At 28.0% G+C, this 115,343-nt stretch carries 90 protein-coding genes, 1 pseudogene, 1 riboswitch and 1 other annotated feature (2 of these 93 running past the window's edge); of the genes and pseudogenes, 21 read left to right on the top strand and 70 right to left on the bottom strand.

The features are described from left to right. Positions 1–282 carry the start of a 4Fe-4S binding protein gene (locus tag T514_RS0101065; protein WP_027623076.1) on the bottom strand. 363 nt of this gene lie to the left of the window's left edge, so 282 of the gene's 645 nt are visible here — the first part of the coding sequence; its start codon is at positions 280–282; its stop codon lies off the left edge, out of view. Between the two features lie 174 nt (positions 283–456). Between T514_RS0101065 and T514_RS0101060 the strand changes: the two genes are divergently transcribed. The 6 genes from T514_RS0101060 (at position 457) to T514_RS0101035 (ending at position 5,346) form a co-directional block, all read left to right on the top strand. Continuing rightward, entirely contained in the window at positions 457–726 is a 270-nt protein-coding gene (locus tag T514_RS0101060; protein ID WP_027623075.1) for a DUF1294 domain-containing protein, read from the top strand. A gap of 103 nt (positions 727–829) precedes the next feature. After that, positions 830–1,000, top strand: coding sequence for a hypothetical protein (locus T514_RS26875; protein ID WP_169735788.1), 171 nt, complete (start codon positions 830–832; stop codon positions 998–1,000). 223 nt (positions 1,001–1,223) lie between these two features. Then, the gene (locus tag T514_RS0101050; RefSeq protein ID WP_027623074.1) at positions 1,224–2,525 is read left to right on the top strand and encodes an FxLYD domain-containing protein; all 1,302 of its coding nucleotides are present in this window, start codon (positions 1,224–1,226) and stop codon (positions 2,523–2,525) included. Between the two features lie 12 nt (positions 2,526–2,537). Further along, entirely contained in the window at positions 2,538–3,674 is a 1,137-nt protein-coding gene (locus T514_RS0101045; protein ID WP_051541683.1) for a S1C family serine protease, read from the top strand. A 164-nt stretch (positions 3,675–3,838) separates the two neighbouring features. Further along, on the top strand, positions 3,839–4,228 hold the full coding sequence (locus T514_RS0101040; protein ID WP_027623072.1) for a GntR family transcriptional regulator: 390 nt from the start codon (positions 3,839–3,841) through the stop codon (positions 4,226–4,228). Further along, positions 4,225–5,346 carry a DUF1648 domain-containing protein gene (locus T514_RS0101035; protein ID WP_027623071.1) on the top strand — a complete coding sequence of 374 codons (1,122 nt, stop codon included), beginning with the start codon at positions 4,225–4,227 and terminating at the stop codon, positions 5,344–5,346. The genes T514_RS0101040 and T514_RS0101035 overlap by 4 nt, the downstream gene beginning before the upstream one ends. 164 nt (positions 5,347–5,510) lie before the next feature. On the opposite strand, the gene amrS is transcribed toward T514_RS0101035, so the two are convergent. After that, positions 5,511–6,500 carry an AmmeMemoRadiSam system radical SAM enzyme gene (gene amrS, locus T514_RS0101030; RefSeq protein ID WP_027623070.1) on the bottom strand — a complete coding sequence of 330 codons (990 nt, stop codon included), beginning with the start codon at positions 6,498–6,500 and terminating at the stop codon, positions 5,511–5,513. A gap of 170 nt (positions 6,501–6,670) precedes the next feature. Then, positions 6,671–8,077, bottom strand: a complete 1,407-nt coding sequence (gene amrA / locus T514_RS0101025; protein ID WP_027623069.1) for an AmmeMemoRadiSam system protein A — start codon at positions 8,075–8,077, stop codon at positions 6,671–6,673. A gap of 210 nt (positions 8,078–8,287) precedes the next feature. Here amrA and T514_RS23600 point away from each other — a divergent pair, with 210 nt between their 5' ends. Next, positions 8,288–8,635 carry a LapA family protein gene (locus T514_RS23600; protein WP_051541681.1) on the top strand — a complete coding sequence of 116 codons (348 nt, stop codon included), beginning with the start codon at positions 8,288–8,290 and terminating at the stop codon, positions 8,633–8,635. 61 nt (positions 8,636–8,696) lie between these two features. Next, a complete protein-coding gene (locus T514_RS25490; protein WP_051541679.1) occupies positions 8,697–11,189 on the top strand; it encodes an HD domain-containing phosphohydrolase in 2,493 nt (830 codons plus the stop codon). Between the two features lie 153 nt (positions 11,190–11,342). On the opposite strand, the gene T514_RS0101010 is transcribed toward T514_RS25490, so the two are convergent. Together T514_RS0101010 and T514_RS0101005 are read right to left on the bottom strand one after the other, a co-directional pair. Continuing rightward, positions 11,343–12,782, bottom strand: a complete 1,440-nt coding sequence (locus tag T514_RS0101010; RefSeq protein ID WP_034867816.1) for a HAMP domain-containing sensor histidine kinase — start codon at positions 12,780–12,782, stop codon at positions 11,343–11,345. Then, on the bottom strand, positions 12,766–13,452 hold the full coding sequence (locus T514_RS0101005; RefSeq protein WP_027623067.1) for a response regulator transcription factor: 687 nt from the start codon (positions 13,450–13,452) through the stop codon (positions 12,766–12,768). Before T514_RS0101005 ends, T514_RS0101010 begins: the two co-directional genes overlap by 17 nt. A 311-nt stretch (positions 13,453–13,763) precedes the next feature. Here T514_RS0101005 and T514_RS0101000 point away from each other — a divergent pair, with 311 nt between their 5' ends. Continuing rightward, entirely contained in the window at positions 13,764–15,176 is a 1,413-nt protein-coding gene (locus tag T514_RS0101000) for a PdaC/SigV domain-containing protein (protein WP_027623066.1), read from the top strand. 66 nt (positions 15,177–15,242) lie between these two features. Here the strand turns inward: T514_RS0101000 and T514_RS0100995 are convergent, their stop codons facing one another. The 11 genes from T514_RS0100995 to T514_RS0100940 all read right to left on the bottom strand — a co-directional run bounded on the left by T514_RS0100995 (position 15,243) and on the right by T514_RS0100940 (position 30,312). After that, positions 15,243–16,331 (bottom strand): glycoside hydrolase family 113, encoded by a 1,089-nt coding sequence (locus T514_RS0100995; RefSeq protein WP_027623065.1) that lies wholly within the window; start codon positions 16,329–16,331, stop codon positions 15,243–15,245. 15 nt (positions 16,332–16,346) lie between these two features. Further along, positions 16,347–18,425, bottom strand: coding sequence for a cellulose biosynthesis cyclic di-GMP-binding regulatory protein BcsB (locus T514_RS0100990; RefSeq protein ID WP_027623064.1), 2,079 nt, complete (start codon positions 18,423–18,425; stop codon positions 16,347–16,349). Between the two features lie 10 nt (positions 18,426–18,435). Next, on the bottom strand, positions 18,436–19,689 hold the full coding sequence (locus T514_RS0100985; RefSeq protein WP_341350162.1) for a glycosyltransferase family 2 protein: 1,254 nt from the start codon (positions 19,687–19,689) through the stop codon (positions 18,436–18,438). Positions 19,690–19,702: 13 nt separating this feature from the next. Further along, the gene (locus T514_RS0100980) at positions 19,703–21,352 is read right to left on the bottom strand and encodes a DUF2334 domain-containing protein (protein WP_027623062.1); all 1,650 of its coding nucleotides are present in this window, start codon (positions 21,350–21,352) and stop codon (positions 19,703–19,705) included. Beyond that, positions 21,342–22,187 (bottom strand): GGDEF domain-containing protein, encoded by an 846-nt coding sequence (locus T514_RS0100975; RefSeq protein ID WP_027623061.1) that lies wholly within the window; start codon positions 22,185–22,187, stop codon positions 21,342–21,344. The genes T514_RS0100980 and T514_RS0100975 overlap by 11 nt, the downstream gene beginning before the upstream one ends. Before the next feature lie 98 nt (positions 22,188–22,285). Then, entirely contained in the window at positions 22,286–24,022 is a 1,737-nt protein-coding gene (locus T514_RS0100970) for a methyl-accepting chemotaxis protein (RefSeq protein ID WP_027623060.1), read from the bottom strand. Positions 24,023–24,298: 276 nt separating this feature from the next. Further along, entirely contained in the window at positions 24,299–25,336 is a 1,038-nt protein-coding gene (locus T514_RS0100965; protein ID WP_027623059.1) for a PocR ligand-binding domain-containing protein, read from the bottom strand. 136 nt (positions 25,337–25,472) lie between these two features. Beyond that, positions 25,473–26,414, bottom strand: coding sequence for a hypothetical protein (locus tag T514_RS0100960; protein WP_027623058.1), 942 nt, complete (start codon positions 26,412–26,414; stop codon positions 25,473–25,475). A gap of 146 nt (positions 26,415–26,560) precedes the next feature. Beyond that, positions 26,561–26,986, bottom strand: a complete 426-nt coding sequence (locus T514_RS23590; protein WP_051541678.1) for a ferritin-like domain-containing protein — start codon at positions 26,984–26,986, stop codon at positions 26,561–26,563. A 25-nt stretch (positions 26,987–27,011) separates the two neighbouring features. Continuing rightward, positions 27,012–29,174, bottom strand: coding sequence for a YhgE/Pip family protein (locus T514_RS0100950; protein ID WP_027623057.1), 2,163 nt, complete (start codon positions 29,172–29,174; stop codon positions 27,012–27,014). Positions 29,175–29,361: 187 nt separating this feature from the next. After that, positions 29,362–30,312, bottom strand: coding sequence for a 2-hydroxyacid dehydrogenase (locus T514_RS0100940; RefSeq protein WP_027623056.1), 951 nt, complete (start codon positions 30,310–30,312; stop codon positions 29,362–29,364). A 195-nt stretch (positions 30,313–30,507) separates the two neighbouring features. On the opposite strand from T514_RS0100940, the gene T514_RS0100935 reads away from it, so the two are divergent. After that, positions 30,508–31,866, top strand: coding sequence for a YjiH family protein (locus T514_RS0100935; RefSeq protein WP_027623055.1), 1,359 nt, complete (start codon positions 30,508–30,510; stop codon positions 31,864–31,866). Positions 31,867–31,991: 125 nt separating this feature from the next. On the opposite strand, the gene T514_RS0100930 is transcribed toward T514_RS0100935, so the two are convergent. The 6 genes from T514_RS0100930 to T514_RS0100905 all read right to left on the bottom strand — a co-directional run bounded on the left by T514_RS0100930 (position 31,992) and on the right by T514_RS0100905 (position 38,298). After that, a complete protein-coding gene (locus tag T514_RS0100930) occupies positions 31,992–33,068 on the bottom strand; it encodes a M24 family metallopeptidase (RefSeq protein ID WP_027623054.1) in 1,077 nt (358 codons plus the stop codon). A 44-nt stretch (positions 33,069–33,112) separates the two neighbouring features. Beyond that, on the bottom strand, positions 33,113–33,565 hold the full coding sequence (locus T514_RS0100925; protein WP_027623053.1) for a GNAT family N-acetyltransferase: 453 nt from the start codon (positions 33,563–33,565) through the stop codon (positions 33,113–33,115). Positions 33,566–33,651: 86 nt separating this feature from the next. Then, positions 33,652–34,335: a DNA alkylation repair protein gene (locus tag T514_RS0100920; protein WP_027623052.1), complete on the bottom strand. Its 684-nt coding sequence runs from the start codon at positions 34,333–34,335 to the stop codon at positions 33,652–33,654. Positions 34,336–34,393: 58 nt separating this feature from the next. Beyond that, complete coding sequence (locus T514_RS0100915; protein WP_027623051.1) at positions 34,394–34,858, bottom strand: methylated-DNA--[protein]-cysteine S-methyltransferase; 465 nt, start codon at positions 34,856–34,858, stop codon at positions 34,394–34,396. Between the two features lie 174 nt (positions 34,859–35,032). Beyond that, a complete protein-coding gene (gene htpG, locus T514_RS0100910; RefSeq protein WP_027623050.1) occupies positions 35,033–36,913 on the bottom strand; it encodes a molecular chaperone HtpG in 1,881 nt (626 codons plus the stop codon). A gap of 263 nt (positions 36,914–37,176) precedes the next feature. Next, positions 37,177–38,298 carry a threonine synthase gene (locus tag T514_RS0100905; protein WP_027623049.1) on the bottom strand — a complete coding sequence of 374 codons (1,122 nt, stop codon included), beginning with the start codon at positions 38,296–38,298 and terminating at the stop codon, positions 37,177–37,179. A gap of 169 nt (positions 38,299–38,467) precedes the next feature. On the opposite strand from T514_RS0100905, the gene T514_RS0100900 reads away from it, so the two are divergent. After that, positions 38,468–39,091: a flavin reductase gene (locus tag T514_RS0100900; protein ID WP_027623048.1), complete on the top strand. Its 624-nt coding sequence runs from the start codon at positions 38,468–38,470 to the stop codon at positions 39,089–39,091. Between the two features lie 117 nt (positions 39,092–39,208). Here the strand turns inward: T514_RS0100900 and T514_RS0100895 are convergent, their stop codons facing one another. From T514_RS0100895 to T514_RS0100870, 6 genes are all read right to left on the bottom strand, one after another. After that, on the bottom strand, positions 39,209–40,129 hold the full coding sequence (locus T514_RS0100895; protein WP_027623047.1) for a hypothetical protein: 921 nt from the start codon (positions 40,127–40,129) through the stop codon (positions 39,209–39,211). Then, complete coding sequence (locus T514_RS0100890) at positions 40,119–40,640, bottom strand: sigma-70 family RNA polymerase sigma factor (RefSeq protein WP_034867812.1); 522 nt, start codon at positions 40,638–40,640, stop codon at positions 40,119–40,121. The genes T514_RS0100895 and T514_RS0100890 overlap by 11 nt, the downstream gene beginning before the upstream one ends. A gap of 262 nt (positions 40,641–40,902) precedes the next feature. Then, positions 40,903–41,622, bottom strand: coding sequence for a protein kinase family protein (locus tag T514_RS0100885; protein WP_027623045.1), 720 nt, complete (start codon positions 41,620–41,622; stop codon positions 40,903–40,905). Positions 41,623–41,744: 122 nt separating this feature from the next. Beyond that, positions 41,745–42,221: a hypothetical protein gene (locus tag T514_RS0100880; RefSeq protein WP_027623044.1), complete on the bottom strand. Its 477-nt coding sequence runs from the start codon at positions 42,219–42,221 to the stop codon at positions 41,745–41,747. Positions 42,222–42,410: 189 nt separating this feature from the next. Next, positions 42,411–43,520, bottom strand: coding sequence for an amidase domain-containing protein (locus T514_RS0100875; protein WP_034867808.1), 1,110 nt, complete (start codon positions 43,518–43,520; stop codon positions 42,411–42,413). 181 nt (positions 43,521–43,701) lie between these two features. Next, a complete protein-coding gene (locus tag T514_RS0100870) occupies positions 43,702–44,616 on the bottom strand; it encodes a M15 family metallopeptidase (RefSeq protein WP_027623042.1) in 915 nt (304 codons plus the stop codon). A gap of 156 nt (positions 44,617–44,772) precedes the next feature. On the opposite strand from T514_RS0100870, the gene T514_RS0100865 reads away from it, so the two are divergent. Then, positions 44,773–45,003 (top strand): DUF1292 domain-containing protein, encoded by a 231-nt coding sequence (locus tag T514_RS0100865; protein WP_034867805.1) that lies wholly within the window; start codon positions 44,773–44,775, stop codon positions 45,001–45,003. Positions 45,004–45,514: 511 nt separating this feature from the next. After that, complete coding sequence (locus T514_RS0100860; RefSeq protein ID WP_027623040.1) at positions 45,515–46,747, top strand: aminopeptidase; 1,233 nt, start codon at positions 45,515–45,517, stop codon at positions 46,745–46,747. Between the two features lie 94 nt (positions 46,748–46,841). Here the strand turns inward: T514_RS0100860 and adhE are convergent, their stop codons facing one another. Both adhE and T514_RS0100850 read right to left on the bottom strand, forming a co-directional pair. After that, positions 46,842–49,436: a bifunctional acetaldehyde-CoA/alcohol dehydrogenase gene (gene adhE, locus T514_RS0100855; RefSeq protein ID WP_027623039.1), complete on the bottom strand. Its 2,595-nt coding sequence runs from the start codon at positions 49,434–49,436 to the stop codon at positions 46,842–46,844. Between the two features lie 384 nt (positions 49,437–49,820). After that, positions 49,821–50,297, bottom strand: coding sequence for a hypothetical protein (locus T514_RS0100850; RefSeq protein ID WP_027623038.1), 477 nt, complete (start codon positions 50,295–50,297; stop codon positions 49,821–49,823). 173 nt (positions 50,298–50,470) lie between these two features. Beyond that, positions 50,471–50,730, top strand: a binding site (T-box leader). A 318-nt stretch (positions 50,731–51,048) separates the two neighbouring features. Between T514_RS0100850 and brnQ the strand changes: the two genes are divergently transcribed. Continuing rightward, positions 51,049–52,368, top strand: a complete 1,320-nt coding sequence (gene brnQ / locus T514_RS0100840) for a branched-chain amino acid transport system II carrier protein (RefSeq protein ID WP_027623037.1) — start codon at positions 51,049–51,051, stop codon at positions 52,366–52,368. A gap of 256 nt (positions 52,369–52,624) precedes the next feature. Here brnQ and T514_RS0100835 read toward each other — a convergent pair whose 3' ends face one another. The 4 genes from T514_RS0100835 to T514_RS0100815 form a co-directional block, all read right to left on the bottom strand. After that, a complete protein-coding gene (locus T514_RS0100835; RefSeq protein WP_027623036.1) occupies positions 52,625–55,879 on the bottom strand; it encodes a DEAD/DEAH box helicase in 3,255 nt (1,084 codons plus the stop codon). A 337-nt stretch (positions 55,880–56,216) separates the two neighbouring features. Continuing rightward, positions 56,217–59,423, bottom strand: a complete 3,207-nt coding sequence (gene carB / locus T514_RS0100830; RefSeq protein ID WP_027623035.1) for a carbamoyl-phosphate synthase large subunit — start codon at positions 59,421–59,423, stop codon at positions 56,217–56,219. Positions 59,424–59,607: 184 nt separating this feature from the next. Further along, positions 59,608–60,663, bottom strand: coding sequence for a carbamoyl phosphate synthase small subunit (locus T514_RS0100825; RefSeq protein WP_027623034.1), 1,056 nt, complete (start codon positions 60,661–60,663; stop codon positions 59,608–59,610). A gap of 404 nt (positions 60,664–61,067) precedes the next feature. Further along, positions 61,068–62,813 (bottom strand): pyridoxal phosphate-dependent decarboxylase family protein, encoded by a 1,746-nt coding sequence (locus T514_RS0100815; RefSeq protein ID WP_027623033.1) that lies wholly within the window; start codon positions 62,811–62,813, stop codon positions 61,068–61,070. A gap of 320 nt (positions 62,814–63,133) precedes the next feature. On the opposite strand from T514_RS0100815, the gene T514_RS27490 reads away from it, so the two are divergent. Next, the gene (locus T514_RS27490) at positions 63,134–63,259 is read left to right on the top strand and encodes a hypothetical protein (RefSeq protein WP_278246503.1); all 126 of its coding nucleotides are present in this window, start codon (positions 63,134–63,136) and stop codon (positions 63,257–63,259) included. 79 nt (positions 63,260–63,338) lie between these two features. On the opposite strand, the gene T514_RS0100810 is transcribed toward T514_RS27490, so the two are convergent. From T514_RS0100810 to T514_RS0100715, 20 genes and pseudogenes are all read right to left on the bottom strand, one after another. Next, the gene (locus tag T514_RS0100810; RefSeq protein ID WP_051541676.1) at positions 63,339–65,390 is read right to left on the bottom strand and encodes a sensor histidine kinase; all 2,052 of its coding nucleotides are present in this window, start codon (positions 65,388–65,390) and stop codon (positions 63,339–63,341) included. A 342-nt stretch (positions 65,391–65,732) separates the two neighbouring features. Further along, positions 65,733–66,902 (bottom strand): GAP1-N2 domain-containing protein, encoded by a 1,170-nt coding sequence (locus tag T514_RS23585; protein WP_051541673.1) that lies wholly within the window; start codon positions 66,900–66,902, stop codon positions 65,733–65,735. Beyond that, on the bottom strand, positions 66,899–68,173 hold the full coding sequence (locus tag T514_RS0100800) for a GTPase domain-containing protein (RefSeq protein ID WP_027623031.1): 1,275 nt from the start codon (positions 68,171–68,173) through the stop codon (positions 66,899–66,901). The genes T514_RS23585 and T514_RS0100800 overlap by 4 nt, the downstream gene beginning before the upstream one ends. Positions 68,174–68,265: 92 nt before the next feature. Further along, positions 68,266–68,913, bottom strand: a complete 648-nt coding sequence (locus tag T514_RS0100795) for a hypothetical protein (protein WP_027623030.1) — start codon at positions 68,911–68,913, stop codon at positions 68,266–68,268. A gap of 89 nt (positions 68,914–69,002) precedes the next feature. Further along, positions 69,003–70,268 carry a vWA domain-containing protein gene (locus tag T514_RS0100790; protein WP_027623029.1) on the bottom strand — a complete coding sequence of 422 codons (1,266 nt, stop codon included), beginning with the start codon at positions 70,266–70,268 and terminating at the stop codon, positions 69,003–69,005. Positions 70,269–70,285: 17 nt separating this feature from the next. Beyond that, positions 70,286–72,628, bottom strand: coding sequence for a hypothetical protein (locus T514_RS0100785; RefSeq protein ID WP_027623028.1), 2,343 nt, complete (start codon positions 72,626–72,628; stop codon positions 70,286–70,288). Positions 72,629–72,747: 119 nt separating this feature from the next. Next, entirely contained in the window at positions 72,748–76,155 is a 3,408-nt protein-coding gene (locus T514_RS0100780; protein ID WP_027623027.1) for a tubulin-like doman-containing protein, read from the bottom strand. Positions 76,156–76,178: 23 nt separating this feature from the next. Next, on the bottom strand, positions 76,179–77,927 hold the full coding sequence (locus tag T514_RS0100775; protein ID WP_027623026.1) for a vWA domain-containing protein: 1,749 nt from the start codon (positions 77,925–77,927) through the stop codon (positions 76,179–76,181). 23 nt (positions 77,928–77,950) lie between these two features. After that, a complete protein-coding gene (locus tag T514_RS0100770) occupies positions 77,951–79,369 on the bottom strand; it encodes a P-loop NTPase family protein (protein WP_051541671.1) in 1,419 nt (472 codons plus the stop codon). 69 nt (positions 79,370–79,438) lie between these two features. Beyond that, on the bottom strand, positions 79,439–82,105 hold the full coding sequence (locus T514_RS0100765) for a GAP1-N2 domain-containing protein (RefSeq protein WP_027623024.1): 2,667 nt from the start codon (positions 82,103–82,105) through the stop codon (positions 79,439–79,441). A gap of 8 nt (positions 82,106–82,113) precedes the next feature. Next, positions 82,114–83,295 (bottom strand): hypothetical protein, encoded by a 1,182-nt coding sequence (locus T514_RS0100760; RefSeq protein WP_027623023.1) that lies wholly within the window; start codon positions 83,293–83,295, stop codon positions 82,114–82,116. Between the two features lie 32 nt (positions 83,296–83,327). Further along, entirely contained in the window at positions 83,328–84,380 is a 1,053-nt protein-coding gene (locus tag T514_RS0100755) for a hypothetical protein (RefSeq protein ID WP_027623022.1), read from the bottom strand. Between the two features lie 303 nt (positions 84,381–84,683). Beyond that, the gene (locus tag T514_RS0100750; protein ID WP_242850539.1) at positions 84,684–86,228 is read right to left on the bottom strand and encodes a BCCT family transporter; all 1,545 of its coding nucleotides are present in this window, start codon (positions 86,226–86,228) and stop codon (positions 84,684–84,686) included. Between the two features lie 291 nt (positions 86,229–86,519). Further along, positions 86,520–87,317, bottom strand: a complete 798-nt coding sequence (locus T514_RS23580; RefSeq protein WP_034867995.1) for a DUF1835 domain-containing protein — start codon at positions 87,315–87,317, stop codon at positions 86,520–86,522. A 98-nt stretch (positions 87,318–87,415) separates the two neighbouring features. Continuing rightward, a complete protein-coding gene (locus T514_RS0100740) occupies positions 87,416–89,134 on the bottom strand; it encodes a HAMP domain-containing methyl-accepting chemotaxis protein (RefSeq protein WP_027623020.1) in 1,719 nt (572 codons plus the stop codon). Positions 89,135–89,197: 63 nt separating this feature from the next. Next, positions 89,198–89,359 carry a hypothetical protein gene (locus tag T514_RS26870; protein ID WP_169735787.1) on the bottom strand — a complete coding sequence of 54 codons (162 nt, stop codon included), beginning with the start codon at positions 89,357–89,359 and terminating at the stop codon, positions 89,198–89,200. Positions 89,360–89,400: 41 nt separating this feature from the next. Further along, positions 89,401–91,095, bottom strand: a complete 1,695-nt coding sequence (locus T514_RS0100730; protein ID WP_027623019.1) for a methyl-accepting chemotaxis protein — start codon at positions 91,093–91,095, stop codon at positions 89,401–89,403. Between the two features lie 202 nt (positions 91,096–91,297). Beyond that, positions 91,298–92,227, bottom strand: a complete 930-nt coding sequence (locus T514_RS0100725) for a DUF6414 family protein (protein ID WP_051541669.1) — start codon at positions 92,225–92,227, stop codon at positions 91,298–91,300. 95 nt (positions 92,228–92,322) lie between these two features. Further along, positions 92,323–92,720 (bottom strand): annotated as a pseudogene (locus T514_RS23575) (acetate uptake transporter family protein). 60 nt (positions 92,721–92,780) lie between these two features. After that, the gene (locus T514_RS0100715) at positions 92,781–93,902 is read right to left on the bottom strand and encodes an SLC13 family permease (protein WP_027623017.1); all 1,122 of its coding nucleotides are present in this window, start codon (positions 93,900–93,902) and stop codon (positions 92,781–92,783) included. 259 nt (positions 93,903–94,161) lie between these two features. On the opposite strand from T514_RS0100715, the gene T514_RS0100710 reads away from it, so the two are divergent. Then, positions 94,162–94,797 carry an HD-GYP domain-containing protein gene (locus T514_RS0100710; protein ID WP_027623016.1) on the top strand — a complete coding sequence of 212 codons (636 nt, stop codon included), beginning with the start codon at positions 94,162–94,164 and terminating at the stop codon, positions 94,795–94,797. Here the strand turns inward: T514_RS0100710 and T514_RS0100705 are convergent, their stop codons facing one another. Then, positions 94,798–95,037, bottom strand: a complete 240-nt coding sequence (locus T514_RS0100705) for a FeoA family protein (RefSeq protein WP_156939767.1) — start codon at positions 95,035–95,037, stop codon at positions 94,798–94,800. It lies immediately after the preceding gene. A gap of 90 nt (positions 95,038–95,127) precedes the next feature. Here T514_RS0100705 and T514_RS25485 point away from each other — a divergent pair, with 90 nt between their 5' ends. After that, positions 95,128–96,195: a GGDEF domain-containing protein gene (locus tag T514_RS25485; RefSeq protein ID WP_027623014.1), complete on the top strand. Its 1,068-nt coding sequence runs from the start codon at positions 95,128–95,130 to the stop codon at positions 96,193–96,195. A gap of 186 nt (positions 96,196–96,381) precedes the next feature. Here T514_RS25485 and T514_RS23565 read toward each other — a convergent pair whose 3' ends face one another. From T514_RS23565 to tenA, 5 genes are all read right to left on the bottom strand, one after another. Further along, positions 96,382–97,077, bottom strand: a complete 696-nt coding sequence (locus T514_RS23565) for a tetratricopeptide repeat protein (RefSeq protein WP_051541667.1) — start codon at positions 97,075–97,077, stop codon at positions 96,382–96,384. Between the two features lie 198 nt (positions 97,078–97,275). Continuing rightward, positions 97,276–98,286, bottom strand: coding sequence for an ABC transporter substrate-binding protein (locus T514_RS0100690; RefSeq protein WP_027623013.1), 1,011 nt, complete (start codon positions 98,284–98,286; stop codon positions 97,276–97,278). Beyond that, complete coding sequence (locus tag T514_RS0100685) at positions 98,283–99,026, bottom strand: ABC transporter permease (protein ID WP_027623012.1); 744 nt, start codon at positions 99,024–99,026, stop codon at positions 98,283–98,285. Before T514_RS0100685 ends, T514_RS0100690 begins: the two co-directional genes overlap by 4 nt. Continuing rightward, the gene (locus T514_RS0100680) at positions 99,023–99,775 is read right to left on the bottom strand and encodes an ABC transporter ATP-binding protein (protein WP_027623011.1); all 753 of its coding nucleotides are present in this window, start codon (positions 99,773–99,775) and stop codon (positions 99,023–99,025) included. Before T514_RS0100680 ends, T514_RS0100685 begins: the two co-directional genes overlap by 4 nt. 6 nt (positions 99,776–99,781) lie before the next feature. Continuing rightward, the gene (tenA, locus tag T514_RS0100675; RefSeq protein WP_027623010.1) at positions 99,782–100,441 is read right to left on the bottom strand and encodes a thiaminase II; all 660 of its coding nucleotides are present in this window, start codon (positions 100,439–100,441) and stop codon (positions 99,782–99,784) included. Positions 100,442–100,693: 252 nt separating this feature from the next. Then, positions 100,694–100,803: riboswitch (TPP riboswitch) on the bottom strand. 220 nt (positions 100,804–101,023) lie between these two features. Between tenA and T514_RS0100670 the strand changes: the two genes are divergently transcribed. Next, positions 101,024–101,509 carry a hypothetical protein gene (locus T514_RS0100670; RefSeq protein WP_027623009.1) on the top strand — a complete coding sequence of 162 codons (486 nt, stop codon included), beginning with the start codon at positions 101,024–101,026 and terminating at the stop codon, positions 101,507–101,509. Positions 101,510–101,634: 125 nt separating this feature from the next. On the opposite strand, the gene T514_RS0100665 is transcribed toward T514_RS0100670, so the two are convergent. Together T514_RS0100665 and T514_RS27485 are read right to left on the bottom strand one after the other, a co-directional pair. Continuing rightward, the gene (locus tag T514_RS0100665; protein ID WP_027623008.1) at positions 101,635–103,491 is read right to left on the bottom strand and encodes an LTA synthase family protein; all 1,857 of its coding nucleotides are present in this window, start codon (positions 103,489–103,491) and stop codon (positions 101,635–101,637) included. Positions 103,492–103,940: 449 nt separating this feature from the next. Next, entirely contained in the window at positions 103,941–104,075 is a 135-nt protein-coding gene (locus tag T514_RS27485; RefSeq protein WP_278246502.1) for a hypothetical protein, read from the bottom strand. Between the two features lie 230 nt (positions 104,076–104,305). Here T514_RS27485 and T514_RS0100655 point away from each other — a divergent pair, with 230 nt between their 5' ends. Further along, on the top strand, positions 104,306–105,409 hold the full coding sequence (locus T514_RS0100655; RefSeq protein ID WP_027623007.1) for a hypothetical protein: 1,104 nt from the start codon (positions 104,306–104,308) through the stop codon (positions 105,407–105,409). 76 nt (positions 105,410–105,485) lie between these two features. On the opposite strand, the gene T514_RS0100650 is transcribed toward T514_RS0100655, so the two are convergent. The 5 genes from T514_RS0100650 to T514_RS0100625 form a co-directional block, all read right to left on the bottom strand. Continuing rightward, positions 105,486–105,770, bottom strand: coding sequence for a hypothetical protein (locus T514_RS0100650; RefSeq protein ID WP_027623006.1), 285 nt, complete (start codon positions 105,768–105,770; stop codon positions 105,486–105,488). Between the two features lie 133 nt (positions 105,771–105,903). Then, positions 105,904–106,326 (bottom strand): GNAT family N-acetyltransferase, encoded by a 423-nt coding sequence (locus tag T514_RS0100645; protein ID WP_027623005.1) that lies wholly within the window; start codon positions 106,324–106,326, stop codon positions 105,904–105,906. Positions 106,327–106,722: 396 nt separating this feature from the next. Further along, on the bottom strand, positions 106,723–106,902 hold the full coding sequence (locus T514_RS0100635) for a hypothetical protein (protein WP_156939766.1): 180 nt from the start codon (positions 106,900–106,902) through the stop codon (positions 106,723–106,725). A gap of 349 nt (positions 106,903–107,251) precedes the next feature. Beyond that, complete coding sequence (locus tag T514_RS23560; protein WP_242850538.1) at positions 107,252–107,581, bottom strand: hypothetical protein; 330 nt, start codon at positions 107,579–107,581, stop codon at positions 107,252–107,254. Positions 107,582–107,734: 153 nt separating this feature from the next. Then, positions 107,735–108,436: a response regulator transcription factor gene (locus T514_RS0100625; protein ID WP_051541664.1), complete on the bottom strand. Its 702-nt coding sequence runs from the start codon at positions 108,434–108,436 to the stop codon at positions 107,735–107,737. 203 nt (positions 108,437–108,639) lie between these two features. Between T514_RS0100625 and T514_RS0100620 the strand changes: the two genes are divergently transcribed. Together T514_RS0100620 and T514_RS0100615 are read left to right on the top strand one after the other, a co-directional pair. Next, on the top strand, positions 108,640–109,962 hold the full coding sequence (locus T514_RS0100620; RefSeq protein ID WP_051541662.1) for a nucleoside recognition domain-containing protein: 1,323 nt from the start codon (positions 108,640–108,642) through the stop codon (positions 109,960–109,962). A gap of 151 nt (positions 109,963–110,113) precedes the next feature. Next, positions 110,114–112,051, top strand: coding sequence for an ATP-binding protein (locus tag T514_RS0100615; RefSeq protein WP_027623001.1), 1,938 nt, complete (start codon positions 110,114–110,116; stop codon positions 112,049–112,051). Between the two features lie 172 nt (positions 112,052–112,223). On the opposite strand, the gene T514_RS0100610 is transcribed toward T514_RS0100615, so the two are convergent. The 3 genes from T514_RS0100610 to T514_RS0100600 all read right to left on the bottom strand — a co-directional run. Then, positions 112,224–113,729 (bottom strand): HAMP domain-containing sensor histidine kinase, encoded by a 1,506-nt coding sequence (locus T514_RS0100610; protein ID WP_034867975.1) that lies wholly within the window; start codon positions 113,727–113,729, stop codon positions 112,224–112,226. Next, on the bottom strand, positions 113,716–114,402 hold the full coding sequence (locus tag T514_RS0100605; RefSeq protein ID WP_027622999.1) for a response regulator transcription factor: 687 nt from the start codon (positions 114,400–114,402) through the stop codon (positions 113,716–113,718). Before T514_RS0100605 ends, T514_RS0100610 begins: the two co-directional genes overlap by 14 nt. Positions 114,403–114,603: 201 nt before the next feature. After that, positions 114,604–115,343: the 3' portion of an ABC transporter permease gene (locus tag T514_RS0100600; protein WP_027622998.1), read on the bottom strand. Its footprint extends 433 nt past the window's final position; 740 of the gene's 1,173 nt are visible here — the last part of the coding sequence; its start codon lies off the right edge, out of view; the stop codon is at positions 114,604–114,606.

Genomic DNA, 115,343 nt, shown 5'->3' with positions numbered 1-115,343 from the left:
AAACATAAAAATTATTACTATCCCTCTAAAATATGGACTCGTAAAAAATTTAGCTGATTTTTTATTATTACTAAATCTTGAAACCACTCTATCATAAAAGTTTCCTCTTGGACAAATATTTCCACACCAATACCTTCCTTTTCTCATTAGTGCAAATACAATAGGTGCTAGCATACATATGATAGCTACAATTGAAAATCTAAAATCAACTAAACCTAATATTAAAAATACAATTAAGATAATATATGAGTAATTACTCCAAAAATTTTTTATCTTATTCATTTATATTCCTCCTAATATAATTACTATACCCCCGTATGGTATAATTATAATTTAAGTCATTTCTTTTGTCAATAAAAAAGTTATTACTATTCCATCCTATCCACTTATAGTATAATTTAATTAAATAAGAGATTATGCTATAATGCTATTCTTGATACAATTAGGAGGCAAAATATGAAATACATTTTATACTACTTAATTTTTATAAATTTATATGGAATACTCTCTATGGGTATAGATAAAAATAATGCAATAAAAGGTAAATGGAGAATTCCTGAAAACAAACTATTTTTTATAGCTTCTATTTTTGGTAGTTTAGGTATACTTTCAGGTATGTATATATTTAGACATAAAACAAAACATAAAAAATTCACTTTAGGTATTCCTTTAATATTTATTCTTCAAGGTGTTATTATGATTAAATATATTATAAGTATTAAATAACATATTTTTAAAAACATATTTTTAAACTTGTTGGATAAACTATTAATATCACATTACCTTTTTCCACAATACACTGTAATAAGTATTCCAAGGAGTGATTTTTATGGATAATAATAAAAGCCATTTAAAATCCGATCATAAAAGTAATGCTGAACTTAGAAAGATGTTCCCAAAAGATGGAGCAAATATAGGCATTGAAGATGGGGAGAAAAAAGGCTCCCACTCCAATGGTAGTAAATTTACCAAACGATCCAAACTTTCTCACCATCATTAATTTAAATATTAAAATAAGCTGTGATAGAATCTAATCACAGCTTATTTTATTCTTATCTATATTGTTCTCCCTTATATACACATTAAATATAATTATTCCATATATATTACTATGTTTCAAATTACCATATACAAATTTACTATAAATAATATAAAATACTAAGTGTATTATTTTTTATGATATACTTCAATAGACGATAAATATTATTAAGGAGGTTTTTAATATGATTTGTCCTGATTGTGGTCATTACTTGAATACTGAAGATAAATTTTGCCCTAACTGTGGAAGCAAAATATCTTTAGATAATATAGATAATAAAAATAACATATATTCAAAATTAGATGAAGAAGATAAAAATAGCAAAACTTTGCTTATGACTCCTATATGGAATGAAGAAAATTTACCTGATTCTTTAAAGAATGTAATTTCACCAAAAGATTTAGATATTGAAGAACAGATTATAGAAGAAGACTATTCTAGTGATAATGGTAAATCTGTTTTTCTATTTCCAATTATATCTGCTTTAATTGCTTGTAGTGTAGTTGTCATAACCTATAGCTATGAACATTATACTAATTGGAAAACTCTTTCTATACAAAAACAAGCTGAGAGTTTAGCTCTTTCTGGTGATATTGATAAATCTCTTTCTCTAATAAATGATGAACTAGGTAAAAGACCTAATTATGAATCACTACAAGTTGACTTAAAGTTTTTGAATAATGGAAAAAATATTTATAACACCTTAACCGAAGTAGATAAACTTACTAAACAAAATAAATTGGATGAGGCTTTAGATTTAGTAACTCGTACTGAAAAATCTTTATCTAATGCTAGCGGCCCATTTTTTAAAAACTTAAATAAAAAAGTAATAGAAAAGAGAAATGTTGTATCACTAGCTCTAGTAAAAAATGAAATGAAAAATAAAAAAAGTCTTGAAGAATTAATTCCATTGTATGAAAAAGTTTTAGTTATAGATACAGAACAAAGTAAAAAACTTTTAAATGAGTTAAAAAATCAAATTTGTAATATTGCCTATAACAATGCTAATGAATACTTAAATAAAAAAAATTTTGATACTGCTTTAACAGAGATTAATAAAGGGTTGCAATTTGATAAAACTGATAAAAAACTTTTATCTTTATCCAAAATAATACAAGAAAAAAAGAATAAATTTGAACAAGAAGAAAAGAAACGAATTGAACAAGCCATAGCTTCTGCTGTTGAAGAAGAAAATAAGAATCAAATAAACTCAGTTAAAGTATTAAATAGCACTAGTAACACAAATTCAAATGGAGATTTTATTGTTAGTGGAGAAATAAAAAACATAGGAACAAAACCTATTTACTCTATTAAAATATTTTATGATATATATAATTCAAATGGCCAAGTTATTGCCTCCTTTTCCACCTTTGTATATCCAAATTATTTACATCCAGGTGACAAAGGGAAATTTGAATTTACCCATTACGACTTAAAAAATGCCCAAAAAATACAAGTAACAAAATCTACTTGGTCTGTTGAATAAGGAGGGATATATGTGAAAAAAAATAATACTAAAATTATTTTATCCGCTTTGGTGTCTACATTATTTGTATCCTTTGGTTTATTTGGTTCATATATAATACATAAAAATATGAAATATTCTTCTTTATCAGCAAATTCTTCTTTGGGAACTTTACATGATTTAAGTTCAATAAATAGTAACAATAATAACTTTATGGATAATTTAAGTGAAAATCAGAAATCAGTGGTATCTATATATGCCAATACAGATAAAGGTCTTAGTCAAGGGTCAGGCTTTTTATATAATAATAATGGAGACATTATTACCAATGCTCATGTAGTTGGTGATGCAAAAGATTTAAGAGTACGAATGGCCGATACAACCATATATCTTGGTACTGTAATAGGAAAATCTACTAGCTTAGATGTGGCCCTAATTAGAGTACCTGCTCTTAAAGGAAAAACTCCACTAAAAATAAATAAAGATTATAAAGCATCCTTAGGAGACAATATAATTGCAATTGGAAGCCCTCTTGGTCTTGAAAATACAATAACTACTGGAATAATAAATGGATTAAATAAATCCTTCGCCATAGAAAATTATAATTATAAAAATATGTACCAAATTACTGCCCCTATTGATAATGGCAGTAGCGGAGGCCCTCTTATAGATAAAAAAACCGGACAAGTAATAGGCATAAATTCCGCCAAATCTGGCGGAAACTCTATAGGATTTAGTATTCCTATAAATCAGGTTTTACAGGATGTAGAAGCTTGGTCAAAAAATCCTGCTGTACTTGTAACCACAGATGTTACACCAAAATATAGATATGAAGATATGGAAGATAAGAAAATCTCCTCTGAATATCTTATAAAATATTTTTATGATTGCATTAACTCTCAGGATTATGTAGCTGCTTACACTTTACTTGGCAGCGAGTGGCAGTCTAAAACAAATTATAATTTATTTAGAAAAGATTTTTTATCTACAAGAAGCATTGAAATACTAAATTTAACCTCTAGTGCTAATTCAGATAATTCTATAACGGTTGTTGCAAAAATAAAGACTAAAGATAATACTAATTCTAATACTTATAAAATTACCTATATCATTGACTACGAAAATAATGTATTAAAGATATTAAAAGAAAATGTTGAAAAATTAAAGTAAACAAATTATATTCCCCTATAAATAGCACTATAGGGGAATTTTTTTATTAATTTCTCAGATTGTTTTTTTATTATATCTGTTATAGTATATGTATAACAGATATAACAAACATTTTAAATACTAGCGTATCTATCACAGTAATCTTTTTATCGGAGGTGTTTTTAGTGCTATTAAAAATAGACTTTGAAAGTGATATTCCAATATATGTGCAAATAAAAAATGGAATACTGCAAGGGCTAGCTAAAGGTGAACTTTCACCAGGAGAAAATCTCCCGTCAGTTAGGCAGTTAGCAGAAGATATAGGTATAAATATGCATACTGTAAACAAAGCCTATAATCTTTTGAAAAATGATGGATTTCTCACAATAGACAGAAGAAAAGGAGCCGTTATAAATGATAAAACTTCTTCCCTAACAAATGAATATAAAGTTTTATTAGAGGAAAATTTAAAATCTATAATAGCAGAAGCTTTTTGTAAAGGAATTTCACAAGAAGAATTTTTATATACTTGTAAAAATATATTCAATGTATATCAGGAGGGAAATAAAAAATGACAGGACAAACTTATTATATTTTATACAATATTTTTACTTTACTAATTATATTTTTCCTAAATTTATTTATGCCAAGACTTACAAGAAAAGAAATATTCTTTGGAGTTAGAATACCTGAAAAAGAATTAGATAATATAAAACTAAAAACTGCTGAAAGTATATATATAAAAATATGTTTAATTTTTGGAATACCCTATATAGCTATACTAAGCTATCTAATGTACGCTTATACAGAAAATCCTCTTATATTTACTTTTGGAATGTTACTATATCTTTTTATAAACTTTATAATTTACTATATAACCCACAATAAAGTAAAAAATATCAAAAGTACTTATGGTTGGGATAAAGGAAAGCAACAAATAGTTACTATAGATACAAATTTCACTATGAATAAAACTAAAAACATTCTTGTATCTCCACTGTGGTTTTTAATTCCTCTTATTTTAATAATACTAAATATAATTATAGGTTATAATGTCTATCCAAATTTACCTGAAAATCTTCCTATTCATTGGAACTTTGCTGGAGAGATAGATAGATACACAACTAAATCTACTACAATAATATATCAATTTCCTTTAATTCAATTTTTCATGCTAATAGTTCTATTCTTTTCATATAAAAGTATTGGTTGGTCAAAGCAACAGATATCCTCATCAAATCCCGAGGAGTCTTTAGAAAAGAACAGAATTTTTAGACGAATTTGGTCTGGCTATATGGTATTTGTCTCTATAATGATGCAAATTATTTTTACCTTCGCCAATATGACTACACTTTTAGTAATTAAAGTTAGTGGATCTATTATTATGCTGTCAGTACTAATACTAACTACTATAATAGTAATAGTTTCTGTTGTACTTACTGTAAAAACAGGGCAAGGTGGCAGCAGAATAAAATTAAAAAATGGAACTGATTCGACTACAATAATTACAGAAAGAAATGATGATAAGTATTGGAAATTTGGAAGCTTTTATGTAAACAAGGACGATCCTTCTATATTTGTAGAAAAAAGATTTGGCATAGGTTGGACAATTAATTTTGGAAGAATTGAAGGTGTTCTTATAATTATTGTTTTATTAGCTTTTATTCTATTAATGCCACTTGTTTTAAAATAAATGCACTATACTTTTTCAGAGTGCAGATAAGGTTGCTTTTTCTTCCGCTGGGACTCCAGAAAAACTTTAAATTAAGTTTTAAAATTATCATTTATTATTTAAAAATACTCATTCAATAAATTTTTATATTAAAATAGTGGGCGGTTTCTATACCACCCACTATTTTAATTATCAATTACTATATTTATATGCTGTTGACATTTTGGACATTGGTTTTCCTGGATCAATATTTCTGTAAAATATCCTTCCCTTTTCACTAGCAATTCTCCACATTTAGGACAATAGGTATTATTATCAACCCCTGGTAAATTACCTATATATACATAATTTAAATACTTCTTGCCTATTTCTCTAGCTCTTATTACTCTTCCTATAGGTGTAGCTTCTTCTTTAAATTTATAAGTTGGATAATATCTTGAAAAATGTAGGGGTATATCCCTGCTCACAGATGCTACCCATCTACATAATTCTTCTACTTCTTCTTCAGAATCGTTGTAATCATTTATTAATAATGTAGTAATTTCTACATGGCACTCCTCTGCTGCAATTTTAATATTATTTAGTACGGTTTCTATGTCTCCCAAACATATCTTTTTATAAAATTCCTCTTTAAAGGCTTTTAAGTCTATATTAAATGCAGATATATATGGAAGTAATGTTTTTAAAGCTTTGGTAGAAATATATCCATTACTTATCATAACCAAATCTAATTTTTTATCTTTTGAAGCATCACATACATCTCTTATATATTCATACCATATGGAAGGTTCATTATAAGTAAAGGATATTCCTATGTTACTTCCAATTTGTTGTGCTAACTCTATAAGCTTTTGTGGTGATATATATTCACTTCTATATTTATCTTGAGATATGGTATAGTTTTGACAAAAACCACATTTAAAATTACATCCAAAACTTCCTACAGATAAAATATTACTACCAGGCTTGAAATGATATAATGGCTTTTTCTCTATAGGATCTAATGCCATAGAAGTAACTTCACCATAATTTATAGTATAAAGTTTATCTCCTTCTCTTTTTCTTCCCTTACATATACCCATCTGTCCTAATGAAAGCCTACAATTATGTGGACAAAGTTCACATAAAATCTTATCTTCCTGTAAGGTTTTATAAAAGGATGCTTCTTTATCCATGAAAACACCACCACCTTATAAAAAAATTGTATCCATTTTTTTAGAGTACAGATGATAAAAATTTATTTTCGGTATATTAAAATAAATAATTTAAAATTTTTCGCAGAAAAATTCTCTTTATCTGTCCTCTGTACTCTTTGCTCTGTACTCTAAAAGTTGCAACGCAACTTTTAATAGTGTCTTATTACTTCAAATCTTTCTATAGTATATTTTTCATGCGGTTCTATGTTAGCTTTTCTAAGTGATATGTTTAATTGCTCTTCTATAGTATCAACCCCATCTAAATCAGGTAATAATAATCCTGTTTTAGAACCACTTCTAACTATTACTCCATATTTTTTCGGATCCAAGTCTTTCTTCCCACATGGTTCTCCAGACATAATTTCATCTACAGAATAAGTAAGACAATCTAACTCTTCTTTTCTTACTGGAGTAAATCTAGGATCCATACTACCTGCCTCCACAGCATTTCTTATAATTTCCTCAGCTATATTATCTGTGGTAGGTGCTATAGTACCAATACATCCTCTTAACACTCCATCCTTCTTTAAAGAAACAAAAACTCCTCTTTTTTCATTAAGCATTTCATCATCTATATATGAAGGAACTTCTATATATTTACCAGTATCTATAAATCCCTCCAAAGACTCTCTAGCAAGCTTTACATGTATACTTTCTTGTCCTCTTATTTTGCTTATTTCCTCTTTTTTTCTTTTTTCTATTTTATCTATAATATTTTCTTTTGAGGATTCTTCATTAACATTAAAATTCATTACCCCATACCCAATACCAAATGGCCCTTCATAGGATAAGATATTTCCTGAAAAATTTCTTCCAGCGATAGCTCCAAGTAAAATGTAGAAAGATCTTAAACCACATTCTCCTGCTGCTTCTGCTAAACCTTTATCTAGACTAAATATTTCTTCGACCTGTCCTTTTTCCAGTAAAGATATTATCTTCTCATCAAAAATTTTACCTTCTTTCATATATCCATAGGGGCCCTCATGGCTTAATTTATGAGATAAATCTCCTGACGCAATAATTACTGCATTAAAGTTTGATTTTTCTACTGCCTCATTAATAATTTCACCAAACCTATATAACTCTGTATCATAAAGTAATCCATAGGTTATATGTACTATTTTATATCCACTATACTTCTTATTTATAAAATATAATGGCACCATAGCTCCATGATCTAATCCTTCTTCAACATCATATAATACTGCTCTTTCTTTATCTATTAAAATAGTAGATATACCCTCCCCATGAGCTTTTATAAATATATCCTCTGTAAGAGATCTGTTTGCCTGTAATCTAATTTTAACTTCATCAACCCCGAAATCACCAAAACTTCCCACAAATTCTTCCTCATCTCTAATTGCTATAGCATCCTTAAATATAGGTCCATGTGGTGTAATGATAATTATAGTATCTGGCTTAAGTTTTCCTATTTCTTCTGATACCTTGTAACACGCATCTATAGTTTTTTTAGCTTTTTTTTCCTCCCCTTTTCCTACCTCTTGGATAATGATAGGAGGATGAGGCATAATATAATATCCTAAAATTTTTCCCATAAAAACATCACCTCATAAAATAATTTTTTTCCCTTAATATTATTAATAATAATTCCATATAATATTCATATTTCCAATGAAGCATAAAAATTATAAAACCTAAAACGTTATTTTTTGTTAAAAATATGCTATAATTGTTGTATAATAAATGATTTTGTATTAAATTGTTATAACCTGATACTTTATTTTTAACAAAAAAGGAGGATTATTATGCAATTTGGATTTATCTTATCTCTAGTATTTGCCATTTTAATAACTATCTTTGCTATACAAAACTCATCAATTATTACAGTAAGTTTTCTTTTTGCAAAACTTGAAATTTCACAAGCTTTAATAATATTTATATCTGTTATTTTAGGTGCACTAATTATAATGCTTCTAGGTTTAAAAAGAGAATTTTCCTTAAAACATAGTAATAAGCAATTAACTAAAAAATTAGATGAAATTAAGCTAGAAAATTCGAATTTACTAAAAGAAAATAAAGAATTAAAAGAAGAGTTAGAAAAGGCTAAAAACCTAAACCTTATTGAAACAGAATGTAGCATAGATAAAGAATAATTTTATATGTTATAATAGTGAAATTAATCCAATAATTATATATCGGAAGCAGGTGCCACATTTGAAAATAAGAAATAAAGTTGCTATTATAATGTTTACATCACTATTATTTTTAATAATAATATCTTATATAGTTATTAACAAATATTTATTGGCAAATTTAAAGCACACAGAAATAAATACTATTACATATAAACTAAATGAATGTGAAACTTTAATTAGAAATAATATACTAAACTTAGAGGCAATTAATAGAGATTGGTCAGCCTGGAATGATACCTTAGATTTTGTAAAAAATAAAAACAAAAACTATATTGATACTAACTTAAATGAATCAACTCTTGGTGATTTAAATTTAAATATATTTGTAATTTTAGATAATAATAAAAATATAAAGTATATAAAATATTATGATTCATTTGATAAAAATAATTCAGAAATGCCTAAAAGCTTGTTATATTATATTGAAAAAGAAAAAAACTTACTTTGCAATCATGAAAATTTGCGCAGTAGTACCTCAGCACTTATATGTATTGATGGTAGACCTGCTATAATATCTTCTCTTCCCATTACTGATAGTACTTATAAAACTCCTAAAGCTGGGGCTTTAATTATGGGAAGATTCTTAGATAAATCGTTTATAGAAATGCTTCAGGGAATATTCTCCTGCAATATAAGCATAAAACCAATTACCTCTTTACAAAAAAGTGACACTGGATTGATTGTAAATAATGTGGCTTTTAATAAATCAGCCTCAGGTATAATAAAAACTAATGTATTTCCTGCAAATGAGAATATAATAAAAGGTTATTCCATATTAAAGGGAGTAGATTCTTCACCTCTATTATTATTAGAACTGCAAATGGATAGAAGCCAATATAAAGAGGGAGTAAGGTCTTTAAAATTATTTTCAACTTTGTTGGTATTATGTACTTTTATTCTTTTTATAATTTGTAATATACTTCTTAAAATATTTATAATATATCCAATAGAAGATATAAGTAATGGAATAAAAAATATAAACCTCAAGAATAACTTTTTCAATAAGTTGAAAGTTAAAAGAAATGATGAAATTGGAAACTTAGCACAAACAACAAATAATATGCTTATAAAAATAGAGGATAGTAATAAAATAATTTATGAAAATGAAAAACAACTTTCTATGGTACTACAAGGAGCTAATGCTGGTTTTTGGGATTGGAATATAAAATATGACTATGTAAATTTAAGCAAAAGATTTTATTCAATTCTAGGATATGAACCCGAAGAAATACATCCTAATTTAAAATTCCTTACTTCTTTAATACATGAAGAAGACTTAGCATATTTTTCAAGCTTGTTTAAACAAAACCTCTCTAAAATCAGAGATAGCGTTGTTATTGAACATAGAGTTCTTACAAAAGGTAATAAATATAAATGGATACTTACCCAAGGAAAAGTAGTAGAATATGACTCCTGTAATAATCCTATAAGAATGGCAGGTATAATTACAGATATAGATGATAAAAAACTTTCAGAAGAACAATTAAAATATTTAACCTACTATGATAAATTGACAGGAGCTTTTAATAGAGGCTATTATGAATATAATTTAAGTAAATTAAATCATTGTACTGAACTGCCTATCTCAATAATAATTGGAGATATAAACGGATTAAAGATTACTAATGATACTTTTGGTCATGAACAAGGAGATAAACTTTTAAAAGAGGCAGCCAATATATTAAAATCTTCCATTGGGTCTAGTGGATTAGTTTACCGTTGGGGTGGAGATGAATTTGTTATAATTTTAAAAAACACGGATGAAACTATGGCAGAGGATATATGTAAAAGAATAAAGCTCAATTGCAAGGATAAAGATATACAATCTATAAAAGTAAATATAGCTTTAGGATATGCTACAAAATATACGATGAATACAGATTTAAATTGTGTGATAAAAGAAGCAGAAGAAAAAATGTATAGAAATAAGCTTCTTGAAGGAGAAAGTTGTAGAAATAGCATTATTGCTTCTTTAACAAAAACTCTTTGGGAAAAAAGTCATGAAACTGAAGAACATGGTTTAAGAATATACTCTATTTGTGAGAGAATAGGAACAAAATTGAGCTTAACTTCCTCACAACTTGATGACCTTTATATTCTAGCTAAATTACATGACATAGGTAAAATTGCAATTCCAGACCATATCCTTAACAAGCCAGGTCCTCTTACAGATAAAGAATGGGAAGTTATGAAGACACATTCAGAAATAGGTTATAGAATTGCATGTTCATCTCAGGATTTAAATCCCATTGCTTATGAAATACTTACTCATCATGAAAGATATGATGGTACAGGCTATCCTAAAGGTCTCAAAGGTGAAAAAATCCCCTTACTGTCTAGGCTGCTTTCTATAGTTGATTCATTTGATGTAATGATTCATGATAGGCCATATAAAAAAGCTTTATCTTTTGATGAAGCTATAGAAGAGTTACGTAGACATGCTGGAACTCAATTCGACCCAGACTTAGTTGAAATTTGTATAGAAGTGTTTCAAGAATTAACTTCACATTAAAAATTTTAAATGATTATCTTGTATTGCTCTAGGGAAAATTTTTAATTTAAAATTTATATAAAAAACTATTGGAATACAGCTCCAATAGTTTAATTTTATTAATTTTAAATTTTTCCTAATATTAATATAAAAAATTATTTATATTATTCTTTTTTATTTATTTAGTGTGATAATAAATTTACACCCTTGATTTTTATCACTTTCTAGTACAATTTTTCCTCCATGTTTTTCTATTATAGTCTTTGTTATAGCAAGTCCTAAACCAGTGCCTCCACTTTTTGAGTTTCTTGAAGAGTCTACTCTTACAAATGGATTAAAAATATCTAATTCCAATTCCTTTGGTATTCCAATACCATTATCTTCTACTGCTAGCAAAACACACCCTTCTAAATCCTCTACGGATATATTAAGTTTTATGCCTTCCCCATTGTATTTTATACTATTGGTTATTAAGTTACTTATTGCTCTATGTATATGTTTTGGATCTATTGTAATATATATGCTATTATTAGGTATATAAAAGTTATATTCTATATTCTTTTCATCCATGGATGGTATATAATCTGCTATAACTTCTCTTAAAAATTCACATATATCTATTCTTTTTAATGCTAAATTAAAATCTATACTTTCAAATTTTGATAACTCAAACAAATCAGTAATTAAATCATTTACCCTTATACTGTTATGCTCAATAATATTTAGATACTTAATTTCATTTTCTTTAGAAATATCAGGATTTTTAACAAGTAAATCCGCATATCCTCTAATACTAGCTAAAGGATTTTTTAAGTCATGAGATATATCCATTATAAGTCTTCTTTTGGTTTCCTCACTTTTTTCTTTTAACTCTCTTTCTTCTTCTATTTTTTCAGCCATACCATTAAAAGCATCTCTTAATTGTCCAAACTCATTTTGAGATTTAAGCTGTATCCTAGTAGAATAATCACCTTTATGTATACTCTTTACTCCCCTCATAAGTTCCTTTAACGGCATAGTTAAATTTCGGGAAGTAATCTTTGTATATATTATCATTATTAAAATGAATATAATTAAATACAGGGTTATAGCTATTCCAAAAAAATTTCTTACCCCTACTTTAGGTTTCTTTATAGAACTGTTGAAGTAATTATCATTAGGAAGATATACAATTAAATTAAAGTCCTTTTTACTATTATATGCTATGTTATATATATACTTATCATTTGTAAATATATCATTATTAGCATTTATTATTTTTTTATAAAATTCATCTTTAGTATATTTGTTTCTCTTTTCTTTGGGATTGCCACTTGTATATATAACATTGAAATCTGTATCTACGACCTCTATCCATCCTTTAACCTTAAGTATCTCACTTACATCAATATCTCTATAATCATCCTTTATAATATTTTCTGCCACTAGCTTTGAATTTTCAGCACTAATAAGATTATTTATTGGCATGTAAACAGTTATCCACATAGCCATAGTTCCAAAGAAAAAAACTAAAAATATAAGAAACATAATTAAAGTAGCTATTACATAATTTCTTAAAAGTAAATTGGATATTTTTTTGTTATTTTTAATATTATATTTATTGTACTTTTTCAATTTTATATCCTATCCCTCTTATAGTTTTCAAATATTTAGGTTCCTTGGGATTGTCTTCTATCTTATCTCTTAAGTGACTTATATGAACCATTATTGTATTATCATCTTCATAGTAAGGTTCCCCCCATACTATTTCATAAATTTGCTTTTTTGTATGTACTTTACCTATATTATCCATAAACAATTCTAATATCTTATATTCCTTAGCATTTAATTCTATCTCTTTATCATTTTTATAGACATTACAACTTTCCTTATTTAACTTAATTTCTCCATTAACTAATTCACCTTTTCCACAAATATTAGAGTACTTATAAGTTCTTCTTAAGAGTGCCTGCATTCTTGCTATAAACTCCATGGCACTAAAAGGTTTCACTATATAATCATCTGCTCCAAGTCCTAACCCTAATATTTTATCCACATCCTCTCCTCTGGCAGTTAAAAACATTGCTGGCACTTCACTAATTTCCCTAATCTTTTTTAATACTTTAAGCCCGTCAAGACCTGGCATCATTATATCAAGTACTACTAAATCTATATGTTTTTCAGAAAATACCTTTAAAGCATTTACTCCATCTGCTGCTTGAAATACAGTATATCCTTCTTTAATTAAATGAAGTTCTAATAATTCTCTGATATCCTGTTCGTCTTCTGCAATTAGTATATTCACAGCTTGTCCTCCTTTTTATATTTCGTCTTATCTGATTACATATTATAACATATTTTTTCTGATTATTTCCATGTAAATTCTATGATTAATATTAAATTGTTACCAGTTTGTAACCTTATTTTATTAAATTCGTAACCTTATATAAACTAAATCATGTTATATTAATATTATCATATAGATAAAAAAAGTGCGACGCGTTTCTAATTAGAAACTGATAATTAAAGAGGATTTTTTCATAGCTATGTAAATTAAAGTCCTCAGTAATTCTTAATTATATGTATTTATTATTTAAAATAGTTGGAGGGATTATTATGAAAAAAATATTTTATTTAGCTTTAGCAGCTTCATTAACATTAAGTAGTGTTTCTACAACATTTGCAAAAGGAGTATCAGTACCAAATTCTACAAATAAAACAATATCTCAACCTAATAAAATTAATACAAAATCTGAAACTTTGATTACTTCAAAAGCAATTAAAACTAAAGCAAACGGAATAGAAGTAGATATTAAAATTCCTGTAATAAATGGATTAAAAGATAAAAAAGTACAAGATAAAATAAATGTTGATCTAGAAAAAGCCTCTATGGAATATAAGAGCACAGTAGAAAGTGAAGCTGAATTTGCAAAAAAAGAAGGTTACTTTAATAATAATTTTTCAATTCATTCAGATTATAAAATTCACTATAATAAGGGCAATCTTTTAAGTATTACTATATCCTCTTATATATATACTGGTGGAGCTCATGGTATGACTTATGTTACAAACTTTAATATAGACACTAAATCTGGAGAAAATGTTTCTTTAAAAGATTTCTTCTCCCCTAATGAAAACTATGTAGATATTATTAATAAAGCTGTTAGAGATAAAATAGCTTCTACTCCTAATTATTATTTTGAAGATATAGTTCAAAGATTTAAAGGCATACTACCAGATCAACCTTTCTATATAGAAAATGATAATGTAGTAGTTTACTTTGGACTATATGAATTAGCTCCTTATGCAGCTGGCATACAGGAATTTAAAGTACCTTTTAAAAGTTTTAAAAATGGTGTAAAAACTGATTTAAACTTTAGAAAAGATGCAATAAAAGTATCTTCTAAAGTAGTAGACGAACTTGAGTTAGGCTACAGAGGAAATTTAAGAATTCCAGTAATAAAAGGATTGAAAGATGAAAAAATGCAAACTGCCATAAACTCTAAATTTGAAAAAGAGGCTTTAGAATTTAATAATAAATTAAAAAAAGATGGCATGGACTATGCCAAAGAATGTGAAAAACTTAAAATAGAACAAAGAGATTTCTTTGGAGATACAGATTATTATGTATATCAAAACCATAACAATATATTAAGTATTACTGTACTTTATGAACAGTATACTGGTGGTGCTCACGGATCATACAATAAAACACCTTATAATATTGATTTAAAAACTGGAAAGGAAATAACTATTAAGGATGTATTTAAGCCTGGAGTAAACTATAAAGATATTATAAATAAAGAAATAAATAAACAAATTGATGTTATAAATAAAAAAGCAGATACTATCCAAATTCAAGGCTTTACTGGAATTTCAGAAAATCAGGATTTTTATATAAACAATGGCAATATAGTAGTATATTTTCAACCCTATGCTATAGCTCCTTATTGTATGGGAATTCAAGAGTTCACAATTTCATTAGATAATTTTAAAACTATGGTAAAACCCGAGTTCTTGGTAAAATAGTATAATATTGCACACAATACCCCTTTAAAAAAGCAGAGAATATTTTTCTATTCTCTGCTTTTACCCTTATTTACTATACCATTTTTTTATTACATTTTCCGCTTCACTACCTGGATAGTAATTTTTATCTTTTCCATTTTCACCTACTGCGAAAACTGAAAATCCTAATATCCAAGGTTCCTTTTCAAAGACCCTTCTATATGCTTCAAAGCAATTTCCTTGCTCCATGCTATTTTCTACATTACTAACCCATGGATTCCATGGCTCTACTGCAGCACCTTTTTTTCTTGGAAACCCCAACTCTCCAAAGAATATAGATTTATTATATTTTGTATAAAACTTTTTTAATTCTTCATATATATTTTGTTCCCTATTATATCTTCTAGAACTATAAATATAACTTACTAAATCATTGGTGGTATTTTCATCTTTATCTGATAACTCAAAATATGAAGCTACAGAAATAAAATCCACCTTAGAAAAAAGTTTATTATTTAGTTTCTTTTCATAATTTTCAGTAGTAATTTTATCCCATTTGGCAGTATACCACCAACATGTTCTATAAGTTATTAATCCTTTATAATATTTTCTTACATAATCAATAGTATCACACCAGTATCCTTCCGCATATTCCATATGAACAAAATTTGAAGCCACATTTAAAGCCTGAACCTTATATGGAAGTGCAATACTATCTATTAAATCTTTTAACACCTTAGTCTTCCAATTCCAGAAAAACTGATTTATATCATTTGGTTTCCAATCTGTTTCATAAAGTGTACCTGACTTTATCCAAGGATATGGCTCTAATATTACATTTATACCCATAGGCTTTAATTCTTTTAATAGTTTAATGGCCTTTTGTTTGCTTTCTTTATTTACCTTCATATCACTGGAAGATAGACTTTCTATATCTATAATTATAGGAAGATTTATAGTATTCAAATTAAACTTTTTTATATCCACTAGCACCTGATCAATATTATAATCTGGAGATAAACTACCACTTTTGATATTTCCATCTAAAATATTTTTTTTGTTGGTTATACCATTATAAAAATAAAACTTTGAAGGGAAATTACAACCTAGTAAATATGTCCATATAATACACATAGCTATAACCATTACTATTTTGCCATTTTTAAATATTTTCATATATACCCCCCTAATTTAGCTCCTTCTATATTTCTTTATGAAAAATATAGAAATAAAGATCATAAATAAAATTATAAAAGACACAAATACTATTAAGTTCTTACTTTCCTTATTAAGATTTATACTCTTTAAATTTTGTAATTTTCCCTCCTCTCTTTCATATTTTTCTCCAAAATAACTATAATATATATTTCCATCTCTATCTATTATCGTGCCATTACCCTTAAGCTTTTGTACAAGGCCCTCTACATTTAAAAATTTCCCTCCTAAAAATAAATCTTCTTCTTTTACAGAAGTTATTATCATAACACTACATTCCTTATTAAACGGAGAATCTATAAGCTGTATAGATGCTACTTCATCACTATAATCTTTATATAAATTAATTTTATTATTGGAGAGAAATCCATTAAAATCTCCATTAAACTTGATATACATATTTTTATTTAATTCTCTAACTAATTTATTACTATTGGGTGTACCAATTACAATCAAATTATTATTATACATACTTTTTTCTAACTCATTTGCTTTAACTGCTACAAACTCTCCAGAATTATTCTGAAGATAATGACCCAAATATGACACTATATTTGCTCCAATAGTTAAATGATTTGAATTTTCCTTATCTGGGAAAACAATAACCAAATTATTAAAATCTCCTCCAATTATAAATGGATTATAATAATTTTCAAAGATTATATCTCTATTAATATTTGATGGTAAATATACATAAGATTCATTATCAATAAAAGCCCATGGGCTATTTTCTTCTCTAATATTGCAGTAATAATCTTTTAATTGAAGATTAAAATTTACTCTTACATTATAATAATTGGCATTTCTTACTTCCTCAGGGATAGTCCCTTCAAAATAATCATTGTCCCCATTATTCACTTCTAACTTTTTGCTTCCTATAGGAATATCATTTATATACACTGTCATAAGTGATTTATCAAAATCCAAATTTTTTGAATACCTACATTTTATAAAAATCTTAGCAGTATCCATTATAAATCTTTCTCTTTGAAGAGGAATATTAAATACAGCCTCTTTACTAAAAGCTCCTGTTAAAGTAGTATTATCATATCCCAAATCCTTTAAAGTCATCTTATCTTTAGGTACTGGAACTTTTTTTTCTACATCCATTCCTTTATTTATAACTATACTATTTTCCTTAACCTGTTCAACTAAAGATGAATTTAATAAGAATTTAGCCGCCTTTATCATACATTCTTCATTTTGTGAAATTATTATAAGAATTTTTTTATCTTTATTAAATGGACTCGATATTTGTTTTATAATAGAACTATTGTCAAGCTTATTTAGTTCTTCACTACTTAATAAATTTAATATTTCTTGTGGGGCATTGTCTTTTTTACCTATAAATATTATATTTTTATTAAACTCTTCCTTAGCCTCAGATATTTTACATATTTTTAAATTTAAATTATCAAATCTTCTATAAGATCCAAAAGCTCCTGCAATTAACAGAGCAGTAGTTCTTTCTCCTCTTCCATAAGTATCTGGTATGATTATTAAACTATCTACTAAATTTTCTTTCCCACTGTTTAAATAAGGATAGGGAAATTCTTTAAATGATGTGCTCTCATTAATATTTTGAAAATCTACATGTACAAAGGATTCCTTATGAATTATCATCCAGTTTCCCAAATTAAAATCATCCTCGCAGGGTTTATCTGATATCCTTCTATAAGTTTTTACTTTTAATACATTAAACCCCGTTAATAATTCATCCTTAGGAATAAGTACTTTCACCATTTCTTTATATCCTAATTTTTTTCCTAGACTAGTACAAAATATAGGTGTATCATTTATAAATACTGTTAAATTTGAATTATTGCTATCCACTAAATTACTTTGAGTAAATATCAAATTTAAATAACAATCTTTTACCTTCCATTGTTTTTCAATATTAAAATAGAAATCACTTTCTCCACGAATTCCACTTATATAATAATCCTTGGAATAAGGAAAGTTTTTTATTTCGCTCCCTTTTAGATTTTCTGCCTTAACAATATTAATTGGACTTAGTATAATGATAGTTAATAGAAAAGTTATAATTTTTTTCATTATCCTCACCCTAAAATCTTTCAGTTTTATACCATTTACCTTCTTTTTTTAATAACTTATCCTTAAAATATTGGATTATACCATTTATAGCTACTATGATCCATAACTGACAATAAGTAAAATACATTATTGGAATGAGCATTAAATTTTTTATATCACTTTCACCTTTTTCAATGGTAAGAGTTACACTTATTTCTAATATAAAAAGTATATAAGCCATTATCCATAGTAAGAAAAATTTCCCCTCTACACTTATCTTTACATATGAAAAAATACTTAATAAAAATATTCCATCAGAAATTATTACAGAAGATAAAAATAAAAAATAAACAGTAAAAAAATAAAAAATATCAAATCTAACTCTCCTAGAAACAGGTCTAAAAATATGTTCCATATATTTGATAACTACGTATACGTTTCCCTTAGCCCATCTAGTTCTTTGCTTAAACCATACTTTTAAATTCTCTGGCTCCTGTTCCCATGTTACAGAAAGAGGCATAAATGCTATTTTATAACCTTCCTTATATATTCTAAAGCTTATTTCTGTATCCTCTGCTAAAGCCTTTATATCCCATCCATTAAGCTTATCTATTAAATTTCTTCTTACTACGAAATTAGTTCCAGGTATAGTACAAAGATTAAATAATTGCCACCTTCCTGCCTGAGCCATCCATTGAAAACTTAAAGTCTCTATATTTATAAATCTAGTTAATAAATTTTTATTTTTATTTCTTGTTCTAAATTTTCCAATTACTGCTCCTACACTCTCATCTCTATGAATTCTTTCTATTAGATATTTCAATGCATTTCTTTCTGGAGTATTATCTGCATCGTATACTGCTATGTAATCCCCTGATGAATTTTTCAACCCAATATTTAAAGCATTTCCTTTTCCTTTCCCTCCATTATTTTTATCTGTATTTATTATTTTAATATTATACTCTTTATATTTATTTTCTATCTCCTTTAAAATTTCACAACTATTATCTGAAGAATTATCATTAATAACTATAATCTCCATACTATCTTTAGGATAGTTTAGTCTTAATAAAGATATTACAGTTCTACCTATAACCTTTTCCTCATTATGTGCAGGAACTAATATAGATACTCTAGGATACTGTCCTTTATTTATATTTATTTCTTTATAGCTTAATGTTTTAATATAACACCTGTACCCTGCTAAAGATAAAATAATATTTATAAGAAGAAGTATCCATATACAAATTAATGAATATATAAATAAATAATCTACCACTAACATCTCATTCATATCATCACCTGAAATACTTATCCCTATCTCTTTTCTTAGAAAGTAAAATAATAACTAAAAATACTATAGAAAAAGTTCCTACAATAACTAATACAATGTTATTGATATTTAAAATATAGCTTACCCTTTTTATATTTTTATAATTCTTTGAAACATCTCCTTCTACTTTAACTCTTCCAAGATGGGAGTATATGCTTATATTGTTCCATCTAACCCAATTATCTTCATTCTTTAAATTAAAAAATTCTACATCTCTATCTTTTAAATATTCTATAATTTCTTTTAAATATTTTATATCTAAATATGGATGAAAAAAGAATCCAGCTGTATACCCATTAACTATAGAAATCTCTCGAAAATTTTCTTCAATTTCTTTAATTGTAGCAGGATTATCTGGATTTACAAATCCCATGTTTTCAGGAATTAACTTATTAAAATTTTTTGTATTATAAATAGTATAAGGAAATGCTGTAGTAGTAAATTTTTCATTATTACTTTGATATTGTCCTACATATGTAGAAAAATACTTTTTTATTTCTTTATATCCCCTATTATCCATAGCATAATGAGGGGCTTCAAAGGCTAATGGATATATATCATTTGTTATGCATTCTAATATACCATCCCCTACTTTTTTATATACATATTCCTCCATATTAACGTTTAAAGGAGCATCCCTTTTATTATCCCAAAATTCGAAGCCTTCTCCAGATAATTCTCCATCTGCATCTTGATGGGTATATCCGTGAAGTATTACGCTACCTCCCTTTTCCTGCATATATTTTATAGCCTCTATAAAGTCGTCTTTTTGAGAGATGGTAGTTACATATCCTGTTTTTTCATCAATATATGTTGGTATTAAAGCAATCATAAATGGCACATTTTCCTTATAAAGATAGTCAGCTATTCTTTTAAGACTTTCCTTGTTACGAAATGGATGAACATCCTCAATTCTTACAAATACCTTACCTGGCTTCACTTTTTTATTATTTAAAATTTCATTTATCACATCAGCAAAAATATAGAATAATATAGTATTATCTTCTACTCTTGATACATACCATAAATTTTTTTCATTTATAATATAGGGGTAATACTTTTTTCCATCACCTATATAAGAAAAAATTTTGCCACTTTTCCTCGAAGATATTACCAAAGGAAAAGCTGTAGTACTGTCCATTATGAATTTTTCCATGCTTTCGATGGAAGCATTATTCTCCCTTTTATTACTATAATATAATTCATAAATACCCGTTTTTTCTCCAATATATTTTAGGGCATATTTATTATTATCCTTTAAATAATATTGTACTCCATAACCTATCCAACATATATTACCCTTATAATCATGTAAATCCTTTAAAAACTTTTCATTATTAAAATCCCCCTCAATTCCTAACACAAATACACTTTTAAAATTATCAATATAAGATTTCTTATATTTCTCTATATTTACCGTTTCTACTTGCAAATTAAATGCTCCTAATAATTCTTCTATAGAGGAAATTATCTTGTTGTTATATCCGAAAAAATTAGATTTATCGTAAACTATAAGAAGTCTTTCTTTGGAATTATTAAGGGTAACTGCCGAAACTTGAAAATTTATAAGATTAATTATAATAAGAATACTAGCCAAAATTTTTTTATACATCATACTCTAATTCCTTCTCCGCCCTTTTTTTCAGTTCAAAAGCTCCATTAATACCATCTTCATATTGAACTATACCAATTTTTATATCAATATGTATATTTTTTCCTATTTCACTTATGTGTAAATTTAAATTCTCTATTTCATGTTTAATTCTTTCTTTTACAACTTCTGCTCCTTTTATATCAGTATTAGCCATAAGTACTCCTAAAGTATCCTTGCTTAATATATATCTTTCATCCTCATGTCTTGTACTAGAATTTATGCATTTAGTAATCCTTTTTAATATTTCTTTTAACTTTTTATCTCCTAATATTCTTTTCAATTCATCATAATACTCAAATTTAATTATCATAAGAGAAAGGTCATTCTTGTACCTTTGACTTCTGCTTATTTCTTTATTTATATCTCTATAAAATACTTTTATATTATTGAGTCCTGTAGTTTGATCAATAGTTATAAGTTCTCTATATTCCTTTTGAAGATTTTTATTTATATTCTGAAGTAAATTTATATTTTCAGATAACCTTCCACTAATAAAACTACTCAAAGGGATAGCTATTATCCACAAATAATTACTCCATATTACTGTCTGAGATAGTATTACATTCCTATAAAGAATAAAACTACAATACATAAATATTACAATTGAACTACTTATAAGGGCAAAAACTATACCCATAAAATATGAGGTTATTATAAGAGTAAATAGAATTCCTAACATAATAAGATCCAAAATATTACTATTATGAAAGTTAAAATATAAAAAACTTAAAATAGAAAACAAGTCCAATATTAATGTAATAAAATATATATCTATATTTCGTGCAGTCCCATTCATTCTCTTTTCTCCTTATATGGATTCTATTTATTTATAGTATGTGTAAAATGAAAAAAAATAAAAGTCTATATGCTAGTTAAAACATATAGACTTAATTTTTATTTCAATTTTATTTTTAATAATTTATCTGTAAGTTGTGATGATTTATTATTTAATTCTCCAATTAAATTACTTAAATTCTTTATAGTATTAGATTGACTTTGTATAAATGAGGATATTTCTTCTGTAGCACTGCTATTTTCTTCTGATATAGAAGTTAAATCTTCAAATCTAGCTGTTATCATATTTATATTTGAGGACATTTCTTCTGTAGATGCTGAAACCTCTTCTACATTTTCTGAAACATCATTTATAGAATTCGCTATATAATTAAATTTAGCAGTAACATCTTGTACAAATTCGCTTTGTTCTGAGGTTTTACTAGACACATGTTCCATAGAAACAACAGCATTTTCAATTCCTTGTCTTACTTCTTGAACAAGCTCAAATATATTCTTTGCAGATTGAGCAGATTCTTCAGCTAATTTTCTAACCTCTTCTGCTACCACCGCAAACCCTTTGCCATGCTCCCCTGCACGTGCAGCCTCAATAGATGCATTAAGTGCTAATAGATTAGTTTGAGCTGCTATGGCTCCTATTGCATCTGCAATACCATTTATCTCTTCAGATTTACCTCCTAACTTTTTAACAAGTTCTGAAGTTTTATGTACTACAGAAGTAATTTCTTTTGAATGATCCTCTAATTTTTCCATTACTTTGTTTCCTTCTAGTGCATTCTCACTAGTAGTCACAGCTTGTTCTGTAACTGTTTGTGAATTATCAGCTATACTATTTATTACATTATTTATTTGCATTACCCTTTCTGAGGTTTCTGCCAATTCTTCTGTTTGGTTTTCAATTCTTTCAGATATATTTTTTACTCCTTTATTCATAATACCAAATTCATCTACTGTTTTATTAAAGGATTCAGTAAAATTATCAGTAGTTTGATTTAATTCAATAGATAAATCATTAACCTGACTTAGTGTATCTTGGAAAGTATCTAACATCTTATTTGTATAAAAAGCTAATTCCCCTATCTCATCATTACTGTTTATCTCTATTCGCTTAGTTAAATCTCCCTCTAAATTAGCTACTTCCTTCATTTTATCTACTAAAATTGTAATTGATTGAGTTTCTTTTCTTGTAATAATTCCTACTATTATTCTTATTATTAATATACTTCCTAATAAAAGTACAGCTAATATTCCTAATCCCATAAGTTCCATTCTTTTCAAGGCATTTACATTAAAATCTATACCTAATATTATATTTCTACCTTCCTCCATATTTATTGGTATAAATACAGAAAGTTTGGAGCTATTTTGATTTCTAACAGTTATAGTATTATTTATAACAGAAGTTTTTAGATTTTCTTCATTACCTTCATTAATAAATTGATCTCCAAATTTTTTATTACTTCCTTCAGACTTTTCTATTATATACTTCCACTGTTCATCAGCACCTTTAGTTATTACATATATGCTGTAAAACATGTCCTTACCCTTACTTTGTAGAGAAGTTATAGCCTTGTCTACTTTTTTATATGTTTCGTTATTTTCTCCCTCATTGATGATATCCTTTAAATTTTTCCCCTCTAATTCATTAGCTATTACATGACTAAATATGGGTCCTGTTTTTAAAACTATACTTTTAGTAACAGACCTAATAGAGAAATATGCTCCTAATCCAATTAAAACAAAAATTGCTGTTATCAACCCCATAATACTATTAGTCCATTTCTTTTTTAATGTTGTCCTTTTTTTCCCTGTCTCTATCTTTTTTATTTTAACCACCCCTTAAAAAAATTGCAAAGCAACTTTTTTAAATAACAGAGTACAGAGCACTGATAAAAATATTGTTCTTATATTCACATATAGGTTTACTTATCAGTACTCTATTATGTATAATCTAAAAAAGTTAGCTACAATTTTTTATATTTTTGCTAATTTACCCATTTATACCACAACTTAATTTTGACCAATAATATTATTATAACAAATTTTACTAAAAAAAGTACTACTATTAGCTACTTTTTATAATATTTCTGAAATTTATGTATATTTACTTAGTTATTTATTACTAGCTAAACTGTTTAATTGCTCAGCCAATCCAAATACTTCTCCTACACTTGCAGTGGTTTCTTCTATTGCTGCAGATTGTTGTTCAGTATTTGCCAAAGTTGATTGGGAGAGTCCTATGGTTTTATTAACTGATTCTTGAATCTTTGAAGTTAACTCCATAATTCTTTCAGCTGTTTCCTTAGAATTATCAGATAGTTTTCGAATTTCTGTGGCTACAACTCCAAAACCTCTGCCACTTTCACCAGCTCTTGCTGCTTCAATTGCTGCATTTAATCCAAGCATTTTTGTTTGGTTTGCTATATTCTTTATTGAATCAAGAATTGAGTTAATTTCTGTTGATACTTTTTCTACAATAAGTATTTCATCATTTAACATATGTTGATTATTGGTTACAGTTACAGAGTTTGTTGCAATGTCATCCATTGCTGATGATATTTGACTAAAACTTTCTTTAAGTTCACTAGATACAACCTTAAGTTTTAATTGCTCATATCCTATTTTAGACAATGAATTAGCTACAATATATAACACCTCTGCAGCTGCTTTAACATTTTTTTCTGTGGTGATTTTAATCTTTTTTACTGCTTCTGCGTATTTTTCTTCATTTACTCCAATTTCCCTTGCTATTTCTCTATACTTTGATAACTCAGGCGTATTAGTAAGTATTTGCCCTCCAAGAATTGAACCTATTTGTTTTCCAGCTACAATTATAGGTGCAGCAAAATCAATAAGACCTGCATGGCATGTATATACATAAGGACGTCCTGTTCTTGCTGCTTCTTCTCCTCCTTTTTTATGAGACTCCGCACATCTATTGTCTCCCATAGTAGTTGAATGTGTAAAATCCATGCAAAAGCTTGTATAAGAACTTGGCTTTGTTACTGGCTTACCATTTATATCTACAGTTACACTAGCAATATCCATACTTTCAGCAAAATTATCTTGAAATTTTTGTAGCAATTCAATATCGATAACATCCTTAATTCCAATATTATCCAAATTAAATTCTTTTTCATTTTTACTCATTTGTATACTCTCCTCCCAATTTAAGTAAGTAAACCTTGAACATTAACATTAATTCTAATATTATATATATCGTTATTTATTTTGTATAAATTACTAAAAATTGAAAAGCAGTGAGTTTCCTCACTGCTTTTTTTTATTATTGTAGAACTATTATTTCCTTACCATTTCCTATAGGCGGTAAACTTCTTGTAACCGCTCCACCATAATAAGCTAATATTTCAGTACCTTCTTTTAAATCTTTATAAGATAATTGTTTTTTATCTTTTGCATTTATAATTTTTGTATTTTCATCAATATTAAGTCTTATTGCATCATATCCAAATTCCGTAACTTTTTTGCCCTCTACCATAATAGCAACTCCATTTTTACTATCAGTTACTTTGCTTATCTTTCCTTGAGTGGCAAATAACTCTGTTTCAACTTTATCTAAAATCACTATTTTTTCAGGCATATATATTAAAGGTAAATAATTCTTTAAACCTATATCTCCACCTCTTTCATCAAAATACAGCTTTATTCTATCTTCTGCTTTTAAATCCTTAAGAAATGCCTTTTCTCCTTTACCATTCACAATTTCAGTCTTCTCTGTAATAAATGTAAATATAGCTCCATCTTTTGACTTAATATAAGCACTTTTTTCATTATTAAATTTAACTATATTACCTATATTTTGTTCTACAGTACCTATTCCTTGGGTATTCTGTAAAACCATAATTCTTCTTCCATAAGACATAGGTGGAATGCTTAAAGTAACTGCTGGCCCATAATAAGCTCTTATTTTCATTCCCTTTTTCAAGTCATTTTTAGATAATTTCTTTCCATCAAATTCATTTATTATTTCACTTTTATCATCAATAGAAATAACAAAGTCATTCATATCAGCTAATATACCATTTTTAGCTTCTCTTATGTTTAATATTTCTCCTTCAATATTTGTATTATCCAATTTTGCATCATTAATATTGTTGCTAATTACTCTATTGTCACTAATTAAAGGTTTATCATTTTTTGCTGAAACACCTCCCATTGGTAATATTAATGCAACACAAGTCAATAATAAAATTATTTTCTTTTTCATGATTTAATTTCCTCCCATGGTTCATTATTCTAATGCTTTCATTTATAAGACGATGCCTAGGAGAAAATCGCTTCATTTTTTTATAATGTTTTAAAAAAATATTAAAATTAAAAACATCTACCTAAATAAAGTAGATGTTTTTATCATTAATTGTTCATTAGATTACTTAATGTGCTAATGGCATTTTTGTTTTCAGTCATTACACCATTTATTAAATTTTTGCTTTCTTCATCTGTAATATTATTTAATATCCGAGTTGTAGCATCAACACCCATTTTTTCCCCCTCTATAGCTGATTTTATAATGGTTTGTGTATCTTTTTCATTTCTTATATTAGATGTAATCTCTGAGATAAATCCTGCTATTCCCGAAGTATTTATAGGATTTCCACCTAATTGCTGCACTCTTGTAGAAATATTAGTAGCTTGCTGTTTATGAAGTTGCTGGATTTTTTGCATTTCACTTTTAACTGAATTATCCTGCATTCCTTTGATATAGTGGTCATACTTATCAATAGCCATATATTCACCTTTTAACATCTTATTTAATTCACTAATATTATCATTTTTCATATTTTAATTCCTCCTAAAACATAATCTAATGTTCCACTATGCCACTTTCCTTAAACTTTTCAACAAACTTCTTATTTATTTTATTTAGATTCTTTTTTAACACAAGCGCTATAATGATTGATATAAAAAAATATATTGAAAGTATACCTATATCAAAAACTATAATTTCCTTAATAACTCCACCAACAGCTTCCCTCATACCAGATATAGCATAGGTAAATGGTAAAAGTGGATTTATCCATTGGAAAAACGGTGGAGTAACTTGTATAGGAAATGTTCCACCAGACGCAGATATCTGAAGCACTAACAATATAACAGCTAAAGCCTTACCTACATTTCCAAATACAGACACTAAAGTGTATACAATCATTGAAAAAATTATACTTATAAATATTGAATAAGCTACAAATACTCCTTTGCTTGCTGCGTATACTCCTAATATAAACAAATCTCCTAAACTTACTACAATGGCTTGAAATATAGCTATAGTAGCAAAGGTTAAATATCTACCCATATAACCTTCAAATATTGTAAATTCTTTTATATCCTTATTTTTGGTAACATTTGTAGATAAAAGAGAAACTAAAATTAAACATCCTACCCATAAAGAAAGAGTAGTAAAAAATGGCGTCATAGCAGATCCGTAATTTGGAATAGAAAATATTCTATTTTCTTTTATATTCACTGGATTTGCTATAAATTCACTTTCTCTTTTAGCATCATTCTTTAATAGCCTAATGATTTCATTAATTTGTTCATCATTGTCTAATTTTTTAAGTTTCTCAGCTAAAGAATGTACTGAACTTTGTATACCAGGTAAATTATCTTTTAACCGTTTGAGTTCTTCTCGTCCTTTTATATTTCCCTTATAAGCCTTTTCTAACAACTCTTTTCCTTTTGGTAAATTTTCATTAGCATCATTTAATATCTTAATAGTATTGTCTGCTATAGCTATCAATTTTCCCATAACATCATTAATAGCTGGTTCTATCTTTTCATCAAAATTATTTATAATACTATCTAAAATAAGTATTGCTTCATTACTTCCCTCATTTAATTTATTTAATATATCTATAGAGAGTTTCTCTCCCTTATCTATTAGATTTAAAGCAGCATTAATAGTATCTACTCTAGTAATAAGTTTATCTTTAATTTTATTTAACTTATATATAACATCTTGAATAATTAAATTATTAGATTCTTTATCTAAAGACTTTAAAAATTCTATTATGCTATTAATTTTTCCAATTACATTATTTAGGTTATCTCTTGCCTTTATTAAAAGACTTTTTCCCCTGTCTTTATCATTTTCTAATATATTTAAAGCATCTTTTATTATAGTTTCTGAAGAGATTATAATATCCTTTGTTATTATCAAATCTTCTTTAATATGGGGAGCAGCATTTTTCATTCCTTCTTTTACATCTATCAAAAACTTCTTACCTTTTTTAGATATATCCAATCCATTTTCTATATTCCGCTGTACTAAAGGCAATTCCTCATTTACCTTTTTTATAATTTTCTCTAATTCAAAAGTTCCATTATATAAAGTGTCTATATCTTTATTAATTTGTGGCATTTTACTATCTACATATATAATTATATTTGATAATTCCTTAAGTTTAGGCTTTCCTTTTTCTAACTCTATACCGAACTGATTAAATATATCAAAGATTATACTGTTTACAGTTTTCACAAAATTTTTAGTTATTTCATTTTGTACATTAGTAACCCCTTTTTGTGTAATCTTTGGAGCTACTGCATTAATTTTTTCATTAACAGAATAAATTAAGTTTGGTTTTTCTTGTTTCTCTCTAAGTATAGAAAGTATTTTGTATGAAAAATCTTCTTCTATAGTTATACTGGCATAGTATCTCCCATATTTTACTCCCTTTTCCGCTTCTTCTTCATTTACAAATCTCCAACCTATATTCTTATTTTCCTTTAATTTATTTATAAGTTCTTTTCCTACATCTATGTTTGTTCCTTTAAAACTTGACCCTTTATCCTTATTAACCACTGCTACTAATATTCCTGAAGTATTACTGTAGGGATCCCAGGAAGACTTTATATTAAACCAAGCATACAATGAAGGTAATATGATTAATCCCATAGTTACTACTAATGCTACCCAATTTCCTATTATATTTTTTAAGTCCCTTTTATAAATTTTAAAAATATTTTCCATATATATTCCTTCATCTCTTATTAAATTATTATTATATTTAGTATTTTGCATTTGTCCTTAAATAATACAACATCAGCACTATGAAAATTTATACATAAAATGATTTGCAATTTTTTACAAACAAAAAAAACATCTACTTTAACTAAAGTAGATGTTTCAAATTGAAAATTGTTCATTTTAATATTCATTAAACTAAATTTTGAGGATTTCCTTCTAACCATTTAGTTATATTTTCAAAAACAATATGAGCTCTTCTTACCATAGCTTCCTCTGTTGCAAAACCTACATGAGGAGCAAGTACAGTATTTGGAGCCTTAAGTAATGGATAATCTTCTGGTATTGGAGGTTCCATATCAAACACATCAATACCTGCTCCAGCAATCTTTCCCATCTTTAAAGCTTCAGCCAAAGCTGAATTATCTATAATACCACCTCTTGCTGTATTTATTAATATAGCATTAGATTTCATTAACCCAATTTTTTCTTTGTTTATCAATGTCCTAGTATCATCTTTTAATGGAACATGGATTGATACTATATCACTTTCCTTAAGAAGTTCTTCTAAAGAAACATATTTAACTCCTAAAGCTTCCACTTCATTTTTTCTACTTCTGCTGTAAGCTAAAACCTTACATCCAAAAGCTTTGGCTATTTCTGCGACCTTTACTCCTATGGCTCCAGTACCTATTATACCTATAGTTTTTCCTGAAAGATCATTTTGTGTATATCCAGCCTTTGTCTTTCCTTCTCTTGTAGATTTATCTAAAGGTACAATGTTTCTTAAAACTGAAAATATAAGTCCATATGTAAGTTCTGCTACAGAAGAAGTACTATATCCTGCAGCATTACATACAGTAATATTTCTTTCTCTACATACTTCTATATCTACATGGTCTACGCCAGTAAATGCTACAGAAATCATTTTAAGATTTTCTACTGAACTGATTACTTCTCCCTTTAAAGGCATATTTGCAATTACTAATACATCTGATCCAAAAGCTCTCTTTTTTAAAACTTCAACATCCTCTACTCTATCATTATAGGCTACTAATTCATGTCCATTTTTAGTAAGATCTTCTGCAATCAAGCGAACTTGTTCCTCAGAAAGTCCAAGTGGTTCAAGTACAGTTATTTTCATATTATTTTCCTCCTAAAAAAGTTTCTTACTTACTATATTATTACTTTTATTAATGTATTACAAGAATTGTGTAATCCTTTCTAAATTCTAATCCAATAAATTACATTTCATGAAAACTATTGATAAATTAATATTTATGCATTATAATAAATGCCGGTGTATAAATATTAATATTTTAAAGGGGTTTTGGCTTACATGGAAAACGAAATAAAAATTAACTATCTATCAAAGAATCTATTCAAGTTTTTAATACCATCTGTAATAGGAGTTTTTCTATTTATGCTTCCTATTTCCTATGATGGTCAAATAACTATTCCAATTGCTATACTTTCAAAATTAGTATTAAAAGGTATTGGTAGTGTACTTCCAATGGTAATGACAATAGTTATTTGTGTTACATTTTTAGGTACAACAATAACAAAAATATTTAAACCTAAAAAAATAATAACTAGTAAATATTTGAATACATTATTTAATGTTACTCCTATATGGTTTACCGCAAGAATTCTTGGAACTATATTTGGAGTTTGTACCTTTTTCAAATTAGGACCAGCGTGGATATGGTCTGAAAATACCGGTGGATTATTATTATATAATTTGTTACCAATTTTATTTTCTGTATTTATATTTGCAGGAATGCTTTTACCTTTACTTTTAGATTATGGTCTTTTAGAGTTTTTTGGTGTACTTTTAACAAAAGTAATGCGTCCTGTTTTTAATCTACCTGGACGTTCTTCTATAGATTGTATTGCCTCTTGGCTTGGTGATGGTACTATTGGAGTACTACTTACAAGCAAACAATATGAAGAAGGTTATTATACTAAAAGAGAAGCTGCAATTATTGGGACAACCTTTTCTGCGGTTTCCATAACTTTTAGCTTAGTAGTTATTTCTCAAGTAAATCTTGGACATCTTTTTGTTCCATTTTACCTAACTGTTACTTTATCAGGAGTAGTAGCTGCAATAATAATACCTCGTATTCCACCATTATCTAGAAAACCAGATACTTATAATAACAATGTTAAAAGTAAAACTTCAGAAACAATACCTGAAAATTATACTCCTTTTCAATGGGCTCTTACAAAAGCTCTAAATAAGGCTAGTAATTGTAGTGATTTTAAAAACTTTTTGATACAAGGATTAAAAAATACATTAGATATGCTTCTAGGTGTAACTCCTATAGTTATGGCTATGGGAACTTTAGCTTTAATTTTGGCAGAATATACTCCTATATTTAAGTTTTTAGGATTACCTTTTATACCTGTATTAAAGCTTCTACAAATACCAGAAGCAAAAGAAGCTTCTCAAACTCTTGTTGTAGGTTTTGCTGATATGTTCTTACCAACAGTTATAGGTGCAACTATAAAAAGTGAATTAACAAGATTTGTTATAGCTTGTGTTTCAGTTACACAGCTTATATACATGTCTGAAGTAGGTGGACTTTTATTGGGATCAAAAATACCAGTAACATTAAAGGATTTAATAATAATATTCCTTCAACGTACTCTTATAACCCTACCAATTATTTCACTAGTAGCACACTTTTTATTTTAGATTACAAAGTATAAATTATAGAGCCAGATTTTTGCTTCGGAAAAATCTGGCTCTATGCTCTATGCTCTATGCTCTATGCTCTATGCTCTATGCTCTATGCTCTAAAAAGTTGCTTCGTAATATTTCTACTCTATTATAGTAAGTTCCTTATCATATTTATTTAAAACTTCACAGCCATCATCTGTAACTAAAACTAAATCTTCAATTCTCACTCCTACTTCTCCTGGTAAATATATACCTGGTTCAATAGAAAATATCATTCCTGGCTGCACTGTATCAGTATTTGCTGATGAAACATCACCTAAATCATGTACTTCTATTCCTATGGAATGTCCTGTTCTATGAGTAAAATATTTACCATATCCATGCTTTTCTATATGCTCTCTTGCAGCTTTATCTATATCACAAAATCTTACCCCTGGTTTTACTGCATCAATAGCTTTTTTATTTGCTTCTAATACTATATTGTATATTTCTTTTCCTTTATCTGAAGCATATTTATAAAATACTGTTCTTGTCATATCTGAACAATAGGACTTATATTTGCACCCTATATCCAGTATTATATTGTCTCCAGGTTTGACTAGAGAATTATCTGACTCATGGTGAGGATCTGCCCCATTAGCACCATAAGCTATAATTGGAGGAAAAGAAAATCCTTCCGCACCTAACTCTTCATATATACTAGCTAAAACTGATGTCATCTTCTTTTCAGAATGACTCTCGCTGATCTTTTTAATAACTCTTCCCATAGCAGCATCATTTAATGCAGATGCTTTTCTCATAAGGTCTCTTTCCTCTTCATCTTTGCACATCCTAATTCTATCTACAATTACAGAACCATTAACAAAAGCTGATGCTGCCTTTAGTTCCATGAATCTTAATAAAAAGCGCGCTGGCCAATTCTTATCTATGCCTATAGCTTTATTATTATCTATATATGTAGATATTATCTTAACTCCATCATCAGTATCATTAAACCATATTTTTTCTATCCCTAAATCTTCGTATACTGGAAATAACTCATTTATAAATAACTTGTTGTTCCCATTTATATTAAGATAAAGAGCTAAAAGTCTTTCCCCTGGATGAATCCATTTTCCTGTTAAATAAAAAATTGATGCTGGATCTGCAATTATCATTTGAGGTATATCTCTTTCTTTCATTTTCTTCAACACTGTTTCAATTCTACTTTTATTCATTTTTATTCCTCCTAGTAATATCTAGGGTATATCCCTACAATTATTTATAACTGTGTTTTCTCATAAAACATTTCTATATGTGGAATATTATCTTCAAAATAAACTGAAGATACAGTTTTGAATCCTAAACTCTCATAAAACTTAATTAAATATTTTTGAGCAGAAATTCTTATTTTATTTTCCACTAATACATTTTCTATATAATCAATTCCCTTTGTCATAAGTTGCCTAGCTAAACCATTTCCTCTATATTGTTTATGTACTAAAACTCTTCCTATAGATATTTCATCATAGGAAATTCCCTTATCTAAAATTCTTATATAGGCAATTATTTTTCCTTGCTTTTCGCAAAATAGATGATATGCATTTTTATCTTTTTCATCAGCATCATTATAAGGGCACTGCTGTTCAACAATAAAAACTTCATTTCTTTCCTTTAATATTTCATATATTTCTGCCACACTTAGTTCTTCAAATCTTTTAATCTTCCAATTCAATTTATTTTTTCCTTCTTTCTTTATTTAAACCATTCTATCTTATTATTATTGAATTTCTCTTTTTAATTTTTACATATAACAATCTCTTATTTGCGCTTCATACTACGAATAAGCATTTTTGTTTCTTTATCCACTCTTAGAGATTCTATTATTTTTTGTAATGATTTATTATATGTAAAATCATCTAAGGTATTATTCTTTAAATATTCCATTGTTTTCTCAGGAAATTTAACATAACAAATAGAAATTGCCCAAGCAACAGCCATCTTTACATAATATCCATCATGCTTTGCCCTATTCAAAAGCTTTAACACCTTATCAATATAAGCTTCCTCTATATAATAAGTAAGAAGCATTACAATACCAAAGCGCATTTCAAATTCTTGTTTTGATAATAGATATGGCTGCAAATATTCCCAAACATGTATTTTGTTTTTCTTCGTAAGCTTTAGCCCACTACAAAGGCCATCGCAAACAGCCCAATTATCAATTTTAGGTATAAGCTTTGTCACATAACTTAGTATTTCTTCAATATCTGCTTTTACATAGCCTATAACCATGCATTGTAACATAACTTCTTCATAATATTCATTTTCTGCTGTCTTCATATATTCCCGCCAATCTTCCTTGGCTATTTGTTTTGCAAGTTTTCTTAATTTCGGAACTCTAACCCCAACAATATTCTCATTGCCAGGACATAATTTGCTTTGAAACTGTTTGTATTCCTCATCCGCTAATTGAAAAATTTGTTCTCTTACTTTATTACTCAATGCTTTCTCCTTATTTTTATATTTTATTTTCTTCTAGTAAATTAACTTAAAGTAAAATTCATAGATTTTGTTTTTCTATTCCTAAAAGCTTTTCTTTTACATCCAATCCACCTGCATAACCAACTAATTTGCCATTAGATCCAATAACCCTATGACAAGGTATAAATATAGGTATTGGATTTTTATTGTTTGCCATGCCTACTGCACGACAAGCCTTTATATTGCCAATATTTTTCGCTATATCCTTGTAACTATAGGTTTCTCCATATGGAATTTGTTGTAATGCCTTCCACACTTTTTTCTGAAATTCTGTACCTTTAGGTGCTAGTGGCAAATCAAAAATTTTTCTTTTTCCATTAAAGTATTCTTCAAGCTGTTCATTTGCTTTTTTTAGTAAATATGTTTCCATTACATTTGCATCTTTAAGTATGCTTTCTCCAAAACATATATGTGTAATTGATGTGCCATCCTCAACAATTGTTATTTTGCCAATTTCTGTTTCATAATGATATGCACTGACCATATTTATTTTCCCCTCCTGTAAACTTTATAGGGCAAATTATCTGTTTATGGATATGAAAAAATTATCCATATTTATTATTTATTATTTTAACATTTCATTTAAAGCTTTTCTATAGTTTAAAAAAAGACAGTTATAAATTGTTTTTAAAATACAATTTATAGCTGTCACTAAGCTTTACATCATTAATTTACAAATGTTATTTGTAAACTCTACTGGATCATTTATTGCTAATCCTTCTATAAGTAATGCTTGATTATACAATAACTCTGTATATAATTTAAGCTTATCCTCATCTTTTTCAAATGATTCCTTTAATGATTTAAATACATCATGATTTACGTTTATTTCTAAAACCTTATCTGCCTTTAAGTTTGGATTATCTGGCATAGAATTCAATATTTTCTCCATCTCAATTGAAAGCTCACCTTCATTTGATAGGCACACAGGATGGTTCTTTAATCTCTTTGATGCTCTAACATCTTTAACTTTATCTGATAAAATACTCTTCATCTTTTCAAATAATTCTTTATTCTCTTTATCATCAACCTCAGATGTATTTTTATCCTCTTCTGATTCTATACCCAAATCACCACTTGATACAGATCTAAATTCCTTTTCTTTATATTTCATCATCATTTTTATAGCAAATTCATCTATATCATCTACGAAGTATAATAATTCATAGCCCTTATCTAATACAACTTCTATTTGTGGAAGTTTTTCAATTCTATCTATGGATTCACCTACAGCATAATAAATATATTTTTGATCCTCTGGCATTCTAGAAACATATTCAGCTAAGGTTACCATTTTCTTTTCTTTTGATGAATAGAACATTAATAAATCCTCTAAAACATCCTTATTCACTCCAAAATCGCTATAGACACCATATTTTAATTGTCTTCCAAAGGATTTATAGAATTCTTCATATTTATCTCTCTCATTTTTTAATAAATCTTCTAATTCATTCTTTATTTTAGTTTTTATGTTTTTAGCAATAAGCTTTAGCTGTCTATCATGCTGTAATATTTCCCTAGATATATTAAGAGATAAATCTTCAGAATCTACTATACCCTTTACAAACCCAAAATAATCAGGTAATAATTCTTTACATTTATTCATAATTAAAACACCATTTGAATATAACTCTAAACCTTTTTCATACTCTTTTGTATAAAAATCATATGGTGTTTTCTCTGGAATATATAAAATTGAATTATAACTTACAACACCATCAACACTAGTATGAATATATTTTACTGGTTTATCAAAACCATAATGCTTTTCAGAATAGAAATTCTCATAATCTTCTTTAGTAAGCTCATTTTTATTTTTTCTCCATATAGGAACCATACTGTTTACAACCTGTTCCTCTATACAATCTTCATATTCTTCTTTGCTACCTTCTTTAAGCTTTTGTGTAGTTATATCCATTTTTATTGGATATCTAATAAAATCAGAGTATTTCTTGATTATGGATTTTAATTTATATTCATCTAAATACTCATCATAATTTTCTTCTTCTGTATTCTCTTTTATTTTCAGTATAATTTCTGTACCAACAGAATCTTTATCACATGGTTCAATTGTATATCCATCTACCCCTGTGGATTCCCATTTGTAAGCTTCATCACTACCAAAAGCTTTACTTATAACAGTAACAGTGTCAGCTACTAAAAATGCAGAATAAAATCCTACACCAAATTGACCGATTATATCATGTCCATCCTTTGATTCATTATCTTTTTTAAATTGCAAAGACCCACTCTTTGCTATAACTCCAAGATTATCATCAAGTTCTTCTTTTGTCATTCCAATACCAGTATCATAAATTTTAATGCTTCTATTCTCTTTGTCAAGTATTACCTTAATATAATAATTCTCTTTTTCAAATGTCAAAGAATCATCAGTTAATGCTTTATAATAAATTTTGTCAATTGCATCACTGGAGTTAGAAATAAGCTCTCTTAAAAAAATCTCTTTATGAGTATAAATTGAGTTGATCATAAGATCTAATAATCTTTTAGACTCTGCCTTAAACTGTTTTTTTTCCATTGTAAATCTCTCCCTTCCTAATTAAAAACCATAAATATATTTAATTAATATGTTTAAAAACCTTAATACTATATATTATTAAAAAGTTGTTAGCACTCACAACAGTTAAGTGCTAACAACTTTTATATACCATATTTTTGGACTTATGTCAATATTTCTGACAATTTTTTATATTTATATATAGAAAAAATTTATTTTTCTGTTTTGATATAGCCTGTTTGTTTTTGTACTTTCTTAATAATTTAAAAAATACGGATAAAATTCTAATCAGTTTTTAATCCTGCTCCACACAGGGGGATTATAACCTTTCCATTAAAGCTATTATTGTTTTCCTTAATATAATTAAAAAAACCAGCAAAAGTTGCAGCAGTAGTTGGTTCTACATAAAATCCTTTTTGAGCTAAGTACTTTCTTGTTTGAACTATTTTATCCTCTGGAGCAATAATAATTTCACCTTTTGTCTCTCTTATTGCTTGGAGTATTTGTTTACCTCTCATTGGAGCTGCAATAGCAATTCCTTCAGCTAAAGTACCTAAATTAGTTGTTCCCTTAACTGAATATTTTCCTTCTTTAAAAGCTGTATATATAGGAGAGCATGGCTCAGATTGAACAGCAATAATTCTAGGAACTTTATCAATAAGTTTTAGCTCTAATAACTCCTTAAAACCATAATAGCATCCTAAAACTAAAGTACCGTTTCCTACAGGGATTACTAACGCTTCTGGTACTTCTCCATTCAATTGTTCATAAATTTCATAAGCATAGGTTTTTGTACCTTGATAAAAAAATGGGTTGTATACATGACTAGCATAAAAACCTTCTTTTCTTTCAGCAGCTTTTAAAGCAGCTTTTGCAGTATCCTCTCTAGTTCCGGAAATAACATGAACCTTTGCGCCATGTGACAAAATCATCTTAATTTTTTTAGTAGATGTCCCCTCTGGAACATATATATCACATTTTATACCTGCTCTATTTGCATAAGCCGCTATGGAATTACCTGCATTTCCGCTACTGTCTTGAATAACTTTTTTAACCCCAAGTTCTTTTGCCTTTGCTATAAGTACTGCTGCTCCTCTATCTTTAAATGATAATGTAGGCATCATATAGTCCATTTTTACTAATAAATTTGGATTATCCTTGTCAATTGGAACTAAAGAAGTTAATCCTTCTCCCATGGAAATGTCTTTCCATAAAGTAAAGTTATCATCAAAAGGAAGTGCCTTTATATATCTAAACAGACTCCATTCATTGCTTAAAATGTCTTCCTTACTAAATTTAAAATCAAATTTCTCAAGATCTAACATTCCTCCACAATCACATCTAAAAACAAGAGTTTTAGGATCATGCTTTTTCCCACATTCATTACAAACATAGTTAATACTCATATAATCATCCCCCATTAAATTATTATATCATATATAATTCTATATACTTCTTGAAATGAATATTATAAATAAAATAGATAAAATTATTTGTATTTACATTTTCTATGTTGTGGATTATAATTATTATATAATAACAATTATTAAACATTAAAATTAAGGAGTGATTTATATGGATGAAAAAGCGTTTTTTAAGATGAGCTATGGTGTTTATATAATTTCAAGCTGTAATGAGGGTAAGCAAAGTGGATGTGTTGTTAATACACTTTCACAGGTTACATCTAAACCTGCTAATCTTTCTGTTACTATTTCCAAAAATAATTATACAGAAAAAATCATTGAAAAATCAGGCTATTTTGCTGCTACAGTATTAACACAAAATGCATCTATGGAGTTAATTGGTGAATTTGGTTTTAAAAGTAGTAAGGATATAGATAAATTCTCTAGATTCAATACTAAAGTAGATTCAAATGGTATTAAATATGTCACAGACTTTGCAGCTGCAAGATATAGCTGTAAGGTAATTAATTCCGTTGACTTAGGAACTCATGTTATGTTTATTGGAGAAGTTTTAGAATCTGAAGTGTTAAATAATGATGAGGTTATGACTTATAGTTACTATCACAGTGTTAAAAAAGGAACAACTCCTAAAAATGCACCATCCTATACAGAAAAAACTGCTCAAAAAGGTTATCGCTGTACGGTCTGTGGTTATATCTTAGAAGCAGACGAAATTCCCGAAGATTTTGTTTGCCCTATTTGCGGCGTAGGAAAAGATAAATTTGAAAAACTATAAATAATAGTAAATATAACTTTTAGCTTTTCTTATGGTAAATCTTCCCCATTTATTCTTTATTACCTTTTATTTATTATTCAAAGCAAAAATGAATAGGGAACTACTCCCTATTCATTTCTATTTGATGGATTTTATTATTTCTTCTAAAACATCTTTGGACATATTCCCCTTTATTGTATAGCCTATTCCATCTTTATTAATACCAACTTGTTGTAGTGCTCCTCTAAATGTAGCAACATTTTGTACATCTTCTAAGGCAACCTTACTCTCATCATCTTTCACTTGCTCTATTTCAAGAAAATAATTATCCTTAGCCTTATAGATTATATTTAAAAATCTCTTATTATCTTTTTCATAAGTATCTACATCATCTAAACTAAATCCTTCTGGTATATAGGAAGGGAATAATATTTTCTCATCCCAAAATTTTTCTGCTTTTTCAATTTTTAATTCAATACTACTTTTTTCTAAAGAAAGGGATACTATCAACTTCTCTTCCTGTTTTTTATCTTCCAAATTATTTTTATTATCGTGTACAACCTTTTCCTTTGTTTCTTTTATCTCAGACTCTTTTGCCTCAACTTTTGTTATTTCATCTTTTTCTACTTTACTTTTTTCCTCATTCACTTTTATTTTTTCTTCCACAGGTTTAAAATCTATCTCTTTATTTTGTTGTTTTTCTTCCTTAGTTATTTGAATATTTTCTCTAGAATCCGAAGGATTATTCATAGCTATATTCTTGTGTGAATTTTCTTCAATTCCTTTTTGTTTAATTTCCCCTTTGCTTTTATCATTTACAACATAGTTTTCACCTTTTTTTAGCATATTCTTATTAGCCAAAAAATAAGAACATGAAAATATAAAAATTAAACTACACGCCAAAGCAGCACCTTTAGTCCATTTATTCCATAGCCAAATTTTATTATACCCATTTCCACAAGCTTTACATTTTTCTAAAGTCTTTCTTTTTAATTCTTCTGTAACATATATATCTTTTAATTCTTTATCTAAACTTTGCTTAAAATTCTTATCCATCATATTGAATCTTCCCATCCATAATATTCTTAAGGAGCTGTCTTCCTCTATGCAATCTACTTCTTACAGTGCCTTCTGGTATTTTTAAAATCTTTCCTATCTCCACAGTGGAAAATTCCTCATAATAATAAAGTAAAATAGGTTCCTTATATTTTGTTGGTAAATCCATTACCTTTCCTAAAAGTTCACTGCTGTCCATTTTATCTATTACATTTTTCTCTAATTCTTCATTAGATTCAATGGATAACTCTTCCTTTTCTTCGAAGAATATTATTCTTTTAAACCAAGAACTCTTAAGCATGTCCTTACAAGCATTTACAGTTATACTCATAATCCAGCTTTTTTCACTTTCTTTGTTTTTCAACTTATGAAAATTTTCATATACTTTTAAAAAAACTTCTTGAAAAACATCCTCTGCCTTATTTTTATCCTTTAAATATAGATAGCTAATTTTTAAAACATCATTTCCATAGCTTTCAATTAATCTTTCTATCTCATTATCTACATTAGTCATTAAAATATCCCGCCCTAGGTATTATCATCTTCTAACTTTATTGTTCCTAGTATATTGTACCAAAGGTGCTTTTTATTATAAAGTATTATTTTCCCTCCTTAAAATTTTAGTTAAATTTTCCTAATCACTTTATAAGACGAATTACATTTTAAATTCGCTCCAAAGTTTTTATAATTTTATCATCATAATTATAAAAAAGGTTACCAACTAAAAATCCTTTAAAAGTTGTTAACCTTGCATTATATTATATTTATATTTTTAATTAGAAAACAGCTTTACATTTTTTTAAAACTTCTTCTATATTTAATGTTACATTTTCCACCATGTTTTCAATGCTTTTCTTTATCTTAAATTTATTATTTCTCATATTCTTTCTAGTCATATTTAATTTAATATTATGATTGCTTTTTGTTATTTCTTTTTCATTTTTATTTATTTTTAACATTTCTATTATAATTTCTCTATTTAGCTCTTCTACAGAAGCATATCTATTTTTCCCATTAACTGCAAAGCATTTTCTTATTATCCTTCTTAAATTATTATCTACATTACTTTCATAGCTAACATCTAGACTTGGTTGAAAAGCTGTAAATGGAATTCTTCCTGTTGTCATGTAATATATTATTTTTCCTATACTTTCTATAGCTATATACTTGTTTTCAACAACCTTATATAATTTTAAAAGACCTACATCAACTAATATAACTTTATCATTTGGAGTTATAATTATTTTAGATGGCTTTAAATCTTTATATTCTATAGTTAAGTTTAAATTATACACATGTTCTATAATATCACATATACTAGATGCAATATTAAAAATTGTTTTTGTATCTAACCCTTCATGGCCATTTATATAATTTTCCAAAGTTTTACCCTCTATATATTTAGGATTCATATAAACAGTTCCCATATCCTCTTTTGGTAAAACCTTAATTATCTCACATTCTTCTCCTAATATACATCTATTAATATTTATCATTACGCACCTCTTATTGTATCAAGTTTTGTATAAAAAATTTAAATCTTTAATACATTATATATATACAACTACGATTTAAAATTTTAGGGGGTAATAATAAATTTTTTTAGTTTAATTTATATTTAAGAATATTTTTCAGCAAAATCCTCCAAACCTTTTATATAGTTTTTCTTTTGATTTATCATATTTGCTATAATTTTATAAGTGTTGGTTTTTACATCATCTTCATTTTTTACTAATCTTCCCTGAATATCTATATAAAGTGCTAATGCATCTTTTTGAAAACTTAGCCATGAATCTATAATATCTCTAACACTTGTAGATTCTTCAAATATAGTTTTGCTATTAAATTCATTCATTAAAAATGACATTTTATCATATATTGCAAAATCTATTTTATCTAAATCCTCTATACTAACATCTTTTTTTAAATTCATATAATACTTAGCACTAGTATCTAAGTTTTTCATAAATACACTCATAAGTATATAAACACTCGTCCCCTTCTTCATATTATCTAAAATGCTCTTACAAATATCTTTCTTCTTATCAATCATATAAATAATTTTATCTATTAAATCTAGTACTGTATACGACATTGTTAACCTCCCATGCAAGTACAAGTATTTCTATTTTTAATGTCCTTTTATATTAAACCATTCTTTATTCTACATATATTCTAAATACTTATCAAGCAATAATATTATATAGAATGGAGCAAAGAATAATAAAGAAAACTTCTTAAATATTCTTTGCTCTATATTCCATTATCGATACTTTAAAACTTTTTAATAGTGTACTCTTATCAACCAAAATTTAATACTTTTATCACTCCACCCAAGATCCCAAGGAACTTTATTCCTATCTGTATTATGACAAGTTACTAAAGAATATCCTCTTGAATCAGCTCCTGTTACTACAGAAATATGAGTTATATCACCTTTCTTTTCATAGGCTATAAAATCCCCTGGTAAAAGCTTATATGAAGCTTTATATACCTTCTCATAACTTCCATAAGCAATTACCGAAGCTCTTCCACTATTAAGCATATAAGCTTTGAATTTATCTGCATTTACCCAAGCTCCTGATGCTCCACTCCCATCATAATTCCATATAGAATTTTTTCTAAACTTCCCACCCTCAAACAATATTTGAGATGCAAAATTTGCACAATCCCCACCTTGTGGATTATAATCTCTGTATTTTTTATTATATTTAAATCCAAATTGCTCTTCACTGGCAGCACCACAAAATTGTTTCGCATAATTTACAGCATTTATTCTTCTTTCATTAATTGTAGAAAAATCTCTTATTCTTTGTGATACTATATATTGCTTTATATCATCAGCTTTTAAATTATCTAATGATAACGAATCCGCAAATGGATCTTTATACCATTCCTTATTAATTAGCCATATTCCATCCTTATTTTCTAATTGTAAAACATGATATGTTCCTATTCTAGAACTATTGATAATTTCTGGTTCATCTTCATAGATATACTTGTACTCTGTAGAACATAAAATATTTGCAGAAAATCTTTGCCCGCTACCTTTAATTCTTCTCACCACTACTTTAGGTGTAATATCAATAAACTTTACTCCCTGTTTTTGTTCCCAATTATTAATATAATTCATTTTTTTCTTTTCATGTTCATATGCCCATAACCCATATTTAGTATCCGTGTCATAAATATCCTCTATTAATTCTAAATCTCTTCCTAATATTGCTTTATTTCTGTTCTCAAATATTTGTTGTATAGCGGCTTTAACTTCTTCATGAGAATACTCTTCAGTTGCTCCTGCTGTGTTTTGTCCAAAGCATTGTCCTAATAAGCATAATACTATAGTCATTTGTACCATCATTATTCTAAAATGCTTCTTTCTACATAACTTCATTATTTTCTACTCCTTTTATCAAGTAATTCTTAGTCTAGATAGATGTAGATTATCAAGTAATTCTTAGCCTTCGATGAAGTTTTACTTACTTAACCTTTAGTGTATATATTATTCCCTAAACAAAAATAAAATTATATTTTAAAAGTTCTCAAATAATCCATATTTTTTATTATACTTTAAATTATTTAAATACCTGATTTATTTTCTCTACATAATTTCTAGCTGTATCATCTTCTAAAGATACTCCCTTATACCATGGTTCTTCTATCTCATGTTTGTTTGAGAAACATCTTCCTTTTAATATAATTTCAGGTCTATATTCAAAATGTAATGTATCAAAATGTCCCCATTTACCTCCCCAAACAAAATTATTTTTCTCAAATATCTCCACTAATTCTTTTGAGTATGATAATAGTCTTTTTTCCCCTTCTTCTCTTGACGCCCATTTCCAGTAATCCCTTTTATCTCTTGCTAAATCAATAGCTATTCCGAATGCATGAGGACTTAATCTATTAGTACCTGAAATAACACGATAATTATAGGTTCCATTAGCAGGATATAAACAATTAGCAATATCTCCTCTACTTGCTGATAAAGGAATAACCTCTTCCATCACGTTTTTCAAAGCCTCTGCAGCATTATTATTACTATTAAACTGATATCTTTTTCCTCCACAATTTACAATTACAAGGCTTCTTTCTATCTGTCCCTTTGAATTTCCGTATACTTCTTCTAATAAGGGATAAACTCTACAACGCCCAGGATCAAAATTTTTATCCATTAATTTTGTAACTGATGATAGTGGATATAAATCTTCCATCATATCTTGCAAATCTGGATAAGCCAATTTTTCTTCAAAATTTTTAGACTTTCTATCATCATATAGTATTTTTCTTCCTGATTTCATTACCAAATATACTGTTTTATCTTCATTGTACTGGATACCTTTAACATATTCTGGATAAGCCATCATAAGGCAAAATAAATCCTGTTTCATGGTAACTTCATAATCCGTATCTTTTGCACTAGCTTTTGTGGGAAAATTTATCCGAACAAACAAAAACATTCCAACTATACAATAAATTATTCTTTTCATAACAAAATTCACTCTCCAAATTCATCTTTCTTTATAATTTATTATTTATTATTTATTATTTATTATCCATGTACAGTGAATATATTAACTACAGATTTGGAATATTATAAAAAGAATGTAAGAGTCAAATCAAATTATTAAAAAGGAGTGTTTTATATGAGTCGAAAAGTTTATTCTTTTAGAAATGAAGATGGTGAATTAGTAAAATATACTGTAAAGGAATACGTTCAATTAAATGAAAATGAATATGTACTTATGGCCCCTGAAGAAGATTCTTCTGACATATCAGTATATCATTTTAACTATACAGGTGGTAATGAACGTTTAGAACTTGTAGAAGATGAAAAAGAACTTTCTAGAATAAAATCTCTTTCAAAAGTTATGTAAAAAAGTACACACTTTTTTAATGAATAGTGAAAAGTGAATAATGAAGAGTAAAGGATAATTTTTCTCTGTTGTCATTACGAAAAATTATAAATTTAGTAAGTTCAATCAAGTGATTCTTAGGTTCAGGTGGAGTTTCCTTAAGAAAACTACTCTCTCCATCTGAACCTTAGAAGAACTTATCCAGGAGCGTAGCAGCCGCTATGCACAGCATAAGAACTCTAAATCGCTAAAAGCTCAAGAGTTCTAATATCTCCCAACTGTAGAAAAGCAGAGAACCAAAATCTTTGATTTTGTGTGAATCGCTTTCACTTAAGTGTGATGGGAGTATTGCGGATGGTAGCTATCGGATAAATCAACAAAAAATTTTTCGTAATATTACTGGAGAAAGATTATCCTTATTTATTGTTTAATTTTCACTATTCACTATTTAAAAAATAGAAATATTATCTAAGTTATGGTAATATTTATTTAAATAAAATTGTTATAATCTACAAATGGAAGGAGATAAATAATGAATAATGACACAACTTTAAAAAAATATGCTCGCCTTGCAGTTAAAATAGGTGTAAATATACAAAAGAATCAAACTCTTGTTATATCCTCCCCTATTGAATGCGCAAACTTTACAAGATTAATAGCAGAAACAGCCTATGAAGAAGGTGCAAAAGATGTAGTTATAAACTGGAATGATGAATTATTTACTAAAATAAGATTTTTAAAAGCTCCAGAAGAAGCATTTAAGGAGATGCCAAATTGGCAAAAAGAATTTTATCTATCCTATGCTAAATCTGGAGCTGCCTTTTTAAGCATATCTGCTTCAGATCCAGAAAATTTAAAGGATGTTGATCCATCAAGAATAGCAAAATCTCAAAAGGTAAGAAGTACAGCTCTAAAAGAATATAGCGAAAGACTTATGAGTAATAAAAATACTTGGTCCATTATATCTATTCCTACAAAAGCTTGGGCAAAGAAAGTTTTCTCTAATTCAAGTGAAGATGAAGCTGTAGAAAAATTATGGGATGCTATATTTAAAATAGTAAGAGTTGATAAAGAAGATCCTGTTGCAGCTTGGGAATCACATAAAGAAAAACTTAAACTAGGTATGGACTTTTTAAATTCAAATAATTTCAAATTTCTTCACTATGAAAATTCCTTAGGCACAAATTTAAAGATAGAATTACCAAAAGGACATTTATGGCTTGGCGGCGCAGACTATACCCCTGAAGGAGTAGAATTTATAGCTAATATGCCTACGGAAGAAGTATTCACATTGCCTTTAAAAACTGGTGTTAATGGTACAGTTGTAAGCTCAAAACCTCTTAATTGTAATGGAAACCTTGTAGAAAACTTTTCACTTACTTTTAAAGATGGATGCATTATAGATTTTAAAGCTGAAAAGGGTTATGAATCTTTAAAAAACCTTATAGAAACAGATGAAGGTTCCCATTATCTAGGTGAAGTAGCTTTAGTTCCTTTCGATTCTCCAATTTCAAATTCAAATATAGTATTTTTTAATACTCTTTATGATGAAAATGCATCCTGTCATCTTGCTATAGGTAAAGCATATCCAGTATGCTTAAAAAATGGAGAAGACATGAATGAACTAGAACTAGCAGAAAATGAAGTTAACACTTCACTTATACATGAAGATTTTATGATAGGAACAAAAGATCTTAAAATTACAGGAATAACTGAGGATGGACGAGAAATACCTGTATTTATTAATGGAAATTGGGCATTTTAATATGTAAATTTTTATTTTAAGCTTCAGATAGAGATTTATATTTCTTTTAATCAAACTCTATCTGAAGCTTAGAATCACTTAATTGAAAATCCACCTATTTCTCAGATTTATTTTCAAAAACATTTATATACATCTGTTTAATTTCACTTATAAGTGGGTATCTTGGGTTAGCTGCTGTGCATTGGTCATCAAACGCTTGTTCACTCATTTCATCTAAAGTAGCATAAAACTTTCGTGCTGAAACTCCAGCTTCACTAATACTTGAAGGTATATCCACCTTTTCTTTCAATTCATCAATAGCTTTTATTAAAAGTTCTACTTTTTCATCTTCTGTATTTCCTCCTAAATGTAGATAATCCGCAATCCTTGCATATCTCCATTTTGCATTAGGATATTTGTACTGAGGAAAAGAAGCTTGTTTTCTTGGATTATCTACCGCATTAAATTTTATAACTTCATTGATAAGCAATGCATTTGCAAGTCCATGGGATATGTGATGAGTAGCCCCTAATTTATGAGCCATTGAATGACACACTCCTAAGAATGCATTAGCAAAAGCCATACCTGCCATAGTAGATGCATGTGCCATTTTTTCCCTAGCTTTTTCATTATTAGCCCCATCCTTATAAGCATCAGGTAAATATTTAAATATAAGTCTAATACCTTCCAAAGCCAATCCGTTGGTATACTCAGAAGCCATTACTGATACATACGCCTCTATACAATGTGTCAAGGCATCTATACCTGAAGCTGCTGTTAATGATTTTGGCATATTCATCATAAGTTCAGCATCCACCACGGCCATTTGTGGAGTGAGTTCATAATCAGCAAGTGGATACTTAATTCCTGTATTTTCATCAGTAATTACTGCAAAAGGAGTAACCTCAGATCCTGTTCCTGCAGAGGTTGGTATTGTAATCATCATAGCCTTTTCTCCCATCTTGGGGAACTTATACACTCTTTTTCTTATATCCATAAATCTCATAGCAAGGTCTTCAAATTTTACATCTGGATGCTCATACATTACCCACATAATTTTTGCCGCATCCATAGGAGATCCTCCACCTAATGCAATAATAGTATCTGGTTTAAAGTTTCGCATCTCTTCAGCACCTTTTCTTGCTATTTTCAATGTTGGATCTGGCTCTACATCGAAGAATACTTTAATATCAATACCTATATTCTCTAAAACTTTAATAATTTTCTCCACATATCCAAGCTTATAAAGATCTCTATCTGTTACTATAAAAGCTCTCTTTTTATTCATATCCTTTAGTTCATTCAATGCCATAGCAAGACACCCATACTTGAAATAAACTTTTTGAGGAACTCTAAACCACAACATATTTTCTCTCCTCTCGGCTACATTTTTTATGTTTATTAAATGTTTTACTCCAACATTTTCAGAAACAGAGTTGCCACCCCAAGTACCGCAACCTAATGTTAATGATGGTTCCAATTTAAAATTATATACATCTCCCATAGCTCCTTGAGAAGCAGGCATATTTATTATTGTTCTTCCTGTTTTCATAGTCATACTAAATTTTTCTACCCTATCTTGTGATTTTGCTGTATTTGTATAGAGTACAGAGGTATGTCCTCTCCCTCCATCTTCTATAAGTCTAACTGCTTTATCTAAAGCTTCATCAAAATCTTTTACTTTATACATAGCAAGTATTGGGGATAATTTTTCATGAGCAAAAGCTTCCTCCGGTTCTACAGATTGAACTTCTCCTATTATAATTCTGCTATCATCTGGAATTTTAATTCCTGCAAGACTTGCTATCTTTACAGGAGATTGCCCAACTATATTAGGATTCACTCCTCCATTTACCAATATTATTTTTCTTAATTTATCTATTTCATCTTCTTTTAATATATATGCTCCTCTTTCTTTAAACTCTTCCTTAACCTGTTCATATACTTCTTCTGCTACTAAAACTGATTGTTCTGAGGCACATACCACACCATTGTCAAAACTTTTTGACATAATTATTGAATTAACTGCCATCTTTATATGAGCTGTTTCATCTATAATAGCTGGAGTATTTCCTGCCCCAACTCCTATAGCAGGTTTACCTGAAGAATATGCAGCTTTGACCATGCCCGGTCCTCCTGTGGCTAATATTAAGTCACCTTCATGCATAAGCATTTGTGAAAGTTCTAAAGAAGGTTCGTCTATCCAACCTATTATATCCTTTGGTGCACCAGCCTTGATTGCTGCATCTAATACTATCTTTGCAGCAGCAATTGTTGATTTTTTTGCTTTGGGATGAGGTGAAAATATTATTCCGTTTCTAGTTTTTAATGAAATAAGAGCTTTAAATATGGCAGTAGATGTTGGATTTGTAGTTGGAATAATTGCTGCTATAACTCCTCTAGGCTCTGCAATTTTACAAATTCCAAAGGACTCATCTCTTTCAATAACTCCACAAGTTTTTGAATCTTTATATCTATTATATATATACTCAGAAGCAAAATGATTTTTTATAACCTTGTCTTCAATAATACCCATGCTTGTCTCTTCTACTGCCATTTTAGCAAGTTCTATTCTAGCTTCATTGGCAGCTATAGCTGCACTTCTAAATATTTCATCTACTTGCTTTTGGTTGTATTTTGAAAATTCTTTCTGCGCTTTTCTTACATTTTCAATTTTTTTCATTAACTGCTCAGCATTTTCAACCTTCATTATTAAACACCCCTTTAATTATTTTTCATATTGAATAAACACTTATTAAAAACTTTGTGTTTTATTTATCAATGTATCTCGTTAATTATTCACAGAATATTTAATAAATTATTTATTGTGTTAATTATATAACAATCTTTTTGATATTTCAATTAGTCTTAATTGGATTTAAACGGGATTTATAACAATTTTACTCTATTTATTATGTGTTTACTTCCATTATTGTTTATTTGTATAATATATATTGATTTGTTTTTTAACGATTTTAATTTATATTGCTCATTATTTATTGTTATTTTTTAAACAAACTTATATAAAAATAAACACTATCAATACTATTGAATTATAATAATTTTGATAGTGCTTTACATACCATTTCATATTTTAACAATATTTATTGCAAAAATCCTCCAAATCTTTTATATATTTTTCCTTTTCACTTATCATATCTTCAATGATCTTATAAGTTTTTGTTTTTACATCATCTTCATTTTTTATCAATCTTCCCTGAATATCAATATAAAGAGCTAAAGTGCCTTTTTGTAAGTTTAAGCAACACTCCACAATACTTTTCACATCTGTGGATTCTGTTATAATTTGTTTACGGTTAAAGTCATCTATTAAAAATGAAATTTTGTCATATATAACAAAATCTATATCTTCTAATGATGAATTCTTAATTTCTTCCTTCAAATCATTATAATGTTGTATACTTTTATCTAAATTTTTAATGAATATATTATTTATCATATACATACTTAGTTCTTTCTTTTCTCCTTCTATGGAAATTTTGCATATTTCTTTTTTCTTTCCAGTAACACCAATAATCTTTTCTAATAAATCTATTGCTGTATATGACAATATGATCATCTCCTGCAATTATATTTTTTTGTCTATAGAATATATTTCATTTGCTTTTATTATAGTTTAAACTATTAATTTATGTTAAACATTATTTTATTACAGATAAAATATTTTTCAAAAATATTTGACAAGGTTAGTTTATTATGGTATAAATTTATTAAGTTTTACAAATAAATTCTATGAAGAGAACAAGTAAGATACGAAATCTGTTCCAAAGAGAGTTGGTGTTATGCTGAAAGCCAATGTTCAGACCTTATCTGAAAATCATCTCTGAGAAGTAAAGCCGAAACTTATATTTTTAAGTAAGCTTTGCCGGATTTTCACCGTTAAAAGAAAAACGTATCATGATGTACGTAGCTAAGTGTCATAAAGTCAGTTTTTTTGATTTTATGAAATTAGGGTGGTAACGCGATTATAACTCGTCCCTTTCATAGGGGCGAGTTTTTATTTATCCGATGACTACCCGTTCTAATACTCCCATCTTCTTTTAAGTGGGAGTAAAGAGCGGCTACATCCCTGGATAACGATTTCTAAGCTTCAGTTGGAGTAAAAACTCCTTCTGAAGCCAAGAACTCTGTTTATCCAAAATTAATCTTTGTAAGCTTATTTATGGGAGTATCCTAGGCAAACTCTCATAATTCAAAATATTAAAAATACATTTCTCGGAGGTGGTTTCACATGGAATCTGACATAAACATTATCATTCACATATATAAAGAAAAAGAAGTAGATATTGGGAGGTATAAATATGAAAAGTTTATCCAAGAAAGATTTAATGTTTATTAGTTTAATGTTGTTTTCAATGTTTTTCGGAGCAGGTAATTTAATATTTCCACCATTTTTAGGACAATCCGCTGGATCTTCCACCTGGGTAGCTCTAGCAGGCTTTGTATTTTCAGCAGTTGGTCTTCCAATCTTAGCCGTAGTTACTATTTCTAAAGCAGGTGGACTTCACGCTTTAGCAAGTCGTGTTCATCCAACTTTTGCAATAATTTTTACAATTATAATATATTTAGCTATAGGACCATTCTTAGGCATACCACGCGCAGGAAGCTTAGCCTTTGAAATGGGTATAGCTCCATTTATATCAGCTAAAGGTGCTTTACCACTTTTTATTTACACTTTATGTTTCTTTTCATTAGCTTTTTGGCTTTGCTTAACACCATCAAAATTGGTGGATCGTTTCGGCAAAATATTAACTCCTGTATTATTAATTCTTATTACAAGTATTTTTGTATGTAGTTTATTTAAACCTATGGGTTCCTTTGGTGTTCCACAAAGTGATTATGCTAGTTTTCCTTTCCTTAAGGGATTTTTAGAAGGCTATATGACTATGGATGCCATAGCAGCACTAAATTTCGGAATTGTTATTTCATTAGCTCTTAGACAAAAAGGAATTTCTGAGGAAAAATCTTTAGTTTCTTATTCAATTAAAGCAGGCTTAATAGCTGGATTTTTCCTAGCTTTTATATATGTTATGTTAGCTTATTTAGGTGCTTCTGCTGGGCCAAAGTTCGGCTTAACAAAAAACGGCGCTCAAACTTTAACAAATGTAGTACTTTATTTGTTTGGTAAACCAGGAGCTGTACTCCTAGGTTTAATATTCTCTTTAGCATGCTTAACTACTTGTGTAGGACTTATTACATCCTGTAGTCAGTATTTTGTAACTTTAGTACCAAAGGTTACTTATAAAACTTGGGTAACAATACTAGCTGTTTCAAGTATGGTTTTTGCTAATATGGGATTAACAAAAATACTTTTAATTTCAGTACCAGCTTTAACTGCTATTTATCCAATTGCTACTACACTTATTATACTTTCCCTTGCCAATGACTTTTTCAATGGAAGTTCTTCTGTATATATTGGTAGTCTCTCATGTGTAGCAGCAATAAGTATTGTTGACGCCCTTATGCAGTTTGGTTTAAATTTGAGTTTTATAACAAATGTATATAAATATTTACCACTTTATTCACAAGGAATGGGATGGGTTGTACCAGCTATTTTTGGTGCACTTGTGGGATTTATAGTATCCTATCCTAAAGCCACATCTGCTAATGCTAGAGCATAAAACACAACAGTGCTACGCACCGTTTTAGTTGACAGATGACAGTTTACAGTTATGGATGCTTTTCCAACCTCAACACTACAGAAAAGCTTAAATTATAGATAATAAAGAATCAAGTGATTCTTAGGTTCAGGTAGAGTTTGCTTAAAAGAACTACTCTCTCCACCTGAACCTTATTAAGATAGTTCTAATATATACCATATTTATTCTTTATTATTTCTTATTTAAAAAATCCTCCTTAACTCTCAGCTCTCAATTCTTAACTTAATAAAAACAATTCCTTAATCTCATTTTCCTCCATATTGGATAATAAAATTTCTTCCCCTGCATTACTATCTACTACATTTTTAATTATCTCTTTTTTCTTTTCTTGTATTTTATATATTTTTTCCTCTATACTACCTTTAGCAATAAGTCTTATAACTTCTACAGTTTTTTTCTGTCCTATTCTGTGGGCCCTATCTGATGCCTGCTGCTCTACTGCTGGATTCCACCAAGGGTCAAAATGTATTACTATATCCGCTCCTGTTAAATTAAGACCGGTTCCACCTGCTTTTAATGATATTAAAAATATAGGTGAGTCTCCTTCATTAAACTCTTTAACTAAATCTCCTCTTATATCAGCCTTAGTACTTCCATCCAAATACAGATATTTTATATTATTTTCATTAAACCTTTTAGCTATATTCTGTAGAACAGATGTAAACTGTGAGAATAAAAGCATCTTATGTCCCTGATTTATATTATTCTCTACAATATCTAAAATTGCTTCCATTTTCCCATTATCCCCAGTATAGTTTTCTATAAAGGTAGAAGGATCACAACATATCTGTCTAAGTCTTGTAATCATGGATAATATTTTAATTTTACTTTTATTAAATCCATTCTCTGCTATTTCCCTATCCATCTCTTCTTTTGCTTGCTGTACAAAAGAAGCATAAACCTTTTTCTGTTCCTCAGTCATATCCACTATGATATTATGCTCTATTTTAGGTGGTAACTCCTTTATAACATCCTTCTTTAATCTTCTTAAAATAAAAGGTTTTATATGCATATTTAATTCATTAAGTACATTTTTATCTTTATTTTTAACAATAGGCAATTCATACTTTTGAGAAAATTTTCTACTATTTAAAAGATACCCTGGCATAATAAAATCAAATATAGACCAAAGTTCCTTAAGGGAATTTTCTACTGGTGTTCCTGTTAGAGCAAAGTAAGCTTTAGCTTTAATACTCTTTACACTTTGGGCATTTAAAGACTGCGAATTTTTGATATTTTGTGCTTCATCTAAAAAACAATATCTAAATTTAATATCCTCATATGCTTCAATATCTCTTCTTATTAAAGCATATGAAGTTATAACTATATCAGCTTCCTCAATATCCCTAATATTTTTTTCTCTTTCTTCTTTGCTTCCAGATACTACTACGCATTTTAAATCAGGCTGAAACTTATTTATTTCATCCTGCCAATTGTATACTAGAGATGTTGGACATACTACTAATGAAGGCATTTTATTTTCCTTATTTTCATCTACTTCAGATTTTACAAAAGCTATAGTTTGCAAAGTTTTTCCTAATCCCATTTCGTCTGCTAATATACCACCAAATCCATAGCTAGCAAGAGTTTTAAACCACTTAAATCCAAATTTTTGATAAGATCTCATTATGTTTTGAAGATTTTCAGGGATTATATAATCCATATCTCCTATGTCTTTAATACTATTTACTAATTGTCTAAAGCTATTATTTTTTTCTATAAAATTAATATTTTTTTCTTTTATAGAAGACTCTATGTAAAGTGCATTATATCTTTGAAGAAGTATTTTCTCCTTTTCCAATTCAGAAGGCTTTATGTTTAAATAATCTATTAAATTACCTATTCCCTCCAGCCCTTCATTTGCTAAAGTTACAAAACCTCCTTTTTTTAGCCTATAATATTTTTTCTTCTCCTTTAATGCTTCAAAAATATCTTTAAGTTCTTTTTTATCAACACCCTCAATACTAAAAGTAAACTCCAAAAGATCATCTTCATTAAGTTTAATATTGGACTTATAATTTGAAGATGTATATATTTTTATATTCTTAAATGACTGAGAATAATAAATTTCACATATATCCTGTAGTACTTCCATTCCCTTTAACATGAAATTTAAAAGCTGTTCTTCATCCTGTAGCACATAATTATAATTTTCCTTTTTAAAATTAAAAGCTTCTAAAATACCTATAATATTTTTTTCACCCTCTATATCCCTTATTAAAATCTTTTCCCCTTTTTTATTTTCATTTCCTAGAGGATTGATTTCAGTATCTCCATATTTAAATATAACATTTGCTATTATATTATCATCTTGTTTATCAAAATAAATTGAGGTTTTTAACGTTTCCTGATAAAATTTTTCTTTAAATTCCCTATCCACCTGCACATCTCTACTTATTTTCTTTAATGCAGGTAGTATAAATGAAGCTACCTCTTCACTAAAATTCTCATTAAATATTATTTCTCTGCTTTTTTCCTTTGAAAACTCATTAAAAAAAGGTTTATAATTCTTAATTAATTCTTCAGATGGCTCATAGATTTTATCTTCATATAGAAAATATCTTCCTTCTGGTATTATAGGTAAAGGAATATTAGATGTTTGCTTTAATAAAATTTTATTGTTCTTTCTTTCTAAATTAAAATCTAAAGGGAAATCATCTTTTATAAAAGGTACATCATTTATATTTTCCCCATTTATATTTAAGTCTATAGTTCTATCTTTTAGTGCCTCAAAAAATTTTCTTAAATTACTTTCTGTAAAGTAAGCTTTTTTTCCTTTTAAGATTTTTGCAGAATAAGTTGAGTAATTTTCCATATCTTCTACAACTTTTTTATACTCGTATGTTTCAATTAATAAATTTATTATCTTTTCATCCTCTTCTTTAAACTTATGAATATAAGGATTAAAGGTAAAACCTTTTCCAAAATAAATTTCGTTTCCTGAAAGAAGATTTTCTACAAACTCTTTAATATTCTTTATTACATAGAGTTTATCATCTCCTATTTTCACTTCTATGGAGACACCACCGTTATGTCCATGCTCTATGTTCAGTTTGTAACTAGTATTTAAATATATTTTAAGCAAAGTACTCTTATCCAATAAGTTTTGTTTAATATTATTGATAAATTTTCTATTTCTTTTTTCTTCAACTCCATTTAAAAGCTCTTCTTTTTCATCTATAAATTTAATAAGAGAAGCTACTGCATGCTTACACATATAACCCCAATAAGAACAGTCACATTTGCTTTCTACATATGTAGCTTTATCTTTAAACCTTAAAAACACCTTATATTCCTTATCAAATTCAGAAGACTTTACTACAGAATTAATTTCTGCAATTTCTTCATCAAATCTTTCTATTACATCTACATATATACTTTTAACCTGATTATTTTTATAGCACTTAACCCCTTTTTCATACACTGTAGAACCGCCCAAATCTTGTATTAACTTTCTGTCTATATTAAACAAGAGAAATCCTCCCTTAAATCATCATATTTATATATTATCATTATTTCCAAATACGTACATATAAAACAAATCTATTATATTTACTTTTCAAATGTAGAAAATAAAATACATATTCTGTCTAAAAAGTACAATAAGTAGTAAACATTTGTTTTTTACTCCCCGCACTGATCAATCTATTCACTATGAAAATTATCTATATTTTATCATATTTTTACTAAAATAATAAATAAAAAAAGAATAAAGAACAAATAAGGTAGATTTTTTTAAAATTTCCGCTCATTTATTCTTTATTCTATTTACTCTATACTCTATTATTTAAAAAATCATTTATAAGTTTTTATTTTCCTAAATCATACACATCCAAATCCTTATTTTTTATACCTATAGCCCTAACCTTTACCATTGCATTGAATGTATCTAGTGCAGTTATTACTCCTATATTTCTTTCTATAGCTGCTCTTCTTATATGAAATCCATCTCTGTTAGAGTCATTACCCTTTGTTGGAGTATTAATAACCAAATCTACTTCTCCATTTTTTACAACATCTATAATGTTTGGATGTTCTTCTTTTAACTTTCTTACTTCTTTAACTTCAATTTCTGCATTCTCCAATAATTTTGCTGTTTTTGAAGTAGCCATGAACTTATATCCTAACTTACTCAATTCTACAGCCATTGGTAAGAACTCTTCTTTATCATGGTCGTTTATAGTAGCAAGTATTGTTCCATTTTCTTTTTTCATATACATACTTGCTGCTACAAATCCCTTATATAATGCTTCTTCTAAAGTTTTTCCTACACCTAAAACCTCTCCTGTAGATCTCATTTCTGGTCCTAAACACACCTCAACATTAGGGAGCTTTTGAGTAGAGAATACTGGTACTTTTACAGAAATTAATTCTGGTTCTTTGTACACATCCACACCATAGTCTAAATCTTTTAGCTTTTCCCCAAGCATTACTCTTGTAGCTATGTCAACTATAGGAACTTTGCTTACTTTACTTATATAAGGTACAGTTCTTGAAGCTCTTGGGTTAACCTCAATTACATAAAGTTGTCCTTTAAACTCTATAAACTGTATGTTAATCATACCCTTTATTCCTATACCTAATGCAAGCTTTTTAGTGTATTCTAAAACTTTAGCTTTAATATCTTTAGTTAAGTTTTGGCTAGGATACATGGTAATACTATCCCCTGAATGTACTCCTGCTCTTTCTAAATGTTCCATAATTCCAGGTATAAGTACATCTTCTCCGTCTGATATAGCATCTACTTCTATTTCCCTTCCCATTAGATATTTATCTATAAGAATTGGATTTTTCTTGTCCTTTTCAAAGGCCTGAGTTAGATAATATACTAATTCTCTTTCATCATGAGTTATTTCCATACCCTGTCCTCCAAGTACGAAGGAAGGTCTTACAAGCACTGGAAACCCTAATTTTTCAGCTTCCTTTAATCCTTCTTCAACAGTCCATACTCCTTTTCCCTTAGGTCTTGCTATACCTAACTCTTCTAAAAGCTCATCAAATTTTTCTCTATCCTCTGCTGTATCTATCTGATCTGAAGTTGTTCCAAGCGTTAAAATATTTTTTTCTTTTAAGAACTTAGCAAGCTTTATAGCAGTCTGTCCTCCGAACTGAAGTATTACTCCATAAGGATTTTCTTTTTCTATTATATTTAGTACATCTTCTTCTGTTAGTGGTTCAAAGTATAATTTATCTGATATATCAAAGTCTGTACTTACAGTTTCTGGATTGTTATTTATTATTATAGTTTCTATATCTAGTTTTTTAAGAGCTTTTACACAATGAACTGAAGCATAATCAAACTCTATCCCCTGTCCTATTCTTATTGGACCCGATCCTATAACTATAACTTTCTTTTTATCTGAAACTTCTACTTCATCATAACTTTCATAAGTTGAATAGTAGTATGGCGATAGTGCTTCAAATTCTCCTCCACAAGTATCTACCATTTTATAAACAGGTTTTATATTCCATATACTTCTTAGTCTATATATATTCTCAGGACTTACATTTAACATATCCCCTATAGCCTTGTCTGAGAAACCTTTTCTCTTTAAGCTATATAGCCACTCTTTATCTAAATCGTCTATAGAACTTCCTCTTAATTTTTGTTCTTCTTCCACTATTCCTTTGAACTTCTTTATGAAGAATTTATCTATACCTGTTATTTGTGCTACCTTTTCTTCTCTATACTCTCTTCTAAGCATTTCTCCTAGAGCAAATATTCTTTCATCATCTGGAGACATTACTCTTTCCTTTAATTCATTTATAGTTAAATGCTTAAATTTCTTGTGCTCTAAGGAGTATTTTCCAGTTTCTAGAGATCTTATTCCCTTTAAGAACGCTGCTTCAAAGTTACTTCCTATGGCCATAATTTCTCCTGTAGCCATCATTTTAGTTCCTAAAACTCTATCTGCTCCTTGGAATTTATCAAAAGGCCACTTTGGAATTTTAACTACCACATAGTCTAATGATGGTTCAAAGCAGGCATATGTCTTTTGAGTTACTGCATTTTTTATTTCATCTAATCCATAACCTAAAGCTATCTTTGCCGCCACCTTTGCTATAGGATATCCTGTAGCTTTTGAAGCTAGTGCTGAAGAACGACTAACTCTTGGATTTATTTCTATTACTGCATATTCGAAAGAATTTGGATTTAATGCAAACTGAACATTACATCCGCCCTCTATACCTACTGCATTTATTATATTTATTGAAGCAGTTCTAAGCATTTGATATTCTTTATCTGAAAGAGTTTGGCTTGGTGCTACTACAATACTATCTCCTGTGTGTATTCCCACAGGATCTATATTTTCCATATTGCATACAGTAATGCAGTTACCAAAACTATCCCTCATTACTTCATACTCTACTTCTTTCCAACCCTTAACGCTTTTTTCAAGAAGAACTTGACCTATGGTGCTTAACTGAAGACCTAATGAAAGAATTGTTTCTAATTCTTCTTCATCCTTTGCTATTCCACCACCAGTTCCTCCTAATGTATAGGCTGGTCTTACTATAACTGGATATCCAATTTTATTTGCAAAGGCTTTACCAGACTCCATATCTGTTATTATTTCACTTTCTATAACAGGTTCTCCTATTCTGTTCATCATAGATCTAAAAAGCTCTCTATCTTCTCCTTCTTTTATAGATTCTATAGAAGTTCCTATTACATTTACCCCATACTTTTGTAGTACTTTTTTATCATAAAGCTCTACTGCAAGATTTAATCCTGTTTGTCCTCCCATACCTGCAAGTAGACTATCTGGTTTTTCCTTTGCTATAACTTTTTCTACAAACTCCACTGTTAAAGGCTCTAAATAAACCTTATCCGCTACTTCCCTATCTGTCATTATAGTAGCTGGGTTACTGTTTATCAAAACAACCTCTACTCCTTCTTCCTTCAAAGCTTCACAAGCCTGTGTACCTGAATAATCAAACTCCGCTGCTTGCCCTATAACTATTGGACCTGATCCTATAACTAAAACTTTCTTTATATCTTTATTTAATGGCATAATTTCTACCTCCCGCTTAATTCAGTTGACAGATGACAGTTAAGGAAGCTTTTCTTCCGCTAACGCTGCATAAAATCTCAATTTAAAATTTTCCGTAATATCAATGGAGAAAAATTATCCTTCACTGTCAATTGTCCTTTATCAACATTCTTAATTGTTATTGCTATCTATATTCTGTACTCTATTATCTGTTATTTGTGTAGCTAAGAAATTTATCAAAAATGTAATCATTATCTTTAGGTCCTGGACATGCTTCTGGATGGAATTGAACTGAGAATATCGGTAAAGTTGTATGCTTCATTCCCTCTACTGTTCCATCATTAAGACTTACATGAGTTACTTCCATACCTTGCGGTAATGTTTGTACATAATATCCATGGTTTTGGGAAGTTATATAAACTCTATTTTCTTTTAAGTCTTTAACTGGATGATTGCTTCCTCTATGTCCAAACTTTAATTTTGCAGTTTTTCCACCTAGTGCTAATGCTAAAAGCTGGTGTCCTAAACAAATTCCTACTATAGGTTTTTTACCTACTAATTTCTTAATATTTTCTATAGCTTCTGGTAGATCTTCAGGATCTCCAGGGCCATTAGATAAGAATACAAGATCTGGATTCACTTCTAAAATTCTCTCCCATGAAGCATCTGCTGAAAAAACTGTTACTTTACAATTTCTTTTTATGAAGGATTTTATTATGTTACCTTTAATACCAAAGTCCATGATAGCTACATGCTTTCCTTCTCCCTGTATCGTATATGCTTCCTTAGTGGTAACATTTTTAACCGCTTCCTTATTGGAAAAATTACTTAACTTTTCTAAAGCCTCTTCATAAGAAATATCTTCCAGAGTAATTATCCCTTTCATAGTTCCACTATTTCTTAAAATCTTTGTTAAAGCTCTAGTATCTATTCCTTCTAAACCAACTATTTTATTTCCCTTTAGATAATCTGATATTTCTAATTCTGATCTAAAGTTACTGGAAAAATCACACTTTTCCCTAACTATAAATCCCTTAACCTTAGGTGAGCTTGACTCCATATCCTCTAGATTTATTCCATAATTTCCTATAAGAGGATATGTCATTGTAACGATTTGACCATAATAGGATGGATCTGTAAGAATTTCTTCATATCCTGTCATGCCTGTGTTGAAAACTACCTCTCCAACGCTTTCTTTTAGGTAGCCAAAAGCTTTTCCTTCAAAAACTATGCCATTTTCTAATATTAATTTTGCTTTCATATAATAGACCTCCTTTAAATTCTGATAGCTAAAATACACTTTGTAAAGGTTTTGTCTATTAATGTAGGTTAAAAAAATCAAAGGATAACAAGGAGACTTAAATTAAAAATTTAATCTCCCTATTACCCTTTGTATTAAAAAAATTTCTTTTAAATTCATCTTTAAATTATTTATAACTTTTTTCGCATAACAAAAAATCTTTTTCATAATCATTATACCTCTTTCTGGCCTCTCTGGACCAAATTAAAAGTGTATTATTAACTTCAGCTTTTCTTAGAATTAATTTTAATTTATATATTAAAATCTGTCAAGACTCTATTTTTAAAAAAACTCTTGTATTTTCTTTATAAAAACTTAATATTATTTAACCATTACTAAATAATATTAAGTTTTATTCTCCTTAATTAAAAGATTCTATCTGAATAGGCTTTATCTACATTCTCTGCTGCTTCTAAAATATACTTTATTATATTTTCTTTAAATTCTTTTTCACAACACCCCATATATGGTGACATTGGATAAGCCTTTATAGCAGCTATAGGTTCTCCATAAGGTGTCAATCTAAATTTACTTGTAAAACTCAATGCTGGTCCATTTTCTTCAAATAACATTCTTTGAAGTTCTTGTGCCACTTTAAATTGATAATCATTATATTTTCTTAGTTCTTCTGCATGAGATTCATCTTCAAATTCTTTCATATATTGTTCCTTAGCAAAATCTTCAGAAATTGAAGCATCACTTAATTTCTTAGGATAAATTCTAAATAAAGTTACAAATCCATGGTCTCTTTCATTTGCACATACCATAGAAGGTTCTTTCCCTATAACCTTTCGTAAAGCTTTCTCTGCCTCTATAAGATTACCTAGAATAGCTCTATATCCTTCTAATCCAAAATACTTTAGATTACACCATGCTGCAAGAGCATAGCTTCCTCCCCTAGAACACTCTAGTGTGTATTCTCCTGGCGTATAAGCACTAAACTGATATAAATAAGCCATTTCATCTTTATCCCTAGTTAAAATTTTTAAATCCTCAGCATCTTTTATACAGATCATACTGCAATTATAAGAAGTAAATCCTGTTTTATGGAAATCTATTCCTACAGCATCTGCTAAATTAAGATATTTTATTTTTTCTTTACATTCTTTTATAGCCTCTAAAGTATCCTTTGAAAATTCCATAGGATTAGAGCTAAAATCATAAGAATTAAACATGCTCCATGCCCAACCTATAACAGCATCTGCATAAATAAAAGGTCTCCTTTTCAAATCATGTTTCATCATAAATCTATTACAAGCTTGTTGAATTTCTTTTATATTATCCACACCAAAGGCATCTGTTGTTCCCATAGTTACAACAATCATAGCTATTTGTTTTCCTTCTTGATAACATTGTTCCATAACTTGTTCTAAGTGATTAATATCCATTGAATTATCTTCATTAATATTTATAGCTCTTACATTTTTCATGCCTAAACCTGTCCAATCACTGCAGTTTTTAACAGCATAATGACCTACTTTTGATACTAATATTTGGGCATCTTCTCTTATACCCTTAAATCTACTCTCTTTTTGGAGACATTTAGTTAATGCTAATTTAGTAGCAAATAAATAAGCTCCTGTACCTCCAAAGGTAAAATGTCCTGCAGATTTTATAGGATCATAACCTATAAGCTTTGATATCATAGATGATACTTCTATTTCTAAAGCTGCTACATTACCTGAATACTCCTGTTCCACTAAATTAGGATTAAGCATAGCTCCCATTAAATTCCCCATAATTGATGGAATTGCAGCAGGAGGAACTACGTTAAACATAACTTGAGGATGCATCAAATTAAACATACCATTTAAATAATGAGATGCTTCATTCATAACATCTTTTATATAATTTGACTTTTCTGGCATATTTGCTTCATTTTTCACTTTAATAATATCATTTTCATTTTTTATAGAACATTTACCTTCTCCCAAAAAACATCTTTTGTTTCCCATATCTCCTTTTAAAAAATTGATACTACAAAGTGTTTCTCTAACTATAGCTTTAAATTCTTCTTCTTTAGTTTCATCCTGCCATGGAGTCATAAAGCCTGGTTGAACTTTGTCTTTTAAAACCTTTTGCCATTGTGCTATTTCATTTTTTTCTTCCATTCCTATCCCCACCTTCTAATTACTACCTTTGATAAATGCTACTAAAACCTTGTTACATATTAAGTACATTTATTCATATAACTTGAAAATAAAATAATATTTTCCACATATATTATAATACTTTATAATATTTTTTTCAAAGTTCATTTTTATTGAATTTTTTCAGTTAAAATTCAATATATTCATTAAAATCAATATATATTTTTTACGATTCATGACTATCTGCAAACAGATCAATAAATTCTTGTGTATACTTATTTCATGACTTGCTATATCCCTATTTTTTAAGAAAGGTAAATTGGTGTCTACAATCATATTATTTGATTAATACCGATAAAATAAAGAAAGCCATAGCAAACGCAATGACTATAAATGGAAGTTATCATATATTAAAGACAGAACAGAGCACAAATGATATACTAAATATATTTAAAATTTCTTCATAACACTAAAGAAGAAATTTTCTCTTATCAGTGCCCTGCATTCTGTTACTTACATTCTAAAAAATTATTTATAATTCATTTATCATAGTTCATAAATGTCTGAAAACTCTATATTTACCTTTTTAACTATATTATCCATACAGCTTCCTTCATCAATAAGTATACATTTCTCTTGCTCTACTTGTACCATTGGAAACTTAACAATAATTTCTGTACCTACATCTTCCTCACTATTTAATTCTATAATACCATTTTGAATTTCCACAAGAGATTTCACTAAAGACAATCCTATGCCACTCCCTTCACAAGTTCTTGTAAAAGCTTTATCTATCCTTGTAAATCTTTGGAAAAGTTTATCTTGTTTGTCTTTTGGAATTCCTATGCCATTATCCTTTACACTTATGGAAACCAAACCTTCTGAATCATTGTATATATTTACATAAATACACCCTTGGGACTTCCCATATTTTATTGAGTTAGATAATAAATTTAACATTATTCTTTCTATTAAATCTCCATCACAGTTTACATACATCTCTTCTAATTCTGTATCAAATATTATATTCATATTTCTACTTTCAACATATACAACTATAGATAATACTATATTTTCAACCAACTCTACTATGTTATTATATCTTAAAACTGGTTTAAAAAATCCCGCCTCAATCTTTGTAATATCTATTAAATTATTAATTAATCTTAAAAGTCTCATACAATTTTGTTTAACTACCTTATTATTCTTTTTAACTTTATCATATTCTTTTTTATTAAAGTATATTTCTTCTAACTGAAGAGCACTATAAATCACATTAACTGGAGTTCTAAGTTCATGAGAAATATTAGCAAAAAATTCATTCCTTATTGTCTCATATTGTGCCTTCTCTTCTAACTTTCTTTGCACAACTTTTAGTTTTTCAAAATATGAAATATCTTTCAAAACATCCATAAAAAATTCTTTATTATCAATTATTACAGATGTTGCTGTTACTTCCACATGTATTAAGCTTCCATCCTCACATATAAACTTTTCTTCTATAGGAGGTTCTATTTTCGTACTATCTTCCATGTCAATTCTCTGTCTTACAATTGTCTTATATCTGTCTTCTATAATATCAAATATGCTTTTTCCTATTATATTCTTTTTACTATTTAGTTTCAGTAATTCTTTCGTTTTATCATTTACATATACAATAGTATCTTCGTCTCTTATAATAACACCTAATGGAAGAACTTCTGCAAATTCTTTATAAAATCTTAAATTTTCTTCAAGATCATTTTTCATTTTTTCCAATTCATTATTCTTTAAGTTCAAACTTTCATTAACTTTCTTTAACTGGTCTAAGCTTTTGTTTAGACTACAAAAAATTATATCATAGGGCTCTTTAAGATTCTTTATTATTAAAGCCACATAAATATAATAAAATGATACTAGCTTAAAAATATGACCTATAGAATACCAAACTCTATGTACTTCTAAATGTATGGTAAAGAAAACCTGTGATATTATTGTAAAAATAATAGCAGCCATTAAATAATTGTATTCCTTTTCCATAAATTTGTACTTATTTTTATTTTTCCTTAAAAAGTACATTGAAGTAATCAATATAATTGCAATTGCATATTCGCTGATTAATTCAAATTTAGTTATTCCAACACCAGGTACATAACATTTAGGAAGCAGTTCGTTTCCAAGTAATAAAGTTATAGAATATATTAATACTAAAGAGTAACAACTAATAACTCTATTATATTTAACTTCCTTATTAGTAAACATAAAAGCTATAAATAGTGTTATTGCTTCAGTACCCCTAGCTATAGTACTTAATTGTATAGACATATTAATTGAATCAACATTTACTATGTTCATGCCTCTATATGCAATAGTATGTAATAAGTTTATACTTCCTATAAATACATAAGATATCCCTAAAAAAGTATAAGTATTATTTTTTGAGAACTCGCTAGTATGAAGTATTATTGCCATCATAGTATATGAAATCATTGAAACCGTAAATTCTACAACAATATGAAATAATAAAAAATTATACTGACTTAAAATTCCTAAAAATATTACAATACATATAATACACATAAATTTTGTAAAATTCTTTTTATTTAATAACAAGGCCATTTTTTCTCATCTCCTTGAAGGATTTTATTACTGTATATACAATATTATTCTTCAAATGTAATTGAATTCCTTCATATAAATAAATTTTTCAAAAAAACAACGAAAAAACAACTAATTGTTACTTATTGCAACAAAAAGAACCAAATAATATTTTTCATTTGATTCTTCTCTTTAATTGTATTATTTATAGGTATAAACCATATTTTTCTTATCCTAGGATTGCAATTTCCCCTTAATTCTCAATGGAATAATGAATATAATTACTTAATTTTAATTTAAAAGTTATATCATATATTTAAAATATAGAAAGTTTAATCATAATAAACAATAATTTTTAACTATTCACTTACAATTAAAAAAACTTTTAATTTTTTTTATAAATTTTGCAAGAAACTTAAAGCTACTTTCTCCTTTGAGATTTCCATATTCTCTGCATGATCTATTACTATCAGTATTCCTATTTATTACTTGATTATCTATTGGTTTTTTCTCTGATTTTTTTTCCTTATTGTTTATATTTAAAAATTCTTTATATCTATCTTGAATATTTTCTAAACTAAAGCTTACATCTTCTTTAATAAAGTTAATAATATTATCGTACTCAGTAATATTTAACTTATTTTTAATAGGTAGCTTGTCCATAGCTTTAAAAAATTCTGTCATCCTATGTAAGTTATTTATAGCAAAGTTACTAAATACATGTTCTGACCTGTCTATATCATCTAAATAAAAATTATTATCTGCAAAATCAAATACATATCCTGCTTTTATCTCTGTTGTAAGCCTTTTTATGCTTCCTTTAGGTAAAAATATAATATTTATAAAATCTTTATTTTTGGGTTCTTTCATATAATTAATAAATCCAATTTTCCTTCTTACCTCAAAAGGAATACATGCATACAAATACCTTAATAATTCTTTAGACAATATGTTTAATTCACTTAGTTCACAGTTTAAAACTATATATATCTTTTTTTTATATAAAGCCCCATGAAATGCTGCTAAAATAAGCTCTTTAAATCTTATTTCATCAATGCCCGTTTTATGTAACATTTCATCAATAGATAAAGTATTTTCCCAAGCTTTATTCCATGTCGTTCTAGAGACTTCTGGAATAGTTTTTCCATTATCTATATTGTAATCATTGAAAAAATTATCTAAGAAAATTATTTTTTCAGGATTTTGTATGTATTCTTCTCTTTCTTCCTCTGAGATTATATAATTATGAGTAAAATATCTGTTTCTTTTTCCTGTATAATCCTTTCCTGCAAAAACTGATTGCCCTATTACCATTTTATTATCTTCTGTATTTATACAAAATAATGCTTTAGGATACTTTGTCATATCTTCTTCTCCACCCAAAATAGCTGGAGCCTCATAAAAACATAAAGGATGAAGATAGTTAACTATAAAATCATCCTCCAAGTTTATACTTTTTGCTATTGTATCATATCCTGGAGTGTCACTGTATACACCTTTTCTATCTCTTGTATAATAATGCTGCTGTATCATTGTCTTCCTCCATCTAAATAATTCATTTGATAAAGCAGCCATAAAAATGGTTCATCAACTCTTAAAGGATTAATACTGGTGCTGCTATCTATTTTTAAATTCTCAGGATTGCATCCCAAGGATGATACTGCAAAATATCCAGTAACTCCAAAATAAGTATCCATAGTTCCTTTAAAAGAAGAATCTGCTTTAGATAAAAATTTTCTTATTTCCCCATCTATATTTTCATATTCATTTAAATTAAAAAACTCCTTATGCTCATAGTTTCTAAAAATATTGCTATTTTCACTTATATACTCTTCATCACTTAAATTTATCAACATATCACTTTTAGTAACTACTATAGCAGTAGGTATATTGGTTTTTTCCTTAGATTGTTTTGATATAAAGTTTTCAAAAAGATATACAATTATATCTTTCGGTTCTTGATACTTTTCTGTAAAATCACCTTTAAACTCCCTGTTCACAAGACTTATTTTTTTTCTTAGAGTTCTCATCTGTAAAGGATCTACAAGGAATATTATTCCATCAGAATTTTTAATATGCTCACCATGCTTTTCTATGTAATCCCTATCTGTCATTCCCTCACCAGGAATATCATAAAAAATAAAAGTAATTGGAGCAATTTTATCATCTTTAAATTTCATGTTCTCTATTATAGGTTCTATATGCTGTTTTGGAGTAGGATCTAACATTATATTCTTTTCAAAAATCTTTTCTTGATTTTCTCTTATTTCATCATTATATAAAGAACTCCCTGCAATAAGTGATGCCTCAATTCTTTCACAACTATATTTTTCTAAAGCATATAAAAGAGTTGTCATATAAACAGACTTTCCTACCTGAGAAGCTCCAACAACAGAAATAATCTTAGAAGGACCCCTTCCTGAGGTTATTGGAAGTTCATTATGACAAAATGGGCACAATCTTTCACTTGTGGACACATCATACTTATCCCTAAGCTCAATAAGCACTCCATCTACTCTAGTTTTACTCTTTTCTGGAATATCCTTTGGTATAATTACAGGGTTTATTTCTCCTAAAGTACCTTTTCCAACTTTTCTATTGTACTCATTAAGCAAATCATCTACAGTCTTTTCATACTCCGGATCTCCATTTTCATAGTGTGATGCTCTAAAAACCACTTGCTCTGTTTTAAATTTTTTAAAGCAAAATGGACATGTTATCATAAAAGGTCCTTTTTCATAAGTTGCCTTCTTATAATTATCCCTTTCTGTTTTATTCCCTCTAAAAAAATTAAAAAGACCCATCAAACATCCATTCCTTTCACATTTTAGTTAGACATCTTAAGTGCAAAATAGACTAGCATACTCACTAGCCATTTTTTCAAGATGTCTTAAATCTACTTTTGCTTAAGATTATATATATTCCCGTATCTTTCTACATCATTTATAAAAACCTTTATATATTCATCTTTGTTTATAATTATCTCAGGCATTACATTTTCCCCTGGATAAATGTTGTCTACAAAATTAAATAGTACTCCATCACTTTTGTTAAGAGGATAAGAACCTCTCTTTTTTACATAGCATAAAACATCATTTTTTAATTCTACATCTGAATATATTATAATCTGTACAGTTTTTTCTTTTGAAAAAAAGCTCTTAATTCCCTTTATTTCTTTAATACTATAATATATATTAGGGATTCCTGTACTTAATATTATTTCATTTTCTCCATCTTGCTGTTTTAAAAGTAAAATATCCTCTTCAGTTTCACGAGCAGGAAAAACAATAAATTTATATTGTTTTATTTCCTTTATAGTTTCAGTATAGCCATTAAATTCTCTGTATTCTTCTTTTGTATATAGTTTCAAACTATCTTTAGGGATATGCTCCATGGAAAAATCATCTAAATTATTTACTTTTAGTATATATACTATATCTATATCCTTAGGCCATTTCCACCTTATGGTAAACTTACCTTTATCCAAACTGTATTCTAAATCGCTTATTTTATATAAGTCATCTTTAAATTCTACTATTTCCACCCAAATCCCCCCTTTTAAATTTCTGTATTAAAACTTGTTAAAAAGTATTTTAAAAAATCTACTTAAGGCAAATAATCAATTCATATTCTTTAATCAAACTTATTATTGATACTTTCCCTGTCTTCTATATGTCTTCTTTTTCCATTTCCAGAATATGAGCATTTAGAATAATCCTTCAAATCTACCTTTACAGGAATAAGTGTAAAAATTGTAGCCACAATTAAATCTGCTAGAAATCTATATGTCCTGCCTAGCCATGGATAATTTAAAAATCCATATTCTAAAATCAATCCTGCTAATACACCTGAAATAATCCCACCTATAATAAATCCTTTAAGTAAATTCTTGTTATCAAATACCAAACTTACGCTTAAAGGTATTAAACATCCAATCATGGATATTAATAGAATTCTAAGTATCATATATACGCTCTCATTTATAAAAACACCATTTCTTTTATCTACGAGAATTCTCTGTTGTCTGTCATTATATATTTTATAAAACACATTCTTTAAATCTTTTACGTCATTTACATTATAATAGTTTCCGCCAGTTTCTCTAGATATATTTTTTAACATAGTAAAGTCAGTATCTTTATTCATTCCAATAGTATATACTGCTATACCTGACTTTTTAATAGGCTCCATAACATTATCAAATTCTTCACTAAGGTTAAAATTGTCTCCACCATCTGATAATAAAATCATCATAGCATTTCTATCAACACTTGAATTTTTATTAATTTCATCATATCCCTTTATAAGGGCTTCTTTAATATTTGTTTTTCCATTTGGTTTTTCATATTTCTCTAAAGCATCTTCTACTACATCTTTTATATTTGGCGTAACCTCAGTCATAGGTAATATTTGTTCTACAGTATCATCAAATTTATATATAGCTACCTTGTTTTTTTCATCCATATTGCTTATTAAATTTAACGTAGCCCTAAATCTCTCATTGTCTGGATCAGTTTCCTTCATGCTTCCAGATGTATCTAGAAGCATAACTACATCATCTATTTTCTTGCTACTTCCTATACTCATTCCATATATAAACTGAAAAAGCATACCTATTATGAACATAAAAATTAGGGTACTTGGAATTAAAAACTTAAAGGATGTCTTTAAATAATTATTTCTCCATCCATGTCCATTTAATCTTGGGTTTATCCATTCCCCTATAAGACACATTATCCCTATACAAAAAGCTAATATTCCAAAATACAATCCCATAAGTACAATATTGGAAAACTTATATCCGTAATTTATAAGTATTAATTCTCCTATTATAAATCCTATTACTCCACCAATTAAACTCATAACTACCATAGTTAAATTTATTCTCTTTTCTGTCACGTTCCCCACCTCCATATCTAAATATTCAAATCTGGTAACTTATCCTCATCTATTCCATGAAGTTCATATTCTTTTTCTAAACAATATTTATAGCATTCAAAAGCATTTTTAATATACACTACATCTTTAGCCGCAAATCCACCCATCAAACTCAATTTTTCAATTCCACTGGCTCTTTTCTCATGTATATATCCAATTTTATGATTCCTTATTTCTCTATCAAAATGAAATGCATATTTTATAAAATTACTTTCATAATCCCCAAAGAAATATTTTTCTTCATATGCTCTTACATCATAATTCATTATGTATGCCTTATAAGCAGAATTTTCATCTAGTATATTAAAGAGTTTTTTGTAGAGTTCTTCCTTTGAGAGTACTTTACTATTACAATCCATTATATCCACATTAGCTCTTTTATTAAATTCTTCCTCAAAAGGTTTATAAAATTCTTCATTACATAAAATGTACTTACTACAAAATTGTATAAGCTTTTGAAATAAAAATTCCTGTCCTTGTTTCAAAATATCATACACATTACCTATATATTTGTCCTTAAAATAAAAACCTTCTCCTTGTATCTTTTCCATCTGTAAAACTATATTCTTCACTACATTCTCATAATAAGCCTTTATATTTTGACCAGTATATTCATCCTGTTTTTTTACAACTTCATCTTCATAATCCTTTAATAGCTTATTAATTTCGTTTAACCCTTTTATATAAATTGAAGTCTCCTCATTTATTTTAAGTAAACTATTTTCATATTCTTCTAGAACTTCATCTATAATTTGCAGTTTTAAAAGTTCAACTTTTTTCTCATATACATCGAATATATTTTTCTTTACTTCCTTAACCTTTTCATCTTTAAAAAATATACTTTTAATATTAAACCCTTCTACAGCTCTGTTTTCATACATATTCTCAATGTTTTTATTCACATTTTGAATATTTTTCTTAAGTAAATTTCTACATTCTCTTATACACCTTATTCCCTGACCTTCTTCTAAAGTCCAAGCCCACGCAGAATATACTCCTAAAGCTTCATTTTTTATTACATCTTTATAGATTGAATTTTTTATTCTATCTTTAAGATTCATATATTCTAAATTACTCTTAGCATTTTTTACAAAGTTTTGGGTAAAAAACTCTTCACATCTGCTTCCATATAATATTTCTTCTGCCTCTCTTATTGAAAGTTTATAAATATCATTTTTTAACTTAGAAGTCATTATACTCATCATATCATTAACTTCTACAGCCTTAGGCATTAACTCTTCTGCAATTAAGCTTAAATCATCCTCATGTATTTTCAATATATTTTCTATAAAGTTTTTATCCTTTTTAGAAAATAGAATCATTTTATTCAACATATTTTCATAAAATGCTCTAGTAACTGATGCAGCAATAGCCTCATTAGGTCTTTTTACTTTTGCCAGTCCCCCAGTTGCATATATATTTTTACCATTTTCTAAAGAATTAGAGTTTATATTTACCTTAAATCTAGTATTATCGTAATATTGATTTTCTACATCTGAATAAGTTTCCTCGTCTATCCTTATGTTTTTCAAAAGACTAATATAAGATATTATTTCATAGTTATTTTCCATAGATCTTTTAGTTATTAGTCCTTTTTCATTTTTCTCTTCTAGCAAATATGTAATATAAAATACTGGTCCTCTTTCTTCTACAGCTAATTTTCTTTCTTCTCCATATATATCTATCTTTTCATTAAAGATAAAATTCTTACTTTGAATATATTCAATTTCTCTAAAAAAACTAACTGCAAAGGCTTTTGAATAAAATTCATCCTCTATGTTTTGTTCCTTAATAAGTACATATAAATCCATTAGAGAACTTTTAAATACTTCCATCATTCTCTTTTTTATAAGCATTGATAGCTCTGGAAGTATTATATTTAAAGGATCATCTGCTGCTGTTACAACAGATATGCTAAGAGTTTCAAATGAATTAAACATTTCTCCTGAGCTTAGTATTTTATCTCTCACTGTAGTAAGCTTTTTATTTAAATTTTCAAGAAGGTTACTATCATTATAAAATCTATCCTTTATATTTTTTCTTAAAGTTTTTTTATCTTGAAGCTCATAAGGAATTTGGAAATTAACTATATTTATATTATCCTCTATGTTCTTAGTAGATATATTTATAAAAACTATTCCATCGCCATTGTTCCATCTATCTTTTATATTGTTAATAAAGGATGCAGCTTCACTTACACCATCTCCTATAAACACAAAAAGTATAGGATTTTGAGAATTTCTTTGAGCATCCTTACTAAAAATCTTTCTATCCATATTTAAAGCATAATTATTGGCAAAATCCATCAATATTTTGTTCATATAAATTCCTCCCGAGCATGATTAACACATTGAAGGTAAGGTATTACCTTACCTTCTTCCCCTTCTTTTCTTAATTAGGACACATGTCGATAATTGACTTGTTATTTATTTTAATGTGCCTAATCTAATTGTTTTTTCACTTCTTGAATAGTTTTAAGCATATTACTATAGAATGCAAAAAGTTCTTCTCCATTTACAAGCTGATATTTTCTTGTATCTAATTCATCTACAGTAGCTTTAGTTTTTTCTAAAAGTTCACTAACATTTTCTCTTAAAGTCTTTGCATCATCTTCTAATGATAACTGCTCTAGCTTTTTATCTGATGTCTTATCTACAATACTTTTTTCTTTTTCATCAAGACTTACATATTTTCTAAATATAGCTTCATGTTGATATTCCTTCTGCTTTAATGTATTTATAAATGGCTCTATATCTACCTTGCTTTCCTCTCCTCCATTATAAACATAAAGCAGTCCTGCCTTCTTTATAGTATCTGTGTATAAAGCTCTAAGGAAACTATCCATATCCATTTCAGCCTTATTTAAATTATTTATTATACCTTCCAGTTCATTTTTCTTTTCTATAATACTTTCATATTTTTCAACTTCTCTTCTTGCAAGCTTTGTAAGCTCTGGTGTTCTTATTAAATTATTCTTTGCTCTCTCTTCACTACTACTTTCATAAATATAATATTTTTGAACATCAGAATTTTCAACTGGAACTAATCCTTTATCTAAAAGTTCTTTTATATCTGCTAAAGCTCTTCTTACTTCCGCTACATTTACTTTGTCATCTTTCATATTGATTGAATACTTTTCCATAAATTCATCAATATTAAATTCTTCTGTAACTTTACATTTATATTTTACATTGCTGCTTCCTTCAACATTTACAATACATCCTAGCTGAAGACCACGGTCAAATAATTCTCTTACTTCTTCATTATATTTCTTTATTCTTTCATTGCAATAAGTTGACCCCCAACTTTGTTCAGGAATTGGCGAAGGCAAGTAAACCCAGTTTCTTTCTCTACTTTGATATAAGTGTCTCCCTACCCCATCATATCCAAATAATGAGCTTTCATAAATTTCTTCATAATGTTTTATTGGAGAATATGAATAAAGAGGCACTCCATTTCTAGTATTTAGCCAGAATATCCTATTAGTTACCATACTTTCTTTTATATTAAGAGAACTTCCTGTATTAGCATTTTTCTTATATTCCTTTATTCCCTCAAGAATTTTCTTTGCATTTCTAGGAACAGAAACCATGCTCCATGAAGGGAAATTAAGCGCTTCCATATTATTTAAATGAAAAATTGGCACTGCATCCTTATCAAGCTTTGGAGCAATTTCATCTTTAATTAAACTTATTATGGATTTATCTTCTCCATATTCTAAAGCTAGGAAATCTTCCATGGATTGAGTTATTACATCTCCATATTCTTCAGATACAAAGTTTGATACTGCTCCAACTACATCAATATGAACATCATCAATCCACTTTTGAGACTCTTCCAAAAGCTTGCTTGAAAATCTTCTAACTATTTCATCTGCAGTATCTTTATTTACTATTTTCTCAATATAATCTGTTAAATCTGGTACATTTACTACTGTCCATGAATAGCTTCTTCCAAGAGCTCCTTCTATTTCCTCCCCATTGGATAATATTTCCCCGTCTTCTTTAAATATTTTACTTAATTCATTAAGTATTTCAGTATACACTCTATATATGTTGCTATTTAAATCACTTAAATCTGATATTACATTTCTATAGAACTCTATCATTCTAAAGAGTCTTTCTTCTTCTGCTCTTAAGATATATTCATCACTCTTAGCTTCTATATAGTCATTTTTCTTTCTTTCCTTTGTAAATAAAATTGCCTTTTTGGCCTCAACTAATTTATCTTCAGCATCTTCTCTGCTTATTTTTATTTCCCTGGAAACATTAGAAAGTCTTTCCTCTAATGCAGTTATCTCAGCCTCTAAAGTCTTTATTATACAAAAACCTTTTGAAAATAACATTCTTGATGCATAAAATGGACCTTTACTAGGATCTCTAAATATGGCATTTATCATCTCTTTTACATTGCCTAAAATTTCTCCTGGAAATTGAGTTTTCACCTTATTATATTCATTAATACAATCTCTTAAAAACTCCTTCATTTCCTCATCAATATTTACTGCCTGTTTTTTTATAACATTGTCAAAACTATATCTATCCCTATCCTCATAGCCTGAAATAGGTTCTCTATTTTGAAGGTGCAATTCAAATCTTTCTATTACAGAATCCTCATCCAACCTGATCTGTCTTATAAACTGATCTACATCCTTTTCCTCTGGCGCTTTTTCAAACATATATTGCATCTTTTCAAAAATCTTAAAGGCTATATATGTAGTTATCTCTTCAATAGGAAGTACTGCTGCTGATGCTCCTATCATTACATACTTATAATTTGACATATAAGGCTTTGGCATATTGTCTGTATTCTGCTTTAAATTGCTTATATAGTCCTGTATAGCAAACTCTCCACCAGATTCCCTAACTTCATTTGACATAAAGTTTACTATATTTTCTGCAGTAACATTCATACAATAGTCATAAGCATTACTCATAGGTCTTCCTAAAGTGTTTGTAGCAGATATTAAATGACATAAATTAAATGGAGGCATTGGAGAATCTACGGTAAGTCTATTTCTATATCTTTGTCTAAATCTTTCATGTCTATCTCCTATACCCATAAGATAATCTAACTCTTTAAGTGCTGCAAATCCATTTTTTATAATGTAGGACTGTGATGTTTGATTATCTGATGCCTTTGATAAGTTAACATCTGGAGTAAATAAATACCCCATTATATTAACCTTGTCTTCTCCCTTGGAACCATAGATATTATTCATAATTCCTCTTACTATATAAGTAATATCAATAAAAGTTCCACTACCAGTTCCGCCTGCTAATCCTGATAAAACAAATACATGCAAAATATCTTCACTATCTTCTAAAAGAAGTCTTATTTTCTTTTCTAGGCAATCTACTATTTCATTTATTTTTGTAAATAAAAGCAGTCTTCCTAATTGTCTTATACCACCTGCACCATCAACTCCACTTTCTGCTGATAGTTCTGGTGCTAACCATTCTTTTATAGAATCATCTAATATTTCACGATCATTTAATATGGATCTTACTTCTGCATTCGAAAGCATTACTAGTTCACTTTGGGGATCAAGGCCCATTCCAAAGTTGGCTGGATATTTCTTATTTTTTTCTTTTTGATTTGTTTCAAAACCTAAAAATTCCACTTTCTTAGGCTTATCCTTTCTTGTATTTGAAAGTTTATCCTCTTCAAGTACAAATCTTTTATTTATTTGATATTTAAGTCTAAGCATTGCATCTATACCGGTTCCACCAAGTCCTATTATTAGCATTGGATTTGATATAGTTTCTATTCTTATCTTATCACTTACAATCCCCCCGCCCTTTTTAACTTCAAGGTCTTGAAGATGTTCTCTGACTCTTGTATTCATAAAAAACCCTCCATTTTTTGCATCTATTTAGAATAAAATTCCACAGTTACACTCTTTGAAATTTTGTTTAATACTACTGTTACTTTGTTTCCATTATATAATCTTACATTAGAATCCTTATTTAATTTTCTTCCTGATTTTTGAACAACACATTCTGATTTATTAACAAGTTCTATACTATCGTCATTTCTAAATATAAATCTTGCACCCTCTGTTTCTTCATATTCTTCTTTAAGTCCTAATACTTCAAATAATGAAAAACTTCCTCTGTATCCTTTTAAACTTCTAAATTGAGGCTGTAATATTTCATTGGTGGTTTCATCTTTAATTTTAATCTCTACACGCCCAAATCCATGTACACGCTTCCTTTTAGCCATCTTCATTATTACAGCAGAAATTATAGCTAAAATTACAACTCCAATTATTCCCCAAAATAAAGGCTTTTTAAAAATGCTTTCCTTAGGAGTATTATTAGCAGCAGAGGTGGTATTCGCTCCCCCTACAATTACAGAAGAGCTTTCTCTATAAAAACTATCTCCATCTACTCTTACCTTAAGCTCATATTTTTCACTATCTGGGATTGAATATTCTCCTTTAAATGCATCTCCTTCAATAGTTAATGGTACTTCTTTTATAGAATTATCTTTTAAATTCTTTATAATTAACTTTCCTTTTACTTTATTATAAAGTTCCTTGTCTGAAACCTTTTGACCATTATTAACAAAGTAAGCTTCTACATTTACTTTATCTCCTTTATGAGCATTACTTGGAGTAAACTTTCCTTCTATTTGAATATCATAATTAAACACATAACTTACCTTTATACTGCTTCCATTTACTCCCTTTACCTTAAGAGTCCACTGTCCCTCTTCAGGTTTTATAATTTTTAGCATTGAATATTTTTTTGAATGAGTAAACTCAGCATTTGAAGAAGGTATCGGAACCTCCGTTCCTTTTGGATTAATAAGTTTTACTTCTACTGGTTTATCTGAAATCATAGATATATTTGCTTCTAACACATTAGCATTTGGAATATCAATTTTTAATTCTTGAAAATTTCCATTTAATTTTATAGTTCCTTTATCCTGCACTTTTAACTTTGAGTTGTCTGCATATATATCTGTTAAAATTTTAGGTAAATCTGCAGCAGTATTGGTTATATAGTTTTTTCCTTTAGTCCCATTTGATACCTCACTTAGCTGAGCTTTATCTACAGTACCATCATAATTTAATCCTATAGTATATACTGGATACCCCTTTTCTTTACACAAATTAATTCCTTTATTTAAATCATTTAAGGACTCAGCACTGCTTCTTAAAGGATCATTTTTACCATCAGATAAAAGTATTATTACAGGTCTATTTGCTTTATTATGTTCGCTATCTAATAATTTTGCACCTTCTAATAACCCTGCTCCTGTATCAGTTTTTTGTCCAAATGGAATATTAGATGCCATATTTTTTATTCTATTTTTGTCTTCACTAGAGTCTATGTTACTTAAGTTATGTTCTCTAACTATACCATCAGAATAAGCCACAAGTCCTACTTTGTTTCCTTTGAGTTGAGCCATATCCAAAAACATTTTTATAGCTTCTATCCTTATATCTTCAGGGTCACTATTCTTCATAGAACCACTAGCATCAAGTACAAAAATTACATCTAAATTTGAAGATAGTGTCTGGGCTTTAACCAATACAAAGAATGAATTTAAAAATATCTGAAGGATAAATATAATAATTGTAATAAAAGTTAATTTAATTTTAGATTTCAAAATAGTAACACCCCTTACTAACTTTAATTGAGTTCTCTACTTGCTTCACTTAAAATCCATTTTACAGTTTCACTAACATACTGAGTATTGTCCTCTACTCCATTCTCATAACTTTTAAGGAATTTACCTGAGAAAAACTTATAATCAGAAAAATTGTACTGAAATTTTCTCTTTATCCTTTCTCCTTCTACTTCTTCTAATAACTCATGAGTATTACCATCTATATTGTTAATTACTACTGCTATAGGTATATCTATAAGTTCATCCAATTTAATCTGACGTATTTCTCTTAGAGTAAATATAATCCTATCAAGCAAATCATTTACTTCACACATATTTAAGTTATATTCTTCAGCTTCCTTAAATGAATTATCTATAATAAATACTAATCCATCAACATATCTATAATATTTTTGTCTCTTAATACTGTCCTTATTATTGAAATACTCTCCAGAAACATCAAACATATACAATAACTTTTCACTGAAAAACTTCTTTGAATTTATAGAAATATTATATACCTTACCTTCATTATCTATATTGTCATTATCTATAAAACTTTCTTTTAAAGCTTTTACATTCCACTGCTTTTCCTCGGAAATATTATTTAGCAAGGCATTTGTTGCTGAAAATATAAAAGGGGTTTTTCCCATTTCTTTAGGGCCAATAACAGATATACATATTGGCACATTTTCCTTAACCTCGACTTCTCTAGAACATGATGGACAAATAGCCTTAACCTTATTTGTTTCTTTCAAAAATGAACAAGGAATAGCTTCTCCGCATACACACTTTCTTCTTAAAATACCATAATGACTAGGGAACAAATTTTTATGTACCCTTCCACACTTTACACATACATAATAAGGCAGTTCAAATTTCTCATAGCAATTTGGACAAACATTTGATATTTTTCTTCTCACCCTTCTTAGCTTATGTACTGTTTTCACTATACAATAAAATATATAAATAGGTATACTAATAATTGTTATAACTAAAAGATGTATAAATGAATAAATTAATTTAAATATATTGCCAAATACATATAAAGATATTTGAAAGGCTATTAATTTTCTAAAATTAACTTCACCCTTTTCCTGCATTTTTTTCTTCATCATTAGTATTTTCCCTTTATTAACTCCTGAAGAACTTATCCATGTATTCTTAAAGTCCTCATATTGCTTATAAAAAAAATACTTTTCTTTAGCTGGGTCACTAAACTTTTTTCTTCCTCTTTCTGAATACCCATTGCCTATACTAAATTTAGCTCCCTCAAAATAACTAAATAAACTTTTAAAAAAGCCCTCCAGTATTCCCATTATAACACTTATTAACCGAAGCCAATTCATTAGACCTATTAATACAATAAATATAAGAGCACCCAAGAGTACTTTTATTATAAAATCCACCATACCTGCCCAAACCACTTCCAATCTATACAATGCTTAACTCTTATGAAGTTATTTTTAGTGTAACACTAGTGTTACACTAGGCCTTTGTCTATGTTAAATCTATTTTTTAAAGAAAGCCATTATATTTCTTATTTTACTTTTTTCAAAAGCTTTCTTTTTTATATTTTTCCATTCTTTTAATATAAGATTTTTATTTCTATCATCCTCAATTCTTTGTAATATATATTTATCATAACTATTCATTTTTCTTTCATTTATAGTTGGTAACTCGTGTATTATCTTATCTTCGGCATACTGATCCATATTTTCTTCAAAATCTACTTTGTTTTTTAATATGAAAATAACATAATCTAAAAATATTTCATATACTTCCTTGGAGGAATCCTTTAACATATTTTTATATTTCTTTTCATTTAAAATATTAACTATAGTATCAGTATAAACTTTATAATAAACATCCCTATATTCTTCACATAAAAAAGCCTTTGTTACTTTGGCATGATCGCTGTAATCTAGAAGATATATATTTAAATTTGGTAAAATCCATTTTAGATATTCTTCATATTTGGAAGGAGATATATAGGAAAAATCTCCTTTAAAATTTCCTATAGCTGCCCTCTTATTTTTAAAATCATCACTTATAAGCTTTTTATGTATACATATAAGTTCTGTAATATTACAAGGTGTACTTATTTTGTACTTACTTTTAATTTCTCCTACTTCCTCAATAGCATTGGATACCATTTCTACATTCTCTACACTTATCTCTTCCTCAAAACAACATATTACTTCTTCAAAAAGCTTCTTATTTACTTCAATATAAGATAAATTTTTATAAATATACTTAAGTATCTTACTATATTGTTCTAAAGACAATTTGCTTTTTTCAAAAGAATCTATATATACCTTAAGAGCCTGTGAAAATTTCTTTTTCCTATATTCCGTAAACACATCAAATATTTCTTCTGAATATTTAACAAAAAAACTATTGTCATCTATGTTTTTTGATAATTTATATTTAAATATATAAAACATAAAATCCATACCATAAGGTTTGTTACATATATTAGAATAAATATTTTTCTCTAAGCATGGATCTTTTTTCCCTTCATCAACTAAAAACTGAGCTAAAGTTTGGCACACTAGACTGTCTTTATCTTTACGTAAATTAATTATGTACTCCATAAGTATTATATCTGCTACATATTCACATTCATCTTTAAAATAACACATAATTTCTTCTATATCTTTTGGGGAATCTAGTAGTATTTCCATACATCTTTTTAATAATATTACTCTCTCTTTGTCTTCCTCATTTTCTATATTAAATAGCAATATTGGTCTATTTGCACTACATTCTCTATTAAACACTATTATATCATCTATTATGGATTTAACATAAAATTTTCCATGCCTTACCTTAGCACCTTGAAGGTAAGTATTCAATTCACCTATTCTAGATTTTGCTAAAGACATCTTAATAAATTCTTGATTACTTCCTTTTTCTTTTCTCCTAACCTTTTTATACAAATGGAAAATATCTTCTATATCTGTATCTTCTCTATCCATAACAAGGCAATGTATAGCATCGAAAAAGAACTCATATGCTTTATTTACAAAATCTCTCTTTCCTGTTTCTTTGCTCATATTAAATAGAAATTCTGATACTATCTCTGTAAGTTCTATATCAACTTGGGTACTTATTTTTTCCAAGTTAGGGCCAATTTGTTTGAATATTTTACTAAACGCATCTTCTGATTTATACCTATTTGCAAAACCTATGGCTTTTTTTACATTTTCAATATTTAGCTTCTCTATACCTTTATTAACTATGTTATATAAGCAGATACAATCTTCTATATCTCTATCTAATATGTTATATTCAAACTGTCCAAGGAAAGATAAAAAAGATAAAAGCACTTCTTTTGAAACCGTGTATCCTACTTCAATTAACTTTGAAAAACTACTTCCAACAGTCTGTGGATTGTTTTGGTAAAAATCTACATAAGTATATTTATATAATTTCTGATTACTTTTTAAGTTAACTGAAGTTTTATCTTTATAAAGAGCAGAAATTTTATAATCAGTATTTTCAGGGTTATAGCAATATGTCGTAAAAGAGAATGTTTGTGCTAAATTTTTAGTAAGTGCCATTTGTATAGCTCCAATCCAGTATGCATTATTCTCTTTTAAATCCTCAAATACTATGTTTTTACCTTCCTTTTCATAATCTATAACACTTTCCATTAGTAATTTAAAATTTTTTCTTCTATTTTCCCCTTCTGCTCCCTTTAAGAATGCTGATATTGTATTATAATCTATTACATTTCCTAAATGAATTCCCTCTAAATTTTCAAGTGACTTTATCTCCTCTGCACTTTCTTCCTGAGAAGTTAATGAGTCTCTAAAGGTTATAGAGCCATAAAGTTCTATAGGATAAAACGGCCAAGGTTCATCAGAAATTAAAACATGAGAAAAGTAATTACCATATCTTCCTGAGTAATCCTTACCAACATATTTAGATTGGCAAATACAATACTTTCCACTCTTTAACCTAAAAGAAGACAATGCTATTGGAAATAATTTTTCTATCTCTTCTTTTGTAGGTTGAGTAGGAAGATTATCTGGTGGTATATATACACAATGAGCTTCTATTTCTTTTCTTTCTTCTTCAGTAATTCCTTCAGACATAGAATAAGTTTGAAATCCCATTCCCAAAGAAATACCTTTTTTACAGGATGTATAAAAAAGTTGTTGAACCTTCATAGTATGAATCACTTCCCTTTTTCTGCCTTTATTAATTTATGTTTATATAATAGCCATAAGAAAGGATCTTCTACTCTATGTGGTCTTAGCTTTGTAATCTTATTACTTTCAGGATTACAGCCTAATGCAGTCATTCCAAAATAGGCATAATCCTTAAAATTTGTGCTCAATTGATTAGCAAAGTTTTCACCACCCCAAGTTCTCACTAAGGATTCCATAGTGCCATTTACATCTTCAAAATCTGATAAATCAAAATATCCATTGGTTATATGCTTACTAGTATAATTTATAGAACTAGATGGATCTACTAAGGATTCAACTGCATCAATTTTTGAAAAAGCTACTGCTACAGGTATATCGATTAGCTTATCTATTTTTATGCCATTAGCCTTTCTTATAAGATTAGCAGTTCTTGAAAGCAAATCTTCTATTTCTGTATTTCTTTCCGGCAGCGAAGTACCTTCTGGTAACATTTCTCTTACCTGTTCAAGTTGCAGAGGATCTAAGACAAATATAATTCCTGAAGAATTGTATATGTACCTATTTACTGCCTTCATTGTATCTTCTGAATCTAAATCTTCTCCAGCAGTATCAAAAAAGGCAATAGTTACAACATTACTTATCTTGCTTTTATTACTTTTAAAAAGTCCTCCAAACATACCATTTTGTTTAAATGTCAATGTGTAAATAAGAGGTTGTTTTACTGATGAGTCTGTTTTGGCTGAACGTGTTACTCTTATTACTTCATTTTGTCTAAAAACTGGATTGTAAAAGTCTGTTCTATATCTACTAATAGTTGAATCATTAATAGCTTGAAGACTACAATTAAAAGATGATCCTATTTCATTCATTATTTTATCAATTAGTACCGCTATATAATGGCTTTTTCCAGCTTCCTTTGCCCCTATTATTGAAAATATTAAATTATCATAATTTCCAATAGAATAAGGTAATTCTTCATTACATGTAGGACATACCTTTGTTGTTGTCCTTTCTCCACACTTATCACAAATTGCTGACTCCCTCATTTGACCCTTATCATCTTCATCTAATGCAATTACTGTTCTCTTTCTTGCATTTTCGCATTTTTCTCCTTCATTTTCACATATGAAACCCACTTCCCCCAAAGAGTGTTTTGAAAAACAATAGGGGCATATATAATAATCCTTCTTCTTAAAATTAAAATTCACTTTTCTCTCTCCTCAAATATTAATATTTTTTATTATTTGAAATATAATCTTTCTTTTGCTGGAGACACTATTCTAAACAACTTGCTGTTAGCATCATCAAAAAAGAATAATTTCACATACATATTTCCTCTTATATTGTCATTAGGTAACTCTATAACCATAGAGTTATCTTTACTAATAACTTCACAATCAATGTTTAATATAGTTCCCCCATCCGATTTTTGTAAAGGCATATTTCCTACCTTACCTACTACAATAAGTTGAGGTAAATTCATCTCTTTTTCTTTAGTCCACAACATAATCTCTGATGACTTTAACTTACCAAAAATGCTTCTTTTTATTTTTATTTCATAAAATATTTCTGAAGGTTCCCTGTTAACCACAAGCCTTTTCTGCCCTTTAGAATAACATGTTTTATTTTCAAAGTTTACTTTTGTATAAACATAAAAATAAAAATCTCCTCCACTTACTTTATTAATAATATAACTACCTACCTTTTCATCTCCATGCCTTTTAATCTCATATTGTACTGCTGCTAAGTCTCTAGGCCCTTTGGGAAACATATCCATTTTATAACATATAAAAACTTCATCAACCTCTTCTGGCCAGCCCCATTCTAACGAAAGCTGACCATACTTAATTTCTCCCCTTATAAAAGAAACCTCTGGTATATTATTTTCATCAAAAGAGTAGGTTTTCTTTTTCTCTAATTGAATTACAGGATTAATTAAATCTTCTTCACACTCTATATCATTAACTTGTTTACTTTCAATTTTCTCATAATCGTTACTATTAATTTCATCCACATTGCTATTATTCTCATCCTGTGTAGTATCCATATGCTGATTATATTCATATTCTAAATTACTAGGCAATATGAATTGCTGTGTATCTTCTATATTACTTATGTATGAGTTATCCTTGGTAACTTCTGATATTTTTAATCTTATGTCATGTTCAGATAAATAGTTAAATTTTTGTATAAAATTATTTATTTCCTCTTTAGAAATAACATTTTTAACGGATAATATAATTTCTAATTCATCAGCTAATTCCTCTAACTGACATTGCTTTTTCTCATCCATGCTAAACCTCCGTACAGTCCATCTTTTTCTTACAATTACAAACAAATCCAAATCATAGTTTTACAATTATATTCTATCACATAAATCTTATGATTTTCTTAACAAATATTGAAGATTTATTAAATTTAATTTTGATTTATAATTTTTAATTTCTGCCAATGGAAAAAAGTTCAAATCTCTTTCTTAATTGAGACTTGAACTTAAATCTTTAATTTAATATAATTTTATTTAATAACTACCTGTTCTAATACTCCACTTCTTAAAAGTGAGAGTAAAAGCTCCCTATAAAGCCAAGAACTCTATTCATTTTGTATCTAATCTAGCCTCTAAAACTTTTTCTCTCCTCCTTAGTTCCACCAACTCATCTTCATCCCTTAAACTTTTTCTAAAGGAAACTATAGAAAATAGCATTATAAAAGCAAATGGAAATGCTGCTAATATTGAAGCTGTTTGAATCATTTCTAACCCGCCTGCTAATAAAAATGCTACTGTTAGTGCTCCTTGAAGTATTCCCCAAACAATTTTCTTTGAATTGCTTGGATTTAAATCTCCTTTTGAAGATAACATTGCTAAAACAAAAGTAGCTGAATCCGCAGAAGTTATAAAGAATATTGAGGATAGTATCATAATAAGAATATTTATTAATAAGCTACATGGATATTTGCTCATAACAACAAAGAATGCAGTATCCACCTTTTGTATAGCTGTTAATATAGTAGCTTTATCTACATTGAATCCAATTGTTCCAAATATAGCAAACCATATAAAGCATAATAAAGAAGGTATAAGTAATACTCCTAATACATATTCCTTTATAGTTCTTCCTCTTGAAATTCTTGCTATAAATATTCCTACAGGTGGTGCCCATGCTATCCACCATCCCCAATAAAACAGAGTCCAATTTTTATACCATTCTCCATGTAAAAATATATTATTATTTGTAGTAAGCAATTCTTTTCCATATGCACCTAATGCTCTAAATAAATTGTTAAAAATTTCTCCGGTAGGTCCTATTGTTGTAACAAATATAACTACAAAGGCCGCAATAAATATATTAAGATTTGATAATGTTTGTATTCCTTTATCTATTCCTGAAATGGCAGAACTCATATAGCATACAGTAACTAAACCTATTATTAATAATTTTACTTTAATATTTTCAGGTATGTTAAAAAGATAATTTAATCCTGCATTAATTTGTAATGTACCCATTCCTAATGATGTAATAATTCCAGCTACTGTTGCAAATATAGTGAAAATATCTACTACGCTTCCAATAAATCCATTAGCTCTTTTCTCACCAATTAGAGGAATTAATGCACTACTCATTAAAGCAGGCTTTTTCTTTCTAAACTGCATGTATGCAAGTATTAATCCAAGAATGGCATAACATCCCCAAGCAGACGTTCCCCAATGCAAAAATACTTTTCTAAGTGCAAACATTTTAGCTTCTGGTGTAAACCCCTCCATATTATGAGGATATGCATAATGAGTTAATGGTTCTGCTACTGACCAAAACACAAGCCCCATACCCATACCTGCACAAAATAACATGGAAAGCCATGACAAGAAGCTAAATTCAGGTTTTTCGCTATCTTCTCCTAATCTTACTTTTCCATATCTACTGAAAGCTATCCAAACGCAAAAAATGAAAAAAATCAACATAGCCCCAGAATATAACCAATAAAATTTATTTAGTAATAAATCAAGCGCATTTTTAGCCATTGTTCCAAAAGCTTTAATATTAAAAAAAGCAAATATCATAATCGCTGTTAATGTAATAGTTGAAATATAAAATACTTTCTCTTTTCTAAGCCTGTCCATAGTTCTATATCTCCATCCTTTCATGTAACAACTTTATTTATATTTCTAGTGTGTTACTTTCAACAACTTCATTATAACATCAAAGTTTTTACTTGTAAAATATTGAACTATTTCATTAGTTTGTATCTTATGGGGAAATATGATTATAAATCTATATACCTTTAAAAAGCTTCGTTTATCTTAGATATAGTCAGCTTTTTTACAGCAAGTGTCATTAAACAAGACAAAAAAACATGGATAAATGCTGCTCCTAAATTAGGAAAAAACATTTATCCATGCTCATTCTTTGCTAATATTTATTTTACTTATTATAAACTATTTTTTAGATATTTTAATTTCCATTTGTCTCATAATATTAAAATCTCCTTTATACTCTATATCTCCATTTTTAATAAGTTGTTGAATTCTTAAAAATATATAGTTATCAGATATAGGTTTTTCACTATATCCCAAAGTTTCTCCCACAGTTCTGACGCACTTTCTAAATTCTTTAGGGGTATACTTAAGTATCTGATTATCAAAATAATCTTCATCTACAGTTATAACCTGTCCATCTTCATAAACTCTAAGCTTTCCTCTTTGTTCTTTAATTTTATTCCAATTATCTAATAAAGAGGTATATGTACCCTTTTCCATTTTCTTTTTAGTAGTAATAAACTCTGGAAACCTATCAGGGGATACTTCTCCTACAAGTCTTGGAGTAAATTCATTAATTAAACCTTGATTATAAGTAACTTCTGACACATTACTAATATACATATTTTCTAAAGGTAGGCTTAATTTTTCCAAAGTGTACATTAAATTAACTAGCTCTGATGCATTATTACTAACCCAAAAATAAACAGTATCCTCAGAAGTTATTTTTGACAGTTTTTTATTAAACTTATAGTAGTTTTCTCTTAAACATTGTATGTATTCAACTCTATATTCCTTAATAAGTTTTTTACACCAATTAATTCTGTCTCCTAAATCTACTTTTTCATAAATTGGCCCATTAGATAAATCGTCATAGAAACCTATAACCTTATTTCCATATATAATGTTGGTACTTACTGCATATTTCAAACTTCCTCTTGCACTAGCTGAAAAGCATAAGTGAATTAAATTTCCCATATTATTCCTCCCCTATATGAAGTGCTTCTTAGATTTAGGTGAAATTTTTCTATATTATTATTTTTATAAACTTCATCCAAATGTAGAAATCACTTTATTTAAATTATAAATTTAGATATCTCCCTATGCAATTTATCAATACTTTGCTTGGAATTTTCTACTTCTTTCATTATATCATTAGATTTTTCAGTTGTCTCCATTGTCTTTGAAGCAATATTGGTAGTACCATTAGCTCCTTCATTTGAAGCTTGTGATACTCCTTCTATAATTCTTCCCATTTCCTGAATTGATGATAACAACTCCTCTGATGTGGAACTGAATTCCGTTACCATTTCGTCTATAAAATTCGCATCTTTACTGTACTTTTCTGCTACATCTAACATAGTACTATAATCATTTTGTACATTTGTAGACATAAAACTTATCATTTCATTAGAGCTCATAGATAAGTTTTCTACTGACTTTGTTACCCTTTCTGTTATATTTTGTATTTCTCCTACTGCATTTTGAGACTGCTCTGCAAGTTTTCTTATTTCATCTGCTACTACTGCAAAGCCTTTTCCTGCTTCTCCTGCTCTTGCAGCTTCTATAGCTGCATTTAATGCTAAAAGATTAGTTTGATCAGTTATCTCCATAATTGCTTGAGTCAATACATTTATTTGCTCTACTACTTTTGAATCTTCAATAGCTTTTTCCAAGTTTTCTTTAGTATCACTAAGCATATCTACTGCTTTTTTCTGAGATTCTGTAAAATTACTTTTCACCCCAACTGCCCTTTTATTTATTTCTCCAGCAGCTTGAGCTCCTTCTTCAGCTCTTTTAGCAATAGATTGAACTGCATTTTCAATTTGAACTGATGACTCATTCATTTCATGTGAAGCTGAGGATGTTTCTTCCATGCTAGCTGATAATTCTTCTGTGGTTGCAGAAACTTCTTCTATATTAACATTTAAGTTATTTATATTTTCTGATATATTTCTAAATACTACTCCAATATTATCTGATTCTTCTTTTACATTTCTTATTAAATTCTTTAAAGATGAACACATTAAATCCATGGCCTTTGAAATATCCCCAATTTCGTCTTTTCTTATCTTTAATTCCTCTTCAATATTTTCAGAAAAATCTCCATTAGCTATACGTTTTAAATGCTTTACTCCTAATTCCAATGGAGATGAAATAGACTTTGAAATAATTAATGTAAGAGCAATTCCTAAAAATATACTAGCTAAAAGTATCACTATAAATATTTTTTTAGTATTACTAAGTTGCATATTATTTTGATTATTTGTTTTTTCAGCATCTTTAACATTATAAATTGCCAATTCTTTTAAATTTTTTTGAAACTCTTCTGCAACATTTTGTAAAGAATAGTACTTATTTAATGGTTCTTCTATCTTCCCTTCCATAGCAAGTTTAATTGCTTCATTTCTCTTTATACTATATTCTTTAAACTCACTTTCAATAATTGGGAATTTTTCTTTTTCCCAATCATCTACATTAGTTTTTTTATATCTTTCCCAATTTTCATTGAATGTCTTTTCTCTTTCTTGTATGTCCTTTAGTTTTTCATTTTGTTTTTGTTTATCCTTTGTATTTAATAATATGTAATAAAAATCCCCCTCCATAGCCCTTGATTGGTTTCTATTGTCATTTAAACATTCAATTGCAATTAATGAATCATTATACATAGAATTCATATCTGCATTAGATTTAGATATGTGATAATATCCTGTAACTCCTATAGTGCAGCAAAATATAATAAGTATTATAGACAATAAGAAAATTTTTCGCTTAACCTTTAAATCATTTAACATTTTTCTCCTCCTTAGTATATTTATAATAATATATTAAAACAAGGGCAATAAGAAGATTGCATTTTAATGTTTAATCTTCTCATTACCCTTTATATTTAAAGTATTTAAAATAACCATACCCTTAAATTTTTTTATCAAATTCATTTTAAACTTTACGCCCTCACAGAAGCAAATTAAAAGTATATTTTTATCATTATATCCTTCTTTTAATTTTACATCCCACATAAAACCATGTCAACTAAATATAAACATTACCATAAATTACATCAAATTTTAAATAAATTTATTTCTTCCAATAATTCATTTGTAAATCCTCTTAATTCATTAGCTACCTTCTCTACTTCCCTTGATGAAGAATCCATTTGATTAGACGACGCTGCTATTTCTTCTGAATATGCTGATATTTCTTCTGCTATAGACGATGCTCCTTCTATTTTTTGAAATATATTATTTTTTTCTTCATTTATAGCTATAGCAGACTTATTTAAAGCATTTACTTTTGGTACTACTTCTCCAATAGATATAATAATATTTCCAAAGGAATCCAATGAACTTTTTATCACTTGTGAAGACTCTTGTAGTTTATTATTTATGCTTTCTGCATCATCTACAATATTTTTAGTTTCCTTTGATATTTCACTTATAAGAATACTTATATTATTTGAAGATTGTTTACTTTGTTCTGCTAGCTTTCTTATTTCCTCTGCAACTACTGCAAAACCTTTACCTGATTTTCCTGCTCTTGCGGCCTCAATAGCAGCATTTAGTGATAATAAATTTGTTTGTTCCGCTACATTATTTATGAGAACAGTTATTTCATCTATCTTATTTATATTTTTGCCTAAACTGTCTATTTTCTGAACAAATTTTTTATACGATTGTCCTACGTATTCAAAAGATTGTTCTAAATTTTTCATTTCTTTACTACTTTCATCTGCAGTAGTAGCAACATTATTAGAAATATCATTAACTTCGCTTAATCCATTAACAACTTTTTTAATATTATTTCCAAAATTATTTAATATATTATTTATATCTACTAAATTTCCTGCCTGATCACAAGTTCCTTTTGCTACATCATTTATAGCTGTTGATATATTATTAGAAGAATAGGCCATCTCTTCTGATATTGTACTTAAATGCTCTGAAGAATAATCAACTGAATTAGTTCTGCTTTTTAAATCTCTTATAATTTTTCCAAAATTATTTATAGTATCTTGTATGTATTTTTTCATTTCTTCAAATTCATTTTCACCTTGTTTTTTAATTTCTAATTGCAAATTTCCTAATGACATTTGTTTCAATATACTATCTATTTCTTTTAAGAATCCATTAAAATTCCTAAAAGTAATGGAAGATAAAATTGCAAAAATTATAATACAAAATACTATAATGCTTATAAGTATATTTCTATTAGTAATAAATATTTTATTGCTTTCTAATTTGGATTTTTCTGCTAATTTAATATCATAATTCTGCAGATCATTTAATGATTTTTCAATTTCAGATCCCATTTCTGTTATTTTATCTGCCTCTTCTTTTGTCAGCGGATTACCTGATTTAGAAGACATAACTGACTTTTTAGCTATGTCTAGGTACCCTTTATAGTTATCTTCAAATATTTTCAAAAACTTTGATTCTTCCTTATCACAATAATATTTATATTCATTAAGGTCTTTCAATATTTCCCTGTCACTTTCATCTATAAGCTTCATATATCTTTCATCAAAATTTAAATCTGCATTAGCACAATTTAATCTTATAAGAACAAAATTCTCTCGCATTTTCGATATATTAACAATAGGAATTAATCTATGATCATACATAGTAGAAACATTATCATTAATTCTGCCAGTGCTAATTATGCCATAAATTCCAATTATTAAAGAAAAAACTATTGAGATGATAGATAAAATTATTATTGTAGTAGATACTTTTAAATTTTTGATAAAACTTTTCAACTTTTCCCCTCCCCAAATACTTTATCGCCATACTTCCATAAATTTATTTTATTTCAAATATTTTGCAAATATATTGTACCACACTATACCATATTTCTCATCACTTTCTTAATTGTTTTTTTATTTCACTACCTTGTGATTAGTTATTAATAAAAAATAACACCTAAGTTTACACTTAGGTGTCATTTTTTATATATTTAAGTTAACAATACATAGCAACTGGTATAGCTTGAATAGCAGGTCCATTTATTTTAGTACAAAAATTTTTAGGTACTAAAATGTTGTTTTTTGTTAATAAATCTAGATATGGATTCATTTGATTGAAGAACTCACAATAATACTCACTCATACAAGTCTTACACAATAGATCTATACAACTTTTTTCATCTACAACATTAATTATTTTACATAAAACTTTACAATAGCAATTTACATTATCATATATATATGAATTTTTATCTAGAAAATTATTTGAATTTACATTTAAAACTGCTTTATATGAGTTACAATCCATTATCATGTTAACAGTATTATTTTTATTTAAATTTTCATTTAAGCTTTTTAATTGCTTTAAAAGCGTGGAATAATTTGTTAAAACTTCTTTCTCTTCTTTTGTTTTTAACAAATTGTCTAACATTTTACAATCATAGGCTTCTAAAACATTTATCATAGTGTTTATTTGAGACTGAAGTGATATGGGGGATACTTTTCCTTCAAATTCAACATAATCTCCTTCAATAGCTCTATTATTTATAATATTCTCTTGTCCCATAATCATTAACATATTTTCTTCTATCATTATCTCTCTCAAATTAGTAAATATCTGAAAGGTAGTAAATATTTTTTTTATACTTATCTCATTTCTAATACTATTTTTATCGTCAAAACATCCTAAAAGATCATCAGAATAATTTTTATATACATCCTTTACAATGTTTTTTTCTTTATCATTGTTGGATTTTTTAAAGTCTTCACCTCCTCCATTTTTACACCCCTTTTGTAGTCTCAAACCATTAGATCTATCCTTTACGCATCTAATAGTCCTACTTTCTATATATCCGTTTATCAATATCCCATACAAATCCAAAATTAAGTTTTTATTTATATAGATAGGAATATCAATCCTACCCACCCTAATTCCCCCTGCGTATGGATTTTAATATATAATATTCCAAGTGCCTGAATAAAACACCCCCAGGGGTGAAAATTTTTCCCTGGGGGTACTTCTTATTTAAATATTCCAAGTGGTTTTCCTGTAGGTAAAAATACCATACCAAAATGAGGATTTAATACTGCTGCTGCAAATCCAAGCTGCTTTGGGTCTACGGTTGATGCAAGGCCTTTTCCAAATACACCTGCTTTAATCATTCATGAAGCCCCTACTCCAAACCAAAAAATGCATAACCTCCAAAGGCAGTTGTTCCAAAAGTATTCTGCCTTTTAGAATCATTTATACAAGCAAATCCACCTAAAAATATTGCCCATGGAAGTACAAATGAAACTCCTTCTGTAAGTCCAAGCTTCTGTGATGAAGCTACAAGTGTTACCATAGCAAGTCCAAATAAACCTAATGCTGAAGGGTCACAATTAACAATTTTAATATTTTGTGGTTCATTAGTGGTCATATACATCCTCCTAAAAAATAATTAGCATAAAAATTTATTATAAAAATGTCGAAAAGTCAATTAATTTATCATATAATTTATAATTGCAAAAATAAACAAGCTTATAAAATTATAGAAACTAAACTTTAATAAATAATTCTTTTTTTCTTCTTCACTTACATCATTTATATATAGTTTATATGAAATAACACTAGCAAGTGAAGCTATAAGAGTTCCCATACCTCCTATATTTACTCCTAGCAATACTTGTTTCCAGTTTTGCGTAAATTCAGCTACAAGTATGGCACAGGGTACATTACTTATTATTTGACTTAAAAGTATAGAGGAAATATAGGTATAAGCCTTACCACTTAAAAACACTTGTATATAAGAATGGACTACTTTCATATTAGACAAATTACCAATAGATATAAAAAAGCAAATAAATGTAATTAACAGTAAATAATCCACCCTTTTCATTAATTGTATATCAAAAGTTAAAACACACAGAACTGTTATGATAAAAGCTAACTTATAATCTATTACATTCAATACAGATAAAATTATTATAAAAAATAATATAGCATATATAATTAACCTCTTATTATCCTTAACCTGTAAAAAATTTAACTTAAATTTCAAATTATCCTTAGGTATTGTAAAGTTTAATATTGTAAGCCATAGTATGCCCATTAATGCTAAAGGAAAAGTAACCTTAAAAAAATCCAAAGCTTTCATATGATAATGAGTAAATAAAAATAAATTTTGAGGATTTCCCATAGGGGTAAAACTACTCCCTATATTAGCTGCAAGAGTTTGAAATATTATTGTTTTCATAAAGTTAGCATTAGACTTTTTACTTATTATTATAGTAAGTGGTACAAATGTAAGTAATGCTACATCATTTGTAACCAACATAGAAGTAAAAAAAGTTATAAATATTAATGCTAAAGAAACTCTTCTCAAGCTTTTGTATCTATATATTAAAGTTATTGCAACCTTATCCATAAGCTTAATTTCCTCAAAAGCTTTAACTACAACCATTAAATTAAATAATAGAATAATTACTTTAAAATCAATATATTTAATGCTTGGCACTTTTACAAATGAAGTTATTATTGCTGTCATTAATGATATAGTTAAAACTATATCTCCCCTTAGCTTAGAAATAATTTTAAAAGAATACTGCTGTGTAACATTCAATATTTTTCACCTCCGACTATACTATTTTAAAATATGCAACTAAAATTATATCTTTACCAAACCAATTCACCTACTAATAATATTAAAAATAAACGTAAAAGTAAAATAATATTATTTAAACTCCTTGTCAATATAGCCAAAGCACCTTTATGTTCTACTTGCATTTAATATAAAAGCATATTTACATAATTGTAGTACTATACTATAATTGATAATGATAATCAATACCAAATAATAATTATAAGGAGATATCACATATATGATAAAATATATTTTAAGACCTACTGAAGAAGAACTTTATCACGACATTATAGAAAGCCTTGTAACAGCATTAGAAGCAAAGGACTATTATACTAGAGGACACTCTGAAAGAGTTGCAAATATGACCTTAGCTTTAGCCAAAGCCTTAGGAATAAAAGGACTAGAATTGAAATTTATACATATAGCTGCTCATTTACACGATATTGGCAAAATAGGGGTACCTGACAGTATATTAAACAAAAGGGGAAAATTATATGATCATGAATGGCAATATATAAAAATGCACCCTCAAATAGGTTTTAATATCTTAAGCAAATCAAATAAGCTAAAACAAATTAGCAAAATCGTTCTTCACCATCATGAAAGATGGGATGGTAAAGGGTATCCCTGCAAAATTAAAGAAAAGGAAATACCTTTAGGTTCAAGAATAATAGCAGTATGTGATTCTATAGATGCAATGATGTCCAAAAGGCATTATAGAACTCCATTAAGCTTTGATGAATGTAAAAATGAAATATTAATAAACAAGGGTATTATGTATGATCCATTAATTGTAGATTGTTTTATGGAAAGCAATATAAATTGGATGAGTTTTTTAGAAAATTCACCTTTTTTAAAAAGAAATGTTCTATAATTATGTTATATCTACCATTATTTTTGAGGTTATACAATGTCCAAGTATTAATTTTGAGCCTCTAACATTGACAATAAAGCCTCCATCCATATTATTGGATACTATTAAAAGATTTGTTCCTGGGATAATGCCCATAGCTTCTAATCTTTTTTTTATTTTATTGTCACAATTTAAAGACCTTACTATAACTTCATTACCTACATTTACAAAAGAGAGAGGCATGCTAACATTCCTTTCCAAATAACAATAATAATTTATTAATAATTATTTTAGCATATATATTTTTTATTGTAAAATTTACTAATTATATAATTAACGGAGGTATTAATTGTGTTAGATGTTAACAGAGCTACTACAAATAACTTAGAACAATTTTATTTAATGCTTAAAGTTATTTTTTTAATGTTTATAGTTATTATTGAAAGATTGTTAGTTATGACTAGTAAAGAAACTATTAGTATAAATAGATATTTTATAATTTTCTATTTAATCTATTTGGTTATACAGTTTATATTCTTTATTAAAAATAATAATATAAAGGCTAATTTATTTACAACTTTATTAGATATGTTATTTTTATTATCCTATATGTACATAAATTCTAATTATTTTTATGCTTTACTGCCTTTAGTATATATATACATATTATTTCAAAATATAAGATTTAATAAAATAAATCCCTTAATACTTCCTAGCATAATAGTTATAGGCATTATATTTATAATAAAAAAATCATTTACTGTCATATTTACTATTGAAAATTTAGTTAATATATCATTTATATACGTGTTGGCCTTAATATCTCATGCTATTATAAGTTTTATGTATAAACTTATAAGACAAGTTAATCTAATGATAAAAGAACTACATAAAAAAAACAAAGAATTGGAGAAATTGGCCTCTAGAGATTATCTTACTAATATGTATACCCATAGAAGTTTTTATAATAATCTTTCAAATATATTCAAAAGAATTCATAAAAATTCTAACCTGTGCCTGGCTATGTTTGATATTGATGACTTTAAAAAAATTAATGATACCTATGGTCATCTAACTGGAGACTTTATATTAAAAGAAGCCTCAAAAATAATATTAGGTAATCTTAGGCCTAAAGATATGGCAGCCAGATATGGAGGTGAAGAATTTGCCCTTCTTCTTCCTAATACAGATTTAAAAAATGGTGTAACTATATGTGAAAAAATAAGATTTAATATAGAAAAACATAACTTTAAAATGAAAGACTTAAATCTAAAAATCACTATAAGCTGTGGTATATCCAATTTGGAATTAGAGAATATGTCAGATTATGATGAACATAGATTTATAGAAAGTGTAGATAAACTCTTATATGAGGCAAAAACCTGTGGTAAGAATTGTATTAGGTGGAAAGTTTCATAAATTAAAATTATGTTATAATATGCTTTTTAAAGAATAGATTTTAGTAAATAGAATACAGAGTATAAGGCACAGATATAAAAAATTATTCTCCATTGTCATTAAGAAAAATTTCAGCATACTTACTTTAAATATTTCAAAACAATGTTTTATCCATACTTTATACTCTGTTATTTATTATATATTCTCTTAAAATAAGCTTTTCATTATTGAATATTGACATTTGCACCACTCATCTTTAGGATCTAACTCATAGGCCTTTTTAGCAAATTTCAAAGCAGTATGATAGTTTTCCATATCCTTATAAACTAATGCTTTTTCAATATAAGCCTTACTTTTAGTTTTATCTAGTTCAATTGCCTGAGAATATATTTCAAGAGCTTCTACATTTCGATCTAAGGCATTTAATAAACTACCTTTAAGGCAAAGTACTTCATAGAAGTTAGGGTTTATCTTCAAGCAGGAATTACAACAATTTAGAGCCTTTTTACTATCACCTAACATATCAAAAAAGTCTGCTTTTTTAAAATATATTTCAGCATTTTTATTATCTTCTTTTAGTAATTCATCACAATAAAAAATTGCTTTTTCAAATTCTGCAGTAATATCATATATGTCTATTAAATCCAAATAAGCTTTCTTGCTTTTAGGAACAAATGTAAGATATTTTCTTATACATTCTTTAGCCTCATCAATTTCATACATACCAATATGGGCCTCAGCTTTTACAATATAAGTTTCAGCATAGTTTTTATCTAAATTAATTGCTTCTTCAAAAATTTTAAAAGCTTCATCAATTTTATTTTTTTCAAAAAGACATTTCCCTTTTTCAAGCAAAGCAACAACTTTAATATTTTCATTATTCATATCAAAACAACTTTCCATAGTTATTCTCCTTTATATGAAATATTTATTACATATTACAATTATTGCCATAAACTATGTTATATATACTTCTTCAGCCATATTATATTAACATCATATTGTAAGTATGGATATAGTTATATATCTCTATTTCAAATTCAACATTAAAAATCAATATAAAAAAGTGCGGCACACCTTTTTTAGTGTGCCGCACTTTTTTTACTGAAGATTTACAAAGAAATCTTCTGCATTAACCTTTTCCTTTAACAAACCTTTTTCTTGTAACCACTTAATATTATCTTCCCAAACCTTTTTATCTTGATATAAGAATGGTTCTTCCTTTGATTCCATCCTTGGAAGCAACATATTCATACTTTCCTTTTCCACGGCTTCTGTAAGTGGGAAGTTATCCTTTTGTTGATTATTTAATAATATTTTTAGAGATTCATCTGGATTCTTTTTCATAAATTCATAGCCTTTTTGAGAAGCTCTCATAAACTTCTTTAAAGTCTCACTCTTTTCTTTTATAGTATTATCGCTAGCAACAAATACTTCTTCGTAGTATCTTGGTACCCCATAATCTGATGGACTAAAATAATTAATTTTGTGTCCTTCATGCTTAAGTACTGGAACTTCATGATTTATAAGTCCACCAGTAGTAGCATCTACTTTCTTTGTTATCATAGATGAAAGTAATTCAAACCCTACATCTATAATCTTTACTGAGTTTGGATCTCCTCCATCTGCTTTTACCATGGCTTTAACATACTCTGTATTTAATGGATTTCCTGAAAATCCAACAGTTTTTCCTGATAAATCCTTTGGTGAGTTAATATTTTTTTCTTTTAAAGAAATTATAACATTTAAAGGAGTATGTACTATAGCTCCAATAGACTTTACTGGCACCTTTTCATTTGCTCTTGCCATTACTATATCTGGTTGATAGTAAATTCCTAAAGTTGCCTTACCTGCAGCCGGTAAAGTTAATGGGTCTGTTGGGTTTGAAGGAAATTTTATATTAACTTTTAATCCTTCTTCTTCATAATATCCTTTTTCCATAGCTGTATATATAAAACTATGTATTGCATTTGGATACCAATCTAACACTAAGTCCACTTCTTCTAGCTTTTTATTATCAGCTGTACTTTTTTCTCCTGGCTTTCCTGCACATCCTGTTAAAGTTACTAATAAAAATACTAATACTAAGGATAAATACTTAAACTTTTTCACACTTCATTCCTCCATTTAATTATCTTATTTTCTAGAATGTTTATTATTAAAACAAATATTAAAGCTACAACTGATAAAATTACTATAGGTGCAAATACTGCAGCTCCATCTAATTGAGTCATCATTCTTTTACTAAAATATCCTAACCCAGATTGAGAACAAAGCCACTCACTAATGGCAGCACCAATTACACTAAGTGGTACAGATATTTTTAAAGCTGAAAAAAAGTATGGTAATGCAGATGGAAGTTTCAATTTAATAAATATTTGTTTTTTACTGGCTCCATAGGTAATTAAAAGTTCTTCCATTTCCCTTCTTGTTGAACGAAGACCATCATACACATTTACAGTTATAGGAAAAAAGGTTATTAATATAGTCACCAAAATCTTGCTCCATATAGTATATCCAAACCAAAGTACAAATATTGGTGCTAAGGCAGTTATAGGAACTGTTTGAGTTACCACTACTATAGGATATATTGCTTTTTCAATTTTTTCACTTAAAGCCATAGCTACAGCTAGAGCCACTCCTAAAACTATAGAAATTAAGAGCCCCAAAAAAGTAACTGCCAAAGTTGCTGGAAGATGTACTTTAAAAAGAGGTTCTCTTAAAATCCAAGCTTTTTCTATTATCTTACTTGGTGAAGGTAATATATACATAGCATTTATATATCTTGCAAGACCTTCCCAAAACATAAAAAATATAATACTTACTATTATTGATGATGAATATTTCTTCATAATTGAATCCTCTGCTTTAACTCATTTACAAGTTCTTCTTTTATATTTAATATTTCAGGTCTACTTAACATATGTCTATTCCTTGGATAACTAGCTGGAACGATTACTTCCTTTAATTTAGTTATAGGTTTTTCAGAAATAACAAATATCTTACTAGATAAAAACAATGCCTCTTCCACATCATGAGTTATAAATAGTATAGTTTTCCTTAAATTTGACCACTGCTCTAAAATCCATTCCTGCATAGATATTTTTGTTATAGCATCTAATGCACTAAAAGGCTCATCTAAAAGCATAATATCCGAACCAGTAAGTAAAGTTCTTATAAAAGATACCCTTTGCCTCATTCCTCCGGACAAATCTTTTGGATATTTATCTTTATACTGACCAAGTCCAAAAGAAGTCAAAAATTTTTCAGCTTCTATTTTGGCTTCCTTTGAATTTTTACCCTGAACCTCCAGTGGTAAGCAAGCGTTTTCCGAAATAGTTCTCCAGGGTATAAGTAAATCCCTTTGAGGCATATATCCTATATATCCCTTTAAATTATGTATGTTTTCATCATTTATAAAAATTTTTCCACTTTCAGCCTTTTCAAGACCAGTAATCAATCTAAAAATTGTACTTTTTCCACAACCACTAGGTCCTATTATGCTTACAAATTCCCCCTTACTTACCTGAAAATCTAAATTTTCTATAATATGTTTTTCTTCATCTTTGTATTTGAAATTTACATCACAAAATTTTAGCATAAAAAGTTACATCCCCTTATTGTAGGACATTTCCCAGAACATATATTCATATTTACTAGTATTAATAAATATTTCTTCTAATTTTTTAAGTTCCTTCTCTGACATATCTTCTGCAAGGTCATCTACTAAATCTATTACCCACTGAGTTAACTCTTCATATTCTTTTGATATGTACCCTCTTATCCATTCACCATAAAATTCATGTTCTATAGAATTAGGAATTTTACTTAAATGTCTTCCTATTTCTAAATAACTCCACATACAAGAAAGTAATGAGACTGTAAGATCTGCTAAATTACCTGTATGTGCTACTGCAAGCATATAGTGAGTATAAGAAATATTATCAAGACTAGCTTTAGCATTTTTTATTTCTTCCTGGGTAATTCCAAGTCTTTTCATATATGAACGATGAATACTCATTTCACCATTTAGTATGCCATTTACCATAGAAGAAAATCCCTGCATAACTTCTTCTGTATCAGCTTTAACAACTCCTAATGCATAAACCTTAGCATAATCTAATAGATATAGATAATCTTGAATCATATAATATTTAAATTTGTCAACCTCCAAAGCACCAGTACCTATTCCCTTTACAAAAGGATGTTCATAATAAGATTGCCAAATTCCTTCTACACTTTCATATAATTTTTCTGAAAACTTCATTTTAAAACCCTCCATATTTTTTAGATCACAGATAACAGAGTATAGATAAAAAATTTTTTCCACTTTATTAAAAAATTTAAAATTAAAAGTTAGGAATTGAGAATGAATGTTAACAAATCACTTTCTAATTTACTATTTAAACTTTTCATAGCGTAAATAAAAGCCTCTTCTTCTATGTTCTATTTTCTATAATCTGATTTTTAAAATTAAAAAAGGTACAAACCTTAAAAGAGGTTTGTACCTATATTCTCCAAAAATATATAAAGCCTCTTCCTACGCTGGTATTATCCAGATCAGGTTATAGGGTCTAAGAATCCAGTTCTTACTCTCAGCTGGCAACACCAGCCCCCCTGGGATTATTATACTAATTCACATTATTTATTTTTTCGCACAATGTCATATTACTACAATATAGCTATATGGTCAATAGGTATATTGTGTACATTGTCTAGTTTCCGATTTTAACCAATAATTTATCTTTTAATTTATTCATAATTTGTTAGTAATTTCATTACTTATTCCTCATATTAATACACATACTAAAAATGCAGTAAAATTTAAAAATTTAAGGAGGCAATTAAAATGTTTATTCAAAACAGAAAAAAAATTATAGTATTAACTCTTTCACTGGTGCTAGGGATAAGGTCTAATGTTTTTGCAATGTATACACCAGAATTTAGGGAAGTTACTCAACCTATTAATAAAACAGAAAAACAAGATGAAAGTATAAGACATCCTAACAAATTTAGAGATGGACAATTTAAAGGACTTTCATCAATAGAAGAATTAAAATTAACAACTGAAGATATTGAAAATGCAAAGAAATCTGGTAAAACTATATTTGACATAGAAAAAGAAAAAAATGACATGAGTCCTGATCAAGTTAGATCAATAATTATTAAAGCAAAAACTGATAATATAAATAACAAAGTTACTGAAGGCAAACTAAATAGAGAAAAAGCTGATGAGATTATATCAAAAATGAAGTTAAACATAGAAAAGTGGGATGGGAACTTTAATTCATGTAAAAAAAATAATTTAGAAGAAGCACAAGAAAATAATAGATAAAAATCTATAAATATAATAAAGAATAAATATGGTAAATTTAAAATAATAATTACTATTATAAAATTATACATATTTATTCTTTATTATTTATACTTTCTTATTTCAAAACAATGAACTCTCAATAATTACTTACCTATGGTTTTTATTAAATTATGATTTAAAATATCATCAGAATACTTAAGTTCTTCCAAAGCTTTTTTCTTCTTATCTTTTAACTCAGTTGTCTCAGATATTGTGTTTCCTGACTTTATATCATAATAGGTATCTGTCCATGAAACATAAAAAATCTTTCCATCTGTAAATGAACCATTTCTAAAGATTACTTTTCCATCTGAAGTATTTAATATATCCTTGCCTAACATATATTTATTAGACAAATTAAATATGTTTGCTAATGTAGGATATAAATCCATTTGTCCTGCATAGGTATGATTAACACCTTTATATTCATCATTAGGAAAATGTATTAACATAGGTACTTTTTGATACTGAAACCATTGTAAATCTGTTGCATTTTTAATGCCTTCAAACTCATATAGTTGTTCAATATTATCTTTTGGAATAGCATTATGATCTCCATAAATGACAACAATTGAATTGTCAAGTAGTCCCTCGTTTTGAAGCTTGTCTAAAAACATTCCTAATTGAGCATCTGTATAATGGATTCCCTTTAAGTAATTTCCTAAAAGAGTATTTTCATAATTTCCTACATTAAAGTTTCCATAACCCTGTACATCATCATAAGGAAAATGACTACTTAATGTCACTATAAATGAGTAAAAAGGCTGCTTTAATCCTTTTATTTTATCAACAGATTGGTTCAAAAATGATTTGTCACTTAATCCAAGTCCTACTTTTTCATCTATATTAAAGCTATTTTCTCCATAAAAATTATCAAAGCCTTCTGTATTATACATAACATTTCTGTTCCAAAAGCCTTCTATATACCCATGGAATGCAGCAGTATCATATTCATTTTCCTTTAGTACTTTAGGTAATGAATTAAGTGTATCCCCTGTATATTGATAATAGGCCGATCCTGATGCTGCAGGATATAATGAATTATTTGACATAAATTCAGCATCAGATGTGTTTCCTCCAGCTACTTGGTAAAAATAATTATCAAAATACATACTTTTATTTATCCATTTATTTAAGTTTGGAGTAATTTCCTCACCATTTATTTTGCTGTTAATTACAAATTGCTGAAGAGCTTCTACTTGAATAACTATTAAGTTTTGTCCAGTTCCTACTCCAGAAAAATTTTTACCTGTAGATTCATTTTTATTTGCTAAAAAAACTCCTATTTCATTTTTTCTACTATCAGGAACGTCTTTCATATTATTAATTTTATTATTAATAAAATTATAACTATCTAAAACGTGAAAGTTAATATTCCCCAGTACTTTTGTTAAATAAAGCTTATTACTCATAGTTTTAATTAATAAAGGTTGTTCCTTAGAAAATGCATAAATAAATTTACCATCAAATGTAATACCTAAAACAATTAACAATGTGAAAACCATGAGTCTAAATCTTAGTGAAAATTCTTTTCTATCAATCTTTTTGATTATTTTCATTATTGGAATAAACAATATTATATCTATTAAATAAATAAAATCTCTTGCTTTTATTAAAGCTCCTAAACTTGATGACACATCTTTTAGTAAAAAACTATCTTTAATTGCTGCTATGGATATAATATCTTTGAAATAACTATAATAAACAGTATCTGCAAATAAAATTATACTAATAATTATGTTCATTATATAAAGAAAACTTATTCTAGCCTTATTTTTAAATAAATAAGATATTGCAACAATAGGTAAAATAGAAGCTATCACAGGCGGCTGTAAAAGCTTTGCATCAAAATACTCTGGTGAAATTTGTTTTCCATAATATAATATCTTTGCTGTAACTATAATTAAAAACGAAAAGACTTCCCAATGACCTGTCCATTGTATTCCCATATTATAAATCATATTATTTAAGCCATCATTTGACTTAGTTTGTCCTGTATTTCTAATATCCATACATACCTCCAATATATCAATTTAACATATCTTATATAACTTATTGCTTACATAATTAATACTATCTTCTGAACATGGCAACTACATCACAGCATTGTTAATAAATTGTAAACAAGAGCTGTAAAAATATTTCTATTTATCAACACTCTCTTATATTATTATCATTTCACACAATATTTTTTTAAATGTTGTAGCAATTTATGTATTTATTCATACTATATTATTGTAGTAAATTTTATGGAGGTATTTTATGGATTCCTTAAACTACAACAACGACATTAATGAAGGTGCATTCTCAAATTATTATCAACCTGAAAATATAAACTATACTGCTTATCCTATTATGGATGAATACGATGACTCGGACGAATATGATGCCCAATATAGGCAGAGACGTCCTAGAAGACGTAGATATCCTCGTTACCCTTATTTCTATCCGTACCCAATTTTCTATCCTCAACCATACTACTATCCACCATACTACTATCCACCATACTATTATCAAAGACCATACTACTCCCCATATTAAACATATAAATACTAAAAAGCGCATCAGTTCAATTCTGGTGTGCTTTTTTAATTTTCTTATCAAATACACATTCAAACACAGAAGTTTATAAAAATATTTTTAGTAAATTACAAATAAGAAAATCAATCCACATTGTTCATAATTTGTTTATATTTTTATCACCTGGTTGACACACACCACATGCATACTAATCTCATAAAGAAATAAGAAAACAAATTTTAGGAGGTAACAAAAATGATTAGTAAGAAATCAAAAATAATAGCTGCATTAAGTCTTTCAATGATGATTGGTATTGGCTCCAATGTTTTTGCCGCAACAAATTCAACTTCCAAAGAAACTAAAAAAACTAATAAGATGATAGAAATGTTTAAAGATAAAAAAGGTGCAGGATGCTTCTCAATTGAAGCTTTAGGATTATCAAAAGAAGATATTTCTGCTGCAAAACAATCTGGTAAAACTATATTTGATTTAGCAAAAGAGAAAAAAGGTATGACTGCTGATCAAGTTAAAGCTGCTCTTATAAAGGCTGAAACTGATAAAATAAATAAAAAAGTTTCAGATGGAAAGCTAACTCAAGAAAAAGCTACTGCTATGATAGCAAAAGTTACAGAAAAAATAAACAATTGGGATGGTTCTATAAAATATTTTAATCACAATGATAAAGATAAAAAAGGTGCAGGTTTCTTCGCAATTGAAGCTTTAGGACTATCAAAAGAAGATATTGCTGCTGCAAAGCAATCTGGTAAAACTATATTTGATTTAGCAAAAGAGAAAAAAGGCATGACTGCTGATCAAGTTAAAGCTGCTCTTATAAAAGCTGAAACTGATAAAATAAATAAAAAAGTTTCAGATGGAAAGCTAACTCAAGAAAAAGCTGCTGCTATGATAGCAAAGATTACAGAAAGCATAAACAATTGGGATGGTTCTATAAAATATTTTAATCACAATGATAAAGACAAAAAAGGTGCAGGTTTCTTCGCAATTGAAGCTTTAGGACTATCAAAGGAAGACATTGCTACTGCAAAGCAATCTGGTAAGACTATATTTGATTTAGCAAAAGAAAAAAAAGGTATGACTGCTGATCAAGTTAAAGCTGCTCTTATAAAGGCTGAAACTGATAAAATAAATAAAAAAGTTTCAGATGGAAAGCTAATTCAAGAAAAAGCTACTACCATGATAGCAAAGATCACAGAAAGAATAAACAATTGGGATGGGAGCTTAAGTCCAGCAAAACCAGAAAAGAAAGAACATACTAAAACAAATTCAAAGGAAAACTCTAAAACAAAAGTAAATTCTAAAACAACTTTAAAAGCTCAAGCACAGAAAAAAGCTATTTAAAAAGCACCTAAAAAAAGTAAATAATAAAAGGAGATGGCTCTCTAGTGAGCCTCTCCTTATTATACTTTATTCTTATCTACATTATCTCTTTACTATTACTTTCTTCATTTGAATTATCACAACAACTTCCCCTTTTGTTTCCCATAAACATCATTAATATCATCGAAATCATCATTAGTGGACATAAAAACGGTACTATCCTTGCAATTATATTAGCAACACTAGGACTAGCCTTTGCTATAAATGGTAAAACTCCAACAATAATTATAGGTAAACCACAACAGAGAATCATGTGTAATATATGTTTTAGCATACTATGATTATTTACTTTCTTTTCTTTATTATTTCCACAGCAATTCATAATTTCTCCTCCAATGTACTTTCTATAATTTTTAAAAGCCATTTGCTTTAACTGTATTGTATATTACTTATATAAAGAACATATGAAGAAAATATTTAATACTTAAAACTATATATACGTTTATTATTTGAATTTATTCAATGAACCCTCTTGTGTGCATTTTTTCTGCATTATAGAATAATGCCATGCCTGTTTTCATTTTTCTAAAACCCAGATTTTCATAAAAAGCTTCTTTACCAGGTGAAGCATATAATATAAAATTACATTTTGGTATAGATTTTAAAATGCTATTAACAATTGTTTTCCCCATATTTTCACCCTGATATTCAGGTAATACTGCTACATCATAAATTGCAGCTTGATAAATTCCATCTGATATTGCACGACCAAAGCCAATCAGTTTCTCATCATCAAAAACAAATACAACAGTATAACTATTTTCAAAGGCTTTCTTATGCACTTCCCCTTCAAAATATGCCATTCCAACCTTTTTCAATATGTCAGATACACAATTCCAATCAATATTTGAACAATTACATTGAATCCTAAGTTTCATCTTTTCTCCTCCTAGAAGTAATTCTATAAATTAAGTATAACTGATTACGCTAGGTAAGGCGCAAGAGAAATCTTTAGAAGAAATATTATTCTCTATTAGTAATTTGTAAATAGGTATTAATTGCATATTCTAAAGCTGCAGGATTTCTATTCTTGATTTCTTCTGTTAAATTCTCCTCTGTAAATCTCAACTTCGTCCCTCCTTAAAAAAATTTGTTATTTAAAAATATTATTTTCTTAATATGTGTTACTCATATTAATAATACTGTTTATTATCCAAAAATCTCCCATATATTTTAAAAATAGTATTAACATAATGCATTTACTAACTATAATAATTTATCCAAAGAATAAAAAAGATAGAGATGAAGTAAATTTCTCTATCACAAATTTCTTATCACTTATTATCATCATCATGATATATTAATTTCATAAGAAGATAATGCATTATTGGCATTAAAATCAAAATCATAATAGAATAACCTATCAATTTAGTATAAAAATAATTATCCTTAAATGAAATCTTTTTTCTTAAAAAATACACTACCATTAATGTAATTATTCCTTTAATATTCACATATGTAATTTTTAAGATTCTCTTTTTCAAAACTCTTCCCTTCAATTTCGCATTATTCACATGTAAATTATAACATTATATTAGAATTAATGGTATAATTTACATATAAATAAATTGCACCTTAATACACGCTTTTAAATTATTAGAAAAAGAGAGCATATATACATTTGCATAAATCAAATATATATGTCCTCTTTTTAAGTTAAGAGTATAGGATATCACTTACCTACTGCATTATTAATCACCAAAAAATAAAAATATCCTAAGATTTTTCTTAGGGTATGATTAACAGCGCTGAGTTTACAATACGCTTTACAGTTAAGTACTATATTTGTTTCTAGATCTATTACTATATTATTCCCAAGCTTTCGTTTACCCTTTTATTTGATCTAGTCGAAGCATCTAGTATTTTTTTATAAAGAGAATCTTCACTATACCCCTGCTTTAAATATTTATTTTCATAATATTCAAAGGGTAAATTATAGTTATTAATATCTAAATGTCTTGCAAGTTTTCTATCTCTCATTAATTTTCTAGCTTGAGTTCTATACTTGTTTCTTAAAAAATGAGCTTGCATAGCTTGATCTTTTATGGGTAACGATTTATCTATCTTATTGATAATATTTTTATCATGATAATTATACCATATTCTTACTTGTACATTACTTAACTTTCCCATTAAATTTTTGTTTTCTATAAAATCATTAGCTTTTAAAACCCTTTTAACCTTTCTCTATCTTATTTCTATAACTAATATAGTATACTCTATATATTGAAATCTATCAAATGAAAGTAACTTCTTGTTTTTTTATAACTATTACCTGACTCCTAGCTACCCATCTTTTATTTTCCCATCAAAAATATATCCAATAGCTCTAACTGATTTTATAAGCCTAGGATCTCTCTTATCGTCCTCAATCTTCTCTCTAAGCCTTTTCACATAAGTTGTAACTGTATTTTCATCATACATATCACTTTTCCACACATTATTTAATATCTGTTTTCTTGAAAGAACCTTTCCAGCATTTTCAGCAAAGTAAATCAAAAGATTATACTCTGTTACTGTAAGATTGATTTCTAAATTCTCCTTTAAAACTTTATGTGAATTCTTGAAAATTTTTATTTTATCAAATTCTATCACCTCATTTTCGGTATTGCTTGTTACATTTCCATATTGGTTATAGCGCCTTATATGTGCTTTAACCCTTGCAACCAGCTCTATTGGATCAAATGGTTTTGTTATATAATCATCCGCTCCTATACCAAGTCCTAATACCATATCATACTGGGATGAATTTGCAGTTAAAAAAACTATTGGTATATTAGTTCTTTCTCTAAAAATCTTGCAAAGGTCAATACCATTTAGTTCATTCATATTTATATCAAGTAAAATAAGGCTTATAGAATCATCTAGCTTGTTTATTGCAGTCTCACCACTATATGCAGTCACCACCTTTAAACCATATAACTTCATAAATTCTGAAATCATGTGAACAATGGATTTATCATCATCAACAACTAATACTTTGTCCATAACCTCTGCCCCTTTTGACATAATTTGATAATTTAATTTTATAATTTAATCTTAACATAAGAAAATTAATTAATCTATAATATTTCCAAAATATAATGACAATTCTGTGACAAATAAGAACCAAAATAGTGTGAATAGTTAAAAAATACTCTTATTTTGTATATAATAAAGAAAATTCAATAAATATCAAGGAGGAGATACTAATGGAAAATATGAATCAAAATACGTCCACCAATTTAAAGACAGCTAGTACCTTTGCAAGATTTATTGGGTACAGTTTAATAGGTATTTTTATGTTCTTTGTCCCATTAAAAATGTGGGGACAATCCTCTATTCCTATAGATCATATTGTAACTGGTCTTAAAATGCTTCTTGGTCCTTTAACTTCTATTTATGCACTAATTATGATTGTTTTTGGTGCTGCATATCCATTTATTAAGAAAACTTGGAATAAGGATATAGTAACTATTGTTTTCTCAATATTAAAAATTTGTGGTATAGCTATTGGATTTATGGCATATTTCAAGATTGGTCCAAGCTGGATGTTTCAAGCTGATATGGTTCCATTTCTTTTTGATAAACTTGTTATTCCACTTGGATTAATAATTCCAATAGGAGGAGCATTTCTTGCTTTTTTAGTTGGTTATGGATTCTTAGAATTTGCTGGAGTATTTATGCGACCTGTTATGAAACCTATATTTAAGACACAAGGAAGATCAGCAATTGATGCAGTTGCATCCTTTGTAGGAAGTTATTCTTTAGCACTGCTCATAACAAATAGAGTTTTTAAAGAAGGTAAATATACAATAAAAGAAGCATGTATTATAGCAACAGGATTTTCAACAGTATCTGCTACGTTTATGATTATAGTTGCAAAAACATTAGGAATTATGAATATGTGGAATACATATTTTTGGGTTACCTTGGTGGTAACTTTTGCTGTAACTGCCATAACAGTAAGACTTAGACCTCTTAGAACAAAAAGTGATTCCTATATTACCGAAGTTGGTGATCCTGAACCAGAAATTAATAGTAATTATTTTGAAAACGCTTTAAATGAAGGTTTAAAAGTTGCTTCAGCTTCACCTAGTATAGGCAAATGTGTATGGGATAATTTTAAAGACAGTATTGTAATGACAATGGGAATACTTCCATCAATTTTATCTGTTGGACTTTTAGGTCTTGTTCTTGCAAAATTTACTCCTATATTTGATGTACTTGGATATATATTCTATCCATTTGTAAAACTTCTTCAAATACCAGAAGCAATGCTTACATCAAAAGCTGCAGCTGTTGGTATCGCCGAGATGTTCTTACCAGCTCTTATTGTTAAAGATGCTCCAATAGTTACTAGATTCATAATAGGTGTTACATCAATTTCTTCAATACTATTTTTCTCAGCTTCAATACCATGTATTATGTCAACAGAAATTCCTCTTAAACTTTCTGATGTTGTAATTATATGGTTTGAAAGAACACTACTTACTATAATCTTAGTAACTCCTATAGCATTTTTACTTTTTTAACACAATTTATTAAATATTTCTACAATTTATGATAGAATTAAAGTGTCTTTATTGCAAAGGTTTGCAATGTAGGCACTTTAATTTTTTTAATATGAATTTTCTTTTCCTGTCTCTACATAAAATTTTAACTTTAAAATTCAGGAGGATTGATATGAAATTACGAACACGAATTACATTAATTATATGTACCATGATCCTTATTTTAATGGCATCTCTTGGAACAATAATATATATTAAATCTGTATCCATAATTAATAAAGGTTCTGAAACTCTTATGGTATCACAACTTGACAGAGTGCAGGAGAATATTGATTTACTTGTTAATATAAACAAACTTGAAACAAATGCATTAGCACTTGATAAAAAAGTTGAAGCCTTTATATCAAACAAAGCAACATCATTTGATATAAACTGTTATTTATCAGAACTAATGGATAAAAAAAATAAGCTATACAGCTATTATATGGATTTCTTTATTTTAAATAAAAATGGAAATATTATTGCTTCCTCTATGCCATCTGCTATAAATACAGACTTGTCTAATAGAAATTATTTTATACAAAGTGCAAATACTAAATCCACAGTTACAAGTGATATTTTAATTGGAAAAGTAAATGGTCAACTTATTGTAAATACTGTATCTCCAATAATAAATTTAAAAGGTGAGCTTTTAGGATATGCAGGAACATCTATTTATGCTGAATATTTTTCAAAACTTGCAAAAAATCTTACCCTAGGTCAAAAAGGTTATTATGCCATTGTTGATTCAAAAAATTTAGTTTTATCTCACCCAAATAAGAACTTAATAGGAAAGGAATTTCCTTTTAATATTGACCATAAAAACTTCGAAAAAAACAAGAAACAATTAATAAAGCAGACAGTAAGTATTAATGACAAAGAAAAAGAATTTCAAATACTAAAGCTTATGAAAAATACAAATTGGATTTTGATCGCTTCTTTTCCCAAAAAAGATATGTATTCTGAGTCAAAATCATTTCTATATAGTGTACTTATAATAACTGTTATCGCTCTTATATTTGCAATGTTTATTGGGATATATGTAACTAAGAGGATATCTGTTCCTATTGTTACCATGACTGAATATCTTAATATTATTTCAAAAGGTAATTCAATTATAGATAAATCAATATCTGAATCCATAGAAATACTAAAAAATAATTCTAAAGAGGCTGATAAAAATGACTGTTATAAAAACATTGAAAATGATGATTACGATGAAATAGGGAGGTTTCAAAAATCCTTTAAAGATGTAAAAGGAATAATCTATATTATGTTAAAAAAATTTGAAAAAGAAAGTAGTGAACTAATTAAGTCTTCTGAACAGCTAGCACTTACTATTGAAGATCTATCAATGGGAACAGGAAAATTTATTTCTACATTATCCCATGAATTAAAAAATTCAATAACAGTTATAAAGGGATATTCAATGGGACTTAAAGAAGGGATTATTGAAGATGAATCTGTAAAAAAAAGCTTTATTAACGGAATATATGTTAGAACAAAAGAAATTGAACGAATTGTATATGATGTCTTAGATTCTGCCTATGAAGCAAATAAAGATATGAAACTATACAAAGAAAAAATTGATTTGAAGAACTTCGTCATAGAACTTACCACAAATGCTAAAGAATATGTGGAAAACAAAAATTTGAATTTTGAAAGCTATACAGATATTAAAGGTGGAATGCTTAATATTGATAAAGTCAAAATTAAAAGAGTTTGGAGCAATCTTATTAGTAATGCTGTTAAATATTCAAAACAGGGATCATTAGTAACTATACACATAACTCAGCAATGTAGTATGATAACATTTACAGTAGAAGATGAAGGAATTGGTATAAGTGAAGATGATATGAAGAAAATATACACCATGTTTTACAGAGGAATGAACTTAAAGCAAAAAGGCTATGGTCTTGGCCTTTTTATTTCAAAATCCATAGTTGAAGCTCATGGTGGTGAACTTAATGCTAAATCTGAAGTTGGTAAAGGTAGTGTATTTTGGTTTTCTATTAAGTTAGATGATTGTGATGAAAAATATAAGAGGAAACTTCAATCGTCCATCAAATAATTCTTAAGTTTAGTTGTAATTGCATTAAGAACTCCAAATGTGAACCAATATAATTATAACCACTCTAGGACTTTAGTTTTCAATTATCACCACTATTCTTGATTTTAAAATAAAATTAACATAGCACAGATAAAGAGAAAAATTTCCTTGTCTGTGCATATTTTTTTCAACATTATTTCAAAATCTTTTTCACTACAAAATAAAACTTTACTCCCCTTTCTGTGTTCTCTACTCCAAAAGAATAATTGTGAGCAGTAAGGATGTTTTTAACTATAGAGAGACCTAAGCCTGTTCCCCCTAGTTTTCTATTTCTGGATTTATCAACTTTATAAAACTTATCCCATATTTTAGATAGTTCTTCTTTTGGTATAGTTGATCCAGTATTCTCAATTTCTATGGAAGTTTTATCATCCTTGTTAATCATGCTAACATATATAGTTCCATTTTCATTTACATGTCTTAAAGCATTGGTAATAAAATTAGTAATAACCTGTTCCATTCTATTCCAATCAGCATAAACCATTGTCTGCTCTAATAAATTCAATTCAATTTTAACTGTCTTTTCTTCTATAATGTTTCTATATTTTTTAAGAGTAAATTTTATAAGATTACATATATCAAATTCTTCTCTGGTAAGATTAAAACTACCAGACTCTAAATTTGATAAATCAAGCATATCATTTACCAAATTGGCCATCTTTTTTCCTTCATCTATTATTATATCTAAATAATAATCTTTTTCTTCCTCTTCAAAGATATTATCTTTTAATCCCATAGCATAACCATCTATAAGGCTTATAGGAGTTTTTAATTCATGAGAGACTGCAGCAACAAATTCTCTTCTTATTTTTTCTAGTTTTCTTTCTTTCTCTATATCTTCTTCTAACTTTGAATTAGCCTCTTTTAATGATGTAAGTGCCTCATTAAGATTTTCTGATAAAAAGTTTAAAGATAAAGCCATATTTCCTATTTCATCTTCACTTTTTATAGTGCATTTTTCTGAAAAATCTAATTTAGACATTTTGGTTGCAACTCTATTAATCTTTATAAGAGGTTTTGTTATCATATTTGAATATATAAATGCCAAAATTATTATAAAGAAAACTGCTCCAATAGAGAAATATTTATACATTTCCTCTATAACGGACACAGCTTCATTTATAGGTTGAAGAGAAGTAACTGCAAAAATTATTTCATTTCTTTTGCTATTAGGAGAAATAACAGTTATATTCCCCGGTCTATCTTTTCTTTTTTGTGTTATTATATTTACAGTTTCTCCCCTTTTTTTAAAACTTTCTAAATTAGCATTGTTAGTACGTTCAGTCCATTGGTTTATAAATTCTGTAACTTCTCTTAGCTTTGCTATATCTAATTTATTTCTATTAGGCTTTGTTATTAAACTTAATTCATTAGCCCCATTTAGTATTACAATCTTCATATTATAAGTTCCTTCATATTCTTCTATAAGCTCAATAACTTTTTCATTATTAGCAGCCTTATTATATTCTTGTTTAAACTTCTCAACATTACTTTGCAATGACGATCTTTTCTTACTTACATAAAATTTTTCAAAAAATACAGTTTGAATTATCAATGTAATACCTATGAAAAGTGCAAACATAGCAGCGGTTATAATAAAAAGTTTTTTTGTTATACTTTTTTTCTTATTTATCTTCATCTTCAAACTTATAACCAACTCCTCTTATAGTAGATATTAAATAAGCTTTTTCACCAAGTTTTTCTCTAAGCCTTTTTATGTGAGTATCTACTGTTCTATAATCTCCATCAAAGTCCATTCCCCAAATATAGTCAAGTATCTTTTCTCTAGTCAAAACAATACCATTATTAATTACAAAGTATAATAATAATTCATATTCTTTGGGCGACAAATTTAAAGTAGTTTCATCTAAAGTCACCTTATGTGCCAATTCATCAATATGTAATCCATTAAAATAAAACTCCTTCTTTTTTTCAGGTTCAGAATTGTAAACTCTATTAATCAAGGTTTTAGCCTTTGCTATGAGTATTCTTATATCAAAAGGCTTTGTAACATATTGGTCTGTACCTAACTCATAACCTAAAAGTTCATCCTCGTCCTCTCCCTTTGCAGTTAAAAACATTATGGGTACATTTGATGAAATCTTTCTTATTTCTCTACACGCTGTCCAACCGTCCATAACAGGCATCATAACATCTAGTATTATTAAGTGTATTCCTTCACTTTTAAAAATTTTAAGAGCTTCTTCACCATTTTCAGCCTCTACCGTTTCATATCCCTCTTTTTTTAAGTACGCCCCTATAAGCTTTCTCATTCTTTCCTCATCATCTACTATTAAAATTTTTTCTTTCATAGTTTTACCCCCTACCAAAAATTGCAACAAAGTTCAGATGAAGTAATACTCCACCTGAACTCATGTTTTTTTATCCGATGACTACCCGCTCTAATACTTCCATCTTCCTTAAAGTGGAAGTAAAGAGCGGCTACGTCCCTGGATAACGATTTCTAAAGCTTCAGTAGGAGTAAAAACTCCTTCTGAAGCCAAGAACTCTGTTTATTCAAATCTTAAGGCATCTATTGGATTTAATTTAGATGCTTTGTTTGCTGGATATATGCCAAATACTAAACCTACTAACACTGAGAATATAAATGATCCTATAACTACATTATTAGAAATTACAATAGTCATTTTAAACATATTTTGAGCAATAAAAGCTGCTAAAAACCCTAAAAGTACTCCCAAAACTCCACCTAAACTACTTATGCTTCCTGCTTCAATTAAGAACTGCAAAAGTATACTACTTCTTTTAGCTCCAATAGCTTTTCTAATTCCTATTTCCCTAGTTCTTTCTATTACAGATACAAGCATAATATTCATAATACCTATACCTCCTACAATTAGAGATATAGCTGCAATTCCCCCAAGCATAGTAGTCAAGCTTTCAGTGGTTGAATTTGCAGTTTGTAGTAGGCTTGTTTGATCAAAAATTCTATAGTTTCTTGTATTATTATCGTATTTTTTATTTAAAAATAACTGTAAATATGACATAGCTTCACTAACTTTATCTTTGCTTTCTGCCTCAATATAGAAAGTTTTTATCTCTGTAGTTTTTAAAAGCCTTTGAGCTGTGGATATAGGCAATATTATCTTATCATCGCTAGATCCTGCTGATGAACTTCCTTGAGATTGTAATACCCCTACAACAGTAAATTCTATGCCATTAACATACATGTTTTTACCTACTACATTGGTAGTTCCAAAAATATTATTTGCAGTTTCCACACCAATTACAG

This window comes from Clostridium lundense DSM 17049, assembly GCF_000619945.1.
GTDB lineage: Bacteria > Bacillota > Clostridia > Clostridiales > Clostridiaceae > Clostridium_AO > Clostridium_AO lundense.
The sequence above is the reverse complement of the archived record's forward strand: the minus strand, read 5'-3'. Positions and strand labels throughout refer to the sequence as shown.

Coding starts and splice junctions, on each gene's coding strand:
- T514_RS0101060 (WP_027623075.1), top strand. CDS start 457: ATGAAATACATTTTATACTACTTAATTTTTATAAATTTATATGGAATA.
- T514_RS26875 (WP_169735788.1), top strand. CDS start 830: ATGGATAATAATAAAAGCCATTTAAAATCCGATCATAAAAGTAATGCT.
- T514_RS0101050 (WP_027623074.1), top strand. CDS start 1,224: ATGATTTGTCCTGATTGTGGTCATTACTTGAATACTGAAGATAAATTT.
- T514_RS0101035 (WP_027623071.1), top strand. CDS start 4,225: ATGACAGGACAAACTTATTATATTTTATACAATATTTTTACTTTACTA.
- amrS (WP_027623070.1), bottom strand. CDS start 6,500: ATGGATAAAGAAGCATCCTTTTATAAAACCTTACAGGAAGATAAGATT.
- amrA (WP_027623069.1), bottom strand. CDS start 8,077: ATGGGAAAAATTTTAGGATATTATATTATGCCTCATCCTCCTATCATT.
- T514_RS23600 (WP_051541681.1), top strand. CDS start 8,288: ATGCAATTTGGATTTATCTTATCTCTAGTATTTGCCATTTTAATAACT.
- T514_RS0101000 (WP_027623066.1), top strand. CDS start 13,764: ATGAAAAAAATATTTTATTTAGCTTTAGCAGCTTCATTAACATTAAGT.
- T514_RS0100995 (WP_027623065.1), bottom strand. CDS start 16,331: ATGAAAATATTTAAAAATGGCAAAATAGTAATGGTTATAGCTATGTGT.
- T514_RS0100990 (WP_027623064.1), bottom strand. CDS start 18,425: ATGAAAAAAATTATAACTTTTCTATTAACTATCATTATACTAAGTCCA.
- T514_RS0100985 (WP_341350162.1), bottom strand. CDS start 19,689: ATGTTAGTGGTAGATTATTTATTTATATATTCATTAATTTGTATATGG.
- T514_RS0100980 (WP_027623062.1), bottom strand. CDS start 21,352: ATGATGTATAAAAAAATTTTGGCTAGTATTCTTATTATAATTAATCTT.
- T514_RS0100975 (WP_027623061.1), bottom strand. CDS start 22,187: ATGAATGGGACTGCACGAAATATAGATATATATTTTATTACATTAATA.
- T514_RS0100965 (WP_027623059.1), bottom strand. CDS start 25,336: ATGAGTAAAAATGAAAAAGAATTTAATTTGGATAATATTGGAATTAAG.
- T514_RS0100960 (WP_027623058.1), bottom strand. CDS start 26,414: ATGAAAAAGAAAATAATTTTATTATTGACTTGTGTTGCATTAATATTA.
- T514_RS23590 (WP_051541678.1), bottom strand. CDS start 26,986: ATGAAAAATGATAATATTAGTGAATTAAATAAGATGTTAAAAGGTGAA.
- T514_RS0100950 (WP_027623057.1), bottom strand. CDS start 29,174: ATGGAAAATATTTTTAAAATTTATAAAAGGGACTTAAAAAATATAATA.
- T514_RS0100940 (WP_027623056.1), bottom strand. CDS start 30,312: ATGAAAATAACTGTACTTGAACCACTTGGACTTTCTGAGGAACAAGTT.
- T514_RS0100935 (WP_027623055.1), top strand. CDS start 30,508: ATGGAAAACGAAATAAAAATTAACTATCTATCAAAGAATCTATTCAAG.
- T514_RS0100930 (WP_027623054.1), bottom strand. CDS start 33,068: ATGAATAAAAGTAGAATTGAAACAGTGTTGAAGAAAATGAAAGAAAGA.
- T514_RS0100915 (WP_027623051.1), bottom strand. CDS start 34,858: ATGGTCAGTGCATATCATTATGAAACAGAAATTGGCAAAATAACAATT.
- htpG (WP_027623050.1), bottom strand. CDS start 36,913: ATGGAAAAAAAACAGTTTAAGGCAGAGTCTAAAAGATTATTAGATCTT.
- T514_RS0100905 (WP_027623049.1), bottom strand. CDS start 38,298: ATGAGTATTAACTATGTTTGTAATGAATGTGGGAAAAAGCATGATCCT.
- T514_RS0100900 (WP_027623048.1), top strand. CDS start 38,468: ATGGATGAAAAAGCGTTTTTTAAGATGAGCTATGGTGTTTATATAATT.
- T514_RS0100895 (WP_027623047.1), bottom strand. CDS start 40,129: ATGATGGATAAGAATTTTAAGCAAAGTTTAGATAAAGAATTAAAAGAT.
- T514_RS0100890 (WP_034867812.1), bottom strand. CDS start 40,640: ATGACTAATGTAGATAATGAGATAGAAAGATTAATTGAAAGCTATGGA.
- T514_RS0100885 (WP_027623045.1), bottom strand. CDS start 41,622: ATGATAAATATTAATAGATGTATATTAGGAGAAGAATGTGAGATAATT.
- T514_RS0100880 (WP_027623044.1), bottom strand. CDS start 42,221: ATGTCGTATACAGTACTAGATTTAATAGATAAAATTATTTATATGATT.
- T514_RS0100875 (WP_034867808.1), bottom strand. CDS start 43,520: ATGAAGTTATGTAGAAAGAAGCATTTTAGAATAATGATGGTACAAATG.
- T514_RS0100870 (WP_027623042.1), bottom strand. CDS start 44,616: ATGAAAAGAATAATTTATTGTATAGTTGGAATGTTTTTGTTTGTTCGG.
- T514_RS0100865 (WP_034867805.1), top strand. CDS start 44,773: ATGAGTCGAAAAGTTTATTCTTTTAGAAATGAAGATGGTGAATTAGTA.
- T514_RS0100860 (WP_027623040.1), top strand. CDS start 45,515: ATGAATAATGACACAACTTTAAAAAAATATGCTCGCCTTGCAGTTAAA.
- adhE (WP_027623039.1), bottom strand. CDS start 49,436: ATGAAGGTTGAAAATGCTGAGCAGTTAATGAAAAAAATTGAAAATGTA.
- brnQ (WP_027623037.1), top strand. CDS start 51,049: ATGAAAAGTTTATCCAAGAAAGATTTAATGTTTATTAGTTTAATGTTG.
- carB (WP_027623035.1), bottom strand. CDS start 59,423: ATGCCATTAAATAAAGATATAAAGAAAGTTTTAGTTATAGGATCAGGT.
- T514_RS0100825 (WP_027623034.1), bottom strand. CDS start 60,663: ATGAAAGCAAAATTAATATTAGAAAATGGCATAGTTTTTGAAGGAAAA.
- T514_RS0100815 (WP_027623033.1), bottom strand. CDS start 62,813: ATGGAAGAAAAAAATGAAATAGCACAATGGCAAAAGGTTTTAAAAGAC.
- T514_RS0100810 (WP_051541676.1), bottom strand. CDS start 65,390: ATGGCCTTGTTATTAAATAAAAAGAATTTTACAAAATTTATGTGTATT.
- T514_RS23585 (WP_051541673.1), bottom strand. CDS start 66,902: ATGATACAGCAGCATTATTATACAAGAGATAGAAAAGGTGTATACAGT.
- T514_RS0100800 (WP_027623031.1), bottom strand. CDS start 68,173: ATGGGTCTTTTTAATTTTTTTAGAGGGAATAAAACAGAAAGGGATAAT.
- T514_RS0100785 (WP_027623028.1), bottom strand. CDS start 72,628: ATGAACAAAATATTGATGGATTTTGCCAATAATTATGCTTTAAATATG.
- T514_RS0100780 (WP_027623027.1), bottom strand. CDS start 76,155: ATGAATACAAGAGTCAGAGAACATCTTCAAGACCTTGAAGTTAAAAAG.
- T514_RS0100765 (WP_027623024.1), bottom strand. CDS start 82,105: ATGAAGGTTCAACAACTTTTTTATACATCCTGTAAAAAAGGTATTTCT.
- T514_RS0100755 (WP_027623022.1), bottom strand. CDS start 84,380: ATGGATGAGAAAAAGCAATGTCAGTTAGAGGAATTAGCTGATGAATTA.
- T514_RS0100750 (WP_242850539.1), bottom strand. CDS start 86,228: ATGAAAGGATGGAGATATAGAACTATGGACAGGCTTAGAAAAGAGAAA.
- T514_RS23580 (WP_034867995.1), bottom strand. CDS start 87,317: ATGGGAAATTTAATTCACTTATGCTTTTCAGCTAGTGCAAGAGGAAGT.
- T514_RS0100740 (WP_027623020.1), bottom strand. CDS start 89,134: ATGTTAAATGATTTAAAGGTTAAGCGAAAAATTTTCTTATTGTCTATA.
- T514_RS26870 (WP_169735787.1), bottom strand. CDS start 89,359: ATGTGGGATGTAAAATTAAAAGAAGGATATAATGATAAAAATATACTT.
- T514_RS0100710 (WP_027623016.1), top strand. CDS start 94,162: ATGATAAAATATATTTTAAGACCTACTGAAGAAGAACTTTATCACGAC.
- T514_RS23565 (WP_051541667.1), bottom strand. CDS start 97,077: ATGGAAAGTTGTTTTGATATGAATAATGAAAATATTAAAGTTGTTGCT.
- T514_RS0100685 (WP_027623012.1), bottom strand. CDS start 99,026: ATGAAGAAATATTCATCATCAATAATAGTAAGTATTATATTTTTTATG.
- T514_RS0100680 (WP_027623011.1), bottom strand. CDS start 99,775: ATGCTAAAATTTTGTGATGTAAATTTCAAATACAAAGATGAAGAAAAA.
- tenA (WP_027623010.1), bottom strand. CDS start 100,441: ATGAAGTTTTCAGAAAAATTATATGAAAGTGTAGAAGGAATTTGGCAA.
- T514_RS0100670 (WP_027623009.1), top strand. CDS start 101,024: ATGTTTATTCAAAACAGAAAAAAAATTATAGTATTAACTCTTTCACTG.
- T514_RS0100665 (WP_027623008.1), bottom strand. CDS start 103,491: ATGATTTATAATATGGGAATACAATGGACAGGTCATTGGGAAGTCTTT.
- T514_RS27485 (WP_278246502.1), bottom strand. CDS start 104,075: ATGTTTAATATGGGGAGTAGTATGGTCTTTGATAATAGTATGGTGGAT.
- T514_RS0100655 (WP_027623007.1), top strand. CDS start 104,306: ATGATTAGTAAGAAATCAAAAATAATAGCTGCATTAAGTCTTTCAATG.
- T514_RS0100650 (WP_027623006.1), bottom strand. CDS start 105,770: ATGAATTGCTGTGGAAATAATAAAGAAAAGAAAGTAAATAATCATAGT.
- T514_RS0100645 (WP_027623005.1), bottom strand. CDS start 106,326: ATGAAACTTAGGATTCAATGTAATTGTTCAAATATTGATTGGAATTGT.
- T514_RS23560 (WP_242850538.1), bottom strand. CDS start 107,581: ATGGGAAAGTTAAGTAATGTACAAGTAAGAATATGGTATAATTATCAT.
- T514_RS0100625 (WP_051541664.1), bottom strand. CDS start 108,436: ATGGACAAAGTATTAGTTGTTGATGATGATAAATCCATTGTTCACATG.
- T514_RS0100620 (WP_051541662.1), top strand. CDS start 108,640: ATGGAAAATATGAATCAAAATACGTCCACCAATTTAAAGACAGCTAGT.
- T514_RS0100615 (WP_027623001.1), top strand. CDS start 110,114: ATGAAATTACGAACACGAATTACATTAATTATATGTACCATGATCCTT.
- T514_RS0100610 (WP_034867975.1), bottom strand. CDS start 113,729: ATGAAGATAAATAAGAAAAAAAGTATAACAAAAAAACTTTTTATTATA.
- T514_RS0100605 (WP_027622999.1), bottom strand. CDS start 114,402: ATGAAAGAAAAAATTTTAATAGTAGATGATGAGGAAAGAATGAGAAAG.